Raw genomic sequence first — 100192 nt, forward strand, 5'->3', positions numbered from 1 at the left:
TAACTCGTTGTTTACCAAGGAGTTTTCCGTTTCGACTGCGCCGGAAGTGGGGCGAATTATAGACGTCCAGAATCTGCCGTCAACCCCTGATTTCAGCTTTATTCGGATTTGAGCGTAATACGCGCAAATGCCTTCTTCCCAGCCTGGCAAACGTGGGTCGCGCCCAGCGCGTATATAAAGGTGCGATCGACAACTTCACCATCTATACGCACACCACCGGAACCTAAAAGATCACGTGCCACGGCAGAGTTCTTCACCAGGCCCGCCTTATTAAGGACAGCAGCAATCGGCATATCTTCAGTAGCGATCAATTCGATCTCTGGCAAATCATCCGGCAGCTCGCCGTCTTTCATACGGTTGCCCGCCGCACGGTGAGCATTGGCCGCTGCCTCTTCACCATGGAAACGCGCAACGATCTCTTCGGCCAACTTAATCTTGATGTCACGCGGATTCGCACCCGCCTCGACGTCAGCCCGCAAAGCATCGATCTCTTCCATGGAGCGGAAGCTGAGCAGTTCGAAGTAGCGCCACATCAGCACATCAGGAATAGAGACCAGCTTGCCGTACATGACACCCGGCGCCTCCTGGATACCGACATAGTTGCCCAACGACTTGGACATCTTCTTCACGCCATCCAGCCCTTCGAGCAACGGCATAGTCAGAATGCATTGAGCCTCCTGACCATAACCACGCTGCAGTTCACGCCCCATCAGCAGATTGAACTTCTGATCGGTACCGCCCAGCTCGACGTCCGCGCGCAAAGCGACCGAGTCGTAACCCTGAACCAGCGGATAGAGGAATTCGTGAATGGCGATTGGCTGATTGGTCGTGTAGCGCTTGTCGAAGTCATCGCGCTCGAGCATGCGTGCCACGGTGTATTGCGAAGTCAGACGTATGAAGTCAGCCGGCCCCATCTGATCCATCCAGGTGGAGTTGAACGCCACTTCGGTTTTGGCCGGATCAAGAATCTTGAAGACCTGAGTCTTGTAGGTCTCGGCATTCTCGAGAACCTGTTCACGAGTGAGCGGTGGACGTGTCGCGCTCTTGCCACTCGGATCACCGATCATCCCGGTGAAGTCACCAATAAGGAAGATCACCTGATGGCCCAGATCCTGGAACTGGCGCAGCTTATTAATAAGCACGGTGTGACCCAGGTGCAAATCCGGCGCGGTCGGATCGAAGCCTGCCTTAATACGTAGCGGCTGGCCACGTTTGAGCTTTTCGATCAGCTCGGACTCGACCAACAGTTCTTCTGCACCACGCTTGATCAGCGCTAGCTGCTCTTCAACCGACTTCATAACAGACCTGCAAGACTCGAATTCAAAGGGGACCAACCATACAAGATCGGGCGTCAAATACAAAGTTTTGCCCGGCGCACGGACGCCAATCCACGGACAGAGCGTCCGCAGGCTTGCTTCAGAGATGATTTGGTTATATTTTATACAGTTATTTCGTCTTCATCATGTCATTCATCTTTTCCAATTCATTTTTTCAAAGTCAAAATTACTTATGACCAAAGAATCGTCTAAAGCGCCACCGCTTTACCCGAAGACCCACCTGCTCGCAGCAAGCGGTATCGCCGCCCTTCTGAGCCTGGCGCTTCTGGTATTTCCTTCCAGTGATGTTGAAGCCAAAAAGACGACCCTGAGTCTCGAACTGGAAAGCCCTGTAGAACAACTGACACAAGATCAAGACGCCGCCGACGTCGTCCAAGCCACAAATGAGCCGGCAGCCTCCCCTTTCGCGCAGATCGAAAACAGCGCCGAAAACACTCAGGAAGCCGCCCAGGCCGCCCCCGCGCCAGTCGTCGAAGAAAAGAAGGCGCCAGGCCACAGGGAAGTGATCGTTGCCAAAGGCGACACCCTCTCGACATTGTTTGAGAAAGTCGGCCTTCCGGCCACTTCGGTGCATGAAGTGCTGGCCAGTGACAAGCAGGCCAAGCAGTTCAGCCAGCTCAAACATGGCCAGAAGCTCGAGTTCGAACTCGGCCCGAACGGCCAACTGACCAATTTGCACAGCAAAGTCAGCGACACGGAAAGCATCAGCCTGACCAAGAACGATAAGGGTTATACATTCAACCACATTACCGCCAAGCCCACTGTTCGCACCGCCTACGTACATGGCGTGATCAACAGTTCGCTGTCGCAATCCGCAGCCCGTGCCGGTTTGTCCCATAGCCTGACCATGGATATGGCCAGCGTGTTTGGCTATGACGTCGACTTCGCCCAGGATATTCGCCAAGGTGACGAGTTCGATGTGATCTATGAACAGAAAGTCGTCAACGGTAAAGCCGTCGGTAACGGTCCCATTCTTTCCGCGCGCTTCACCAACCGTGGCAAGACTTACACCGCTGTGCGCTACACCAACAAACAAGGCAACAGCAGCTACTACACGGCTGACGGCAACAGCATGCGCAAGGCGTTCATCCGTACTCCGGTAGACTTCGCCCGCATCAGCTCGAAATTCTCCATGGGCCGCAAGCACCCGATCCTGAACAAGATCCGCGCCCACAAGGGTGTCGATTACGCAGCACCGCGCGGCACACCGATCAAGGCTGCCGGCGACGGCCAGGTATTGTTGGCCGGTCGCCGCGGCGGTTACGGCAATACCGTGATTATCCAGCACGGCAGTACTTACCGTACGCTGTACGGCCACATGCAGGGCTTCGCCAAAGGCATCAAGACTGGCGGCAGCGTCAAGCAAGGTCAGGTGATCGGCTACATCGGCACCACCGGCCTCTCCACCGGCCCGCACCTGCACTACGAGTTCCAGGTCAATGGTGTGCACGTCGACCCGCTGGGTCAGAAGGTAGCGATGGCCGATCCGATCTCCAAAGCTGAACGCTCACGCTTCCTTGCGCAAAGCCAACCGCTGATGGCGCGCATGGACCAAGAGAAAGCCACCCTGTTGGCTTCGAGCAAACGCTAAGCCATGGCGCTCTATATAGGTGTGATGTCCGGGACCAGCCTTGATGGCCTGGACATTGCACTGATCGAGCAAGCCCCGGCGATCAAGCTGATCGCCACGTATTACATCCCCATGCCCGAATCCCTGCGCGCCGAGCTGCTTGGCTTGTGCGCCAGCGGTCCGGACGAGATTGCCCGCTCCGCCATTGCCCAGCAAAACTGGGTGAAACTGGCCTCACAGGGCATTCACACCCTCCTCGACCAACAAAACCTCAAGCCCGGCGACATTCGCGCGATTGGCAGCCACGGCCAGACCATTCGCCACGAACCGGCACGCGGGTTCACAGTGCAGATCGGCAACCCTGCGCTGCTCACCGAGCTGACTGGCATCACCGTGGTCAGCGATTTCCGCAGCCGCGACGTAGCCGCTGGCGGACAAGGCGCCCCATTGGTTCCAGCCTTTCACGAAGCCTTGTTTGAACAGCAGCCCGGTAACCGCGCGGTGCTGAACGTCGGCGGGTTCAGTAACCTCAGCCTGATCGAACCCGGCAAGCCTGTCGCGGGTTTTGACTGCGGTCCGGGGAACGTCCTGCTGGATGCCTGGATTCACCGGCAACGCGGCGACAACTTCGATCGCGATGGCCAATGGGCCGCCAGCGGCAAGGTTGAACCGGCTCTGTTGAATGAGCTGCTCAGTGATCCGTTCTTTGTAACTCAAGGCCCGAAGAGCACTGGCCGCGAAGTGTTCAATCTGCCATGGCTGATGCAGCATCTGTCACAGCTGCCAACCTTCGCAGCCGAAAACGTACAGGCCACACTGCTTGAGTTGACCGCCCTGACCATCGTCGAGTCATTGCAAAGCGCTCAATCGGATACCCAGGAGCTGCTGGTCTGCGGCGGCGGAGCACACAACGCCACGTTGATGAAACGGTTGGCCAGCCTGTTGCCGAACGCGAAAGTCAGCAGCACTGCCGCTTATGGTGTAGACCCGGACTGGGTTGAAGCCATGGCCTTTGCCTGGCTGGCTCATTGCTGCCTGGAAGGTATCGCGACCAACCGCCCAAGCGTCACCGGCGCCCGTGGCCTGCGAATTCTCGGCGCCATCTACCCCGCCTGAACCTTAACTCCAGACAGCAAAACGCCGCAGAGTCCTGAGACCCTGCGGCGCTTGTTGATGCGGTGAGTTGCGATCAGATCGAGAACGAAGAGCCGCAGCCACACGTGGTGGTGGCGTTCGGGTTTTTGATCACGAAACGCGAACCTTCCAGACCTTCCTGGTAATCCACCTCGGCACCTGCCAGGTACTGGAAGCTCATCGGATCGACCACCAGGCTGACGCCTTCGCGCTCGACAATGGTGTCGTCATCGGCCACTTCTTCATCGAAGGTGAAGCCGTACTGAAACCCTGAACAACCGCCGCCCGTAACGAATACGCGCAGCTTCAAGCGATCATTCCCCTCTTCATCGACCAGGCTCTTCACCTTGTGCGCAGCACCGTGGGTGAATTGCAAAGCCGTGGGGGTGAAGGATTCGACGCTCATGCTGACTATCTCCCGGCGTTACGCCGCCATAATGCGTGATGACGCGCATTATCCGCTTCTCCCAGAAAATCGGTCAACTATTGTTACGGTATATCAATCAACCCAATTGTCAGACCAGAATGCAAAAAGGCCCGTTCAACGGGCCTTTTTGCTGCGCGGGATAAAGCCTTACGGCAGCATGCCCGCATGGGAAAGGCCCAGGCGCTCATCCAGACCGAAGAGGATATTCAGGTTCTGCACAGCCTGACCCGACGCGCCTTTGACCAGATTGTCGATGACCGACAACACCACCACCAGATCACCATCCTGCGGACGATGCACGGCGATACGGCAAACGTTGGCACCTCGCACGCTGCGGGTTTCCGGATGGCTGCCGGCTGGCATTACGTCGACGAACGGTTCGTTGGCATAACGCTTTTCGAACAGAGCCTGCAGATCCACCGAGCGGTCCACGACAGTCGCGTAGAGCGTCGAGTGAATGCCGCGAATCATTGGCGTCAGGTGCGGAACGAACGTCAGGCCAACGTCCTTGCCCGCGGCACGACGCAGCCCCTGACGGATTTCCGGTAAGTGACGGTGACCTTTTACGGCGTAGGCCTTCATGCTTTCCGACGTCTCGGAGTACAGCGAACCTACGGAAGCGCCACGACCGGCACCACTGACACCGGATTTGCAGTCCGCAATCAAGCGTGTGGTATCGGCCAGACCGGCTTCGAGCAATGGCAGGAAACCCAATTGCGTCGCGGTCGGGTAGCAACCCGGTACAGCAATCAGGCGTGCCTGCTTGATCTGCTCGCGATTGACTTCCGGCAAGCCGTAGACCGCCTCATCCAGCAGTTCCGGCGCACCGTGCGGCTGGCCGTACCACTTGGCCCATTCATCGGCGTCTTGCAAACGGAAGTCTGCCGACAGGTCGATAACCTTGGTGCCGGCAGCCAGCAATTCACCCGCCAGGGCATGGGCGACACCGTGCGGCGTGGCGAAGAACACTACATCGCAAGCCCCGAGGGTCTTGATGTCCGGAACGCTGAACGCCAGGCCGTCGTAATGGCCTCGCAGGTTCGGGTACATGTCGGCCACGGCCAGGCCGGCCTCGGATCGGGAAGTGATCACCACCACTTCTGCCTGCGGATGCTGTGCCAACAGACGCAGCAGTTCGACACCGGTGTAACCCGTGCCGCCGACGATACCGACCTTGACCATAAACCTACCCTCAACGAACCCACTGGAAAGCCGTCGATAATAGGGGCCGCGCGGCCCTGCGACAACCGTCAAGGTGACGTGCGGGCGCTCTACCCCCTACTATCTTCACTACCGTGAACCTGGGAATAACCAAAAATGCTTTATCTGTGGCTCAAAGCGCTTCACATCATCAGCATGGTCTGCTGGTTTGCCGGCCTGTTTTACCTGCCGCGCCTGTTCGTCTATCACGCGCAAAGCGAAGACACCGTCAGCAAGGAACGCTTCAGCATCATGGAGCGCAAGCTGTACCGGGGTATCATGGGGCCAGCGATGATCGCCACCCTGGTCTTCGGTATCTGGCTGATCAGCCTCAACCCGAGCGCCTATTTCGGCCAGGGCGCGTGGATGCACGCCAAGCTGACCCTGGTGGTGATCCTGATCGGCTACCACCACATGTGCGGCGCACAGGTAAAACGTTTTGCCCGTGGCGAAAACACCCGCAGCCATGTCTTTTATCGCTGGTTCAATGAAGTGCCGGTTCTGATATTGCTGGCTATCGTAATTCTGGTCGTCGTCCGGCCGTTTTAAATCCAACAGGCACACTCACCCGGGGTACTACCAATGTCGCTGCCCGCTCTGCTCGAACAACGCTTGCGACTGCCGGTAGTGGCGGCGCCGATGTTCCTGATCTCCAACCCCGAGCTGGTGCTCGCCTGCTGCCGTAATGGCGTGGTGGGCAGTTTCCCTGCGCTGAATCAGCGTGAAAGCAGCGGTTTCAAGGCCTGGCTGGAAGAAATCGAAGCAGGGTTGGCGACACTGGAAAACCCTGCCCCTTACGCGGTGAACCTGATCGTTCACCACAGCAATCCGCGATTGCAGGCGGACCTGGCGATCTGCATCGAACACAAAGTACCGATCGTGATCACCAGCCTCGGCGCCGTGAAGGAAGTGGTCGATGCCGTGCACAGCTACGGTGGCCTGGTGTTTCACGACGTGACGACCCGTCGCCACGCAGAAAAAGCCGCCGAAGCCGGTGTCGACGGTTTGATTGCCGTTGCCGCGGGGGCCGGTGGTCACGCCGGGACCTGGAGCCCGTTCTCGCTTATCGCCGAGATCCGCCAGTTTTTCGACAAGACCCTGCTGCTGGCTGGCTGCCTGAACCATGGCCACGAGATTCTTGCTGCGCAATTGCTCGGTGCGGATCTGGCCTACTTCGGTACGCGATTTATCGGCACCACCGAAAGTCATGCGCCTGACGCCTACAAGGAGATGCTCCTGACTGCCAGAGCCGCGGACATCGTCCATACTCCAGCGGTGTCTGGGGTTCCGGCAAGCTTCATGCGTCAGAGCCTGGAGGCCGCCGGGTTCGACATGGCGGCGCTGCAAAGCAAGGGCGAGGTGGACTTCGGCTCCAAGCTCAAACCCTTGAACGATGAAGCCAAAGCCTGGAAAACCGTGTGGTCTGCGGGCCAGGGTGTCGGGGAAATCGAGGATCTGCCGAGTGTCGATCAACTGGTCGAACGTCTCGGCACCGAATACCGTAAGGCGCTGGAACTGGCGGCAGCACTGCCCAAGCGCTGGCCGCGCTGACAGGAAAGTTTGGCCTGCCCAACCCGGCCGGCCTTAAACTCCCCCTTGTTACACTTTCCATTACAACTCTCGCGACAAGGATGCCTCGGCCATGAGCGAAAACCGTTTCAAGATCGTCTTCGATGGTGCTTTGCTGCCCGGTGTTGATGCCACCACCGCCAAGCTCAATCTCGCCGAGCTGTTCAAAAGCGACGTCGCAGCTATTGAACGCCTGTTCAGTGGCCGGATGGTTGCGCTCAAACGCGACCTGTCACATGCCGATGCGCAAACTTATCTTCAGGCGCTGACGAAAACCGGCATCGATGCCCGAATCGAAGCCGAACCCTCGATCGAGCTGAACCTGTCCGACGTTCACACCAACCCATCGCCATCGGCAGAGCCTGAGTCCCCCTACGCTCCACCGCGCGCCACCGTCGGCGAAGCGCTGCCGGAGTTCGCCACACTCAAGGCATTCAGTTTCAGTGGCCGCATCGGCCGACTGCGCTTTCTGGCCTGGACAATGGCTCTGACGCTGGTGACGTTGGGCATTGGCTCGGTGTTGGCCATTTTCGGCTTCGGCCTCATCAGCACCAACTCGACTGCCGGCCTGATTGTCGCGGGTCTGCTGGCCGTTATTCTGATCGTGATACTCGCGTTCATCAGCATTCAGTTCAGTGTGCAGCGCCTGCACGATATCGGCTGGTCTGGCTGGCTCTGGCTGTTGAACCTTGTGCCGTTCGTGGGGGGCGCTTTCCCGTTCGTGATAATGATCGTGCCGGGTAACAACACTGCCAATCGATATGGCGCACCGCCGCCGCCCAACAGCAACGCAGTCAGGGTACTGGCTTCATTGTGGCTGGTGTTTATTGCGATCATGTTCGTTGGCGGGCTGACCGGAGGTCTCACGGCAATTCAGGATGAGTATGAAAGCGCCACTGATAGCGCCTATCAAAGTAGCTCTGTGACCACCGATGAAGTCGAAGCTGCGCCCGTCGAAGTCGACTCGGCAGCAGATTCAACCGACGATGCAGCCGAAGCGGCCCAGCCCCCTGTAGACTCTGCAAAAGAATGAACAGCGCTCCCCGCCCGTGACACCTGCGTCGCTGGCGCGGAGCTGTTGCGATGGAGAACTGCATGACCCGTTACGCTCTGATCACTGGCGCTTCCAGCGGCATCGGCCTGGCGATGGCCGAAGCGCTCGCCCGGCGCGGCCGCAGCCTGTTGCTGGTGGCCCGACAGCGTGATCAGCTGGAAAGTATTGCGATTGAACTGACTCAACGTTTCGGCGTGGAAGTGTTGTTTCGTGCCTGTGACCTGGGAGAACCGTTGCGCCTGTCCGGATTTCTGCTGGAGCTGGAGGAAGGTGAGCGGCAAATCGATCTGCTGGTCAACTGCGCCGGCATCGGTACCTGTGGCCCATTCCTGGCCCAGGACTGGATGACCGAGCAGGATCTGATCGAAGTGAACATCCTGGCCCTCACTCGCTTGTGTCATGCCATCGGTAACAGCATGGCCTTGCAGGGTGGCGGGCAGATTCTGAACGTCGCCTCGGTTGCGGCGTTCCATCCCGGCCCCTGGATGAGCACTTATTACGCCAGCAAGGCTTATGTGCTGAATTTTTCCGAAGGCTTGCGCGTCGAACTGAAAAAATGCGCGGTCAAGGTGTCAGTGCTCTGCCCCGGCCCGACCCGCACGGCGTTTTTTCGGACCGCGCAACTGAACACCGACAAGCTGGGCGAGAGCAAACTGCTGATGAGCCCAGAGGAAGTCGCGCTCTATACCGTGCGCGCCCTGGAGAAAAATCGCGCCATTATCATCCCCGGTCGCCTGAATCGCTGGTTCGCCTTCCTGCCACGGCTCGGCTCGCGCTGGCTGACCCGGACAATCGCGGGCATGGTCAATAAGGCGTACTGCCCGCGCTGACCAGCCTTCAAGGTAAAAAACTGGGCTCAGGCAGGGCCCATGCGTACACTCAAGCCAGCCAAACAACGGAGAAAACAGCTGTGGATACTCTGTTCACCAAGATCATCAACCGGGAAATCCCGGCGAAGATCATTTACGAGGACGACCAGGTACTGGCCTTCCACGACATCGCGCCACAGGCCCCAGTGCATTTCCTGGTGGTCCCGAAGAAACCGGTGCGCACCCTTAACGACCTCACCGAGGACGATAAGGCTCTGGCCGGGCATATTCTGTTCACCGCGCAGCGTCTGGCTCTGGAACTGGGCTGTGAAGAAGGTTTCCGGGTGGTCATGAACTGCAATGAATTGGGCGGGCAGACCGTTTATCACATTCATATGCACGTGCTGGGTCAGCGCCAGATGCACTGGCCTCCGGGCTGATTGCAAGCAGTACCGGTTTATGTGGCGAGGGCGCTTGCTCCCTCACCACAGATGACCCAGCGCAAACCCTCCCCGGCCGATTGGGTTAAACTGGCCGCCGAGATTCTTCCCGGAGGTCAGCATGACTACCCAACGTCACTACTCGCCAATTGACCGTCTTCTGCTGCAAGCCGATGCCGCGATGCGTACTTTGCTGCCCTTCAGTGGTCAGCCCTACCGTCCGTCGCCTGCCATCGTGCAGCCGGATGCGCAAATGAGCGACGAGGACACCCGGCACGTCGCCGGTTTGATGCGCATCAACCATACCGGCGAAGTCTGTGCCCAGGCGCTGTATCAAGGTCAAGCCCTGACCGCCAAGTTGCCGCAAGTGCGCGCTGCCATGGAACATGCCGCCGAAGAAGAAATCGATCATCTGGTCTGGTGCGAACAGCGCATCCACCAGTTGGGCAGCCACACCAGCATTCTCAATCCGCTGTTCTACGGAATGTCGTTCGGGATTGGCGCGGTGGCCGGGTTGATCAGCGACAAAGTCAGCCTGGGTTTCGTTGCCGCCACCGAGCATCAGGTTTGCAAACACCTGAACGAACACCTTGAACAACTGCCCGCCGAGGACGAAAAATCCCGGGCGATCCTTGAGCAGATGCGCATTGATGAAGAACATCACGCCGAAAGTGCGCTGGATGCTGGAGGGTTCCGCTTTCCTGCACCGGTGAAGTTCGGGATGAGTCTGCTGGCCAAGGTGATGACCAAGAGTACCTATCGGATCTGATAATTGAGTTGTTTGGTCGGGCCTCTTCGCGGACAACAGCAATAAAAAAGGCGACTACCTTGCGGTAGTCGCCTTTTTTTGTACTCGGAAATCTCAGCTCGGCATGTTGCGCGCGTAGAAGATTTCGAGCATTTCGTGTTTCACACGCTCAGTCACCTGGGCACGCTGCTCAGAAGACAGGTTGCTGGTGGCGTCGCCGAACAGGTAGTTATCCAGTTCGAAGTTCTTCAGCAGCATTTTGGTGTGGAACAAGTTTTCCTGATACACGTTCACGTCGGTCATCTGGTACGCGTCGCGAGTGTCTTCGGAGAGGTAGTTCTGGATCGAATTGATCTCGTGATCGATGAAGTGCTTCTTGCCTTCAACGTCACGGGTGAAGCCGCGCACGCGGTAATCCACAGTCACGATATCCGAATCGAACTGGTGAATCAGAAAGTTGAGCGCCTTGAGCGGTGAAATGACGCCACAGGTCGACACGTCGATGTCCACACGGAACGTCGCGATACCGTCCACCGGATGGATTTCCGGGTAGGTGTGCACCGTGATGTGGCTCTTGTCGAGGTGGGCCAGGATGATTTCGGGCAACGGGCCCGGAGACTCTTCAATCTGACTGTCGGTGGGGGTTACCGGCTCTTCAGAGATCAGAATCGTGACGCTGGCGCCCTGGGGTTCATAGTCCTGACTGGCAATGTTCAGGATATTGGCACCAATGATATCGACAACTTCTGTGAGGATCTGCGTCAGGCGCTTGGCGTTGTACTCTTTATTGATGTACTCGACGTAAGCCTGCTGGTCTTGCGGGGTTTCCGCGTAGCAGATGTCATAGATGTTGAAGCTCAAGGTCTTTGTCAGGTTATTGAACCCGTGGAGCTTGAGTTTGCTTTTCACCGTTAAAAACTCTCTATGTATTGCGGGCTGGCCGCGTGATCAAGCATGCCCGTCAGATGCGAACGACGCACCTGCGTAGGACGGTTAACACCTCTTCGCGATGGCGATTTTGGTTGTCTGTTCAGGCAAGCGACCTGTCGGGTGACCGATCACTGCCCTGAAAAAAGTGGCGCATTATGCAGACGTCAGCTATGGATCACCAGAGTCTGCACCGCTTTTATGATAGTTGAATGTCGATTCAACCGAGCTCGATAATCTCGTAGTCGTGGGTAATCGCCACGCCAGCCGCGCCGAGCATGATCGAGGCCGAGCAGTACTTCTCGGCCGACAGCTCGATGGCGCGCTTGACCTGGGCTTCTTTCAGCCCGCGGCCCTTGACCACGAAGTGCATGTGGATCTTGGTAAACACCTTCGGATCTTCGGTCGCACGCTCGGCTTCGAGGAAGGCTTCGCAGCTTTCGACGGCCTGACGCGACTTCTTGAGGATGCTGACCACATCGAAATTGCTGCAACCGCCAACACCCAGCAGGAGCATTTCCATCGGCCGGACACCCAGGTTACGACCGCCCGCATCGGGCGGACCGTCCATGACCACGACATGACCGCTGCCGGATTCACCGAGGAACATGGCTTCGCCTGCCCATTGGATGCGTGCCTTCATCGCCAAGACTCCACTGTATAAAAAAGGGTCGCCAGCTTAGCACAGGGCCCTTGATTGGCAGCGCTTCGCCTTCCTAGGACATAACCGTATGCGTCGTAGGTAAATTCTCGAATCTTGAAGGAATGTGTCTGTTAAGCTGACGCCAATTCACTGGCGCTTAGCCAGCTTTGTAGCGAACAAAAAACTCAGGCTTCACCAGCCCCCCTACAAAAAACAAACACACCGTGCAGTCTTTTCGGGATACAACCATGGTTGCTATTACCCCCATATCCAAAATCAAGAACCTCGACAAACTGTTAATGCACTGCCAGCGCCGTCGCTATGCCGCCAAGAGCAACATCATTTGTGCCGGCGACCGCTCGGACACGTTGTTCTTCATCATCAAGGGTTCGGTGACCATCCTGATCGAGGATGACGACGGCCGTGAAATGATCATTGCCTACCTCAACTCCGGCGACTTCTTCGGCGAATTGGGTCTGTTTGAGCAAGCCGGGCTGGAACAGGAACGCAGTGCCTGGGTGCGCGCCAAAGTCGAGTGCGAAGTCGCGGAAATCAGCTACGCGAAATTCCGCGAGTTGTCTCAACAGGATCCAGACATTCTTTACGTGCTCAGCGGACAAATCGCACAACGCCTGCGCAATACCACTCGCAAGGTCGGCGACCTGGCGTTCTTCGACGTAACCGGCCGCGTGGCGCGCTGCCTGCTGGAGCTGTGCAAGCAGCCAGACGCCATGACCCACCCGGATGGCATGCAGATCAAGGTGACCCGCCAGGAGATCGGCCGGATTGTCGGTTGTTCCCGTGAGATGGTCGGACGCGTGCTCAAGGATCTGGAAGAACGCAACCTGGTCGACGTCAAAGGCAAGACCATGGTGGTCTTCGGTACGCGCTAGGCTCTGAAAACGGAAGCCTGGAACACTTAAGCCCCGAGCACTTCTGCCAGCATTTGGCGATACAACGCATCGAGCTGTTCCAGTGCATCAGGAGCGGCAAATTTTTCATGCAGGGCAATGTGGCTTTCTGCGCGAACCCGCTGCTCCAGACCGCAGGCTTCGTTGAAACGATTGACCGCCGCGACCATTGACTCTCGCTCGTTATCGATCAGCATCGCCCCGTGCACCAGCCCGACCGGACGCTGACCGCCCTTGCTCTGCCGCCAGCGCTGAGCGGTACCGACCATCTTGCGACCATCGAGGTTGACGTTGAAACGGCCGTCGCAGAACGCGCCCTCAATTTCGCCCAGGGACGACACACCGCCCATCTCGTCAAGCAGCTGGCAAATCGGGTCACAGAGTCGCCGATAGGCGGTTTCGATCCGGTTCTGGTCACCCTCGCTACGCGGTGGCGCGTAGACCAGCGCGATGTTGAGGGTCGATGCCGATTGCGGCACCGGCTCGCCGCCAGTTTCGCGCAGCAGTACCGGCCAACCGGCAGCGGCTGATATCTCACTCGCCGCCTCGAAACCCGGCAAGCGATTCAAGCGGCGCGGCATGACCAATGCCCGATCTGTGGGTTGCCAGAACAGCAAGCCGAACTCCGAATCACCGGCGCACACATGGGCCAATAGGTCCTGTTCGGCGAGCAGGCCGGCTTCGATGGTCAGAGAGGTTGGCTGGGACATGGATGACTCCGTAAGACATGAAGTCTTTGGGGTGCTTGATGACCTCTTCGCGGGCAAACCCGCTCCCACAGGGGATCGGGTTGCCTGCGAAAATGTGTTCAGTCGAGCGTAGAGCCGCTCACTGGAACACCGCGCTCAGGAAAGAACAGGCGCTGCAGTTCAGTACCCGGGCTTTCGGCGCGCATGAACGCTTCGCCGACCAGGAACGCATACACGTCGCTGATTTCCATCAGCTCGACATCGGCGCGGTTAAGAATGCCACTCTCGGTGACCACCAGACGATTGCGCGGAATACGCGGCAACAGGTCGAGGGTGGTTTCCAGGCTGACCTCGAAGGTGTGCAGGTTGCGGTTGTTCACGCCCACCAGCGGCGTGTCGAGGGTTTTCAAGGCCCGCTCCAGCTCGTCGCCATCGTGGACTTCCACCAGCACATCGAGACCGACACTTTTGGCCACGGCCGCCAGCTCGGCCATTTTCACGTCATCCAGTGCGGAGACGATCAACAGCACGCAATCAGCGCCCAGGGCGCGGGACTCGATGATCTGGTACGGATCGATCATGAAGTCTTTACGGATCACCGGCAGTTTGCACGCCGCCCGGGCTTGTTGCAGATACGCATCCGCACCCTGGAAATAATCGATGTCGGTGAGCACCGACAGGCAAGTAGCCCCGCCCTTCTCGTAACTCCTGGCAATGTCCGCAGGCACGAAGTTCTCGCGAATCACACCCTTGCTTGGCGAAGCTTTCTTGATTTCAGCAATCACCGCCGGCTGTTTCTTCTTGGCCTGATCGATCAATGCCTTGGCGAAACCACGGGGTGCATCGGCCGCCTTGGCCAGGTTTTCCAGCTCTGCCAGGCTCACACGAGCGCTACGCTCGGCGACTTCCTGGACTTTGCGGGCCAGAATTTTTTCCAGAACCGTCGGTACACTCATCCCTCATTCTCCACTTTGAATACCGCGGTAAATGCACCCAACTCCTCAAGTTTTTCCCGAGCGAGGCCTGTGTGCAGCGCATCGTGCGCCAGGGCAACGCCTTCTTTCAAACTGCTGGCATGGTCGGCGGCGTACAGCGCGGCGCCGGCATTGAGCACGATCATCTCGGCGGCTTTCTGACCGTTCTCGGTCTTGCGCTTGCCCAAGGCATCGCGAATCAGTTCCAGGGAAGCCGCCGGGCTTTCCACCGACAGACCGTGCAGGCTCTGGCTCTTCATGCCGAGGTCTTCGGGCTCGACCCAATACTCGGTGATCTGGTCATTCTTCAACTCCGCGACAAAGGTCGGTGCCGCCAGGCTGAACTCGTCCAGGCCATCCTTGGAGTGCACCACCAGCACGTGTTTACTGCCCAAGCGCTGCAAGACTTCGGCCAATGGTCGGCACAACGCCTGACTGAATACACCCACCACCTGATGTTTCACGCCGGCCGGATTCGTAAGCGGGCCGAGCATGTTGAACAAGGTGCGCAAGCCCAGCTCGCGGCGCGGGCCGGCGGCGTGCTTCATAGCGCTGTGATGGGTCTGGGCAAACATGAAACCGATACCGACGTTGTCGATGCAGCGTGCAACCTGAACCGGGGTCAGGTTCAGGTAGATACCCGCTGCTTCCAGCAAATCGGCGCTGCCGCTTTTGCCCGACACTGCACGGTTACCGTGCTTGGCCACGGTGCAACCAGCCGCTGCGACCACGAATGAGGAAGCAGTCGAGACGTTGAAGATATTGGCCCCGTCGCCGCCGGTGCCGACCACATCGACCACGCCGTCGAGGGTGTTGAGTTCGACCTTGTCCGCCAACTCGCGCATCGCCGTCACGGCGCCGACGATCTCGTCGATGCTTTCGCTCTTCATGCGCATGGCCATCATGAACGCGCCGATCTGCGCATCCGTGCATTGCCCAGTCATGATTTCGCGCATGACATCACGCATTTCATCGGTACTGAGGTCGAGGTGGCCGACGATACGGCTCAGGGCTGTCTTGATATCCATGGAAAGTCCTTAGCGCGTGCCGCCAGTTTGTTTGAGGAAGTTGGCGAACAGCTCGTGCCCCTGTTCGGTGAGGATAGACTCGGGGTGGAATTGCACACCCTCGATGTTCAGCGTCTTGTGACGCAGGCCCATGATCTCATCCACCGAGCCGTCTTCGAGCTGGGTCCAGGCAGTCAGCTCCAGGCAATCGGGCAGGGTTTCGCGCTTGACGATCAGCGAATGGTAGCGGGTGACCGTCAACGGGCGATTCAGACCTTCGAATACGCCCTTGTCCTCGTGAAATACCGGGCTGGTCTTTCCGTGCATGACCTGACGGGCACGGACCACATCGCCGCCAAACGCCTGGCCGATGGATTGGTGACCCAGGCAAACGCCGAGAATCGGCAGCTTGCCGGCGAAGTATTTGATCGCTTCGATGGAAATACCGGCTTCGGTCGGGGTGCAAGGACCGGGAGACACGACGATGCGCTCAGGCTTGAGGGCTTCGATTTCGGCAATGGTGAGTTCATCGTTGCGCACGACTTTGACCTCGGAGCCTAGCTCGCCGAGGTATTGCACAACGTTGTAAGTAAAAGAGTCGTAGTTATCGATCATCAGCAACATGGCGTTAAGAACCTCTTGAATTCACTGACTTTTAATACGGCCTTCGAATGATTTACCCGCAGTGCGCTGCGCTTTGACGGGTGCTGGAGTGGCGCCAGCAAAGCGGCATTTCGTACAGGTAAAGAAGGCAAAGCGGTACAGGTCCGGCCAGGCCGGCAGAAAAGATTCAGGCGCGCCAACGCCAACGGGCGTGTGCCTTGATGACTTGATCCAGGAGTTTGCTGACGATCAACACGGGAAAGGTCTCATTCATACGTCTGGGCACAGTAACGTAGCTGGGCAGAGCGTGCAATATGGCCGGAGCGACAGCTCGCGAAACAATCGAAGGGTTAGCGACAGATGGCAAAAGGCTGGAAGTTCTTTGGCGGTGTCGAGAGCGGCCGAAGCACAAGATCAAAAGATTAAAAGGGGAATGACAGGCATAAAAAAACGCGGCGCCCTCGCAGGCGCCGCGTTTTCTATGTGGATCAGTTTTCCGGGGTTTGTTCGGCCAGGGCCACGGCGCGGAACATCGCGCGACGCTTGTTCAGGGTCTCTTCCCATTCCAGCGCCGGTACCGAGTCGGCGACGATGCCGCCACCGGCCTGCACATGCAGTTCACCGTTCTTGATCACGGCGGTGCGAATCGCAATCGCGGTGTCCATGTTGCCGTTCCAGGCGAAGTAACCGACTGCGCCGCCGTAGACACCCCGCTTGACCGGCTCCAGTTCGTCGATGATTTCCATCGCGCGAATCTTCGGTGCGCCGGACAAGGTGCCGGCCGGCAGGATCGCCCGTAGTGCGTCCATCGCTGTCAGCCCGGCCTTCAATTGGCCGGTGACGTTGGACACGATGTGCATCACGTTGGAATAACGCTCGATGACCATCTTCTCGGTGAGCTTCACCGAACCGATTTCCGAGACGCGCCCAGTATCGTTGCGGCCCAGATCGATCAGCATCAAGTGCTCGGCGATTTCCTTGTCGTCCGACAGCAGGTCTTTTTCCAGCGCCAGGTCCGCCTCTTCGTTGGCCCCGCGTGGGCGAGTGCCGGCAATCGGGCGCACGGTGATCAGGTTGTCTTCGACCCGCACCAGCACTTCCGGCGAACTGCCGACGACGTGGAAGTCGCCGAAGTTGAAGAAGTACATATACGGCGTCGGGTTGAAGCAACGCAGCGCCCGGTACAGATCGATAGGCGCAGCCTTGAAGTCGATCGACATGCGCTGGGACGGCACGACCTGCATGCAGTCACCGGCCAGGATGTATTCCTTGATGGTGTCGACGGCTTTCTCGTAATCGTCCTGGGTGAAACTCGAACGGAACACCGGATCGGCCGATTGCTGCTTGCTGAAATCCAGGCCACGGCGTGGCGTGATCGGCTGACGGAGTTGTTCCAGCAGCGCTTGCAGGCGCGCCTGACCTTGTTCGAAAGCATCTTCCTGCGACGGATCGGCCAGGACAATCGCGTGCATCTTGCCGGCGAGGTTGTCGAACACCACCACTGCATCGGAGACCATCAGCAGAATGTCCGGCACGCCCAGTGGATCCGGATTCGGGCATTTGCCCAGACGCTTCTCCACATAACGCACACAGTCGTAACCGAAGTAACCCACCAGACCGCCGTTGAAACGCGGCAGACCGGCGATGGTCGGCACGTTATAGCGCGCCTTGAAGGCTTCGACGAAGGCCAGTGGGTCTTCAACGTCGTGGCTTTCGATCTCGACGCCATCGTGGGTCACGCTGACGTGGTGGTCGTGAACCCGCAATACGGTGCGGCACGGCAGGCCGATGATCGAGTAGCGGCCCCACTTCTCGCCGCCCTGCACCGACTCCAGCAGATAGGAGTTCGGCTCGTCGGCCAGTTTCAGGTAGATCGACAGCGGCGTGTCGAAGTCGGCCAGGGTTTCGCAGGCAAGCGGGATGCGGTTGTAGCCGGCAGCGGCCAAACGCAGGAATTCTTCGCGGATCATGGAGTAGCCTCGTGGCTTGAGGGTCTAACGGTCAGGTATGCAAACGCGCCGGATAGCCGGCCAGGAACAAGTCAGGCGCGCCAACGCCAGCGGGCCAGGGCCTTGATGACTTTCATCCAGAGTTTGCGAGTGACCACCACGATGGCGTTTCCAGCAGGGGGTTGAACAGCGTCGGGCAACGTTATCTCAGCGGCCGGATCCAGGCAACCGGGAATTAGTTTGCGCAGATCATCGATCACCAGCGCCGGCGACTCTTCGGCAATCGGCCGGCCATGGTTATAGCCGTAACTGAGCCCCACGCATTTGACCCCCGCCGCTTTCGCCGCCAGCACATCGCTACGCGAGTCGCCGACGAACAATGATTGCGACGCCGGAATGTTGGCCATTTTCATCACAAAAAACAGCGCAGCCGGATCAGGTTTCTGTTGTGGCAGGGTGTCGCCACCGATGATCCATTTGAAGTAACGGCCGATCTTCATCTGATCCAGCAACGGCGCGACGAAGCGCTCCGGCTTGTTGGTGATCAGCGCCATCGCCACGCCCTGCTTGTGCAGCCATTTCAGGGTGTCGCGCACACCGGGATAGACCACGGTCAGCTCATGCCCCTCACCGTAGGCTTCCATGAAAATCTGCAGTGCACCTTCGGCTTCGCCGTCATCGACCGACGAATGATCGATGCCGCCGGCCAGTGCACGGCGCACCAGCACCGGCGCGCCGTTGCCGACCCACTCACGCACCGGTTCGATGCCGACCGGGTCACGCCCGAGTTTGAGCAGCATGTTATCCACAGCCGCTGCGAGGTCAGGGACCGAATCGACCAGCGTGCCATCCAGATCGAACATCACCAGCCGCGGCAGACGCCCCGGGAACAGCTGCTCAAAACCGCTCATGGGCGAGCCAGCGCCAGTTCGGAGCGCATTTTTTCAATCACTTCCTGGTAGTTCGGCGCATTGAAGATCGCCGAGCCGGCCACGAAAGTGTCGGCACCGGCAGCGGCGATTTCGCGAATGTTGTTCACGTTCACCCCGCCGTCGATTTCCAGGCGAATGTCACGCCCGGAAGCATCGATCAGCGCCCGAGCCTCACGCAGCTTGTCGAGGGTGGCTGGAATGAACTTCTGCCCGCCGAAGCCCGGGTTGACGCTCATCAGCAGGATCATGTCGACCTTGTCCATCACGTACTTGAGCACGTCCAGCGGGGTCGCCGGGTTGAACACCAGGCCCGCCTTGCAGCCGCCTTCGCGGATCAGTTGCAGGGAACGGTCGACGTGCAGCGTGGCTTCCGGGTGGAAGGTGATGTAGGTCGCACCGGCTTCGATGAAGTCACCGACGATGCGGTCCACCGGGCTAACCATCAGGTGCGCGTCGATCGGCGCGGTCACGCCGTACTTGCGCAGCGCGGAGCAGACCATCGGGCCGATGGTCAGGTTCGGCACGTAGTGGTTGTCCATGACATCGAAGTGCACGAAGTCGGCGCCGGCGGCCAGGACGTTGTCCACTTCCTCGCCCAGGCGGGCGAAGTCGGCGGAGAGAATCGACGGAGCAATAACGAAGGGCTGCATGACGCACCTTTTCTGAGCAGAATCACGATGGCGCGCATTGTATACCTCATGCTTTGACGCGCGCACCGTGCTGCGATGATTGGGGCAAGTCCTAATAGGCCGCTCGGTAAATCTTCTCGATATCGGTGGCGCTCAACTTGCGCGGATTGTTGCGCATCAGGCGTTCGGTGCCGGCGGCTTCCACGGCCATGGCCGGGATCGCCTCCTCGGGTACCCCGAAACTGCGCAGACCTCGCGGGATCTCCACGGCGGCGCACAGCTCGGTCATCGCCTCCACGGCTTTGTCCGCCGCCTCACTGGCGCTCAGATGAGCGGTCTTCACCCCCATGGCTTCGGCAATATCCTGCATGCGTTCCACACAGGCCATCTTGTTCCAGGTCATGACATACGGCAGCAGCAAGGCATTGCTGACACCATGGGCAATGTTGAAACGCCCACCCAGCGGATACGCCAGCGCATGCACCGCACCGACCCCGGCATTTCCGAACGCCATGCCGGCCATCAGGCTGGCAGTGGCCATGTCTTCGCGGGCTTGCAGGTGGGCGGGATTGGCGTAAGCCTTGGGCAGCGCCTTGGTAATCAGTTTGATCGCGCCAATGGCCAAGGCATCGGTGATGGGCGAGGCGTTGAGCGACAGGTAGGACTCGATGGCGTGCACCAGCGCATCGACGCCACTGGCGGCGGTGACACTGCGCGGGCAGGTCAGGGTCATTTGCGGGCTGACCAGCGCCACGTCCGGCAACAGGTAATCGCTGATGATGCCCATCTTCAGCTGCGCGACCTTGTCGGAGAGGATGGCCACGTTGGTCACTTCCGAACCGGTGCCAGCGGTGGTCGGGATGGCGATCAGCGGCGGGCCTTTGCGCGGCACCTGATCGATGCCGAACAAATCCTCCAGCGCACCGTGATAACCGGCATAGGCGGCAACACTCTTGGCGATATCGATGGCACTGCCGCCGCCGAGGCCGATCAGCCCGTCATGCCCACCCTCACGGTAAACCCGCATGCAATCTTCGACGATGGCGATTTCCGGGTCCGGCAACACCCGGTCGAAAATCTCATAACTGCGCTCGCCCAGCTGCGCCAGCGCCAGCTCCACCGTGCCGGACTTGACCAGCGCGGCATCGGTGACGATCAGCGGGTTGTCGATGTCCAGACGTGTGAGCTCGGCCGCCAGTTGCTCGATGGCACCTGCGCCGGTGATCAGTTTGTGAGCGATTTTGAAAGAGGAAAGACTCATGTGCGCAGCCTCTTATAGATAGGGGAGCTGGGCACAATAGTAGCTGGGGATTGGGGTTTGTCTGCTATTAAGTTGGTGAATGATCGAGGTGCTTCTGTCGATCGTTCCCACGCTCGCGCGGGAACGATCACAGTTGGCGTCAGGCTTGGGCGGTACGCAGTTTTTCGCTGCGCCCACGCAGCCATTCCAGGGTCAGCAACAGGATCACCGAGAATGCGATCAGCAGCGTCGCGGCAGCGGCGATTGTCGGGCTGAGGTTTTCGCGGATGCCGCTGAACATCTGTCGAGGCAAGGTCGCTTGTTCGGGACCGGCGAGGAACAGCGTCACCACCACTTCATCGAACGAGGTAGCGAAGGCAAACAGCGCACCGGAAATCACCCCCGGCGCAATCAACGGCAAGGTCACCCGGCGGAACGTCGTCAGCGGCGAAGCTCCCAGGCTGGCCGCGGCCCGCACCAGGTTCTGGTTGAACCCCTGCAAGGTCGCCGATACCGTGATGATCACGAACGGCACGCCCAGCACGGCGTGCACCACGATCAACGAGGTATAGCTGTTGCCGAACCCCAGTGGCGCGAAGGTCAGGTAACTGGCCACACCAATGATCACCACCGGCACCACCATCGGCGAAATCACCAGCGCCATCACCAGCGCCTTGCCCGGGAAGTCGCCACGGGTCAGGCCGATCGCCGCCAGCGTACCGAAGATCATCGCCAGCACGGTCGCTGCCGGAGCCACGATCATGCTGTTCTTCAACGAACGCATCCATTCCGCCGAGGCAAAGAAGTCCTGATACCAGTGCAGCGAGAAGCCTTGCAGCGGGTAGACCAGAAAACTCCCCGAGTTGAACGACAGCGGAATGATCACCAGCACCGGCAAGATCAGGAACAACAAAATCAAGCCGCAGAGAATCCGCAAGCTGTAGAACCACACCCGTTCGATGGGCGACATATAAGGACTCAGCATTTCACTCTCCCCTTAGCTCAGGCGCAGGCGACTGGCGCCCACCAGCCAGCTGTAAATCAGATAAAGCACCACGGTCGCCAGCAGCAACAGTCCACCGAGCGCGGTCGCCATACCCCAGTTGATGCTGGTGTTGGTGTAGAAGGCGACGAAGTAACTGACCATCTGATCGTTCGGGCTGCCCAGCAACGCCGGGGTGATGTAGTAGCCGATGGCGAGGATGAACACCAACAGGCAACCGGCGCCAACACCGGCATAGGTCTGCGGGAAGTACACCCGCCAGAAACTGGCGAACGGGTGGCAGCCCAGGGAAATCGCCGCACGCATGTAAGTCGGCGAGATACCTTTCATCACGCTGTAGATCGGCAGAATCATGAACGGCAGCAGGATATGCACCATCGAGATGTAGACCCCGGTGCGGTTGAACACCAGCTCCAGCGGCTTATCGATGACGCCCATGGCCATCAGGCCGCTGTTGATCAAGCCGCCCGATTGCAGCAACACGATCCACGCCGCGACCCGCACCAGAATCGAGGTCCAGAACGGCAACAGCACCAGAATCATCAGCAGGTTGCTTTGGCGCGAGGGCAGGTTCGCCAGCAGGTAGGCCAGCGGATAAGCAAGCACCAGGCAGATCATGGTGATGATCAGGCCCATCCAGAACGTACGGGCAAAGATGTCGAGGTAGATCGCCTGATCGGGAGTGGCCCGGGCCAGTTCGCCTAGGTCGTCGATACGGTGATCGACGGCGGCCAGCAGGTAATAAGGCGTCACACCACTGGTGTTGCGGCGCACCACCTGCCAATAGGCAGGATCGCCCCAGCGTTCGTCGAGTCCTTCCAGCGCTTCTTTATAAGAAGCAGGCTCCGTGGCGAACGGCAAGGCGCGCGCGGTTTTGGTCAGCAGGCTGCGGTAGCCGGCCAACTCCATGTTCAAGCGCTTGGACAAATCACCCAAGGTCTGATTCTTGCGGGCTTCGGCGAGGTCTTCACTGGCGGCCTTGTACACAGGCTCTGCCGGCAGGCCTCGGCCATCCCAACTGGCGATGGCTGCCACGGTGCGTGGCATCACGCCGACCACTTCCGGGTTACCGACGCTTTTGTAGAGCAGCGCCACGATCGGCACCAGGAACACCAGCAACAGAAACAGCACCAACGGCGCGATCAAGGCTTGTGCTTTCCAGCGGTTGATTCGCTCGGCGTGCTTTAGCCGCTGCTTCAAGGTGGGGTCGGTGCCCGCGTTCACGGGAACGGCGATAGCCATGGCGTACTCCGGAAATCTTTGATCAATCGATAAGGGGGAGCGAAATTGTGGCGAGGGGGCTTGCCCCCGTTCGGCTGCGAAGCAGCCGTGAAACCATTGCATCCGGTGTACCTGATACATCGCGGTTGCAGGTTTTAGGGCCGCTTCGCGACCCAACGGGGGCAAGCCCCCTCACCACAACGGCTCGCCCTCACAAGAGGGCTAGCCCTCTGGTTACTTCGCTGCCCAGGAATTGAAGCGCTGTTCCAGTTGCTCGCCGTTATCAGCCCAGAAGCTGACGTCGATCTGCACCTGGTTGGCGATGTTTTCCGGGGTGGTCGGCATGTCTTTCAGGACATCCTTGGACAGCAATGGCACTGCCTGGGTGTTGGCCGGGCCGTAGGCGATGTTTTCCGAGTAGGTCTTCTGCTGTTGCGGCTGTACCGAGAAGGCGATGAATTTCTTCGCAGCTTCGGCACGGGTCTTGTCCAGACCTTTTGGAATGGCCCATGCGTCGAAGTCGTAGATGCCGCCGTTCCACACCACTTTCAGGTTGCTTTCTTTTTGTACCGCGGCGATCCGGCCGTTGTAGGCCGAGCTCATGACCACGTCACCGGAGGCGAGGTATTGCGGCGGTTGTGCGCCGGCTTCCCACCACTGGATGCTTGGCTTGAGCTCATCGAGTTTCTTGAACGCGCGGTCCTGGCCATCTTTGCCGGCCAGCACTTTGTAAACGTCTTTCGGCGCAACGCCGTCAGCCATCAGTGCGAATTCCAGGGTGTACTTGGCGCCTTTGCGCAGGCCGCGCTTGCCCGGGAATTTCTTGGTATCCCAGAAATCAGCCCAACTGGTCGGAGCGGTTTTCAGCTTGTCGGCGTTGTAGGCCAGCACGGTCGACCACACGAAGAAGCCCACGCCGCAAGGCTGGATAGCGCCTTTGACGTAGTCTTCAGACTTGCCGAACAGCTTCGGATCAAGCTGCTCGAACATGTCTTCGTCGCAACCACGGGACAGTTCCGGCGATTCAACTTCCACCAGGTCCCAGGACACGCTCTTGGTGTCGACCATGGCTTTGACCTTGGCCATTTCGCCGTTGTATTCGCCAGCGACGATTTTGCCGTGGCCCGCCGCTTCCCATGGTGCGTAGAAGGCTTTGACCTGCGCCGCCTTGTTCGCCCCGCCAAAGGACACCACGGTCAGGTCCGGGCCAGCCGCCATCGCGTGCGCCGCGCCGATCATGCCGACGACCAGTGCGGTGAATTTCAGGGATCTCAACATTTATTGTTCTCTCCACGTGCAGGGTTGGTGTTGGTGAAGCAGGGGGCGATCAATGCGCCTCTAGAAGTGGGTCGAGCGCGCGAACGTGTTCGACCTGCCAGCCAAGCGGTACCACGTCGCCGACAGCCAGCGCAGGATCGAGCTCGGCAATCGGTTGTTTCACGAAAAAGTCGGTCTTGCCGCAGACTTCCAGGCGAACCCGGACGTGGTCGCCCAGATAGATGAATTCCGCCACCCTTCCCGAGAAGCGGTTGACACAGGACTCGCTCGAGCCATTGAGGCTCACGCGCTCCGGACGAATCGACAGTGTGACGGGTTCGCCGGTCTTGCCGACGTTGACCGCCAGTGCTTCAACCTTTTCACCACGACCGAGCTCGACCACGCAGCGATCACCGGTATGGCTGTGCAAGCGGCCGTTGAGGCGGTTGTTCTCGCCGATGAAGTTGGCGACGAAAGTATTTTTCGGCTCTTCGTAGAGCGTGCGCGGTGGCGCGATCTGCTGGATCTCGCCCTGGTGGAACACGGCGACGCGGTCGGACATGGTCAGGGCTTCGCCCTGGTCGTGGGTCACGTAGACCACGGTCACGCCGAGGCGCTGGTGCAGGTGTTTGATTTCCATCTGCATGTGTTCGCGCAGTTGTTTGTCCAGTGCGCCGAGCGGTTCATCCATCAACACCAATTGCGGTTCGAACACCAGGGCGCGAGCCAGGGCCACACGCTGCTGCTGACCGCCGGACAGTTGCGCCGGATATCGCTGGGCGAAAGTATCGAGCTGAACCATGCTCAGCACACGCTTGACCCGGTCACTGACGTCGCTCTTGTTCAAGCCGCGCACGGTCAGCGGGAACGCCAGGTTCTCGGACACGGTCATGTGCGGAAACAACGCGTAGTTCTGGAACACCATGCCGATGTCGCGCTTGTGCGGTGGCACGTTGTTGATGGAACGCCCGGCCAGTTGAATCTCCCCGGCGGTCGGCGTTTCGAAGCCGGCGAGCATCATCAGACTGGTGGTCTTGCCGGAACCGGACGGCCCGAGCAAGGTCAGGAATTCGCCTTTGCGAATTTCCAGGTTGAGGTCTTTGACAATCAGGTTCTCGCCGTCGTAGCTCTTTTGCACTCCACGAAAGCTGACCAGAATATCGCTGGCCCCTGCGCTTGAATCAACCTGGCTCATACCCACACCTTTGTTATTGATGACTGCTGTGGACTAAGCCTAGTGGACGCTGGGAGCCGCGCAAATCGGGGTGCAGGAGAGAATCGCCTCAGCCGGATGGAAGGTTGGGGGTAGGGATTGCCCTACAAGGATGGCGGGGATGGATATGTCGATTATTGATGGCGACGGGCGGTGAGCTGCAAGCCACAGGAACCGGTAAAAGCGGCTTTGCGGGCATGTCGTAATTGGACATGCACGCTCGCACAGGTATTTGCAGTGAATCAGCGGGTCGTGTGGATCACAGGAGTTTGTGTTCCATCGCGTACTTCACCAGTTCAGCCAGGGAGGTGATGTTGAGTTTCTGCATCAGCCGCGCCTTGTGGGTACTAATGGTTTTACTGCTCAAGGCCAATTGCTGGGCGATGTCGTTGACGTTGGCGCCCTGGGCCAGGCGTTCGAATACCGAGAATTCACGCTCCGACAGCAACGAGTGCAACGGCCGCGCATCGGTCAGGCCAACCTCGAAAACCATGCGGTCGGCCAGGTCCGGATCGATGTAGCGCCCGCCCGCCGCGACCTTGCGAATCGCCGTCAGCAACAATGCCGGATCGCTGTCCTTGGTCGCGTAACCCGCAGCGCCGACCTTCAACGCCCGAGCGGCCATCTGCGCTTCGTCGTGCATCGACAGCACCAGAATCGCCGGCGGATTGCTCATGGCGCGAATCCGCGGGATCGCTTCCAGGCCGTTGACCCCAGGCATGGAGATGTCCAGCAACACCACTTCGCAGGGAACATGGCGCAAGGTATCGAGCAACTGCTCGCCATTGCTCGCCTCCCCGACCACCAGCAAGTCCTTGGCCAGGCCGATCAATTGCTTGATGCCTTCGCGAACGATGGTGTGGTCTTCGGCTACCAATACACGGATCACGTTCTTCTCCATTCTTCTTATGTCAGAACCAAGATCTATCGCGGGCTTGCCTGCAAAGGCGCCAGCTCAAACAACACAAAACCATCAGGCTTCATCCAGCGGCACTCGCACCGTCAGGGTCGTGCCCTCCCCCGGCTCACTCTCAAGCGACAATTGCCCGCCCATGATCAACACCCGCTCACGCATGCCGACCACGCCGAAGGATGTCGGCCTGCCAGGCGCGGCGACAAATCCTACGCCATCATCGCTGACGGTCAGACAAAGTTCATCGCCCTCAAGGGCCAGCGTCAGTTCAACAGTATGCGCCTGGGCGTGGCGCATGACATTGGTCAGCGCTTCCTGAAGGATCCGGAACAGCCCGATGGCCTTGGCATCGCTGAGCACCGGCAAGTTATCCGGCACTTGTACCAGACACGGAATATGCGTGCGCGCCTCGAACCGTCGGGCCTGCCACTCGATGGCCGAGGCGATCCCGGCATCGAGAATCGGTGGCCGCAGCGCCGTGGCCACATCACGCACCAGTTGAAACAGCTGCGCGATCAAACGTTTCATGCTGTTCAAGCGCTCGTGCAGGCCAGGGTCGAGCTGCGCATAAGCCAGTTCGCACATGGACGTTTCCAGCTTCAACACAGTCAACATCTGCCCCAGCTCGTCGTGAACCTCCCGGGCAATCCGCGCCTTCTCCTCTTCCCGCACGCTCTCCAGGTGCGCAGACAACTCGCGCAACTGCTCACGGGAGCTGGCCAGCTCCAGCTCGATGCGCTTGCTCTCGGTGATGTCCCAGACGATCCCGTCCCAGACATAGGCGCCGTCTTCCAGTCGGCGGGTAATGGCCTTGATCTCGGCCCAGCGCTGTTCGCCCTGACGGGTCAGAATCCGTCCCTGCCACGACCAGTCGCTATCGGTGTCCAGTGCATGGTCCTGAGTCTGGTGATAACTGGCCTTGTCATCCGGATGCACCAGGCTGCGCAGGCCCTTGTCCCGTTGGGCCAGGGTGGCCGGCGAGTACCCCACCAGGCTCTCGCTGCCTTCACTGATGTAGGCAAAGTCGATCTGCCCGGTCACCGGTGCGCGCTCCAGACGAAAGACCAGTCCGGGGACGTTGGCGGCGATCCCCTGCAGACGCGCTTCGCTTTCCTGCAAGGCGGCCAGGGCGCGACGACGCTCGGTGACATCATTGAGGTAAACCACCAGGTATTCGCCCTCGCGAAAACGCAAGAAGCTCAACGAGACATCCGCCGGCAGAATACTGCCATCGGCCCGCACGCAATTGGTTTCGAAACTTAGCGGCCCTTCCTCACTGGCCCGGGCGCGCTTCCACAGGCTCAGCCAGCGGTCCATGTGCAAACCGGGCTCGAAATCGATCAATGGTCGATCAATGATCCCGCCCGCCGGATAGCCGAGCATGCTTTCGGCGGCGCGGTTGGCGTAGCGCACATGGCTGTCCCAGTTGACCCAAAGGATGCCGACGGTGCTTTGATCGATGGAGAACTGCGTGAGGCGCAAGGCTTCTTCGCTGGCTTCGCGCAGGGCAATGTCTTCGCGCGCCGCCAGCAAACGTTGCTCCAGACTGTGTTGCTGACGACGCTGCCAGTACACAATGACCATGCTGCTCAGCAATAACACCAGCAACAACAGACAGAGGTTTTTCCAGAAAACCGGTGAATCGGACAGCCGCGGGTACTTGGGTTGCAGCCATTGATCGTGCAGTCGCTCGAGGTCTTTGGCCGGAATCGCGCGCAGCGCGTTTTCGACGATGCCGGCCAACTCCGGCCAGTCCCGACGCGTGGCCACTCGCAACAGTTGCGGGAAACCGATGTCGCCCACCACGGCCAGCCCGGCAAACTCAGGCTCGGCTGACAGACGCCCGAATTGCGCTTCATCGACCACCGCGTAACCGGCCTGCTGACTCAACAACAGTTGCAGTGCCTGGCGCTCCAGAGGCACTCCCTGCAGGTTCAAATGCGGATAGGTACTACGCAAGAAGTCGGCGGTGACGCTGGGCATGCGCACGGCGACGCGGGTCTGACTGTCGAGTTTTTCCAGCTCCACCACACCGGTGCTCTTCTGGTCGCTGACCACCAGTTGCGGCACCCGCATGTACGGATCGGAAAATTGCCAGAATCGTAAACCGGCGGGGGTTTGGGTCAGCCCCGGCGCAATATCGATATCGCCTTCGCGCGCGGCGGCTTCCAGTTGCGCAAGATCAGGATAATTACGCCAGCTCAGCTCGACCTTGAGCGACTTGGCCAGCCATTTCATCAACTCGATGTTCACCCCGGACAGGCGCTGCAAGCGGCGATCGTATTGGGCATAGGGCGCTTGCAACACCACCCCGACCCGCAACTCTTCATGCTGCGCCAGCCATTGCTGTTGCGCCGAAGACAATGACACGACATGCGCCGGTGGCGCGGGAGCCGCCCAGCCCATCAAGGGAAACCACAAACAGCCGATAACCCACAGGCAGCGAAAATGCATCATCGAAGTCTCACACACTGACAAATACTGACCAACCCATTAGGCTGCCGGAATAACTTCTGGCCTGGAATATCCGATGCCCCCTGTCTACCGCCTGGCACTGCCAGCATTGTGCCTGTCGCTGATCCTGCCGTGCGCCTTTTCCGTCGAGGCGGCCGACCCGGCACCTGCCACTGCGGAAAAACCCACCGAAGAAAAACCGGTCGAACGCCAGCCACTGCTTGAGCGTAGTCAGGAAGAAGCCACGGCACTTGAGCGACAAATCCCTGCGCAGGAACAGCAACAACTGCAAGCCGGCGCCGACAGCTTTCTCGCCCTGTGGAAACCGGCCAATACCGCCGAGCCCAAAGGCGCGGTGATTATCATCCCGGGTGCCGGTGAAACCGTTGACTGGCCGCAAGCAATCAGCCCATTGCGCCGCCAATTGCCGGACGCCGAGTGGAGCAGCCTGAGTATCACCTTGCCGGATCTGCAAAGCGAAGCCATTGCGCCACGTATCGTCGAAGTGGCACCAGTGCCCAAAGCGCCTGATGCCGGCAACAAAGACTCGACCACCGCGGCGCCCATCGAACAGGCCGCCGGCGGCGAAGCGGAGGTGGCCGACAAGGCTATCGCCGAAACCACCGAAGAACACGCCAAAGCCGACGCCGAGCGAATTTTCGCCCGCATCGACGCGGCCATCGCTTATGCCGAACAGCAAAGTGCGCGCAGGGTCGTCGTGCTGGGGCATGGCACCGGCGCTTACTGGGCCGCGCGCTATCTGAGCGAGAAGCAGCCATCGCAAGTCGAGAAGTTCGTGATGGTCGCCGCCCAGACGCCTGTTACGGCGAAGCCTGAGCTTGCCGAGTTGACGCCGACGATCAAGCTGCCGACTGCCGACATCTTCTATACGGACAAACCACTGGATCGCAATGCGGCACTGGAGCGCTTGCAGGCCAATAAACGTTTGAAGACATCGGCGTTCAGCCAGGTCTCGCTCAAGGCACTGCCGGGCAATGCCAAGGCTGAGCAAGAGCAGTTGGTTCGCCGGGTGCGGGGATGGTTGAATCCGCAGCCTGCGGCGGACTGATGGATCGCGTCGCCCCATTCGCGGGCAAGCCTCGCTCCTACAGATTACGTGTCGCGCCCGGCGATCATAAAACCTGTAGGAGCGAGGCTTGCCCGCGAATGGGGCGACACAACTCTGTCTTGCTAGCGAAAATCCCGCCGCTCACGAATCAACGTGTAGGCGTTGTGCAATTCACGAGTCTTGTCCGTCGCCTCACGAACCTGCAACGCCGTCGCACCGCTGCCGGCAATCTTGTCCGGATGATGGCGACTGAGCAGGCGTCGATAGGCGCGTTTGATCTGTGCCGGCTCGCTGGTCGCCGACACGCCCAATAGCCGCAAGGCGTCCTGATACGTGATCGCGCTGCTGACCAATGGTCGCTTCGGCTCATAGTCGCTCGCCAGTGCCTGCACCTGTTGCGGCGTCCAGCCCAACCATTTGCCCCACTGGGCAATCAGTTCGCGCTCGCTGCTACCGGCGCGGCCATCGGCCCAGACCATCCGCCAACAGGCACGCAACACGCCTTCCGCCGCATGGGGCTGAGCACTCAAGCGTCGCAGATAACCACGCAACCGATCGTGCCCCGACTTGCCGCGGTTGAACGCCGCTATCGCCCGACGTTGCGCCGACTCGGTCATCTCCAGCGCACGCATTTCCTGTCGCGCCTGCTGAATGTGGCCATCCACTACCCGCCCATCACTCTTGGCCAATCGGCCCAGCAACACGAACAGCAGTTCATCGTTGCGCAGCACCGAGCGGCCACCGAATTTTTCCCATAAATGCGCCCAGCTCTGCAGGTGCAAGCGCCGATCCAGCGCCTGTCCCAATAAAGCACCGAGCATGGCCCCCGGAATGCTGGCTATGGCAAAGCCCACTCCGGCTCCAATCAGAGTCCCTGGCCACAACATGTCAGCGTCTCGCTTCTATCAAGGTTTCTACTTCAGCCAGGCGCTCGTGAGTGCCGACGTCCACCCAATGTCCATTCAGGCGCTCGCCCGTCACTTGTCCATCGGCCATGGCTTTGCGCAACAATGGCGCAAGCTTGAAGGCCCCGGCCGCACAACCGTCAAACAGCTGCGGGTGCAGCACAGCGATGCCGCTGTAGGTCAGGGTTGAGGTATCCGGCTGACCGTCCTGCACATGGCCATCGACCAGGGTGAAATCCCCGTTCGGGTGATGCGCCGGGTTGTCCGCCAGGATCAAATGAGCGAGCCCGACGATGGGCTGGTGCAACACGCTGAAGTCGTAGTCGGTCCAGATGTCGCCGTTGACCACCACAAAAGCCTCATCACCCAACAACGGCAACGCGCGGAAAATACCACCACCGGTTTCCAGCGGTTCACCTTCCGGCGAATACTGAATGCTCACGCCATATTTCGAGCCATCACCCAGATAATCTTCGATCTGCTGACCGAGCCAGGCATGGTTGATCACGATCTCGGTAAACCCTGCTGCCGCCAGCGCGCGCAAGTGATACTCGATCAAGGGCGCTCCGCCGGCGCGAACCAGCGGTTTTGGCGTGGTCAGGGTCAGCGGACGCATGCGCTCGCCTTTACCCGCCGCCAGAATCATTGCCTTCATGCCTTCACTCCAGCACGCAGACTGGCCAGCAACACATCCAGCTCAGCCAATTCAGGGCGACGGGCAATGACCGCGTCTATATAAGCAAAGAAGCGCGGCACATCACCGAGATAGCGTGGCTTGCCGTCGCGATGGCAGATGCGGGCGAAGATGCCGATGACTTTCAAGTGACGCTGCACGCCCATCAGGTCGCTGGCGCGCAGAAAGTCTTCAAAGTCCGGCTGCACCGGGATGTCGAGCGCACCGGCTTGCCGCCAGTAATCTTCCAGCCAGCCGCGCACGCGTTCTTCAGGCCAGCTGAGGAAGGCGTCCTTGAACAGGCAGGTCACGTCATAGGTCACCGGCCCGTAGACCGCGTCCTGGAAATCCAGCACGCCGGGATTCGGCTCGCTGATCATCAGGTTGCGCGGCATGTAGTCGCGATGCACCAGGACTTTAGGCTGAGCCAGAGCGCTGTCGATCAGCAGGTCGCTGACCTGCTGCCAGAGCACCTGCTGCGCAGCATCGAACTCGATACCCAGTTCGCGCTTCACGTACCACTCGGGGAACAGTTCGAGCTCGCGACGCAGCAGCGCGACGTCATAACTCGGCAGCGGCGCCACCATCGGCAATTGCTGGAAAGCCAACAACGCTTGCAGGGCATCCTTGAACAAATCGTCGGCATTTTCGCTGTCGATCACGTCCAGATAAGTCTTGTTGCCCAGGTCATTGAGCAAAAGGAAACCGCGCTCCAGGTCCTCGGCATAAATTTTCGGCACGTTTATGCCGGATTTCGCCAGCAGAAAAGCGATATCCACAAAGGGTTTGCAGTTTTCCTGGGGCGGTGGCGCGTCCATCACGACGAAACTTCTGCCTGCGCCTTCCCAGCGGAAATAGCGCCGAAAACTCGCGTCGCTACTGGCCGCGGTCAACGTGGCCGGGGGTACGGTGCCCCAACCTTGTTCTGCAAAGAGGATAGCCAACTGTTCATCGAGCCAAACTTTCAGGTGTTGCAAGCGTACATCTTGGTCAGGCATTGCAAGGGTCTCCGACGGCGCTAGCCGTCAAGCGGGTCATGCTTTATTATCCAGCATCTTTTTCAGACCATCGAGAGGCGTGCGGCCCACACCGCGGGCAGATGGCACGCAGGAAGCCCGGACTAATAAGATGGCATTGAAATCCCCCGCGTTTCGTAAAAAATTTCCGTTGTTGGTTACCGGCAGTCTGCTGGCCCTGCAACCCCTGGCCACGTCGTTCGTGGTCGCCGCGGAACAGTATGACTGCTCAGTCTCTGCTTCGGGTGCCTGGGACTGTGCGCCAAAGGCACCGGCCGCTGCATTGCCGCCGCGCCCCGTGCATGAAGGCAGCGCAGTTTCCGCCACTGGAGAAACCCCGGCAGGCACCGCCTCCAGCGAAGACACCGGCGCCAAGCCTGTGCTGGTTACCGAGTCCAAGGGCCGCGGCCTGAAGTCGCGTAGTGAAGACTACAGCCACCTCGACTGGGTTCCGCGCGAGAAGCTCACCGCAGCGCAATTGGCCGAAACCGGTCCTTACTGCTCTGGTTCCTATATCGAACCGATTCGTCCTGGCATGAATGACAAGACGAATAAAAGTGACGCTCCAACCTTTATCGGCGCCAAGGCCTCCCGCTATAAGCAGGAAGAGCAGGTCGCGACCCTGGCCGGTGACGTGGTCATGCGTCAGGGCAGCATGCAGGTCGAAGCCGACGAAGCGAACCTGTACCAGGCCGAGAGCCGTGGCGAACTGGCCGGCAACGTGCGCATTCGCGACAATGGCGCACTGATCGTGGGCGACCACGCCGACGTGCAGCTCGACACCGGTGAAGCCAAGGTCGACAACGCCGAATACGTGATGCACAAGTCGCGTATCCGCGGTAACGCGCTGTACGCCAAACGTGCCGAGAACGCGATCATCCGTCTCAAGGACGGTACGTACACCACGTGCGAACCGAACAGCAATGCCTGGCAGCTCAAGGGCAACAACATCACCTTGAACCCGGCCACCGGTTTCGGTACCGCGACCAACGTGACGCTGCGGGTCAAGGACATTCCGGTTCTGTACACGCCGTACATCTATTTCCCGATCGACGACCGTCGCCAGTCCGGCTTCCTGCCGCCGACCATCGGCACCGGCAGCGATACCGGCTTCATGCTGGTCACTCCGTACTACTTCAACCTGGCACCGAACTACGATGCCACGTTGTACCCGCGTTACATGGCCAAGCATGGCCTGTTGATGGAAGGCGAATTCCGCTACCTGACCAAGTCCAGCGAAGGCCAGTTCGGCGCCGCGTACCTCAACGACGAAGATACCGATCGCAGCAAGCAGACCGACTACGAAAAAAACCGCTACATGTACAACTGGCAGCACAAGGGTGGCCTCGACTCCCGCGTCTTTACGCAAGTCGACTACACCAAGATCAGCGATCCGTATTACTTCCAGGATCTGCAGACTGACCAGATTGGCGTGAAAAGCGCTGACTACATGAACCAGCAGGGCTCTGTCACCTATCGTGGCGACAGCTACACCGCTCGTTTGAACGCCCAGGCCTATCAGCTGGCGACCGTTTCGAACATCACTCCGTATGACCGTTTGCCGCAGATCACCTTCAATGGTCAGCTGCCATATCATCCGGAAGGTTTGAACTTCGATTACGAGACGGAAATCGTCCGGTTCGACCGCGATTTGAAGAATGGCAACTTCATAAACGAAGATGGCACCGTCGAACCGCGTCTTGATAACAATGTTTCCGGGCTGGCTCGAGCCAATGGCACCCGCCTGAACCTGAAACCAGGTGTCAGTCTGCCAATGAACTGGACTTATGGTTTCTTGAAACCGTCGCTTAAGTACCAGTACACCCAGTACGATCTTGATCTTGATGGCACCGGTAAAAACGACCTCGTGACGAATCGGAACGGCGCATCAGCGCTCGGCGAATCGTTCAGCAGTTCGCAAACCCGTGGTGTCCCGATTGCCAGTATCGACAGCGGCCTGTATTTCGATCGTGACACCCAATGGTTCGGCAAGAATTATCGCCAGACCCTCGAACCGCGCCTGTTCTACCTCTATGTACCTGAGGAAGACCAGAAGGATATTCCGATATTCGACACCAGCGAATACACCTTCAATTACGCGTCGCTATTCCGTGACAACCGCTTCTCCGGCTCCGACCGTGTCGGCGACGAGAACAAACTGTCCCTGGGCGTGACCAGCCGCTGGATCGAAGACAATGGTTTCGAGCGTCAACGTATCAGCGTCGGCCAAGCCATGTACTTCAAGGACCGCGAAGTCCAGTTGCCAGGTATCGACGCAAAAACCCGCGCCGATGCTCAAGCCAATGTTTCACCGTACGCGCTGGAATACGAATACCGCTGGAACCGTGACTGGCGCACCACCGCCGACTACAACTGGGACCCGGACAGCCGCAGCCCTCGCTCGGGCAGCGCGATGTTCCACTACCAGCCAGAAGACAACCCGAACAAGGTCATCAACGCCGGTTATCGCTATCGCAATGACCAGGTCCGTTATGACCAGAACACCGGTAAATGGACGGTGGGCGGCGGTGACTACGGCACCCCGGGCACACCTGGCTACGTGAAGGACTACTACAAGATCAAACAGCACGACTTCTCGGTGATCTGGCCGATCGTGCCGCAGTGGAACGCCATCAGCCGCTGGCAGTATGACTACAACCGCAACCGTACCCTGGAAGCCTTTGGTGGTTTCGAGTACGACAACTGCTGCTGGAAACTACGCCTGATCAACCGTTACTGGGTCAGCTATGACGAGTTAAGTCAGAACGCCCCGGAAAACGAAAAAGGCGACCACGGCGTCTTCCTACAAATTGTTCTGAAGGGACTCGGCGGCCTCACCGGCGCCAAAGTAGAGAGTTTCCTCGACAAAGGCATCCAAGGTTATCGTGAACGTGAAGACCAAGCTTTCTGATTGTCTGCGCCCGCTGATGCTGGGCGCGCTGTTCCTGGGTACCGCGGCCAACGCCGCGGTACAGTCCATCGATAAAGTGGTGGCCATCGTCGACAATGACGTGGTCATGCAGAGCCAACTGGACCGGCGCGTTCACGAAGTTCAGCAAACCATCGCCAAACGCGGTGCTGCCGTACCGCCTACCGGCGTACTGGATCAGCAAGTGCTCGAGCGTCTGATCGTCGAAAACCTGCAATTGCAGATCGGCGAGCGTTCCGGCATCCGCATTACCGATGAAGAGCTGAACCAGGCTGTCGGCACCATTGCCCAGCGCAATAACATGTCGATCGAACAATTCCGCGCCGCTTTAGCTCGCGACGGCCTGTCTTATGACGATGCCCGCGACCAGATCCGCCGCGAAATGATCATCAGCCGCGTGCGTCAGCGCCGTGTGGCGGAGCGCATCCAGGTGTCCGAGCAGGAAGTGAAGAACTTCCTGGCATCCGATCTCGGCAAAATGCAGCTGTCCGAAGAGTTCCGCCTGGCCAACATTCTGATTCCTACGCCGGAAAGCGCCAACTCCGACGCGATTCAGAATGCCGCCAAACAAGCCGACGCGGTTTACCAGCAACTCAAGCAAGGCGCTGACTTCGGTCAGTTGGCAATCGCCAAATCCGCCAGCGAAACCGCACTGGAAGGCGGCGACATGGGCTGGCGTAAAGCCGCTCAACTGCCACCTCCGTTCGATCGCTTGCTCGGCACCATGGCCGTTGGCGACGTGACCCAGCCAATGCGCACCCCGGGCGGCTTCATTATCCTGAAGATCCTCGACAAGCGTGGCGGCGAATCCCAGGTGCGTGACGAGGTACACGTGCGGCACATCCTGGTCAAACCGAGCCCGATCCGCGACGAAGAAAAAACCAAGGCCCTGGCTCAATCGCTCTACAGCCGTATTCAAGCGGGCGAAGACTTTGGCGAACTGGCGAAAAGCTTCTCGGAGGATCCGGGTTCCGCCCTCAACGGTGGCGACCTGAACTGGATCGACCCGAACGCGCTGGTGCCTGAATTCCGCGAAGTGATGGCCAAGACCCCGCAAGGTCAGCTGTCCAAGCCGTTCAAGACCCAATATGGCTGGCACGTACTGGAAGTCCTTGGCCGCCGCGCCACCGACAGCACCGCCCAGGCCCGTGAGCAGCAAGCGATGACCGTACTGCGTAACCGCAAATACGACGAAGAGCTGCAAACCTGGCTGCGTCAGATCCGTGACGAAGCGTACGTAGAAATCAAACTCCCTGGTGCAGACCAGGCAGCGCAGTGAAACCCAAGCGTTTCGCGCTGACCCCCGGCGAACCAGCCGGCATAGGTCCCGACCTGTGCCTGCTGCTCGCCTCGCAAGCCCAGCCACATCCCCTGATTGCCATTACCAGCCGCGACCTGCTCCTTGAGCGGGCCGCGCAGCTGGGCGTGGTTGTCGATCTGCTGCCGGTAGCGCCGGACAGCTGGCCGGATGCTCCTGCTCCCGCCAACAGCCTGTATGTGTGGGATACGCCCCTCAACGCCAAGGTCACCGCCGGGCAACTGGACAAGGCCAATGCGGCTTTCGTTCTGGAAACCCTGACCCGTGCTGGCCAGGGCTGTCTGGATGGGCATTTCGCCGGCATGATCACCGCCCCGGTGCACAAGGGTGTGATCAATGAATCAGGGATCGCCTTTTCCGGGCACACGGAGTTTCTCGCTGACCTGACCCACACCGCGCAAGTGGTGATGATGCTCGCCACCCGCGGCTTGCGTGTAGCGCTGGTCACCACTCACCTGCCCCTTCGCGAAATTGCCGACGCGATTACGCCTGAGCGGCTGGAGCGGGTCACACGGATCCTGCACACCGACCTGAAAGAAAAGTTCGGCATCGCCCAGCCACGCATCCTGGTTTGCGGGCTCAACCCCCACGCCGGTGAAGGCGGTCATCTGGGCCATGAAGAAATCGACATCATCGAACCTACATTAGAGCGCCTGCGCGGCGAGGGCATGGACCTTCGCGGCCCCCTGCCCGCCGACACTCTGTTTACCCCCAAATATCTGGAGCACTGCGACGCGGTGCTGGCGATGTACCACGACCAGGGCTTGCCTGTGCTGAAATACAAAGGCTTCGGCGCGGCAGTCAACGTGACCCTCGGCTTGCCGATCATCCGCACATCGGTCGACCACGGCACCGCCCTGGACCTGGCCGGCAGCGGCAACATCGACACCGGCAGCCTGCAAGTCGCCCTGGAAACCGCCTACCAGATGGCCGAGACCCGTTTATGACCGAGCATTACCAACACCGGGCGCGCAAGCGCTTCGGCCAGAACTTCCTGCACGATGCTGGCGTTATCGACCGTATCCTGCGCTCCATTCACGCCAAACCTGAAGACCGTCTGCTGGAAATCGGTCCGGGCCAGGGTGCATTGACCGCCGGCCTGCTCAACAGCGGCGCTCAACTGGACGTCGTAGAGCTGGACAAGGACCTGATCCCTATCCTCAACCAGCAGTTCGCCGGCAAGAGCAACTTCAACCTGCATCAGGGCGACGCGCTGAAGTTTGACTTCAACAGCCTGAACGCCGCACCAAACAGCCTGCGAGTGGTCGGCAACCTGCCGTATAACATCTCTACGCCGCTGATTTTCCACCTGCTGCACAACGCACACCTGATTCGCGACATGCACTTCATGCTGCAAAAGGAAGTGGTCGAGCGCCTGGCGGCGGGTCCTGGCGGCGGCGATTGGGGTCGGCTGTCGATCATGGTTCAGTACCATTGCCGGGTCGAGCATCTGTTCAACGTCGGCCCGGGTGCGTTCAATCCTCCGCCGAAAGTCGACTCCGCGATCGTGCGCCTGGTGCCCCACGCGGTACTGCCGCACCCGGCCAAGGATCATCGCCTGCTGGAGCGCGTCGTACGTGAAGCTTTCAACCAGCGCCGCAAGACCCTGCGCAACACACTGAAACTATTGCTGAGCAACGCCGAAATCGAAGCCGCCGGCGTCGATGGCAGCTTGCGCCCCGAGCAGCTCGACCTGGCCGCCTTCGTACGCCTGGCCGACAAGCTCAGCGAACAAGTCCTACAAAAGCCTGCCACCGACTGACAGGCGATGAGCGCTATCGGGTAGGACGCCACTCTGGTTTACTACCCGATACTTGGCCTAGACTGAGTTCTATCAGCTACGCCCCGCGTTCCGCTTCGTTTCTAAGGCCTTTTGCATGTCCGATCCTCGTTATCAGGTCGACGTCAGCGTCGTCACCCGCTATCTGGCAGAACAATCGCAACCCGAGCAAAACCGCTTTGCCTTCGCCTACACCATCACCGTGCAAAACAATGGCCTGCTACCCGCCAGACTGCTTTCACGGCATTGGGTCATCACCGACGGTGACGGCCATGTCGAGGAGGTTCGCGGTGCGGGCGTCGTCGGCCAGCAGCCGTTGATCGAGGTTGGCCAGAGCCACACTTACAGCAGCGGCACCGTCATGACCTCCAAGGTCGGCACGATGCAGGGCACCTACCAGATGCTCGCCGAAGACGGTAAGCACTTCGACGCCATCATCGCGCCGTTCCGTCTGGCGGTCCCTGGGGCGTTGCACTGATGGCGACGTATGCCGTCGGTGATGTGCAAGGTTGCCTTGAACCGCTCAAATGCCTGCTCGAGCAAGTGGCCTTCGACCCTGCCCGAGATCGCCTGTGGCTGGTGGGTGATCTCGTCAACCGTGGCCCACAGTCGCTGGAAACCCTGCGCTTCCTCTATGGCATCCGCGAGTCGCTGGTATGCGTACTCGGCAACCATGACCTGCACTTGCTGGCCGTCGGGCAAAACATCGAGCGCCTGAAGAAAGCCGATACCTTGCGTGAGATCCTCGAAGCACCCGATCGCGCGGACCTGCTGGAGTGGGTTCGCCAGCAAAAGCTCATGCACTACGATGAACAACGTGATATCGCCCTGGTCCATGCCGGTATCCCGCCGCAATGGTCGCTGCGCAAAGCCTTGAAGTGCGCCGCCGAAGTCGAAGAAGCCCTGCACGATGACAACCGCTTCGCGCCTTACCTTGACGGCATGTACGGCAACGAGCCGGTGAAATGGAATAGCGATCTCAAAGGCGCCGCCCGCCTGCGAGTCATCACCAACTATTTCACCCGGATGCGTTTTTGCACCAGCGACGGCAAACTCGACCTCAAGGGCAAGGAAGGCATCGACACCGCACCGCCGGGCTATGCGCCGTGGTTCGCGCACAAGGAGCGTAAAACCAAAGGCCTGAAGATCATCTTCGGCCATTGGGCGGCGCTCGAAGGCCAGTGCGACGAACCGGGGCTGTTTGCACTCGATAGCGGTTGCGTCTGGGGTGGCGCCATGACCCTGATGAATGTCGACACCTTTGAGCGCCTGCAATGCAAATGCGACGCCCATGGCCACCTTCGACCGGCAGTCGCCACCTCTATTCCCGAACAAACGTCAGCCAGCGCCCCGCGCTAGACTGCGCTTTCAGCCGAGCCACAGGAGCCCGCCATGAGCGAATTCAAACGTATCCCCCCAGAACAGGCCCAGGCCCTGCGCGAACAAGGCGCGGTGGTGGTCGATGTCCGCGACCCGGCAACATTTGCCGCGCTGCACATCACCGGCTCGAAGCATCTGGATAACCACTCTCTGCATGCTTTCATCCAGGGCGCCGATCTGGATGCGCCGACGGTAGTGGTCTGCTATCACGGAAATTCCAGCCAGGGCGCAGCTGCTTATCTGATCAGCCAGGGCTTTTCCGACGTCTACAGCATGGACGGCGGTTTTGAGCTGTGGCGTACGACCTATCCTTCGGAAACGGCGCAAGGCACTTCCGAATAATTATTTTGTAATGCGCAAGCCCCGGCCCCCGTGGGCTCGCGCGATTACAGACGAACGGTCTGCCACAACTAATTACGTATCTTGCCTTTACCTCCCAAATTCCCAACTATCCTTAAGCGCAGGCCATCCAAAACAGGGGAGAGCCGGTACACCGGCGCACGGGTCATCGGGAGTAGCTTTCGGAGTAGTCAGCTCCGGAAGAGTTCTGGGGGGTAAACAGCAACTGCCTGTTCGGTTGCTGCCAGCATCGACTGAGTGATCCGGCGTCGGCTCCACGTATCGAGCGAGGTGACGTCATGAGTATCTTTAGCCACTTCCAACAACGCTTCGAGTCCACGCGCCAGGAAGAACTCTCGCTGCAAGAGTATCTGGAACTGTGCAAAAAGGACCGCAGCGCCTACGTTTCCGCGGCCGAGCGTCTCTTGCTGGCCATCGGCGAACCGGAACTGCTCGACACCTCAACCAACTCGAGGCTGTCGCGCATATTTTCCAACAAGGTGATCCGCCGCTATCCGGCCTTTGAAGACTTCCACGGGATGGAAGAATGCATCGACCAGATCGTGTCGTATTTCCGCCATGCCGCTCAGGGTCTGGAAGAAAAGAAACAGATCCTCTACCTGCTGGGCCCAGTCGGTGGCGGTAAGTCATCTTTGGCCGAAAAGCTCAAGCAGCTGATCGAGAAAGTGCCCTTTTACGCAATCAAGGGCTCGCCGGTTTTCGAGTCGCCCCTGGGTCTGTTCAACGCCACTGAAGATGGCGCGATCCTCGAGGAAGACTTCGGCATTCCCCGGCGCTACCTCAACACCATCATGTCGCCATGGGCCACCAAGCGCCTGGCCGAATTCGGCGGCGACATCAGCCAGTTCCGCGTGGTGAAACTCTATCCGTCGATCCTCAACCAGATTGCAGTTGCGAAAACCGAGCCGGGCGATGAAAACAACCAGGACATCTCGGCACTGGTGGGCAAGGTCGATATTCGCAAACTGGAAGAGTTCCCGCAGAACGACGCCGATGCCTACAGCTATTCGGGCGCGCTGTGCCGGGCCAACCAGGGCCTGATGGAATTCGTCGAAATGTTCAAGGCACCGATCAAGGTGCTGCACCCATTGCTGACGGCCACTCAGGAAGGCAACTACAACAGCACCGAAGGCTTGGGGGCAATTCCGTTCACCGGGATTCTGCTGGCCCACTCCAACGAATCGGAATGGCACACCTTCCGCAACAACAAGAACAACGAAGCCTTCATCGACCGGATCTATATCGTCAAAGTGCCGTACTGCCTGCGCGTCAGCGACGAGGTGAAGATCTACGACAAGCTGTTGTTCAACAGTTCGCTGGCCAAGGCCCATTGCGCGCCCGACACGCTGAAAATGCTCGCTCAGTTCACCGTGCTCTCGCGCCTTAAAGAGCCGGAAAACTCCAACATCTACTCCAAGATGCGCGTGTATGACGGCGAAAACCTCAAGGACACCGATCCGAAGGCCAAGTCGATCCAGGAATACCGCGATGCAGCAGGTGTCGACGAAGGCATGAACGGTCTGTCGACCCGCTTCGCCTTCAAGATCCTGTCGAAGGTCTTCAACTTCGATCCGCACGAAATCGCCGCCAACCCGGTGCATCTGCTCTACGTGCTGGAACAGCAGATCGAACAGGAACAATTCCAGGCCGAGACACGCGAACGCTATCTGCGCTTCCTGAAAGAGTACCTGGCGCCGCGTTACATCGAGTTCATCGGCAAGGAGATCCAGACTGCCTACCTCGAGTCTTACAGCGAGTACGGCCAGAACATCTTCGATCGCTACGTGCTGTACGCCGACTTCTGGATTCAGGATCAGGAATACCGCGACCCGGAAACCGGCGAGATCCTCAACCGCGTAGCCCTGAACGAGGAACTGGAGAAAATCGAGAAACCGGCCGGCATCAGCAATCCGAAGGATTTCCGCAACGAAATCGTCAACTTCGTACTGCGCGCCCGTGCCAACAACAACGGCAAGAACCCAACCTGGCTCAGCTACGAAAAACTGCGGGTGGTCATCGAGAAGAAAATGTTCTCCAACACCGAGGACCTTCTGCCGGTCATCAGCTTCAACGCCAAGGCCAGCAAAGAGGACCAGCAGAAGCACAACGACTTCGTCACACGGATGGTCGAGCGGGGCTACACCGACAAACAGGTACGACTGCTGTCCGAGTGGTACTTGCGGGTCAGAAAATCACAGTAACCCGCTGCCGGCCAGACCGGTTGTCGTTAGCCAGAGGCCTGTGTACGCTTTTTCTGTTACACAGACCTCTGGGAGGTGTTCGAAAGTCGGTAACGAGGTTCAGGCAGCATCCAGAAGCGCTTGGGGGAGCGTGAACATCCCTCGGCACAGGTCGATGCTGCGTAACCGCTCGCCCCTTTCAGGACAGCTTCTAAGGAGCAGTCATGAGCTATGTGATCGACCGACGTCTCAATGGCAAGAACAAGAGCACGGTAAACCGTCAGCGGTTTCTGCGGCGCTACCGTGATCACATCAAAAAGGCCGTCGAAGAGGCGGTAGGCCGGCGTTCCATTACCGATATGGAACACGGCGAGCAAATCAGCATTCCCGGCCGCGACATCGACGAGCCGGTGCTTCACCATGGCCGGGGCGGCAAGCAGACCATCGTGCACCCGGGCAACAAGGAGTTCACCAGCGGCGAGCACATTGCCCGTCCGCCCGGAGGTGGCGGCGGCAGAGGCCCCGGCAAGGCCGGTAACTCGGGTGAAGGGATGGACGAGTTCGTCTTCCAGATCACCCAGGAAGAATTCCTCGAATTCATGTTCGAGGACCTTGAACTGCCTAACCTGGTCAAACGTCACCTGACCGGCACCGACACCTTCAAGACCGTACGCGCGGGCATCAGCAACGAGGGCAACCCGTCACGGATCAACATCATCCGTACGCTGCGCTCGGCCCATGCCCGGCGAATCGCCCTGTCCGGCAGCAGCCGGGCAAAACTGCGCGAAGTCAAAGAGGAGCTCGCCCGGCTTAGACGGGAGGAGCCGGACAACTTCGGCGACATCCAGGAACTCGAAGCGGAAATCGAGAAACTCAGTGCGCGCATTCACCGAGTGCCATTTCTCGACACCTTTGACCTCAAGTACAACCTGTTGATCAAACAGCCGAACCCGAGCTCCAAAGCAGTGATGTTCTGCCTGATGGACGTGTCCGGCTCCATGACCCAGGCGACCAAAGACATCGCCAAGCGCTTCTTCATCCTGCTGTACCTGTTCCTCAAGCGGAACTACGACAAAATCGACGTCGTGTTCATCCGCCACCACACCAGTGCCCGCGAAGTGGATGAGGAGGAGTTTTTCTACTCCCGGGAAACCGGCGGCACCATCGTCTCCAGCGCCCTTAAACTGATGCAGGAGATCATGGCCGAGCGTTATCCGAGCAATGAGTGGAATATCTATGCCGCCCAGGCGTCCGACGGCGATAACTGGAACGACGACTCGCCGATCTGCCGCGACATTCTGATCAATCAGATCATGCCGTTCGTGCAGTACTACACTTATGTAGAGATTACCCCGCGCGAACACCAGGCCCTGTGGTTCGAGTACGAACGCATCGCCGAAGCCTTCTCTGACACTTTTGCCCAGCAGCAACTGGTCTCGGCCGGGGACATCTATCCGGTCTTCCGTGAACTCTTCCAGCGCAGGTTAGTGACATGACCGCCAAAGAGCAAAAGCGCCAACCCATTTCCACCGGCTCTGAATGGACGTTCGAGCTGATCCAGGCCTACGACCGCGAAATCAGTCGTCTCGCGGCCCGCTATGCGCTCGATACCTACCCCAACCAGATCGAAGTGATCACTGCCGAACAGATGATGGACGCCTACGCCTCAGTGGGCATGCCCCTGGGTTATCACCATTGGTCCTATGGCAAACACTTCCTAAGTACCGAAAAATCCTACAGCCGCGGCCAGATGGGGCTGGCCTACGAGATTGTGATCAACTCGGACCCTTGCATCGCCTATCTGATGGAAGAAAACACCATCTGCATGCAGGCCCTGGTGGTGGCTCACGCCTGCTATGGCCATAACAGCTTCTTCAAGGGTAATTACCTGTTTCGCACCTGGACCGACGCCAGTTCGATCATCGATTACCTGGTGTTCGCCAAGCAGTACATCATGCAGTGCGAAGAACGCCACGGTATCGACGCGGTAGAGGACTTGCTCGATTCCTGCCATGCGCTGATGAATTACGGGGTCGACCGTTACAAACGCCCTTATCCGATTTCCGCCGAAGAAGAACGCCGTCGGCAGAAGGATCGGGAAGAACATCTGCAAAAGCAGATCAACGATTTGTGGCGGACCATTCCAAAAGGCGCGGACAAATTCAGCGACAAGGACAACGCACGCTTCCCCGCCGAGCCTCAGGAAAACATCCTGTATTTCATCGAAAAACACGCCCCGCTGCTGGAGCCATGGCAACGTGAAATCGTGCGGATCGTGCGCAAGATCGCCCAGTATTTTTATCCACAGCGCCAGACACAGGTAATGAACGAAGGCTGGGCCACCTTCTGGCACTACACCTTGATGAACGACTTGTATGACGAAGGCCTGGTCACCGATGGCTTCATGATGGAGTTCCTGACGTCCCATACCAGCGTGGTGTTCCAGCCGGGCTTCGACAGCCCCTACTACAGCGGAATCAACCCCTACACCCTCGGTTTTGCCATGTATCGCGATATCCGGCGGATATGCGAACAGCCTACCGAAGAGGACTACCGCTGGTTCCCGGAAATCGCCGGCACAGACTGGTTGTCCAGCATCAAATTCGCCATGAGCAGCTTCAAGGACGAGAGCTTCATCCTGCAGTACCTGTCACCCAAGGTGATCCGCGACCTGAAGCTGTTCAGCATCCTCGATGACGACCAGAAGGATGATCTGCTGGTTCCGGCGATCCACGACGAAGAGGGCTATCGAACCATCCGCGAAACCCTGGCGGCGCAATACAACCTCGGCAATCGCGAACCCAACATCCAGATCTACAGCATCGACCGGCGCGGGGACCGCTCGCTGACCTTGCGTCACCAGCAGCACGACCGCAAGCCGCTCGGCGATTCCACCGAGGAAGTGCTCAAGCACCTGCACCGGCTCTGGGGCTTCGACATTCACCTGGAAACCCTGCAAGGGGATCAGGTGGTGAAAACCCACCATGTTCCACCCAGAAGCGAACACGGCGAGGGGGACTACGGCCGGTTAGACTTGGCTGTCATTCATCTTTGATCCTGTTTCGGCCTCCGGAAGTTCGACGCAAAGGTTATTCTGTCGGGCTAACGGAGGTTTTTTATGCAGATTTATAAAGTCGGTGGTGCGGTACGCGATCGCCTGCTGGGCAGGCCTGTCACCGATATCGACTGGGTCGTGGTAGGCGCTACCACCGAAGAAATGCTCGCCAAGGGCTTTCGCCCGGTGGGTGCGGATTTTCCAGTGTTTCTTCACCCCAAAAGCGGTGAGGAATACGCCCTCGCCCGCACTGAGCGCAAAAGCGGACGCGGTTACGGCGGCTTCACCTTTCACGCCAGCCCCGAAGTCACGCTCGAAGAAGACCTGATTCGTCGTGACCTGACGATCAACGCCATGGCCGAAGACGATCAGCAGAACCTGACCGACCCCTACCATGGCCAGCGGGATCTCGAGGCTCGCCTGCTTCGTCATGTTTCCCCCGCGTTCGCCGAAGATCCGCTCCGCGTTCTGCGCGTTGCCCGCTTCGCCGCGCGTTATGCAGGGCTGGGTTTCACCGTCGCCCCCGAGACACTGGCGCTGATGCGGCAACTCAGCGAATCGGGTGAACTGGAGGCACTGACCGCGGAACGCAGCTGGAAAGAAATCGCCCGCGCGCTGATGGAAGACCAACCCCAGGTGTTCATCCAGGTGCTGCGCGAGTGCGGTGCGCTCAAAGTGCTGATGCCGGAAGTCGATGCGCTGTTCGGTGTACCGCAACCCGAGGCCCACCACCCGGAAATCGACACAGGCGTGCATACCCTGAGCGTGCTGGAGCAAGCGGCACAGCACAAACAACCGCTGACCGTGCGCTGGGCCTGCCTGCTGCATGACTTGGGCAAAGGACTGACGCCCGAGGAGGAATGGCCTCGCCACATCGCCCACGAGCACAAAGGCCTGAAGCTGATCAAAGCGGTCAACGTGCGCTTCAAGGCACCGAAGGATTGTCAGGAATTGGCACTGCTGGTGGGCGAGTATCACACCCATGGCCATCGGGCTCTGGAGCTGAAACCGTCGACCTTGCTGGAGTTGCTGCAGAGCTTCGACGTCTATCGTCGACCTCAGCGCTTTGAGGAGTTTATTGCGGCGTGCGAGATGGACGCTCGAGGGCGCAAAGGCCTGGAACAGCGAAGTTATCCACAGGCGGATTATTTGCGCGGGGCGGCGACTGCAGCGCGAAGCGTGGCGGTTCAGCCGTTGCTGGAGAAGGGATTCAAGGGGCCGGAATTGGGCGAGGCGATCAAGCGCGAGCGGCTCAAGGCGTTGAAGGCTTACAAAGACGCGGCGTCAGTTTGAAAGCACGGGGCAAGCCCGCTCCCACAGAGTTTTGCATAGAGCCTGTGGGAGCGGGCTTGCCGGCGAAGGCGTCATCCGCCTCACAGCAAATTCGAAGGGGTCAACTGCTGGCCACGCCACTCAAAAGCCACCGGCGCCAACACCTGATCGATCCGCGCCTCGCTCCACAAGGTCGCAAAGCTTTTGCCTACACCCGGATGCACTCTGTCCGGCGCAATCAGCGACAACGGCCACAGCACGAAGGCGTTTTTCAGAATCTCAGCCCGCGGCAAGACCAACCCATCGAAATTGCCCACCAGATCGCCAAACAGCAGCACATCGATATCCAGCGGCAAGCCCTTGCGGTCCGGCGCGTAACGGCCGTTGTCCGCCTCGATGAATTTCAGCCGTCGATCCAGCTCCATCAACGGTAGATCGGTATAGGCCGAGACCACAAAGTTGAAAAACGGCCCGCTCTTGATCCCCACCGGCTGGCTTTCGAACACCGCCGAGCAGCGCATATCCACCAGGAAACCCGCCAGGGCGTCCAGACCAGCCTGCAAATGGGATTCGCGCTCGATGTTGCTACCGAGCCCGAGGTACACCTGAGTCAGCGACATCCGCGCTCGATCTCCACACCAACGCCCTTGGCCGCCGGAACGGCACCTGGCTTGGTCAGCCTGAGGTGCATCCAGGTGATCTTGAATTCACTCATCAGCACTTCCGTCAGACGCTCGGCAAAGGTCTCGACCAGCTGGAACTGCGCCTGCTCGGCAAAAGCCTGGATGCGTGACGAAACGCTCGCGTAGTCAAGCGCCAGGGTCAGGTCATCACCAGCAGCGGCCGGACGATTGTCCCAGGCGAAGCTCAGATCAAGTCGCAGACACTGTCGGATGCCTCGTTCCCAGTCGTAGGCACCAATCACGGTGTCGACTTCCAGGCCCTCGATAAACACTCTGTCCAAGCACTTCTCTCCGCTGCACGACAAGGGCGCAATGCGCCGTTAGAATCAGGGCGTCCTCGCCCGGAATAGTTAGCATGTTTTGGTCACTGGCGATTTTCGCCTACCTGCTCGGCTCTCTGTCCTTCGCCATTTTGCTCAGCCGCCTGACCGGTAACCCCGATCCGCGAATGAGTGGCTCGGGCAATGCCGGTGCCACCAATATGTTTCGTCTGGCCGGCAAAAAACTCGCCATCCTGACCTTGCTCGGCGACCTCTGCAAAGGCCTGCTGCCCGTGCTGGTCGCAGGTGCAATGGGCCTTTCACTGCAGGAACAGGCCTGGATCGGCGTCTTCGCCGTCATCGGTCATCTGTTCCCACTGTACTTCCGTTTTCGCGGCGGCAAAGGTGTCGCCACTGCGGCCGGCATGCTGCTGGGGCTCTATCCACCCGCTGCGCTGCTGGCAGTCTGTGCCTGGCTGTTGACGTTCTACCTGACCCGCACCAGCTCACTCGCCGCACTGATTGCCACACCCCTGACCCTGCCGCTGCTCGCCTGGCAAGAGCCGGCGGCACTGCTGCCCATGAGCGCGCTCACGGGGCTGATCGTCTGGCGTCATCGCGGCAATCTACGCGACCTGTTTGCCGGGCGCGAACGGCATTTTTAAATGCCACACGTGAGCACCGCTCATCACAGCGCCGACAGCTGCTCCATCGGCCAACGCGCCTGCACGCTGATTGCCAGGCTTTCGTGCTGGCCGGCCCGCAAGCGCTGGCAGCCAGCAAACGCAATCATCGCACCGTTGTCGGTGCAGAACTCCGGACGGGCATAAAACACGTCGCCCTTCATGTCGCCGAGCATTTTTTCCAGTGAAGTGCGCAGCGCCTTGTTGGCGCTGACGCCGCCAGCGATCACCAGACGCTTCATGCCGGCCTGTTTCAGGGCACGCTTGCACTTGATGGTCAAAGTCTCTACCACGGCCTGCTGGAACGCCAGCGAGATGTCGCAACGGGCTTGCTCGCCGTCGTCCCCGGCGCTGACGCATTGCTGCCAGGTGTTCAAGGCGAAGGTTTTCAAACCGCTGAAGCTAAACGCCAGGCCCGGACGATCACACATCGGACGCGGAAAGACGAAACGTCCGTCAATGCCTTGCGCCGCCAGACGAGCGATCTCCGGACCACCCGGATAATTGAGGCCCATCATTTTTGCAGTTTTGTCGAACGCTTCGCCGGCGGCATCGTCGAGGGTCTCGCCCAAGAGCGTGTACTGACCGATCCCGTCGACCTGAACCAGCTGCGTATGACCGCCCGAGACCAACAAAGCGACGAACGGGAACTCCGGTGGCTGCGGTTCCAGCATCGGCGCCAGCAAGTGACCTTCCATGTGGTGCACGCCCAGCGCCGGGATACCCCAGGCAAAAGCCAGCGCCTGCGCGCAGGAAGCCCCTACCAGCAGGGCTCCGACCAGGCCGGGGCCGGCGGTATAAGCGATGGCGTCGATCTCGGTCGGCACGCAGTCGGCCTCCGCCAGTACCTGACGGATCAAGGGCAGCATGCGTTTGACGTGATCGCGCGAAGCCAGCTCCGGCACAACGCCGCCATAAGCGCGATGCAGGTCGATCTGACTGAACAGCGCATCGGCCAACAACCCGCGTTCACTGTCGTAAAGTGCGACACCGGTTTCGTCGCAAGAGGTTTCTAATCCCAGTACTAGCATGGGTTTGCGCCTTGTAGAGGCTGAATTCGAAGGCGCGCATAATAGTCGTCGCGTGATGCCCCGACCAGCGGTTTTCGATCAGAGGCTTTGCATTCCGAGCGATGAGGGGTTAACATCCGCAACCCTTAAAAACCGACGTCTTCAAGTGCTCTTTTGCCGCGAGGATGTTGACCCCGGTAATGAATGAAGGTAGCTCTGGATGCCAGCCGTCAAAGTTAAAGAGAACGAACCCTTCGACGTAGCTCTGCGTCGTTTCAAGCGCTCCTGCGAAAAAGCCGGTGTACTGGCTGAAGTTCGTAGCCGCGAATTTTACGAGAAGCCTACTTCTGAGCGTAAGCGCAAAGCAGCAGCCGCTGTTAAGCGTCACGCCAAGAAAGTACAGCGCGAACAGCGCCGCGCCGTTCGTCTGTACTAATACACAGACGATCGTAGCAAGCTTCTGCCAAGCCCGGCCCTCAGCCGGGCTAATGGCATTTGCGGACAACGCTTGATGCTTCACCGTCAAAGCCGCAGACGCGACCGAGACAAACCTGCTTCACAGCGTCAGACCTGGCTCTTTTGCCAGCGGTGCACGTCTTTTCTGACGAGCCTTTCAAGGCTACTGACGAGCACACCCACTGATTCCTCTCACGACGATCAGCCCAAGGCACCTTCTTGCGTGCCCGCTTATTGAGCTATCCGAGGCCATTGATTGGCCGTCGCCGGACTCAGCGAAACACTTTCGAATAGTCGAATGCTGATTGGTACTAACGTCAGTGGATTTTCGGCAGATACACTTCCCGACAGCGATTACGCAGACGACACCGGTCGAGCCGCACACCCTGCGCGCCTCAAACAATGACCTGCGTTCGGCCGCACTTCGTTTCGGGTCCATTTCAGCGCAGATGACGAGAACGCCATGGCCGGGCTAATTCCCCAGAGCTTCATTGACGACCTTCTGAACCGCACCGACATCGTCGATGTGGTCAGCTCGCGCCTGCAAATGAAAAAGGCCGGCAAGAACTACACCGCCTGCTGCCCGTTTCACAAAGAGAAAACCCCCTCCTTCAGCGTCAGCCCCGACAAACAGTTCTATTACTGCTTCGGTTGCGGCGCTGGCGGTAACGCCCTCGGCTTCATCATGGACCACGACAACCTGGACTTCCCCCAGGCAGTCGAAGAACTGGCCAAAGCCGCCGGCATGGAAATCCCCCGCGAAGAAAGCGGCCGACCGCACAAACCGCGACAGCCCACCGATTCGCCTCTGTATCCGCTGCTCACCGCTGCCGCCGATTTTTACCGCCAGGCCCTGAAAAGCCATCCGGCGCGCAAAGCGGCTGTGGATTACTTGAAAGGTCGTGGATTGACCGGCGAAATTGCTCGGGATTTCGGCCTCGGTTTCGCTCCGCCCGGCTGGGACAACCTGTTCAAGCATCTGAGCAGCGACACCCTGCAGCAAAAGGCCATGATCGATGCCGGCCTGCTGGTGGAGAACGCCGAAACCGGCAAGCGCTATGACCGCTTCCGCGATCGCGTGATGTTCCCGATCCGCGACAGTCGCGGGCGCATCATCGCCTTCGGCGGCCGGGTACTGGGCGATGACAAGCCGAAATACCTGAACTCACCGGAAACCCCGGTTTTCCATAAGGGCCAGGAACTCTATGGCCTGTACGAAGCGCGCAAGAACAACCGCAACCTCGACGAAATCATCGTCGTCGAAGGCTACATGGACGTCATCGCCCTCGCCCAGCAAGGCCTGCGCAATGCTGTGGCGACCCTGGGCACCGCCACCAGCGAAGAGCACTTGAAGCGACTGTTTCGCGTCGTGCCCAACGTGTTGTTCTGCTTTGACGGCGACCAGGCCGGCCGCAATGCTGCGTGGCGCGCACTGGAGGCGACGCTGCCGAGCCTGCAGGACGGACGGCGTGCACGCTTTCTATTCCTGCCCGAAGGCGAAGACCCGGACACACTGGTCCGCTCCGAAGGCACTGACGCCTTCCGCGCACGGATCAATCAGCATGCACAGCCATTGGCCGATTATTTTTTCCAACAGCTGACCGAGGAATCGGACCCGCGCTCGCTTGAAGGCAAGGCCCACATGGCCACCCTCGCCGCGCCACTTATCGACAAGGTTCCAGGCGCCAACCTACGCATTCTGATGCGCCAGCGCCTGACCGAAATTACCGGGCTCAGCGGTGAAGCCGTGAGTCAACTGGTGCAAAGCGCACCTCAGGAAGCACCACCGGCGTACGACCCGGGCATTGATTACGACGCCATGCCCGATTACAGCGACTACCATCAGCCGCAGGCGCAAGAGATGTATGTGCCGCAGCAGGAGTGGACGCCGAAAAAGCCCGGTGCAGGCGGCAAGAAATGGGACAAGAAGCCGTGGGACAAGAACGGCAAACGCGGCGGCGATCGCGATCAACCGCGCGCGCCACGGGTACCGGCTGCTGTAGAGCCACCCACCCTGGCCGCCTTGCGCACGTTGCTGCATCACCCGCAACTGGCCGAAAAAGTCGAGGATGCCGGGCACTTTGCGGCCGAAGACCACACTAACACGCAACTGCTGGTCGCCCTGCTCGAAGCCGTACAGAAGAATCCCAAGCTAAACTCATTTCAACTGATTGCGCGTTGGCACGGCACTGAACAGGGCCGACTGCTGAAAGCGCTGGCAGAAAAGGAATGGCTGATTGATGGAGATAACCTTGAACAACAGTTTTTCGACACCATTACTAGCTTGTCAGCCCGCCAACGCGAGCGAAATCTGGAACAACTTCTTCGAAAAGCGCGTCAAAGTGAGTTGAGTACCGAAGAGAAAAATCAACTGCGCGACCTTTTAAGCCGCAATGTTTGCGCATCAAACCCGACCTCAACTGGCGCGTGAGGTCATAGCTCAGGTATAATCCTCGGCTTGTTTTTTGCCCGCCAAGACCTTCAGTGGATAGGGTGTTATGTCCGGAAAAGCGCAACAGCAGTCTCGTATCAAAGAGTTGATCACACTTGGTCGTGAGCAGGGCTACCTGACTTACGCGGAGGTCAACGACCACCTGCCGGAGGATATTTCAGATCCGGAACAGGTGGAAGACATCATCCGCATGATCAATGACATGGGGATCAACGTATTCGAGGTTGCGCCAGATAAGGATTCCCTTATGCTGGCCGACGCCGATACCGACGAAGCCGCGGCCGAAGAGGCAGCAGCAGCGTTGGCAGCGGTCGAGACCGACATTGGTCGCACCACCGACCCAGTGCGCATGTACATGCGTGAAATGGGTACGGTAGAGCTCCTCACACGTGAAGGCGAAATCGAAATCGCCAAGCGTATTGAAGAGGGCATCCGCGAAGTGATGGGCGCAATCGCGCACTTCCCTGGCACGGTTGACCATATTCTCTCCGAGTACACTCGCGTCACCACCGAAGGTGGCCGCCTGTCCGACGTCCTGAGCGGTTATATCGACCCGGACGACGGCATTGCGCCGCCTGCAGCCGAAGTGCCACCGCCTGTCGACCCGAAAGCCGCTCCAGCTGCCGACGACACCGACGACGATGACGCCGAAGCAAGCGATGACGAAGAAGAAGCCGAAAGCGGTCCGGATCCGGTCATCGCCGCACAGCGTTTTGGCGCTGTCGCCGATCAGATGGAAATCACCCGCAAGGCGCTGAAAAAGCACGGTCGCTACAACAAGGCTGCGATTGCCGAGCTGTTGGCCCTGGCTGAGCTGTTCATGCCGATCAAACTGGTGCCGAAGCAATTCGAAGGCCTGGTCGAGCGTGTTCGTAGTGCCCTGGATCGTCTGCGTCAGCAAGAGCGCGCGATCATGCAATTGTGCGTTCGTGATGCCCGCATGCCGCGTGCCGACTTCCTGCGCCAGTTCCCGGGCAATGAAGTCGACGAAAGCTGGAGCGATGCACTGGCCAAAGGCAAAAGCAAATACGCTGAAGCCATTGGTCGCCTGCAACCGGATATCATTCGTTGCCAGCAGAAGCTGACCGCGCTGGAAACCGAAACCGGTTTGACGATTGCCGAGATCAAGGACATCAACCGTCGCATGTCGATCGGTGAGGCCAAGGCCCGCCGCGCGAAGAAAGAGATGGTCGAAGCGAACTTGCGTCTGGTGATCTCCATCGCCAAGAAGTACACCAACCGTGGCCTGCAGTTCCTCGATCTGATCCAGGAAGGCAACATTGGCTTGATGAAAGCGGTAGACAAGTTCGAATACCGCCGTGGCTACAAATTCTCGACTTATGCCACCTGGTGGATCCGTCAGGCGATCACTCGCTCGATCGCCGACCAGGCCCGCACCATCCGTATTCCGGTGCACATGATCGAGACGATCAACAAGCTCAACCGTATTTCCCGGCAGATGTTGCAGGAAATGGGTCGCGAACCGACCCCGGAAGAGCTGGGCGAACGCATGGAAATGCCTGAGGACAAGATCCGCAAGGTATTGAAGATCGCTAAAGAGCCGATCTCCATGGAAACCCCGATCGGTGATGACGAAGACTCCCATCTGGGTGACTTCATCGAAGACTCGACCATGCAGTCGCCAATCGATGTCGCCACCGTTGAGAGCCTTAAAGAAGCGACACGCGAAGTCCTGTCCGGCCTCACTGCCCGTGAAGCCAAGGTTTTGCGCATGCGCTTCGGTATCGACATGAATACCGACCACACCCTCGAGGAGGTTGGTAAGCAGTTCGACGTGACCCGTGAACGGATTCGTCAGATCGAAGCCAAGGCGCTGCGCAAGCTGCGCCACCCGACGAGAAGCGAGCATTTGCGCTCTTTCCTCGACGAGTGATCACAAAACCCCCGGCCCAGGCCGGGGGTTTTGCTTTATGCAGATTAAATTCCCCGCACGTCCCACCCGCCGAATAGCCCGTCTACACTCGAAGCATTCCCCCAAAGCCATAACGAGACCGTTATGCCCAGATGGTCGACCGTGCTTTTTTTGCTGTCGCTGATGACCTGGACCGCAACGGCTGGCGCGCTGACTCTGACCGACGAAGAACGTAGCTGGCTGGCGGCTCACCCGGAATTGCGCCTGGGCGTTGATGCGTCCTGGCCGCCGTTTGAGTTTCGCGACGATCATGGGCGTTATCAGGGCCTGGCAGCAGACTATATCAACGTCATCCGGCAACGGCTGGCCATCAAACTCACGCCCATCGAACCGGTCAGCTGGACTGAAGTGCTGCAGCAGGCCAAACAAGGCAAGCTGGACATCTTGCCGGGCATCATGTCGACCCCAGAACGCCAGACCTATCTGTCGTTTACCCGCCCCTACCTCGATTTTCCGATTGTCATTCTGGCCCACGTCGGAGGCCCCCAACCGCGCAAACTCAAAGACCTGTACGGGCTGAAGATCGCCGTGGTGGAAAACTACGCCCCCCATGAACTGTTGCGCACCCAGCATCCCGACCTGAATCTGGTGGCGATGCCCAATGTCAGCTCGGCATTGCAAGCGCTGGCTACCGACGAAGTGGACGCGGTCGTGGGCGATCTCGCCTCTAGTGTCTGGAGCCTGCGCCAGCTCAAGCTCGAAGGGCTCTACGTCAGCGGTGAGACGCCCTACCGCTATCAATTGGCGATGGCCGTCCCCCCGAACAATAAGCTGCTGGTCAGTATCCTGGACAAAGTCCTGGCAGACATGAGCCCGAGTGAAATCAGCGCCATCCAGGAACATTGGGTCGGTAACGTCCTGGATCATCGGACCTTCTGGTCCGACGTGCTGATTTACGGCCTGCCAGGACTATTGGCACTGATGATCGTGCTGGCAGTGGTGATCCGCATCAATCGCCGACTGAGTTCGGAAATTGCCCGCAGGGTCGACCTGGAACAGGAGCTGCGCAGCAGCGAATACCATTACCGTGGGCTGGTGGAGAGTCTTTCAGCCATCGCCTGGGAAGCGCAGATCAGCGATTACACCTACAGTTACGTGTCGCCCCACGCCCAGGACCTCCTCGGTTATCCCCTGTCCCATTGGCTGATTCCGGGCTTCTGGCGCAACATCATCCACCCCGCGGACCTCACCCGTGCCCAAGCCTTCTGCGACCGTGAAGTGGCGGCCGGGCGCGATCACAGCGTCGATTACCGGGTCATCACCGCTGATGGCCGCTGCCTGTGGGTCCGCGATATCGTCAGCCTGATCGAACACGGCCGTGAACCGGTCCTGCGCGGGCTGATGATCGACATCAGCGAAGCCAAGCGCACCGAAGAGGCGCTGCGCCTGTCGGAACAGAAGTTCGCCTCGGTGTTCCAGCAATGCCCGGATATTCTGGTGATCGCACGGCTTTCCGATGGCTGCCTGCTGGAAGTCAACGAGGCATTCGAGGAACAGATCGGCCTCAAGGCCGAAGACGTCATAGGCCAGACGGCCACCGACCTGAATATCTGGGGCGTTCCTGGCGTGGGACCGGGTTTGCTGCAGCGGTTGCAGGCCGGCAGTATCCGCAACCTGGAGATGCCCTTTCGCCGCAACAATGGCCAGGTGTTCACCGGCTTGATCTCCGCCGAGCCTTTCGACCTCGACACGACCCCGGCCCTGGTGGTGGTCGTGCGAGACATCAGTCAGCTCAAGGAAACCCAGCAACAGCTGCAAACCTCCGAAGAGAAATTCGCCAAGGCCTTCCACGCCTCCCCCGACGGCTTGCTGCTGTCCCGGCAGAGCGATGGCTTGCTGCTGGAGGTCAACGAAGGTTTCAGCCGTATTACCGGTTTCAACAGCGCAATGTCTGTGGATCGATCGGCCCTGGACCTGGGGATCTGGGTCAATCTCAACGAGCGCAAACAGATGCTCGAATTGCTGCACCGGGACGGGTTCGTCCGCGACTTCAGCTGCCACATCCGCCGCAAGGACGGGCAGATCCGGCTCTGCGAGGTTTCAAGCCGACCGTTGCCCATCGGCGATGAAGACTGCATGTTGACCATCGCCCGGGACATCACCGAGCGGCACCTGATGCAGGAGAAACTGCAGCAGGCCGCCACCGTGTTCGAAAGCACCGCCGAGGGTGTCTTGATCACGGATACCCAACAGCACATCAGCGCGGTCAATCGGGCCTTTACCGAAATCACCGGTTACAGCGAGACCGAAGCACTGGGCCACACCCCTCGCCTGCTCGCCTCGGGCCTGCACGACAGCGCCTTCTATGCGGCGATGTGGCATCAACTGACCGCCGAAGGTCATTGGCAGGGCGAGATTTCCAACCGGCGCAAGAATGGTGAGCTCTACCCAAGCTGGCTGACCATCAGCGCCGTGCGCAACCGGGACAAACTCATCACCCACTTTGTCGCGGTATTCGCGGACATTTCCAGCCTCAAGCACGCACAAGCCAAACTCGACTACCAGGCGCACCACGATCCGTTGACCGGCCTGCCAAATCGCACACTGTTCGAAAGCCGCCTGCTGACCGCGCTGAACAACCAGCAGGAAAACGGTGGCCAAGGCGCCGTGCTATTCTTGGACCTGGACCGTTTCAAACACATCAACGACAGCCTCGGCCACCCGGTCGGCGACCTGCTGCTCAAAGGCATCGCCGTGCGCCTCAAGGAGCAGTTGCGCGATATCGATACCGTGGCGCGGCTGGGTGGTGACGAATTCATCATCCTGCTCCCCGGCCTGCAACAGGCCAGCGATGCCGACAACATTGCCACCAAGCTGCTCAATTGCTTCAGCGCCCCTTTCCAGGCCGGCGAGCACGAGTTTTTCATCAGCGCCAGCATCGGCACCAGCCTGTATCCCAAGGACGGCTGCGACGTTGCCACGCTGGTCAAGAACGCCGATGCCGCGATGTATCGCTCCAAGGCCAAGGGCCGTAACCGGGTTGAAAGCTACACCCGCGACCTCACCGCCCAGGCCAGCGAACGCGTGGCACTGGAGCATGAACTGCGACGCGCCATCGAGCGCAATGAGCTGTTTTTGTACTACCAACCCAAAATCAGCCTCAAGGATCATCGGCTGGTCGGTGCCGAAGCGCTGATTCGCTGGCATCACCCGACCTTTGGCGATGTGCCCCCCGAGCACTTCATTCCCCTGGCCGAAGAAAACGGCATGATCCTGCAAATCGGTGATTGGGTATTGGAGACTGCCTGCCAGCAGATGTACGAGTGGAATCAGGTCTATGAGTGCCTCGGCCCACTCTCGGTCAACCTCGCGGGCGCTCAATTACGCCAGCCGAACCTGCTCGGCCGGATCGAGCAATTGCTCAAGGACAACCGCCTCAAACCCGATTTTCTGCAACTGGAAATTACCGAAAACTTCATCATGAGCCAGGCCGAGGAAGCACTAGCGGTCCTGCACCAACTCAAACGCCTGGGCGTGCAACTGGCAATCGACGACTTCGGCACCGGCTATTCGTCCCTGAGCTACCTCAAACGCCTGCCGCTGGACATCCTCAAAATCGACCAATCCTTCGTCCGCGGCTTGCCGGACGACCCGCACGACGCGGCGATTGTCCGCGCAATCATTGCCCTGGGCCGCAGCATGCAATTCACCGTCATCGCCGAAGGCGTCGAAACCCATGCCCAGCAACAATTCCTCACCACCGAAGGCTGCGAACAGATCCAGGGCTACATCGTCAGCCTGCCACTTTCCCCCGACGAATTCGCCGCGACGTTTCTTCGTATAGCCGTTTCAGACTTTTCGGATAGCACAGCCGAGAAACCATCGCTATAATCCGCGGCCTACTGAGGGCCTATAGCTCAGTTGGTTAGAGCAGAGGACTCATAATCCTTTGGTCCACGGTTCAAGTCCGTGTGGGCCCACCAAACAAGAAAGCCGCGCTAATGCGCGGCTTTTGGCTTTCTGAGATTGAGGTTTGATTTTAGGGTTCAGACCAGCCGAGCCACCAAGGCGACGACAGCAAAGGTCACCAGGGCCAGAGCGGCGCCGAGCCCGAACGGCAGTAGTATCGCTCGGGTCGCGGTGGGGGCCGGGCTACGCATGTCTTCAGCCAAGGCGGCCACGTCTCGGTGCAACTGCTCAATGCTGGCTTGAGTCGTGGGGGGTGTGGACATACTGCTTCTTCCTGTGTGGATCACGGGCTCTGCCTAATGCGCTTACCCTAGTTGGATACGGTGAGCTGCTCCGTGGCAAAACTCAAGTGCCGCCGATGATTGGCTGCGCTCTGACGGGCTCGGTATTAGAGCTTGGACCACAGCCCGACAGCGGCGACGAAGGCGGTGACCAGACCGACGCCCACCGCAAACGGATACCAAAAAGCTTCCTGTCTAAGCTTGCTTTCTTCGGCCATAAACTTGCGGGTCTCGGCCATGAATTTCCGGATTTCGACTTGGAGCTTATCGAGTTCCAGATTATCGCGGTCATTCTGTAGCATCAGTCATCCTGTCGGAGCTCGGGTCGCACCATGTGCGCTGCTCCGAGGCGGGTCGTGCGTCATTTTTCCTGTCTGCCGTCTAGGTTATATTTTGCGCAGATGGTGGGTTATCGGATGACGTCCGCTAACGTTGTAGGCAAACTCCGAGAATTGCGTAATGGGCGCATTTGGGCACTTTGCCGCCTTGTTGGGCTTTTCTTCGACGGGATACTCTCCAGACGTCGCTGCCAATGCAGCGATCGGGTGTGGTAACCCGGTGAAACCAGCACAACAGTGCACTCATTACGAATACAGGCAGTTTTTATGCCTGTGATCTTGATATGGCGGCTGTGCGTGGGACGCCCTCGGGCGTGCCGGTTTCCTTGGTTCCCGGTTTACCACCCTGCGTACAGCTGCCACCTTTTCGTGTGGTAACGAAAAGGGCAGCTCCTCGAACCCAGGAGTAGAACCATGACCAAAACAATTCCGCCCGCAGCTTCCGAACTGAAAACCATCGGCCTCACGCCCTTCACCTATTGCTCGGATCAGCCACTGTTCCACGTCAGCGCTGGCGTCCCCATCCTCGACGCATTGACTCAAACCTCCGACCTGCTATCCCTCGCCAAATCATTTGCCGAGGACGCAGCCTACGCAAAAGACACCGACCGCCACGCCTGGGCCGCGCACTATCTGACGGCGATGAGCAAAGCGGTGATTGATGATGTGGTGAAAGTGCTGACACCGCGACCTGCCCGGACGGCGACAGAGTCCGAGGAATAGCACCTGCACATTACTTGAAACACGCCCCGATTTTTCGGGGCTTCCAGATCGTGATCGGGAGTTCGGATGCTTAAGCCCAAACACTTAACGCTGGAATAGCCTGCACTGGCCCCAGCCGCTCAAGCACTTCACCGGTCAACACAACCTCATACGTATCCGCCGGCCTCCCCCACTGCTCCACAATGACCATGCGCTCCACCAAAAGTCCTGCCAATCCAGTAATCGTCTCGGCCAATTCTTCGACGATTTCTTGAGTGCGCAACCACAAGCGATCATTAATTTCTGTCAGCTCAGCAATGATGCGATCAGACGACGCTGGATCCGTATCGGGATAGGCGATGTTTCGAAGCAAGTACCGCAACTCTCTTATTTTTGCGTGATCCTGTTCCGCTCCAAACTCTCCTTTCAGGATGGCTGCCGCTTTCGACTTATCGACGCGTTTCTCGGGCGAATGTTTTGGAGGTAATGTCTGCGCCATGGCGCCGGCGCAGAGGACCATTATGCGGGCTTCCAAATGTTTCTTCATGGCTTCGAGCGACGAAATGGACCGCGTCAAGGTAATGGAGGCCCCGCCATGGTGCGTCAGGCCCATGGTCACTTTCAGGGTCACATCACCCGTTTCAAAACCCAGGGCTCGGGCTACGACGTAATGCCCCATTTCGTGATTGGCAATTTGCAATGCATAGTCGCGCAGAGCCGCAGGCATACCCTTCATTTCATCCCCTCGCTTCGCAGCTCCTGGTTACGCATTCGACTACGAGTGAGAAGTTTGTGTCCATCCAATTAACCCGTTGAGGGCATGGACTGCCTGTAATATGCCTGCCCATTGCTCTGTACCGCTGGAGATACCCCTTTGCCTGACACTCGCCCGCCCGTTCTCGACGAAATCGACCGCCAATTGATCGCCGCCCTGCAGATCAATGCCCGTGAAAGTGTGGCCATGCTCGCCCGGCAGCTGGGCATCGCCCGCACCACCGTCACTTCGCGCCTGGCACGGTTGGAAAAGGCCAAGGTGATCACCGGTTACGGTGTGCGACTGGGTCAGCGTGTGGTAGATGGCGGATTGCAGGCTTACGTCGGGATTACGGTGCAACCGAGGTCTGGCAAGGAAGTGCTGCGACGACTTAGCGCCATGGCTCAGGTGCAGCAGCTGTGTGCGGTGAGTGGCGAGTTTGATTATGTGGCGTGGTTGCGCACCGATTCGCCGGAGCAGCTGGATCAGTTGCTGGATCAGATTGGCAGTGTGGATGGGGTGGAGAAGACGACGACTTCGATCATCCTGAGCAGCAAGATTGATCGGGGGCAGCCGGTTTGAGGCCTTCGGTGTCTGGTCGGGACTCTTCGCGGGCAAGTCGGATCGCTGCACTGCTCACACCTACAATATGTAGTGATACATCGTCATATTGATAAAACAATTAGCAAAACGACGACACATTGCGTCTTATTAACGTGTTCTACGCTCTCTAGAATGGCTGCCATCTTTTCCTATACTCAGACGCGCATCCTGCGTCGGGTCGCCAGCAAGGCCAGCCATGAACAAGAACAATCGCCATCCTGCAGACGGTAAAAAACCAGTCACTATTTTCGGCCCGGATTTTCCTTTCGCCTTCGACGACTGGATCGAGCACCCGGCCGGCCTGGGGAGCATTCCAAAGCACAATCACGGCGCCGAGGTGGCGATTGTCGGGGCTGGCATTGCCGGTCTGGTGGCCGCCTATGAACTGATGAAACTGGGGCTCAAGCCGGTCGTCTACGAAGCCTCGAAAATGGGCGGTCGTCTGCGCTCCCAAGCGTTCAACGGTGCCGAAGGCATCATCGCCGAGCTCGGCGGCATGCGCTTCCCGGTGTCGTCCACTGCGTTTTACCACTACGTCGACAAGCTCGGCCTCGAGACCAAGCCCTTCCCGAACCCGCTGACCCCCGCGTCTGGCAGCACAGTGATCGATCTGGAAGGCAAAACCCATTACGCACAGAAACTGGCGGATCTTCCTGCACTGTTCCAGGAAGTCGCTGACGCCTGGGCCGATGCCCTGGAAGACGGTTCGCGCTTCGGCGAGATCCAGCAGGCGATCCGCGATCGCGACGTGCCACGCCTCAAGGAGTTGTGGAACACCCTCGTGCCGCTGTGGGACGACCGCACGTTCTACGATTTCGTCGCCACCTCCAAAGCCTTCGCCAAGCTATCGTTCCATCACCGCGAAGTGTTCGGCCAGGTCGGTTTCGGCACCGGTGGCTGGGACTCGGACTTCCCCAACTCGATGCTGGAAATCTTCCGCGTGGTGATGACCAACTGCGACGATCACCAGCACCTGGTGGTCGGCGGCGTGGAACAAGTGCCGCAAGGCATCTGGCGCCATGTGCCGGAGCGTTGCGTGCACTGGCCTGAAGGCACCAGCCTCAGCTCGTTGCACAACGGCGCGCCGCGTACCGGCGTGAAGAAAATTGCCCACGCGGCAGGCGGCCGTTTTGCGGTCACCGACAACTGGGGCGACACCCGCGAATACGCAGCGGTGCTGACCACTTGCCAGAGCTGGCTGCTGACCACCCAGATCGAATGCGACGAGAGCCTGTTCTCGCAAAAGATGTGGATGGCCCTGGACCGTACCCGCTACATGCAGTCGTCGAAAACTTTCGTGATGGTCGACCGCCCGTTCTGGAAGGACAAAGACCCGGAAACCGGCCGCGACCTGATGAGCATGACCCTCACTGATCGCCTGACCCGTGGCACGTACTTGTTCGATAACGGCGACGACAAGCCTGGGGTGATTTGCCTGTCGTACTCATGGATGAGCGACGCCCTGAAAATGCTTCCACAGCCAGTGGAAAAGCGCGTGAAGCTGGCGCTGGATGCGTTGAAGAAGATCTACCCGAAAGTCGACATCGCCGCGCGGATCATCGGCGATCCGATCACCGTGTCGTGGGAAGCCGACCCGCATTTCCTCGGGGCTTTCAAAGGCGCCCTGCCCGGTCACTACCGCTACAACCAGCGCATGTACGCGCACTTCATGCAGGACGACATGCCGCCCGAGCAACGCGGGATTTTCATCGCCGGCGATGACGTTTCGTGGACGCCTGCGTGGGTTGAAGGCGCGGTGCAGACCTCGCTCAACGCGGTGTGGGGCATCATGAAACACTTCGGCGGTGAAACTCACGCCGAAAACCCGGGTCCAGGAGATGTGTTCAACGAAATCGGTCCGATCGCCCTGCCCGAGTAAGAGGAATCCGAAATGCGCGTAGCCCTTTACCAATGCCCACCGCGGCCCCTGGATGTCCCAGGCAACCTGCAACGCCTGCATCAACTGGCGCTGGAGGCCAAGGGCGCGGACTTGCTGGTGGTGCCGGAGATGTTCCTGACCGGCTACAACATCGGCATAGACGCCGTCAGCGTGCTGGCGGAGGTGCACAACGGTGAATCGGCGCAGCACATCGCGCGCATCGCCAAGGCAGCCGGGATCGCCATTCTGTATGGCTACCCCGAGCGTACCGAGGACGGGCAGATCTACAACGCCGTGCAGTTGATCGACGCCAATGGCGAGCGGCTGTGCAACTACCGCAAGACTCATCTGTTCGGTGACCTCGATCACTCGATGTTCAGCCCTGGGCCGGATGAGTTTCCGTTGGTTGAACTCAATGGCTGGAAGCTTGGCTTTTTGATCTGCTACGACCTGGAGTTCCCGGAAAACGCCCGGCGTCTGGCGTTAGCCGGTGCCGAGCTGATCCTGGTGCCGACGGCGAACATGATTCCCTACGATTTCATCGCCGACGTCACCGTCCGCGCCCGGGCCTTCGAAAACCAGTGTTATGTGGCTTACGCCAACTACTGTGGGAGCGAGGGCGAGATCCAGTATTGCGGCCAGAGCAGCATCGCCGCGCCGGATGGCAGCCGTATCGCCCAGGCCGGTCTTGATGAAGCACTGATTGTTGGTGAGCTGGATCGCCAGCTGATGATTGATTCCCGCGCTGCCAATCGCTACTTCCTCGATCGCCGTCCCGAGCTTTACGGCGCGCTGAACAAGCGCTGATCCACTTAGGGGGCGTTCTCAATCAGTTTCCCCGGCGCAGTGTGGAAACTCATTGAGAACGCCCCCTAATCCGCTAGCATTAGCGCTTCTCTGTTCTGGAAGTGCTCATGCCTGCGCTGAATCACCCCCACCTTCACACTGAAACCCTGGCCAACGGTCTGCGGGTGACGCTGCGTCATGCTCCCGGTTTGAAGCGCTGCGCCGCGGCGTTGCGGGTCGCCGCCGGCAGTCACGACGTGCCACCGGCCTGGCCGGGGCTGGCGCACTTTCTTGAGCATTTGCTGTTCCTGGGTACGGAGCGCTTTCCTGCAGAGCAAGGGCTGATGGCCTACGTACAAGGTCATGGCGGGCAGGTAAACGCGCGAACCAGCGAACGGACGACGGACTTCTTTTTCGAACTGCCGCCCCAGGCGTTCAGCGCTGGGCTGGAGCGTCTGTCAGACATGCTCGCCCATCCGCGTATGAATCCGGATGATCAGCGGCGCGAACGGGAAGTGCTACACGCTGAATTTGTCGCCTGGTCGCGGGATGCCACAGCCCAACAGCAATTCGCGCTGTTCGATGGGCTCTCGGCGGCTCACCCGTTGCGGGCGTTTCATGCTGGCAACCGTTACAGCCTGCCGATTCCGCAGCCCGAGTTTCAGCAAGCGTTGAAGGACTTTTATCAGCAGTTTTATCAGACCGGGCAGATGACGCTGAGCCTGGCCGGCCCGCAGAGCCTCGAAGCATTGAAAGGGGCGGCGCAGGCGTTTGCCCTTGCCATTCCCGCCGGAGAAAAAGTCCCCCAGGCAAAGCCCAGCCTGTTGATGGATTCATCGGCCAATAGTTATCAACAGGCTGGAGAACGTCGACTGGATCTGCTGTTCACCTTCGAAGGGCTGCCCGACTCATCGCCCGAAGCGCTGGCATTCCTGTGCCATTGGCTGACCGCCGCAAAACCCGGCGGCCTGTTGGCGCAGCTGCGAGACAGCGGGCTGGCAGACAACCTGAAAGCTGCGCCGCTCTACTGCTACGCCGGGCAAGCCTTGCTGCACATCGAATTCACGCAGCCCGCAAACGCCACGCAATCGGGCAGCGTGATCCGCGAACGGCTTCTGGATTGGCTGGGCTTTTTTGCCTCCCGTCAGGATTGGGCCCAATTGCGCGAAGAATACGCAGCCCTGCAGCAGCGCCAACAACAAGTCAGCAGCGCCTTGCAACTGGTCCAACGGGACAGCGAGCAACTTGAACCAGGGTTGTCCGAACAGGGCGTTGTCGCCCTCAAGGCAATCCTGCAACAAATCGGCGCTGTGGATAACTTCACCGGCCAGTGGCAACTGCCGACCCCCAACCCGTTTTTGCGTACCGATACTCCAGCCCCGAATGCCGGCTTGATTCGCGGCCAGACCAGCGCCCACCGTGGCCTGCGGACCTTTGCCCAGGATCGCTCGCGCAGTCGCCGCGAACGTTCGCCGATGCAGTTCAGTCAGGCGTTGCCGGACAACACGGATGAAGGCGCGGTGTATCTGCGCTGGCGCCTGGAGTCCGCGCCTCACAACGGCCTACAGTCGCATCTGGAAAACAACCTGCTGCCGTTGCGCGAAGAGGCACGTCAGGCCGGTGTCGACGTTTCCTTCAGCGCATCGGGCAATGAATGGCTGCTGAAACTGACGGGCCTGCAGGAGCCGATGCCAACAGTCCTCGAACATGTGCTGAAAGCGCTGACAAAACCTGATGCGCGTTTCTCACAGGAAGAACCGACGGCCACCCCATTGATGCCGATTCGACAGCTGCTCAAGGCGTTGCCCGATCTATGCACTGAGCACACCGCAGCCTCGGATGACTTGCAGCAACTCTGGTCGAGTGCGCGCTGGGATGGCCTGGCGACCGGATTGTCGGCCCAGACGCAAGCGGCGATGGGGTTGGCCTTGAGTCGTGTGCAGGGAACGCCAGACCATCAATCGACATCACCTCTATCGATCGGCTCACAGCATCTCTGGAGCGCCGTCGATACCGGCTCCAGCGAACACGCGCTGTTACTCTTTTGTCCGACGGCAACCCATGACATCGCCGACGAAGCTGCCTGGCGCTTGCTCACACACCTGTGCCAGACACCGTTCTATCAACGTTTGCGGGTGGAGCTGCAACTCGGTTACGCGGTGTTCAGCGGCCTGCGCCAGATCAACGGTCAGACCGGGCTGTTGTTCGGCGTGCAATCGCCGAGCGTCGCGCCTCTGGACTTGTTGCAACACATCGAACAATTCCTCGGCGAGCTCGAAAGGATGATCGAAAGCATCGATGAGCTGACCTTCATCGCCCAACGCCAAGCCTTGGCCGATCAATTCGACAGCACCGCCCTGCCCAACACCCAGGCCGCCGAACTGCTCTGGCAAGGCAAACTGGCCGGCCACTCGTCGGATTATCTGGGCCTTCTACCTCAAGCGATTCTGATGATCGACCGCAAAGCCTTGCTGGCCGCGGCACAGCGACTGAATAGGGCCGAAGGTGGCTGGCGCTGTCTGGCCAGCGGACCTTGCCCGACTACGCGCTGGCAAGTGGCAAAATGATCATTACCGGCGCTGCAATTAGCTTTCTCAAAGATTCGCAGCCAATCGTTCTGTAATTTTGAGTAACATAGCCACCTAACTATCTGAACATCTCCGACTGGAGGTGGACTATATGTATAGGCCTCAACTGTCCCATCCACCTGAAGGAGCGCTCCTATGTCCTGGTCCAAACCTGCTTACACCGACCTGCGTATCGGCTTCGAAGTCACCATGTACTTCGCAAGCCGCTAAGCTCTGCCGTTTGGTAGAGAATGCAGTGCTACGCCTCGGCTTGCCGGGGCGTTTTTATTTTCAGTTTTCAATGATGGAGCGGCCATGTTTGTCCAGATTCTAGGTTCCGCCGCCGGCGGCGGTTTCCCCCAGTGGAACTGCAACTGCGCGAACTGCGCAGGTTTTCGCGACGGCAGCCTGCGGGCCGAAGCGCGTACCCAGTCGTCCATCGCGATTTCCGATGATGGCGTGAACTGGGTGCTGTGCAATGCTTCGCCGGACATCCGCGCCCAGCTCCAGAGTTTCGCGCCGATGCAGCCGGGACGCGCGCTGCGTGATACCGGCATCAGCGCAATCATCCTGATGGACAGCCAGATCGACCACACCACCGGCCTGCTCAGCCTGCGCGAAGGTTGCCCGCATCAGGTCTGGTGCACTGACATGGTCCATGAAGACCTGAGTACCGGGTTCCCGTTGTTCACCATGCTGACCCACTGGAACGGCGGGTTGAACTGGAACCGTATCGAACTCGATCAGAGCTTCACCGTCCCGGCCTGCCCGAACCTGCGTTTCACCCCACTGCCCCTGCGTAGCGCCGCCCCACCCTACTCGCCGCACCGCTTCGACCCGCATCCGGGCGACAACATCGGCCTGATCGTCGAAGACCTGAGCACCGGCGGTAAACTGTTCTACGCACCGGGCCTGGGCAAGGTCGATGCTCCACTGCTGAAGATCATGGCCAGCAGCGATTGCCTGTTGGTGGACGGTACGATGTGGGACGACGACGAGATGCAGCGCCGTGGTGTCGGCACGCGCACGGGTCGGGAAATGGGCCACCTGGCGCAGAACGGCCCCGGCGGCATGCTCGAAGTGCTGGAACAACTGCCCAAGCAGCGCAAAGTGCTTATCCACATCAACAACACCAACCCGATTCTCGATGAGGATTCGCCAGAGCGTGCGGAGCTGGCCCGTCGTGAAGTTGAAGTGGCTTATGACGGCATGAGTATTGTGCTGTAGCGGATGGCCTCTTCGCGGGCCAACCACGCTCCCACAAGGATAGCGCTATCTCTGTGGGAGCAGGCTTGCCCGCGAAGGCGTCAGAGCAGACACCAAAGAATCCACCGGTTGTTCCCGGAGAACCGCAATGACTGATACCCCAATGTCCCCCGCCGAATTCGAAGCGGCCCTGCGCGCCAAGGGCGCCTATTACCACATCTATCACCCGTATCACGTGGCGATGTATGAAGGCCGGGCGACGCGCGAGCAGATCCAGGGCTGGGTCGCCAACCGCTTTTACTATCAGGTGAACATCCCGCTCAAGGACGCCGCGATCCTGGCCAACTGCCCGGACCGCGAGATTCGTCGCGAGTGGATTCAGCGCCTGCTGGACCATGACGGCGCCCCCGGTGAAGACGGCGGTATCGAAGCCTGGTTGCGTCTTGGGCAAGCGGTCGGCCTCGACCCGGATCAGTTGCGCTCCCAGGAACTGGTGCTGCCCGGCGTGCGTTTCGCCGTGGATGCCTATGTCAACTTCGCCCGCCGGGCCCGTTGGCAGGAAGCCGCCAGCAGCTCATTGACCGAGTTGTTCGCGCCGCAGATCCACCAATCGCGCCTCGACAGTTGGCCGCAGCATTACCCGTGGATCGACCCGGCCGGTTACGAATATTTCCGTACGCGCCTGGGCCAGGCTCGCCGAGATGTGGAGCACGGTCTGGCAATCACGTTGCAGCACTACACCACGCGGGAAGGCCAGGAGCGCATGCTGGAAATTCTCCAGTTCAAACTGGACATTCTTTGGAGCATGCTCGACGCCATGAGCATGGCCTACGAACTGAACCGCCCGCCGTACCACAGCGTGACCGAACAGCGGGTCTGGCATAAAGGAATCACCTTATGAGTTTTGATCGCAGCAAAACCCCGACCTGGCGTCCCGGCTACCGTTTCCAGTACGAACCGGCGCAAAAAGGCCATGTGTTGCTCTACCCCGAAGGCATGATCAAACTCAACGATAGCGCCGCGCTGATCGGCGGTTTGATCGATGGCCAGCGAGATGTTGCGGCCATCATCGCCGAGCTCGACAAACAGTTCCCCGGCGTGCCCGAGCTCGGTGACGACATCGAGCAATTCATGGAGGTCGCCCGTGCTCAGCACTGGATCGAACTTGCCTGATTCCGTGTCAGGCAAGTTACCGCCCAAGCCCGACATCGGCCTGCCGCTGTGGCTGCTGGCCGAACTGACTTACCGCTGCCCGCTGCAATGCCCGTACTGCTCCAATCCACTGGATTTCGCCGAGCAAGGCCGGGAGTTGACCACCGTGCAGTGGATCAAAGTCTTTCGCGAAGCCCGGGAAATGGGCGCGGCGCAGTTGGGCTTTTCCGGCGGTGAGCCCTTGGTACGCCAGGACCTCGCCGAGTTGATCGCTGAGGCGCGCAAACTGGGGTTCTACACCAACCTGATCACCTCCGGCATCGGCCTCACCGAGCAGAAAATCAGCGACTTCAAAAAGGCCGGCCTGGACCACATCCAGATCAGTTTTCAAGCCAGCGACGAGCAGGTGAACAATCTGCTGGCCGGCTCGAAAAAGGCCTTCGCGCAAAAACTCGAAATGGCCCGTGCGGTGAAAGCACACGGCTATCCGATGGTGCTGAACTTCGTCACCCATCGGCACAACATCGACAAGATCGACCGGATCATCGAGCTGTGCATTGCCCTTGAGGCAGACTTCGTCGAACTCGCGACGTGCCAGTTCTACGGCTGGGCGCAGCTCAATCGGGTCGGCCTGTTGCCGACCAAAGAGCAACTGGTTCGCGCCGAACGCATCACCAACGAATACCGCGCCAAACTGGAAGCCGAAGGGCATCCGTGCAAGCTGATTTTCGTGACGCCGGACTATTACGAAGAACGTCCGAAAGCCTGCATGAACGGCTGGGGCAGTATTTTTCTGACGGTCACACCAGACGGAACCGCCCTGCCCTGTCATGGCGCCCGACAGCTGCCGGTGCAGTTTCCCAACGTGCGCGATCACAGCATGCAGCACATCTGGTACGACTCGTTCGGCTTCAACCGCTTTCGCGGTTACGACTGGATGCCCGAGCCGTGCCGCTCCTGCGACGAGAAAGAAAAGGACTTCGGCGGCTGCCGTTGCCAGGCGTTCATGCTCACGGGTGACGCGAGCAATGCCGACCCGGTGTGCAGCAAGTCGGAACATCACGGCGTGATCCTCAAGGCCCGCGAAGAAGCCGAGCACGCGACCCAGACCATCGAACAACTGGCCTTTCGCAATGAACGAAACTCACGCCTCATCGCCAAAAGCTGAACCCTTGAGCGCCGCCAGGGCCGTCGCGGCCGGCATCGACTTCGCCGAGTTGCAGGTCGGGCCACATGGCCTGTTCTGGAACGAATACCGCCCCGAAGATGCCGCCTGCCGAGTCTGGCAGTGGCGCGACGGTCAGGCCCATTGCCTGACGCCACCCACGTTCAGTGCGCGCAGCCGGGTGTACGAATATGGCGGTGGCGCGTTTTGTCTGACCGATGACGGGCTGGTGTTCGTCAACGAGGCCGATCAGCAGCTGTATCGGCAATCACTGAGCGATGAGACACCTGAGGTGCTGACTTCAAGTGAATGCCGTTACGGCGATCTGCAGTTCGCCAACGGGCAAGTGCTGGCGGTGGAAGAGAACCGCGATCGGCATCGCCTGGTGGCGATCGATCTGGCAGATGGCCGACGCCATCTGCTGGCCGAGGGTGCCGATTTCTACGCGGCACCGACCCTGAGCCCCGATGGCCGGCGACTGGCCTGGATCGAGTGGAATCGCCCGGATCAGCCCTGGACCGCGACTCGCCTGATGGTTGCCGAACGCCAGAGCAATCACACCTTTGCGCAACCGCGTTGCGTGGCCGGTGACGGTCCTCAGGAGTCACTGCAACAACCGAGATTCGATGACAGCGGCCGTCTGTATTGTCTGACCGATCGCGGCGGTTTCTGGCAGCCGTGGGTGGAGTCGGCCGACGATCTGAGCCCACTCCCGAGCGCTGCTGCCGACCATGGACCGGCGCCCTGGCAATTGGGTGGTTGCACCTGGTTACCGTTGAGCGAAGACACTTATCTGGCGAGTTGGACCGAAGAGGGTTTTGGGCGACTGGGGCTTTGTCATGGCGATGGCTCCCGTGAGGATTTCACGGGCGACTACAGCCGCTTCCGCCATCTCGCACAGGATGACCAGTTCATCTACTGCATCGCCGCTTCACCAGTCAGTTCGGCGTCGGTGATTGCCATTGACCGCAAGACCCGGCAGGTGAAGACCCTCGCCGGTGGCGTTGTCCCCCTGCCGGCCGATCAGATCAGCCGCCCGCAAACCCTGCGTTATCCGAGCGGTTCGGGCGAGGCCCACGGGTTCTTCTACCCGGCGATGAACGACGATACGAAACCGCCCTTGGTGGTGTTCATTCACGGCGGACCGACGTCGGCCTGCTACCCGATGTTCGACCCGCGAATCCAGTATTGGGCACAACGGGGCTTCGCCGTGGCCGACCTCAATTACCGGGGTAGCAGTGGTTACGGCCGCGCTTATCGCCAGGCGCTGCATTTGAGCTGGGGCGACGTGGACGTGGAAGATGCCTGCGCAGTAGTCGGCTACCTGGCCGGGCGCGGACTGATCGACGGCGATAAAGCGTTTATCCGTGGTGGCAGCGCCGGCGGGTACACCGCATTGTGCGCATTGGCCTTTCACAAGGTCTTTCGTGCGGGCGCCAGCCTGTATGGCGTCAGCGATCCCGTTGCGCTGGGCCGCGTCACCCACAAGTTCGAAGGCGATTATCTGGACTGGTTGATCGGAGACCCGGTAGAGGACGCTGAACGCTACGCCGCGCGCACGCCGCTGCTGCACGCGAACAACATTAGCGTTCCAATGATCTTCTTTCAGGGTGAACTGGACGCCGTGGTGGTGCCGCAACAGACCCGCGACATGGTCAAGGCATTACAGGACAACGGCATTCTGGTCGAAGCGCATTACTACGCCGACGAGCGCCATGGCTTTCGCAAGGCCGGCAACCAGGCCCATGCGCTGGAACAGGAATGGTTGTTTTATCGGCGGGTGATGGAGTTGGCGGACTGAAGTCTGCACCCAATACAGATATTTGTGGCGCCCCATTCGCGAGCAAGCCCGCTCCCACACTTTGATCTGCGGTGTTCACAAACAAAGTGTTCGCAGAAGGTCCTGTATGGGAGCGGGCTTGATCGCGAAGGCGATCCAACCAGCACCGCGAAGCTCAGCGCTTGGCGATGATATACACCGCATGCACGATCCCCGGAATGTAACCGCACAACGTCAGCAGAATATTCAGCCAGAACGCCCCGCCGAAACCGACTTGCAGAAACACACCCAGTGGCGGCAACAGAATGGCGATGATGATGCGAATAACGTCCATGGGGCAGCTCCTGATTGAAGTTGGCTCGTGCGAGCCACACAACCAGTCGACCTTTGCCGTTCGTCTGGGTTCAGTCACAGATTCCGAACACGCCCTCGCCAAGTACCTCGATCAGAATAAAAAAACGCCCCAACCAAAAAAATCAGGCGTAGGGCGCTGCGTTATACCGCGAGACGGTTCGGAAATTCGTGTAGGGCGGGTCTGATCAGACCGCAATACCTTTTCGACACTGCAGTTGCGCGGTGCATACGCGGGAGAAGGCGCGGGCCAGGCGCAGGAGCATTTCGTCGATATTGGCCTTGCTGACCGTAAGGGCCGGGGTAAAGCGCAGGCAATCGGGTTGCGGGGCATTGAGCAGCAAGCCTTCGTACAACGCAGCCTTGACTACGGCGTCGGCCGAATCGTCGGACAGATCGAGCCCCCAGAGCAGCCCTTGCCCGCGCAATTCGCCGTGACCATAGCGATGGGCCAGACGACTCAGACCTTCGCCCAGATGCTGAGCGGTTTCCCGCATATGATCGAGAAAGCCCTTGTCTTGCACGCTGTCGAGCACGACAAGCCCGGCGGCACTCATCAACGCATTGCCATGATGAGTGCCGCTCATTTCGCCGATTTCGAAACAACAGGCCTTGCCTCGCGCCAACAATGCCGCCAATGGCACGCCACCGCCGAGCCCTTTGCCGAGCACCACGATATCTGCCCGTACGCCGTAGGACTGTTCGGCAAGCAATGTGCCGCAGCGACCGACGCCGGTTTGCACTTCGTCAAATATCAGCAGAATGCCAAGCTCACGACACAAGCGCTCGACGCCCTTGAGGTAGTGCTCGGTAGCGGGAATCACCCCGGCCTCGCTCTGGATCGGTTCGAGCATGATCGCGACCGTCTGGGCATCCACGGCCGCATGCAAGGCGGGCAGGTCATTGAACGGGACATGACTGAAGCCCGGCAACTGTGGATCGAATCGATTGGTCAGATTCGAACTGTCCGACGCAGAAATCGTCCCGAGACTACGGCCATGACAACCTTTGCTGGCCACAATGATCCGCGAAGCGCCGCCACGATGTTGCTGGCCCCATTTGCGCGCCAGTTTGATCGCCGCTTCACAGGCTTCGCTGCCACTGTTGAGCAGGTACGCCTGGTCACTGCCGGTACTGGCGCAGAGCCGGTCGGCGAGGTTGAGCATGCCGCGGTTGTGCAGTCCGAAACCCGGATTGATCAGCGACTGAGCCTGTTCCGAAATCGCTTTGACCAGTGCTGAAGGGCTATGTCCGAGGCTATTGGCGCCGCCACCCTGTGAGAAATCCAGGTAAGCGCGGTCATCGCTGTCCCACAACCAGGAGCCTTGGCCACGCACGAAAATCTGTTTCGGTCGTTCGACACTGGGCATCAGGCACTCGCTGGAAAAGTTGTCGCTTCTGGCCGGCAGGGAAGTGTCCATCGCCAGGTCATCAAGGCTCGGTGGCTTGCGTCGCAGGTTGAACAGATTCATCGGATAAAACCTCGTCCGAGGTTTTTTGCCTTGCCTATGTAAACACCATCGCTGTAAACGGTATTCATCGTGCTTTATGGCCCTGTAAGCCTTGTGAATGCGGTTAGACTAGGCGTAGGCAAGGCACTGAGCCATTTCGATTTCTCAGCATTTTCGATAAGTATTTCTTATGGATTTCAAACAACTGCGTTATTTCGTCGCGGTCTACGAAGAGGGCCACGTCGGTCGGGCCGCCGAGCGGCTGTCTATCTCCCAGCCAGCGTTGTCCCAGCAGATCCGCCAACTCGAACAGAACCTCGATGTGAGCCTGTTCGAACGCAGCAGCAAACGTCTGCTGCCAACCCTGGCGGCCCACACGTTGTACAACCATGCCCTGCCCTTGCTCGATGGCTTGCAACGCGCGCGCGAAGCCTTGGGCAATTTCAAGGGCAAGGCGCTGCGAACCTTGGCCATTGGCGTGCTGCAGACCGTCCACTCCAGCCTGGTGCCGCAAATGCTCGAACGCGTGCGCAAGGCACAGCCGCATCTGGTGGTGCAGATCTATGAACTGACCGGCCTGGAAATCGAGCGGCGACTACTCAATGGTTCGCTGGACATCGGGATCAGTTACCTGCCGCCCCGTCAGCCGGGTTTGCACGGCGTACCGTTGTACGAAGATGAGCTGACCCTTGTCATCCCGGCGGACCATCCGTTGCGCGAATTCAAGAAGGTCTCCATGAGCCAGGCCGCCGAGTTGCCCATGTTGCTGTTGGGTGAAGAGTTTCAGGTGCGGCAGATCTGGCAGGCACAACTGGCCAGTCTTGGGCGCCGGCCGCAGGTGCAGGCCGAGCTGAACAACATGGCGGGGATTCTCGACAGCCTGCCGCACACGCGGCTGGCGACTGTGCTGCCCGGACGCTCGCAAAAGACCCATGGCGACCAAGAGTTGCTGTGGAAACCACTGAGTGAGCCGCGGGTGCCGCTGAAGGTGGGGTTGGTGTGTCGGGATGTGCAGCGGCAACAGGCTTCGCTGGCGTTGTTGCGGACATTGCTGGAAGAGGTGATGGATGAACACTTGCGTAGCCCGACGGCCCTGGATGGGTTGAGCTGAACTTTTTTGCAGGCAAAAGAAAACCCCGCCGAAGCGGGGCTTTGCAGACTGTTTCCCTGACATCCATTTCACTCCGCCGTCCTGGCAGAATCCTACGTGTCCGTGTTGTTGCTTTGCGCTTCCTGCGCGACGTCCATGTGAAGTAGATTAGCTCTGGATCCAATCTGCGCATATGGGAAAACAGCAGCACGTCATGTAAGAGAATGCTTACATGACGTTACAGGGTCAGAATTGTCCTGCGTCCAACAGGAACAGCGACTCACTCCCCGCCTTTACCGACGCGCTCAACGAGTGAATACGCGGCAGCAGACGGGCGAAATAGAACCGCGCCGTACCGAGCTTGCTCGCGTAGAAATCGTCCTGCGCTTCCTTGCCGAAGGCTGCCTTGGCCATCAGTGCCCACATGTAGGCATAGGCTGTGTAACCGAATGCTTGTAGATACTCGACCGAAGCAGCGCCGATTTCGTTCGGGTTGTTTTTAGCCCGGTCCAGCAGCCATGCGGTCAGATCGTCGAGGGTGCCCACTGCATCGTTCAGCGGTTTGGTGAACTCCGCCAAATCAGCACTGGCCGTCGCGGTGAAATGACGAATCTCGTCAGCGAACAGTTTGTAGAACGCCCCGCCGCTGCCGACGATCTTGCGCCCGACAAGGTCCAGCGCCTGAATACCATTGGTGCCTTCGTAGATCTGCGTGATACGCACGTCACGAACCAGTTGCTCCTGGCCCCACTCACGGATGTAGCCGTGGCCGCCAAAAATCTGCTGGCCATGAACTGTGGTTTCCAGCCCCAAATCGGTCAGGAATGCCTTGGCAACAGGCGTCAATAGTGCGACCAGGTCTTCTGCGCGCTTGCGGGTGGTGGCGTCTTCGCTGAACTTGGCGGTGTCCAGTTGCATCGCCACGTAAGTGGAAAATGCACGGCCGCCTTCGTTCGAGGCTTTCATGGTCAGCAGCATGCGACGCACGTCCGGGTGGACGATGATCGGGTCAGCCACTTTGTCCTTGTTCTGCGCGCCGGTCGGCGAACGGCTCTGCAGGCGGTCGCGAGCGTATTCAATAGCGTTCTGGTAGGAACGTTCACCCGAGGCCAGGCCCTGGATGCCGACGCCCAGACGCTCGTAGTTCATCATGGTGAACATCGCCGCCAGGCCTTTGTTCGGCTCGCCGACCAGGTAACCCACGGCTTCGTCGAAGTTCATCACGCAGGTTGCGGACGCCTGGATACCCATCTTGTGTTCGATCGAACCGCAGGTCGCCGGGTTGCGCGCACCGAGGCTGCCGTCGGCATTGACCATGAACTTCGGCACCAGGAACAGCGAAATACCTTTCGGCCCTGCTGGCGCGTCCGGCAGCTTGGCCAGTACCAAGTGGATGATGTTCTCGGTCAGGTCGTGTTCGCCGCCGGTGATGAAGATCTTGGTACCGCTGACCTTGTAGGAACCGTCAGCCTGAGGTTCGGCCTTGGTGCGGATAATCCCCAGGTCAGTACCAGCGTGCGGCTCGGTCAGGCACATCGAACCGGCCCAGACCCCGGCGTACATGTTCGGCAGGTACGCGGCTTTCAGCTCTTCGCTGGCGTGGGCGTTGATCGACAGGCAGGCGCCGGCGGTCAGCATCGGGTACAGACCGAACGACAGGCTGGCGGAGTTGACCATTTCTTCGACCTGCGCCGAAACGGCCTTGGGCATGCCCATGCCGCCGTAGGTCGGATCGCCACCGACACCGACCCAACCGCCTTCAGCGTAGGTCTGATACGCCTGTGGGAAACCGGCAGGGGTGGTGACGGCACCGTCGGCCCAGTGGCAACCTTCTTCGTCAGCCGCACGGCTCAGGGGCGCGATGCTTTTGCTGGTGACCTTGCCGGCTTCTTCCAGAATGGCTTCGACGGTTTCAGCATCGACGGTCTCGGCGAGCGCAGGCAGTTCGGCCCAGAGTTTGGCGACCTCGAAAACTTCATTGAGGACGAAGCGCATATCGCGCAGGGGCGCTTTGTAGTCAGCCATGGCAAACCTCGCAAGATCTAAACAGGTGGTTCGTAGGAATAGTGATTTCGTTGTGTCCGAGTGTACCTCAACAACTTTTACGACACATAGGGTCAGCCCATGACCGATTTGTTATTTTTAGTCACTGAGCTGTTCTTCATAAAGAAGCCCGCAGCAAGGCGGGCTTCTTTATGGCTGATTTGAATGATTAAAGTGCAAACAACTCCGCCGGCAACTTCATCAAACAGTCGCTACCCGCCTCGATGGCCGCCCGATGAGCAGCCGTACGCGGCAGTAAACGCTTGAAGTAAAACTCGTTGGTCGCCAGTTTGCCCTGGCAGTAATCGGCATCCCCAGTGCCTGCATCCAACTGCGCCTGAGCCACCAGCGCCATGCGTAGCCACAGGTAGCCGAGGATGATGTAGCCGCTGTACATCAGGTAATCCACCGAGGCGGCACCCACTTCATCCGGATTTTTCATCGCCGCCATGCCGATCCTGGTGGTCAATTCGCCCCACTGCTGATTCAAATCGTTGAGTTGCGCCACATAGCTGCCGAGTTGCGGATGCTCAGCGTTTGCCGCACAAAACTTATGGACGATTTTGGTGAAACCACGCAGCAGTTTTCCCTGACTGCCAAGGACTTTGCGCCCCAGCAGATCCAGCGCCTGAATGCCGTTGGTGCCTTCGTAGATCGGCGCGATCCGGCAGTCGCGAACCAACTGCTCCATGCCCCACTCACGAATGAAACCGTGGCCGCCAAACACCTGCATGCCAAGGTTGGTCACCTCCAGCCCGGTGTCGGTCATGAAGGCTTTGCAGATTGGTGTGAGGAACGCCAGCAAATCCTCGGCGTCCTGACGCGCCGTTTCATCCGGGCTCATATGCGCAGCGTCCAGCAACTGTGCGGTGAAGTAAGTCAGCGCCCGGTTGCCTTCGTTGAAGGCCTTCATGGTCAACAACATCCTGCGCACATCGGGATGCACGATGATCGGGTCGGCGGGTTTTTCCGGGGCTTTCGGGCCAGTCAGCGAGCGCATTTGCAGACGGTCGCTGGCGTATTTGACCGCGCCCTGGAAGCTCGCCTCCCCCAGACACAAACCTTGCATGCCAGTGCCGAGCCGCGCGTGGTTCATCATGGTGAACATGCAGTTCAGGCCCTTGTTCGGCTCACCGATCAAGAAACCCTTGGCATCGTCGAAATTCAGCACGCAGGTGGCCGAGGCCTTGATGCCCATTTTGTGTTCGATCGAGCCGCAGGAAACGCCGTTGCGCTCGCCCGCCTCGCCCTCGGCATTGGGTAGGAATTTGGGCACTATAAACAGCGAAATACCTTTGGTCCCCGCTGGCGCGTCCGGCAGTTTGGCCAGCACCAGATGAATGATGTTGTCACTCATGTCGTGTTCGCCGGCGGATATGAATATCTTGCTGCCGGAGATCGCGTAACTGCCGTCGGCCTGAGGCACGGCGCGGGTCTTGATGATGCCCAGATCGGTGCCGCAATGAGCTTCGGTCAGGCACATGGTGCCGGTCCATTGGCCTGCGGTGAGTTTGCTCAGGTAGGTCTGTTTCTGTTCTTCAGTGCCATGGGCATGGATGGCCGACATCGCACCGTGGGTCAGGCCGGGGTACATGCCCCAGGACGTGTTACTGGAGCCGACCATTTCGCTGATGACCAGCCCCAAGGAACTTGGCAGGCCCTGGCCACCGTAAGCCGGGTCCGCCGCCAGACCATGCCAGCCGCCTTCCACGTATTGTGCGAATGCTTGCTTGAAACCTGTAGGCGTTGTGACTACACCGTTGTCGAAATGGCAGCCTTCTTCGTCGCCGCTGCGGTTCAGCGGTGCGAGAACGTTCTCACAGAATTTCGCGCCTTCTTCGAGGATCGCATTGACCATGTCCGGGCTGGCATCGGTGGCCCCCAGCGCGGCGTAATTGCGGTGAAAATCGAAGACGTGATCGATCAGAAAGCGCATGTCGCGCAGGGGAGCTTTATACTCGGGCATGGTCATTTCTCCGGCAGCAGATGGCTCAAACCTACTGCCGTGCATCACACCTCACAATCACAGTCCAGACGCTGAATGCGCCATCATCACTCAACCCGCAGCAGCGTCCATGCGCACTGCGCCACGGCGGTTCTGACCGAAGGCCATCACACAGTTTCGCCCCGCGCCCTTGGCGCTGTAGAGCGCCTGGTCGGCGGATTTGAGCACTTCTTCAGGGGTGCGTTGTTCCAGCCGTTCGGCGACGCCGATGCTGACAGTGACCGAAACACTCGAGGCACCCGAACCCGCGCGACGCTGGCGTCCCTGCTGGTCATCCTGGGGACGGCTGTCCTGATTGCGCAGCTGGATATTGTAAGTGGCGATGGATTCGCGGATGACCTCCAGATGCGGCATGCACTCTTCGAGGGTCTTGCCTGCGAACACCAAGGCAAATTCCTCACCGCCGTAGCGATATGCCCTACCACCACCACTGATTTTCGACAGCTTGCTGGCGACCAGACGCAACACTTGGTCGCCGACATCGTGGCCGTGGGTGTCGTTGAATTTCTTGAAGTGGTCGACGTCGCTCATCGCCAGCACGTAATTGCGCCCCAGCCGTTGCATGCGCTCGTTCAGGGCGCGGCGCCCCGGCAGGCCGGTGAGTTCGTCGCGGAAAGCCATCTGATAGGCCTCATGGGCAACCGCGGCGGCAATCATCAACATCACCTGGCTGCACATGATGTTGAGGGTGAAGGGCAGGATGAAGGTTTTCGGCAACATCCAGAACAATCCCAACAGCCCCACCCATTGCGCAGCGTGCAAAGGTCTTGGGTTGCGCCAGTATTGCCAGGCCAATAACAGGAACGAGGCGATGAACACGGGATAAGACAATTGGATCAGGCTCATCCACGCACCATGCAACGCCGGCCAGCGGATCTCCGACAGCCACATCAGCAGCGCCTGTGGGTAACTTTGCTCCAGCCCCAGCGCCACACTGCCGAACGCCAGCAACACAGCGAAACGCGCCACCATGTCCTGGAACAGGTGAGTACGCTCTTGCCAGGCAGCGAACAAGCCAAACAGCAACGGCAACAACAGACAGCACAGATGGAACACCACCGCGGCGTCTTCACGAACCTTGCCGTTGTCGCGGTAATAGTCAGTCTGGGTGTCGAGCAGAAAGTAGGCGATGTACACCGTGACCATCAAAAACAGTTCACGCTGACGTCGATAAACCGCGCAATACGCACCGCCGAGCAACAGCACCAGAGTGGGCAGCACGTTGAACAGCGAAGTGAAGAAGACGTTGAGATCCTTGACGTAGGCAGCCGCAAGCCCCGCGAGCAACAACAGCAGCGATGGCAAAAAATGGCTGAAACGTACAGCGGAAGAACGCGGCAAGGGTAAAGCTCCGACCCGGCAAACAAGATGGCATTGTGCCTGCATTTGGAGCAGCTAAGCACCTGCAATGTGACACGCGTCACATCGCAGCCTCTTTAACGGCAGCAAAGTCGTTCTTCTTAGCGTTTTAGTCAGGAATATTTAAAGACGTGATCGTTTGCGTCAGGCATAAAAAAGCCGCTGCTTCCGAAGAAGCAGCGGCTTTGTGAAGAGACTGCGTAGGGCTTAGTAACCCAGTGCGAAGTCTTCTTCTTTCATGTCCATCAGGTTGTTGGCGCCCGACAGCATGGTTGCAACGTGAGTGCGGGTACGCGGCAGGATGCGCTGGAAGTAGAAGCGCGCAGTCTGCAGCTTGGCGGTGTAGAACGCCTCTTCGGTGGTACCGGCAGCCAGTTTCTCGGCCGCCAGACGCGCCATGTCAGCCCAGAAGTAGGCCAGGCAGGCGTAACCGGAGTACATCAGGTAGTCCACGGATGCTGCGCCGACTTCTTCGCGATCTTTCATGGCCGCCATACCGACCTTCATGGTCAGCTCGCCCCATTCTTTGTTCAGCGCAGCCAATGGCTCGACGAACTCTTTGACCGCGTCATTGCCTTCGTTGCTCTGGCAGAACTTGTGGACGATCTTGGTGAAGCCCTTGAGCGCTTCGCCTTGAGTCATCAGCACTTTACGGCCCAGCAGGTCGAGTGCCTGGATGCCGGTGGTGCCTTCGTACAGCATCGAAATACGGCTGTCGCGAACGTTCTGCTCCATGCCCCACTCGGCGATGAAGCCGTGGCCACCGTAGATCTGCACGCCGTGGTTGGCGGATTCGAAACCGACTTCAGTCATGAAGGCTTTGGCGATCGGCGTCATGAAGGCCAGCAATGCGTCGGCTTTCTTCTTCTCTTCTTCATCGACACCGTATTTGACGATGTCGACTTGCTTGGCGGTGAAGTAAACCATCGCACGGTTGCCTTCGGCGAACGCCTTCATGGTCAACAGCATGCGACGTACATCAGGGTGAACGATGATCGGGTCAGCGGCTTTGTCCGGCGCTTTCGGGCCAGTCAGGGAGCGCATTTGCAGGCGATCGCGAGCGTATTTCAGGCCGCCCTGGAAACCGATCTCGGCGTGTGCCAGACCTTGCAGCGCGGTACCCAGACGTGCGGTGTTCATGAAGGTGAACATGCAGTTCAGGCCTTTGTTCGCCGGGCCGATCAGGTAACCGGTGGCCGCGTCGAAGTTCATCACGCAGGTGGCGTTGCCGTGGATGCCCATCTTGTGTTCCAGGGAACCGCAGCTCACAGCGTTGCGCGCGCCGATCGAGCCATCTGCGTTCGGCAGGAATTTCGGCACGATGAACAGCGAGATGCCTTTGGTGCCGGCAGGTGCGTCCGGCAGACGTGCCAGAACGATGTGGACGATGTTGTCGGCCATATCGTGCTCACCGGCCGAGATGAAGATCTTGGTGCCGGACACTTTGTAGGAGCCGTCGGCCTGAGGTTCGGCCTTGGTGCGCAACATGCCCAGGTCAGTGCCGCAGTGCGGTTCGGTCAGGCACATGGTGCCGGTCCATTCGCCGGAAACCAGTTTGGTCAGGTAAGCCTCTTGCTGCTCAGGCGTGCCATGCTCGGAAATAGTGTTCATCGCGCCATGGGACAGGCCTGGGTACATGCCCCACGACCAGTTGGCCTCGCCAACCATTTCGCTGACAGCCAGGCCCAGAGACTCCGGCAGGCCCTGGCCGCCGTGCTCTACGTCGTGAGCCAGGCTTGGCCAGCCGCCTTCGACGAATTGCTTGTAGGCTTCTTTGAAGCCAGTCGGAGTTTTAACGCCGGACTCGCTCCAGGTGCAGCCTTCGATGTCACCCACACGGTTCAGCGGAGCCAGCACCTGCTCACAAAACTTGGCGCCTTCTTCGAGAATGGCGTCAACCATGTCCGGAGTTGCGTCCTGGCAAGCCGGAAGGCTCTGATAGTGCGCTTCGTAGCCGAGCAGTTCGTCACGAACGAAGCGAATATCACGCAAGGGGGCCTTGTAGTCAGGCATAGCGATAAACCTCTGCTGATGTAACCGGGAATGAACGACCGTGGTGATTTGTTGTAACGGTCAAACAGTTGTTTGAAACATACGTTTACGCCCAAATCTTGTCAAGCGCCGATCTTTTGCCGTTCGTCTTCGATCTATGAAAATCTTGGGCGCGCAGTGGCGCAACGTCGTTGATTGAGCAACACGTCATGTAGGAGAGATTAGTTGAGGGAGAAGGACTTACGCAGAAAAACGCCGCGAACAGGCGCGGCGCTGGGGTAGTGAATTCAATGAGGAATCAGGCGAAGGTATCGATCAACGTACCGAGCATTTCATCGGAGGCCTTGGCGACTTTGACACCAAGTTCCACCTGAAACTTGCCTTGAGACATCTCGACCACATTGCTGGCCAGATCCGATTGCTGGCTGCGGTCTACCGAGCGTAGACGATCGACCTGAACCTCGGAGGACTGACTGGTGACCGAACGCTCGATGGTGTTGTTGGCGATCTGCCCCGAAGCCTGATCGACACGGTTCTGCCCTGTCTGAATAGTGCTCAGACCGGCATAAAAAGCGGTGTTTCCTGAGATTTCCATGGGAGAACTCGTCCTACAAAGGATCAACAGCGGCCATTGAACCAGACACGCCGCTAAAAGGCCCGACAAAAACACTAATGGCACAGTGCCTTATCATAGGTAAAACCCACGCCAGAAACGTCAGTCCAGCAGATCCAGCTGTAGATGTTCGGCCACCGCTTCGGCCGTCACCGACTTGAGTTTCGGCACCCGCCCCAAGCACGGCGCGGGAATGCGCTCGGCCAGCGTCGCCAGGTTCTCTTCAAGACGCGAGGTCTTCGGATCGATGATGTTCGCCACCCACCCCGCCAACTGCAAACCATCGCGAGCAATTGCCTCGGCCGTCAGCAGCGCATGGTTGATGCAGCCCAGGCGCACGCCGACCACCAGGATCACCGGCAGATCCAGCGCCATGGCCAGGTCTGACAGATTGTCTTGATCCGCCAACGGCACTCGCCAGCCGCCAGCGCCTTCGATCAAGGTGAAGTCCGCCTGCAGATCCAGAACCTGCCGCATTGGTGCCAGCAACGATTGCACGGTTAGCGCCACGCCAGCCTCCCGCGCCGCCAGATGCGGTGCGATCGCCGGCTCGAACGCGACCGGATTGACCTGATCGTAGGTCAACGGTATCGAGCATTCGGCCAGCAGTGCCAGCGCATCGGCGTTGCGTAGCCCCTTGGGCGTGAGCTCACACCCGGAGGCTACCGGCTTACCCGCCGCGGTGCTCAACCCCGCCAATCGCGCGGCATGCAGCAAACCTGCGGCGACGGTGGTCTTGCCGACATCGGTGTCAGTACCAGTGATGAAATAGGCTGCGCTCATAAGGGTTTCTCCAGCACGGCGTAAACCACTTGATAAGTCGCCGGCAGTCCCTGTGCCTGACGAAACTGCTCGTAAGCCTCGATCAAGCCGAGGATTCGCGCCCTGCCGGTCAAACCGCCCGGCCGACCGGGGTTCAGGTTATGCGCCCCGAGAGCCTTGAGCTCATGGGTCAGGCTGCGGACATCGGGGTAATGCAACACATGTGGATGTGTTTCAAGGCTGATAACCTTCAAGCCACTGCCCGCGCAAAGCTGCTGGTAAACACCGAACTCGCGGAAGCGGTTTACGTGCACCATGCCATCCACCTGACGCCAGCTGTCGCGCAATTCGTACAGAGTCCCTACACACAGACTAGCAAACGCGAAAATACCGCCCGGTTTCAGCACCCGATTCGCTTCGTTGAGCACCGAGGCGAAATCCGCGCACCATTGCACCGCCAGGCTGGAGAAGACCAGGTCGCAGGTCGAATCCTGCAACGGCAAGCGTTCGGCATCACCGGCGATGAAATGGTTGGCGCCGCCCAAGGGACGGGCGTGATTGAGCATCCCCTCTGCGATATCAAGGGCCAGCCCGTTGCCGGCAGGAAAACGCTCACCGAGCGCACGGCTGAAATACCCGGTGCCACAACCCATGTCCAGCCATCGACCCGGGACAAAATCCTCCGGTAAGCGACGCAACAATTCATTGCCAACGTCGCGCTGCAATTCGGCCACGCTGTCGTAGCTCGCTGCCGCTCGGGAAAAGGACGCCGCTACCTGGCGTTTATCGGGCAAGCCGCCGGGCAGGTTGGGAAGGGACAAATCAGTCATCACCGGACTCATGCAAAAAGGCCTGAATCGCCCCCGCCACACCATGGGGGTCTTCCAGAAGAAACGCGTGGCTGGCCTGTTCAATCAGACCGATTTCGACATCCGGCAGCAGCGTCAGCAAATCCCCCGCCGCTTCGGCCGGGACCAATCCGTCGAGGCCACCGAACAAGTGCAATTGCGGACCACGAAACGCCTGCAACGCTTGCCGGGTATCCAGCTGTGCAAGCAACTCCAGGCCGCTCATCAGCACCGATGGAGACGAAAGCGGTGCGCCAGCGAGCAACAGCCGCGATAGCCCGCGCGGGTCTGCGGCACCTTGGGTGCACAGCAGCGAGAAACGTTTCAACGTTATGCCTGGGTCGACTTTGCAACCGGCCAGAAACGCGTCGAAGGTCTCGCCGGGCATCCCGCTCGACCACTGCTCATGGGCGACAAAAGAAGGATTACTCGCCAGGGTCACCAAACCGCAGCAACGGTCACCACGCTTCGCCGCCAATTCGGACGCCAGCATGCCGCCCAATGACCAGCCACCGAGCCAGGCATCCTGGGGCAGCGTCGAATCCAGTTCATCGAGCCATTCTTCAAGGTCGCTCGATTCCAGTTCCGGCAGTGGTTCGATTTCGACGCGCAGATGCTCATCCAAGCCTTGCAAGGCAGCCGCCAAGGGTTCCAGCGGCGAAATCCCGAGACCCCAGCCCGGCAGCAGAATCAGACGATCACGCATGGCTTGGCTCCGGTCCCAGTTGTTGAAAACAATCGGCCAGTCCATTTAACAATAGCTGCACCTGCGCCTCGCTGTGAGCGGCGGTCAGGGTTACGCGCAAGCGGGCGCTGCCGGCAGGCACGGTCGGTGGACGGATCGCGGTCACCATCAAGCCACGCTCACGCAGCATCTGCGACAGCCGGACCGCGCGCCCGGCATCGCCAATCATGATCGGCTGAATCGGCGTGAAGCTGTCCATCAACTCCAGGCCAATCTGCTCGGCGCCTTGGCGGAACTGGCGAATCAGCGCCTGCAAATGCTCACGTCGCCAGTGTTCGCTGCGCAACAATTCCAGGCTTTTAAGCGTCGCGCAGGCCAGTGCCGGCGGCTGGCTGGTGGTGTAGATGTAGGGGCGAGCGAACTGGATCAGGCTCTCGATCAACTCCTCACTGCCAGCCACAAAAGCACCGGCCGTACCGAACGCCTTGCCGAGGGTGCCAACCAACACCGGCACGTCCTCCTGACTCAGGCCGAAATGCTCGACGACCCCACCGCCATTGGCGCCCAGCGGACCAAAGCCGTGAGCGTCATCGACCATCAACCAGGCGCCTTTGGCCTTGGCTTCCCGCGCCAGCGCCGGCAGATCGGCGATGTCGCCGTCCATGCTGAACACGCCGTCGGTGACCACCAGCGTATTGCCGGTGGCCTTCTCAAGGCGTTTTGCCAGACTGGCCGCGTCGTTATGCAGATAGCGGTTGAAACGCGCACCGGACAGCAAACCGGCATCCAGCAACGACGCGTGATTGAGCCGGTCTTCCAGCACCGTATCGCCCTGCCCGACCAATGCAGTGACCGCACCGAGGTTGGCCATGTAGCCGGTGGTGAACAGCAATGCGCGCGGACGTCCGGTGAATTCGGCAAGGGCTTCTTCCAGCGCGTGATGCGGGCCGCTGTGGCCAATCACCAGATGTGAAGCACCACCGCCCACGCCCCAACAAGACGCGCCGGCACGCCAGGCTTCGATCACTTGCGGATGATTGGCCAGCCCCAGGTAATCGTTGTTACAGAACGCCAGCAATGGTTGACCATCGACCACCACTTCCGGGCCTTGAGGGCTTTCAAGCAGCGGGCGCTGGCGATAAAGGTTTTCGGCACGACGGGCAGCAAGGCGTGCGGCGAGATCGAAAGACATGCAGGCCTCGAAGATCAGAGTGTAGGAGCCTGCTTGCTGGCGATAGCATCACCACGGTCTGTCTGAATGACCGTTGTGATGCTATCGCCAGCAAGCAGGCTCCTACAGGGTTTTGCGTGGGTTAAACAGCAGCGTTATAGAACTGCTCGCTGCTCTTCTGCTCCACCAGTGCCTGTTCGATGGCGGCCTGATGCACTTCGTCGGCGTGCTCCTCGCGAGCTTCCGGCAGGATGCCCAGACGCGAGAACAGTTGCATGTCCTTGTCTGCCTGCGGGTTGGCGGTGGTCAGCAGTTTTTCGCCGTAGAAAATCGAGTTGGCGCCGGCAAAGAACGCCAGGGCCTGCATCTGCTCGTTCATCGCTTCGCGACCGGCGGACAGGCGTACATGGGATTTCGGCATAAGGATGCGTGCAACGGCGAGCATGCGGATGAAGTCGAACGGATCGACGTCGTCGGCATTTTCCAGCGGCGTGCCGGCGACTTTCACCAACATGTTGATCGGCACCGACTCTGGATGCTCTGGCAGGTTGGCCAGCTGGATCAGCAGGTTGGCGCGGTCGTCGAGGGACTCGCCCATGCCGAGAATGCCGCCGGAGCAGATCTTCATCCCCGAATCACGCACGTAGGCCAGGGTTTGCAGGCGCTCGCTGTAAGTGCGGGTGGTGATGATGCTGCCGTAGAACTCCGGCGAGGTGTCGAGGTTGTGGTTGTAGTAGTCCAGGCCGGCTTCGGCCAGGGCGACGGTCTGGTCCTGATCGAGACGACCAAGGGTCATGCAGGTTTCCAGGCCCATGGCTTTCACGCCTTTGACCATCTCCAGCACGTAAGGCATGTCTTTGGCCGACGGGTGTTTCCACGCCGCGCCCATGCAGAAACGGGTCGAACCGATGGCCTTGGCGCGAGCGGCCTCTTCGAGGACCTTCTGCACTTCCATCAGTTTTTCTTTTTCCAGGCCAGTGTTGTAGTGACCCGACTGCGGACAATATTTGCAGTCTTCAGGGCACGCGCCGGTCTTGATCGACAGCAGGGTGGAAACCTGGACGCGATTGGCATCGAAATGCGCGCGGTGCACCGTTTGCGCCTGGAACAACAGGTCATTGAATGGCTGAACGAAGAGTGCTTTGACTTCAGCCAAAGACCAGTCGTGACGCAGGGTGGCAGTGGTGCTGGCGCTCATGGGCGATTCCTTGGTTATGCTTGGCAAGCGACTGGGGAATGGAATACCCACAGACGCGACACGGATGTTCGGCATATTTAAGGAAGACTCATGCACTGTCAACCACGATACGAAGGACCGGTTTACATCTGGTTAAAAAACAAACAATCCTGTTTGCTCTGCTCAGAGGTCGCGGACGACACCATACCGATCTGCATGGCCTGCGAAACCGAGCTGCCCTGGCTGGGCGACCAATGCCATACCTGCGCCCTGCCCTTGCCCGCCACCGGCCTGACGTGCGGCCAATGCCTGAAACAACCGCCAGCCTTCGAGCGAGTCGCCGCGCCCTGGACTTACAGCTTTCCCGTCGACAGTTTGATCACCCGCTTCAAGCACAGCGCAAAATGGCCGTTTGGCCGCCTGCTCGCCGAACTTCTTGCTCAGTTCCTGCAACATCGCTTCGATGAAGATCTGGATCGGCCCGACGCGCTGATACCGGTACCGCTGGCCCCCAAGCGGCTGCGCCAGCGGGGTTTCAACCAGGCGGCGATGCTCGCCCGCTGGCTCAGCGCCGGCCTCGACATTCCTTGCGATGAAACGCTATTGGTGAGGACTCAGGACACCAGCGCGCAACAAGACCTTAATGCCGACGCACGTAAAAAGAACCTGCGCCACGCCTTCGCCCTGGCGCCCGAGGCTTCGGTCAAAGGTCGCCACTTCGCCCTGGTGGACGATGTGCTGACCACCGGCGCCACTGCACAGGCCCTGGCCCGGCTGTTGATGGCGGCGGGGGCGACGCGGGTCGACGTCTACTGCCTGGCCCGTACCCCCAAACCTGGCGATGGGGCCTGACTTGACTCCCGCACGCCAAGTCGCCAACGTCCCATCCATCGCCACAGCCCAAAGCGCCTTGCCATGTCCTTGCCTACGTTGTTGTCCCAGCACATTGTCCGTCGTCCGCAACGCATTGCGTTGCTGCAACACATCGCCGAACAGGGCTCGATCACCCGCGCCGCAAAAAGCGCCGGCCTGAGTTACAAGGCCGCGTGGGACGCCATCGACGAGCTGAACAACCTCGCGCAGAAACCACTGGTGGAGCGCAGCGTTGGTGGCAAGGGCGGCGGTGGCGCCAAATTGTCCAGCGAAGGCGAGCGCGTGTTGCGCCTGTATCAAAAGCTGCAAGCGTTGCAGGCTCAGGTTCTGGAAGCCGCTGAAGAGGCCAGCGACCTGGACTTGCTCGGTCGGCTGATGCTCAGAACCAGCGCGCGCAATCAATTGCACGGCAAGGTCGTGGCGATCGATGCACAGGGGCGCAACGACCGGATCCGCCTTGAACTGGCCGAAGGCTTGCTCATCGACGCGCAGATCACTCACGACAGCACCCTGCGCCTGGAGCTGGAAACGGGTACCGAAGTGGTCGCACTGATCAAGGCCGGTTGGCTGGAACTGCTTGGCATCGATCAAGCTGCAACACATGGCAACAATTGCCTGAAGGGCACGATCGAAGAAATCCTCGACGCCGAAGACAGCCCCAGCGAAGTGCGCATCGGCCTGCCCAATGGCCAGACACTTTGCGCCCTGGCCGAGCCGCTGCACCTGAAAAACCTCGGGCTTGCCGCCGGTAAACCGGTGCAGGTGCAGTTCGCGCCATCGAACATCCTGCTGGGTACACCGCTCTAGCCTGTAGACACTGCAACAAAAGCTTCATCAACCGCCCTTAAGGTGACTGCAAAAACCCGCAGGGAGCCTGATGTGAGCCTATTAGAAGACAACCAACCCACCGACCTCGAAAAAATGGTCGGCCTCAGCCGTCGTGGCTTCATCAGCGCCGGCGCCCTCTGCGGTGCGGCGATGTTCCTCGGTGGCAACCTGCTGAGTCGCAGTGTGCTGGCCGCCAGCGTCAGCGCCGGCTCCAGCAAACTGTTGGGCTTCGACAGCATCGCCGCCGCCACGACCGACACCATCACCCTGCCACCGGGCTACAAATCCTCGGTGCTGATCAGCTGGGGCCAGCCACTGCAAAAGAATGGCCCGGCATTCGACCCGAGCGGCAACGGCACGGCCCAGGCTCAGGAAGTCCAGTTCGGCGACAACAACGACGGCATGAGCCTGTTCGAATTCCCCGGTGACAAAGACCGGGCGCTGATGGCGATCAACAACGAATACACCAATTACCGCTACCTCTACCCCCACGGCGGCATGCCGCAATCGGCGGAAGATGTGCGCAAGGCCCTGGCCTGCGAAGGCGTGTCAGTGATCGAAGTGCAGCGCAAGAACGGCCAGTGGCAATTCGTCCAGGGCTCGCGCTACAACCGGCGCATTCACGGTAATGCGCCCATCAAACTGAGCGGCCCCGCAGCGGGTCACGACCTGCTGAAAACCAGTGCCGACAAACACGGCAAGAAAGTCCTCGGCACCTTCCAGAATTGCGCCAACGGCAAAACGCCGTGGGGCACTTATCTGACCTGCGAAGAGAACTTCACCGACTGCTTCGGCAGCAGCAATGCCGAGCAAAAATTCGACGCCGCGCAGAAACGCTACGGCGCAGTGGCAACCAGCAAAGACATCAACTGGCATCAACACGATCCGCGCTTCGACCTGGCGAAAAATCCCAACGAACTCAACCGCCACGGCTGGGTGGTGGAAATCGACCCGTTCGATCCGCAATCGACGCCGGTCAAACGCACCGCGCTGGGCCGCTTCAAACATGAAAACGCTGCCCTGGCTGAAACCAACGACGGTCGTGCCGTGGTGTACATGGGCGACGACGAACGTGGCGAGTTCATCTATAAATTCGTCAGCCGCGACAAGATCAACCACAAAAACCCCAAGGCCAACCGCGATCTGCTGGACCACGGCACCTTGTACGTGGCGCGTTTCGATGCGGGCGACGGCAACGCCGATCATCCGAAAGGCCAGGGTCAGTGGATCGAACTGACCCACGGCAAGAACGGCATCGACGCCAGCAGCGGCTTTGCCGATCAGGCCGAAGTGCTGATTCATGCACGTCTCGCAGCCAGTGTGGTAACCGCCACGCGCATGGACCGCCCGGAATGGATCGTCGTCAGCCCCAAGGACGGCCAGGTTTATTGCACCCTGACCAACAACGCCAAACGCGGCGAAGAAGGCCAACCGGTGGGCGGCCCGAACCCACGCGAGAAGAACGTCTACGGGCAGATCCTGCGCTGGCGCACCGACCGCGACGATCACGGTTCGAATAGCTTTGCCTGGGACCTGTTTGTGGTCGCCGGCAACCCGGGCGTCCACGCCGGCACGCCGAAGGCCGGCTCGTCAAACATCACCCCGCAGAACATGTTCAACAGCCCGGACGGCCTGGGCTTCGACAAGGCCGGACGCTTGTGGATTCTGACCGACGGCGACACGAGCAACGCGGGCGACTTCGCGGGCATGGGCAATAACCAGATGCTGTGCGCCGACCCGGCAACCGGTGAGATCCGCCGTTTCATGGTCGGGCCAGTGGGCTGTGAGGTGACGGGGATCAGCTTCTCGCCGGATCAGAAGACCTTGTTTGTCGGGATTCAGCATCCGGGGGAAAACGGCGGGTCGACATTCCCTGAACACCTGCCCAATGGCAAGCCGCGGTCTTCGGTGATGGCGATTACCCGCGAGGATGGCGGGATCGTCGGCGCCTGACAGGGCCTCTTCGCGGCAAGTCTCGCGCCTACTGTAGGAGCAAGGCTTGCCCGCGAAAGCGTCAGCCCAAACCACACTTACCTCAAGCCCACCCCCTAAAGAGGCCCCGTCTGCGCTACCATGCTTGGCCGGACGCGGCAGCCTGCCGCGCGCAGGAGTCAGCATGGCCCACCCGTTTGAAACCCTCACCCCAGACCTCGTGCTCGATGCCGTGGAAAGCATCGGCTTTCTCAGCGACGCGCGCATTCTGGCGCTCAACAGCTACGAGAACCGTGTCTATCAGGTCGGCATCGAAGACTCCGAGCCGCTGATCGCCAAGTTTTACCGTCCGCTGCGCTGGACCAACGAAGCGATTCTCGAAGAACACCAATTCACCTTCGAACTCGCCGAGTGCGATATACCGGTGGTCGCGCCGCTGATCCACAACGATGAAAGCCTGCACGAACATGCCGGATTCCGTTTCACCCTGTTCCCGCGCCGGGGTGGTCGCGCACCGGAGCCGGGCAACCTTGATCAGCTGTATCGCCTGGGCCAACTGCTGGGTCGTCTGCATGCGGTCGGCGCTACAAAACCGTTCGAACACCGTGAAGTGCTTGGGGTGAAAAACTTCGGTCACGACTCACTGGCCACCTTGCTCGAAGGTAATTTCGTACCGCGCAGTCTGCTGCCGGCCTACGAGTCCGTCGCCCGCGACTTGCTCAAGCGCGTGGAAGAGGTCTACCAGGCCACGCCACACCAGAACATCCGCATACATGGCGATTGCCACCCCGGCAACATGATGTGCCGCGATGAAATGTTCCACATCGTCGACCTGGACGACTGCCGCATGGGCCCGGCGGTGCAGGATATCTGGATGATGCTGGCGGGTGACCGCCAGGAATGTCTGGGGCAATTGTCGGAACTGATGGACGGCTACAGCGAATTCCACGACTTCGACCCGCGGGAACTGGCACTGATCGAACCGCTGCGCGCCTTGCGGTTGATGCACTACAGCGCCTGGCTCGCCCGTCGCTGGGACGACCCGGCCTTCCCTCGCAGCTTTCCGTGGTTCGGCACCGAACGCTATTGGGGCGATCAAGTGTTGGCGTTGCGTGAGCAATTGGCGGCGCTGAATGAAGAGCCATTGAAACTCTTTTGACGCCGCGCCCCTTGCAGGAATGAGGCTTGCCCGCGAAAAGATCGATGCGGGCTAGCCGGCAAACGGCGTTAAAGTTCTTCGCGAGCAAGCCTCGCGCCTACAAAAGTCATGACACATCTATACAATCCCCTCTTTGTTAGCTGCCTAAGCAAGGATTCTCATGCAAGCCGCCAACCTGCGTCGCGGGTACATCCTGGGCCTGAGTGCCTACATCATCTGGGGACTTTTCCCGCTCTACTTCAAAGCCATCGCCAGCGTGCCCGCCGTGGAGATCATCATCCACCGAGTGCTTTGGTCTGCGTTGTTCGGCGCCTTGCTGCTGCTCGTCTGGAAGCATCCCGGCTGGTGGCGTGAGCTGCGTGAGAATCCACGGCGGCTGGCGATCCTGGCCCTGAGCGGCACGCTGATCGCGGCCAACTGGCTGACTTACGTCTGGTCGGTGAACAACGGACGCATGCTTGAGGCCAGCCTCGGTTACTACATCAACCCGTTGGTAAACGTGCTGCTGGGGATGCTGATCCTCGGCGAACGGCTAAGGCGCATGCAGTGGATTGCGGTGGGGCTGGCGGCGGTCGGTGTCGCGCAGCAAGTGTGGCAAGTCGGCAGTCTGCCGTGGGTGTCGCTGGTGCTGGCATTGACCTTCGGCTTCTACGGCCTGATCCGCAAACAGGCGCCGGTCAAGGCGCTGCCGGGGCTGGTGGTGGAAACCTGGATGCTGGTGCCGATTGCTGTCGCCTGGCTGCTGTTCAATCCGACGGCGACCAGCGCGCAAGCCGCATTCTGGACCAGCTCCGAAGCCTGGTGGCTGGTAGCCGCCGGTCCGGTGACGCTGGTGCCGCTGGTGTGTTTCAACGCCGCCGCACGGCACTTGCCCTACACCACCCTCGGATTTCTCCAGTACCTGGCGCCGACGCTGGTGCTGTTGCAAGCCGTCCTGCTGTTTGGCGAACACTTGTCATCCAGCACGCTGGTGGCGTTTATCTTCATCTGGGCAGGTCTGGCGGTTTACAGCGTCGACGCGTGGATAAGTCTGCGCCGCCGTAGCTGATCAGAAAACGTACAAACCTCTACAGGCCACGTATCCCGTGGCCTGCATCCATCCTTCCCAAGGTTATCCACAGCGTGATCCCCGGCGTTTGTGCGCAAGTCACTGAAACTGCTGGTTTTTTGATCAGATCCTGAAGAGCCCCGGCCGGCATGGGCTGGCGGGGTGTCTCTACAGGTTATCCACAGGCAGGTGCACGTATAACTTGGATAACCTGTTCAAGGTTCGCTGCGCAGCACCAATTCGACCATCAGGTCGTCCGCCAGGGTTTCCAGGCGCGATTGCAGCACCTCCAGCGACAAGGTCAAGGGCACCGCAAGAATTGCTTCGGCATGGAACAACGGCTCGCTGCTCATCGGCGCCGGACGCACTTCGGTCACCAGCCGCTCCAGGCTCACCCCTTGCTCACTCAACAGACGCGTAATGTCCCGCACAATGCCCGGACGATCATTGCCCACCAGTTCCATGGCAATCGGCTTCCAGGTGCAGGATTGTTCGATGCTGCTTTCGGCGATCATCACACGGATGCCCTGGGTCGACAGTCCCTGTAGGGCGTCTACCAGTTCATCGTAGGCTTCGGCCGGTACGCCCACCCGAAGAATCCCGGCGAACTGCCCGGCCATGCGCGACATGCGGCTCTCCAGCCAGTTGCCGCCATGCTCGGCAATGCATTGGGCAATGCGCTCGACCTGCCCGGGCTTGTCCGGGGCGAATACCGTGAGTACGAGATGGTCCATGGCACAGCCCTCTTGTCATGACTTTTGTTATGGAAAGGCAAGTATAGGCAAGGCGCTGGTTGTGGCGAGGGGGCTTGCCCCCGTTGGGTCGCGAAGCGGCCACTTGAGTTTCTCCAGCGTATTCGCATCAGGCGATCTACGACTGCTTCGCAGCCGAACGGGGGCAAGCCCCCTAGCCACAAAAGCCCCATCTCCATAGCAGGGCATCGAATATTATGTGTACAAGTTTTTATATTTAACTGGAACAATCCAATAGTTTTTTGAGAACATCCTGTTCCCCGACATGACTGCAATGCGTCATGGGGTCGCAGAACGACGTAATTAGTCTAATTTTCACAACCGCAATTCATCATGTAGTATGCCGCAGCGCGCACTACATAACGTTGGATCGATGTCTGCCGCAGGCACACTCGCAACCCTGAAAGCCCCGTCAGCAAGGCCGCAATGCCGTTGATCGGAACGAACCCAGCCGCCAGCAATGGCATGTACTGGTAGAAGGGTTTGTGGTTTAAATGGCCAGAGGCTTCATTGTTAAATTGAAGAGCTGAAAAGCGAAATAGCTGAGCAGAGTGAGGCAAGCAATGACTGAACACGTTCAAGTCGGTGGCCTGCAGGTCGCCAAAGTCCTGTTCGACTTCGTGAACAACGAAGCCATTCCCGGTACCGGCCTCACCGCCGACACGTTCTGGGCCGGTGCTGACAAGGTCATCCATGACCTGGCACCGAAGAACAAAGCCCTACTCGCCAAACGCGATGATTTCCAGGCTCGCATTGATGCCTGGCACCAGGCTCGTGCAGGTGTTGCGCACGATGCGGTGGCCTACAAAGCCTTCCTGCAAGACATCGGTTATCTGCTGCCAGAAGCGGCCGATTTCCAGGCAACGACACAAAACGTCGATGACGAAATCGCCCGCATGGCCGGCCCACAGTTGGTGGTGCCGGTAATGAACGCCCGTTTCGCGCTCAACGCCTCGAACGCCCGCTGGGGTTCGCTGTATGACGCGCTCTACGGCACCGACGCCATCAGCGAAACGGATGGCGCGGAAAAGGGCAAAGGCTACAACAAGGTACGTGGCGACAAGGTTATTGCCTTCGCCCGCGCTTTCCTCGACGAAGCCGCGCCATTGGCTGCCGGCTCCCACGTCGACTCCACCGGCTACAAAATCGTAGACGGCAAACTGGTGGTCGCCCTCAAAGGTGGCAGCAACACCGGCCTGCACAACGATGCTCAACTGATCGGGTTCCACGGCGATGCAGCGGCTCCGACCGCGATCCTGCTGAAGAACAACGGCCTGCACTTCGAAATCCAGATCGACGCCAGCACCCCGGTCGGCCAGACCGACGCTGCCGGCGTCAAAGACATCCTGATGGAAGCCGCGCTGACCACCATCATGGACTGCGAAGACTCGGTCGCCGCAGTCGATGCCGATGACAAAGTGGTGATCTATCGCAACTGGCTCGGCCTGATGAAGGGCGACCTGTCGGAAGAAGTCTCCAAGGGCGGTCAGACCTTTACCCGCACCATGAACGCCGACCGCACCTACACCGCTCTTGATGGCAGCGAACTGAGCCTGCACGGTCGCTCGCTGTTGTTTGTGCGCAACGTCGGTCACCTGATGACCATTGACGCGATCCTCGACAAAGACGGCAACGAAGTGCCGGAAGGCATTCTCGACGGTCTGGTGACTTGCCTCGCGGCGATCCACAGCCTCAATGGCAACAGCTCGCGCAAGAACAGCCGTACCGGATCGGTCTACATCGTGAAGCCGAAGATGCACGGCCCGGAAGAAGCCGCGTTCACCAACGAGCTGTTCGGTCGCATCGAAGACGTCCTCGGCCTGCCGCGCAATACGCTGAAAGTCGGGATCATGGACGAGGAGCGCCGTACCACGGTCAACCTCAAGGCCTGCATCAAGGCTGCCAGCGAGCGCGTAGTGTTCATCAACACCGGTTTCCTCGACCGCACGGGCGATGAAATCCACACCTCCATGGAAGCCGGCCCGATGGTGCGCAAGGCCGACATGAAGGCCGAGAAGTGGATCAGTGCCTACGAGAACTGGAACGTCGATATTGGCTTGAGCACCGGCCTGCAAGGTCGTGCCCAAATCGGTAAAGGCATGTGGGCCATGCCGGACCTGATGGCAGCGATGCTGGAACAGAAAATCGCTCACCCATTGGCCGGTGCCAACACCGCCTGGGTTCCATCGCCGACCGCTGCTGCGCTGCACGCGCTGCATTACCACAAGGTCGACGTGTTCGCCCGTCAGGCCGAACTGGCCAAACGTGCGCGTGCTTCGGTGGACGACATCCTGACTATCCCGCTGGCTGTGAATCCGAGCTGGACTGCGGAACAGATCAAGAACGAACTGGACAACAACGCCCAGGGCATTCTCGGTTACGTGGTGCGCTGGATCGACCAGGGCGTAGGTTGCTCGAAAGTGCCGGACATCAACGACGTCGGCCTGATGGAAGACCGTGCGACGCTGCGTATTTCCAGCCAGCACATCGCCAACTGGCTGCGCCACGGCATCGTTACCGAAGCGCAAGTGATGGAAAGCCTCAAGCGCATGGCGCCGGTGGTTGACCGTCAAAACGCCAACGACCCGCTGTACCGCCCGCTGGCACCCAACTTCGACAGCAACATCGCCTTCCAGGCGGCGGTCGAGTTGGTGGTCGAAGGCACTAAACAGCCGAACGGCTACACCGAGCCGGTTCTGCACCGTCGTCGTCGCGAGTTCAAAGCTGCCAATGGCCTTTGAGTAAACGCTGAAGCCGGACGTAAAAAAGCCCTGATCGAGAGATCAGGGCTTTTTCATTTACGCTGTCTAGTCCTGAAATAGGTTCACACCTGTTTCAGGACTAGACATGCAATTCCTGTGGTGAGGGGGCTTGCCCCCGTTGGGTTGCGAAGCAGCCCCATACATTCTTTCGTACACCGCATCGGCAGAATCTACGACTGCTGCGCAGCCGAACGGGGGCAAGCCCCCTCGCCACAAAAGCTGCCAACCTGGAAGTCCGCGCTACAGATCCATCCCCAGCTCATGCTTGACCAATTCAAGCAATTTTTCGCTATCGATGGGCTTGAGCAAAAAGTCCACGACGTGCAAATGCATGGCTTCGATCGCATCCTTCACGTCGGCGTCGCCGGAAACGATGATGATCGGCAATGCCGCACGTGCCGACTCACGCACTTGGCGGATCAGTTCCAGGCCATCGACGTGCCCCATCCGCAGGTCGGTAATCACCAGACCGATCGATGGCTTCTCTTCCAGCATTTTGAGCGCCGTTTCGCCACTGGCCGCCGTCATGCAGTGAATGCCATCGAGCCCCAGAATTTCCGACAGCAATTCGCGGGCATCCTTATCGTCATCGACGATCAGCACCCGCTGCGGCGGCAAGTCTGGTTCCAGCATGACGGCGCTGAGCGCTTCGCGCTCGGCATCACTCAAAATATCGTGGTCGGACATGGCGTTCTCAACGTTTTCAATGCGATCCCTGACACAGGGTGTCAGACATCGCTCAGCAGACTTCAATGTGCACTTCGTCGGAATCTTTTCCAATAGACAATGTAGGAGGTTTTTCCCACCGTTGTGTCAGACATTTCCCATATTCCGGCCGCTGCACTGCCTACCTAGACTTACGTCCAATGGGCACCCTGCCCGCAGGGGTCGACCATGCCTGGAACGATCTGAAACAACGATCCGACACAACAATCAGAAAAAGACTGCGGTAATGGTTATGAGTAAAGCGGACGCCTTCACCCAGGCAGGGAAAACCGCGGTGTTGCAGAACATCCAGGGCACTTTGCAATTCCTGCAGCGCTTCCCCCCCTTCAATCAGATGGAAAACGCTCACCTGGCCTATCTGGTGGAGCAATGCCAGCTGCGTTTTTATGCCCCCGGCGAGAGCATCATCAAACCCGCCGATGGCCCGATCGAGCATTTCTACATCGTCAAACAGGGCCGGGTCGTGGGGGAGCGCCCGCACACGGCCAAGGGCGGCACCGAAACCACTTTCGAAATCACCACCGGCGAGTGCTTTCCCCTTGCCGCGCTGCTGGGCGAACGTGCGACCCGCACCGAACATCTGGCGGCCGAAGATACCTTTTGCCTACAGCTGAATAAGCTCGCGTTCATCAAACTGTTCGCACTGTCCAACCCGTTCCGCGACTTTGCCCTACGTGGTGTCAGCAGCTTGCTGGACCAGGTCAATCAGCAAGTCCAGCAAAAAGCCGTGGAAACCCTCGGCACCCAGTATTCGCTCAATACCCGGCTGGGCGAATTGGCCATGCGTCACCCAGTTACCTGCAGCCCGATCACACCCCTGCGTGAAGCGGTGACGCTGATGCACGATCAGCAAGTCGGCAGCATTGTGGTGGTCGATGAACAAAAGGCGCCGCTGGGCATTTTCACCCTGCGCGACTTGCGGCATGTGGTGGCCAACGGCACCAGTGATTTCAATGAATCCATCGAGCGGCACATGACCCCGGCACCGTTTTACCTGACGCCGGACCACAGTGCCTTCGACGCAGCGATCGCCATGACCGAGCGACACATCGCCCACGTCTGCCTGGTCAAGGACCAGCGCCTGTGCGGCGTAGTTTCGGAGCGCGACCTGTTTTCCCTGCAAAGGGTCGATCTGGTGCACCTGGCGCGGACCATTCGCAGTGCCCAACGGGTAGAGAACCTGGTGGCGATCCGCGGCGAGATTGGCCAATTGGTCGAGCGGGTGCTGGCCCACGGCGCGTCCTCGACGCAGATCACCCATATCATCACCCTGCTCAACGACCATACCGTGTGCCGGGTGATCGAACTGGCCTTGGCGGAGAAAGGTGACCCCGGCGTGCCGTTCAGTTGGCTTTGCTTCGGCAGCGAAGGCCGCCGCGAGCAGACGCTGCACACCGATCAGGACAACGGCATTCTGTTCGAAGCTCGCGATGCGGCCCACGCCGCCGAGATTCGCGGCAAGTTGCTGCCCATCGCCCAGCAGGTCAATCAGAGCCTCGCACTGTGCGGCTTTACCTTGTGCAAAGGCAACATCATGGCCGGCAACCCCGAGCTGTGTTTGTCCCGGATCGAGTGGGCACGACGCTTTGCAGCGTTTATCCGCGAGGCGACACCGGAAAACCTGCTGGGGTCGAGTATCTATTTCGATCTGCGCGTGGTCTGGGGGGATGAGCGAGGCTGTGAGCAACTGCGCCGGGGCATTCTCGATCAGGTCGGCGACAACCGGTTGTTCCAGCGCATGATGGCCGAGAACGCCCTGCGCAACCGTCCGCCCGTAGGGCGTTTCCGAGAATTCGTCCTGGCGCGCAAGAATGGCGAGAAAGCCACCCTCGACCTGAAACTCCAGGGCCTGACTCCATTCGTCGACGGCGCGCGAGTGCTGGCCCTGGCCCACGGCATCGATGCCAACAACACCCTGGAGCGCTTTCGCCAATTGGTGGAAAAAGAGGTCATCGATCAGCTGGACGGCGCGGCCTATGAAGAGGCGTACCACTTCATCCAGCAAACCCGCATGCAGCAACATCAGCTACAGACCCGGGAGAACTTGCCCTACTCCAACCGAGTCGATCCCGACAGCCTCAATCATCTGGACCGACGCATCCTGCGTGAATCCCTGCGCCAGGCCCAGCGCCTGCAAAGCAGCCTGACCCTGCGGTATCAGTTATGAGCCTGTTTTCATGGCTGCGCCCGGCCAGTCCCGTTTTACCCGGCGAACTGCAACACCGTCTGGAGCGCTTGCCGGCCGTGACCCAGCTGAGCGACTGCAGCCTGCGCGAGCAACGCTGGGTGGTGCTCGACCTGGAAACCACTGGACTGAATCTGAACAAGGATCGGCTGCTGTCCATCGGAGCCGTGGTGATCGAGGATGGGGCGATCGACTTCAGCCAGCAGTTCGAGCGCACGCTGCAATGCACCGAACTCAAACTCGGCCCCAGCGTGTTGATTCATGGGCTGGGTCCGAGCGCCATTGCCGCCGGCAGCGACCCCGCGCAGGCCCTGCTCGAATTCATGGAATTTGTCGGCGACAGCCCGGTGTTGGCGTTTCATGCGCCGTTCGATCAGCACATGCTCGGGCGCGCACTGAAAGAACATCTGGGTTACAAGCTGCAGCATCCGTTTCTGGACGTGGCAGACATCGCCCCGCTGCTTTGTCCCCAGGCACACTTTCGCGAGGCCGGGCTGGATGAGTGGATCGACTGGTTCAAGCTGGAGGTCTTCGAACGGCATAACGCCAGTGCCGATGCCTTGGCAACGGCGGAGCTGATGCTGATTTTGTTCAGCCGGGCGCGGCAGCAACAGATTCATAGCCCGTTGAACCTGCAGCAGCGGCTGAGTCAGTGGAAGCGGCGGCGGCAAGCGCCTTCTTTCTGAATCTGCGGTGGCTGTGCTGATGCCTTCGCGGGCAAGCCTCGCTCCTTGTATGTTGGCCGAACACCCGGCGAGAGCAGCTAAGCTCCTCGGTGTTGTCTCAAAGATGTGTTTCTGGGGGAGGCCGACCGCTCCTGAAGGCAGGACTTGCTCCTGACCTTGTCTGTAGAGAGGCTCCCCCGCCTCATTGCCCACCACGAAGAGTATCGAGAAGCCGACAAGTCGGACTTCGCATTACAAGGTTGCAGCGGCATGAAGTTCGAGGTCAGGGGAACCAGGAGCCATCTTCACCCAGTTTCCTTGGAGTG

88 protein-coding genes and 1 tRNA gene are annotated in these 100192 nt (G+C 59.5%); 47 read left to right on the forward strand and 42 right to left on the reverse strand.

What is annotated here, in order from left to right; genetic code table 11:
* Positions 1–98: 98 nt before the first annotated feature.
* Complete coding sequence (gene tyrS, locus AF70_RS27300; RefSeq protein ID WP_019580757.1) at positions 99–1298, reverse strand: tyrosine--tRNA ligase; 1200 nt, start codon at positions 1296–1298, stop codon at positions 99–101.
* Between the two features lie 211 nt (positions 1299–1509).
* Here tyrS and AF70_RS27305 point away from each other — a divergent pair, with 211 nt between their 5' ends.
* Both AF70_RS27305 and AF70_RS27310 read left to right on the forward strand, forming a co-directional pair.
* Complete coding sequence (locus AF70_RS27305) at positions 1510–2928, forward strand: peptidoglycan DD-metalloendopeptidase family protein (RefSeq protein ID WP_028940286.1); 1419 nt, start codon at positions 1510–1512, stop codon at positions 2926–2928.
* Between the two features lie 3 nt (positions 2929–2931).
* The gene (locus tag AF70_RS27310) at positions 2932–4023 is read left to right on the forward strand and encodes an anhydro-N-acetylmuramic acid kinase (RefSeq protein ID WP_028940285.1); all 1092 of its coding nucleotides are present in this window, start codon (positions 2932–2934) and stop codon (positions 4021–4023) included.
* Between the two features lie 73 nt (positions 4024–4096).
* Here the strand turns inward: AF70_RS27310 and erpA are convergent, their stop codons facing one another.
* Positions 4097–4447, reverse strand: coding sequence for an iron-sulfur cluster insertion protein ErpA (gene erpA / locus AF70_RS27315; protein ID WP_007906865.1), 351 nt, complete (start codon positions 4445–4447; stop codon positions 4097–4099).
* A gap of 168 nt (positions 4448–4615) precedes the next feature.
* The gene (gene argC / locus AF70_RS27320) at positions 4616–5650 is read right to left on the reverse strand and encodes an N-acetyl-gamma-glutamyl-phosphate reductase (protein WP_019580754.1); all 1035 of its coding nucleotides are present in this window, start codon (positions 5648–5650) and stop codon (positions 4616–4618) included.
* A 135-nt stretch (positions 5651–5785) separates the two neighbouring features.
* Between argC and hemJ the strand changes: the two genes are divergently transcribed.
* From hemJ to coq7, 6 genes are all read left to right on the forward strand, one after another.
* On the forward strand, positions 5786–6217 hold the full coding sequence (gene hemJ / locus AF70_RS27325; RefSeq protein ID WP_018928879.1) for a protoporphyrinogen oxidase HemJ: 432 nt from the start codon (positions 5786–5788) through the stop codon (positions 6215–6217).
* Between the two features lie 33 nt (positions 6218–6250).
* Complete coding sequence (locus AF70_RS27330) at positions 6251–7219, forward strand: nitronate monooxygenase family protein (RefSeq protein WP_019650353.1); 969 nt, start codon at positions 6251–6253, stop codon at positions 7217–7219.
* A gap of 91 nt (positions 7220–7310) precedes the next feature.
* The gene (locus tag AF70_RS27335; protein ID WP_028940284.1) at positions 7311–8270 is read left to right on the forward strand and encodes a DUF805 domain-containing protein; all 960 of its coding nucleotides are present in this window, start codon (positions 7311–7313) and stop codon (positions 8268–8270) included.
* 62 nt (positions 8271–8332) lie between these two features.
* The gene (locus tag AF70_RS27340; protein WP_018928876.1) at positions 8333–9121 is read left to right on the forward strand and encodes an SDR family oxidoreductase; all 789 of its coding nucleotides are present in this window, start codon (positions 8333–8335) and stop codon (positions 9119–9121) included.
* Between the two features lie 80 nt (positions 9122–9201).
* A complete protein-coding gene (locus AF70_RS27345) occupies positions 9202–9540 on the forward strand; it encodes a histidine triad nucleotide-binding protein (protein ID WP_007906873.1) in 339 nt (112 codons plus the stop codon).
* Positions 9541–9661: 121 nt separating this feature from the next.
* Positions 9662–10309 (forward strand): 2-polyprenyl-3-methyl-6-methoxy-1,4-benzoquinone monooxygenase, encoded by a 648-nt coding sequence (gene coq7 / locus AF70_RS27350; protein ID WP_019580750.1) that lies wholly within the window; start codon positions 9662–9664, stop codon positions 10307–10309.
* 93 nt (positions 10310–10402) lie between these two features.
* Here coq7 and speD read toward each other — a convergent pair whose 3' ends face one another.
* Both speD and AF70_RS27360 read right to left on the reverse strand, forming a co-directional pair.
* A complete protein-coding gene (gene speD, locus AF70_RS27355; RefSeq protein ID WP_018928874.1) occupies positions 10403–11197 on the reverse strand; it encodes an adenosylmethionine decarboxylase in 795 nt (264 codons plus the stop codon).
* Positions 11198–11435: 238 nt separating this feature from the next.
* The gene (locus AF70_RS27360; RefSeq protein ID WP_007941657.1) at positions 11436–11858 is read right to left on the reverse strand and encodes an OsmC family protein; all 423 of its coding nucleotides are present in this window, start codon (positions 11856–11858) and stop codon (positions 11436–11438) included.
* Between the two features lie 248 nt (positions 11859–12106).
* Between AF70_RS27360 and crp the strand changes: the two genes are divergently transcribed.
* Entirely contained in the window at positions 12107–12751 is a 645-nt protein-coding gene (gene crp, locus AF70_RS27365) for a cAMP-activated global transcriptional regulator CRP (protein WP_018928873.1), read from the forward strand.
* Positions 12752–12777: 26 nt separating this feature from the next.
* Here the strand turns inward: crp and AF70_RS27370 are convergent, their stop codons facing one another.
* The 14 genes from AF70_RS27370 to AF70_RS27435 form a co-directional block, all read right to left on the reverse strand.
* On the reverse strand, positions 12778–13479 hold the full coding sequence (locus AF70_RS27370; protein WP_028940283.1) for a lipoate--protein ligase family protein: 702 nt from the start codon (positions 13477–13479) through the stop codon (positions 12778–12780).
* A 98-nt stretch (positions 13480–13577) separates the two neighbouring features.
* Positions 13578–14414 (reverse strand): indole-3-glycerol phosphate synthase TrpC, encoded by an 837-nt coding sequence (trpC, locus tag AF70_RS27375; RefSeq protein ID WP_018928871.1) that lies wholly within the window; start codon positions 14412–14414, stop codon positions 13578–13580.
* A complete protein-coding gene (gene trpD / locus AF70_RS27380) occupies positions 14411–15460 on the reverse strand; it encodes an anthranilate phosphoribosyltransferase (RefSeq protein ID WP_018928870.1) in 1050 nt (349 codons plus the stop codon). Before trpD ends, trpC begins: the two co-directional genes overlap by 4 nt.
* Positions 15461–15469: 9 nt before the next feature.
* Positions 15470–16063: an aminodeoxychorismate/anthranilate synthase component II gene (locus AF70_RS27385; RefSeq protein ID WP_018928869.1), complete on the reverse strand. Its 594-nt coding sequence runs from the start codon at positions 16061–16063 to the stop codon at positions 15470–15472.
* 467 nt (positions 16064–16530) lie between these two features.
* Positions 16531–18012, reverse strand: a complete 1482-nt coding sequence (gene trpE, locus AF70_RS27390) for an anthranilate synthase component I (RefSeq protein WP_018928867.1) — start codon at positions 18010–18012, stop codon at positions 16531–16533.
* Between the two features lie 71 nt (positions 18013–18083).
* Positions 18084–18902: a phosphoglycolate phosphatase gene (locus tag AF70_RS27395; RefSeq protein ID WP_028940282.1), complete on the reverse strand. Its 819-nt coding sequence runs from the start codon at positions 18900–18902 to the stop codon at positions 18084–18086.
* Complete coding sequence (rpe, locus tag AF70_RS27400) at positions 18899–19573, reverse strand: ribulose-phosphate 3-epimerase (protein WP_007941649.1); 675 nt, start codon at positions 19571–19573, stop codon at positions 18899–18901. The genes AF70_RS27395 and rpe overlap by 4 nt, the downstream gene beginning before the upstream one ends.
* Before the next feature lie 91 nt (positions 19574–19664).
* Positions 19665–20813: an iron-containing alcohol dehydrogenase gene (locus tag AF70_RS27405; RefSeq protein WP_019580746.1), complete on the reverse strand. Its 1149-nt coding sequence runs from the start codon at positions 20811–20813 to the stop codon at positions 19665–19667.
* 139 nt (positions 20814–20952) lie between these two features.
* Entirely contained in the window at positions 20953–21777 is an 825-nt protein-coding gene (locus AF70_RS27410) for an ABC transporter permease (RefSeq protein ID WP_018928864.1), read from the reverse strand.
* Positions 21778–21789: 12 nt separating this feature from the next.
* Positions 21790–23037 (reverse strand): ABC transporter permease, encoded by a 1248-nt coding sequence (locus AF70_RS27415; protein ID WP_018928863.1) that lies wholly within the window; start codon positions 23035–23037, stop codon positions 21790–21792.
* 213 nt (positions 23038–23250) lie between these two features.
* Entirely contained in the window at positions 23251–24294 is a 1044-nt protein-coding gene (locus tag AF70_RS27420) for an ABC transporter substrate-binding protein (RefSeq protein ID WP_018928862.1), read from the reverse strand.
* 49 nt (positions 24295–24343) lie between these two features.
* Positions 24344–25468 (reverse strand): ABC transporter ATP-binding protein, encoded by a 1125-nt coding sequence (locus AF70_RS27425; protein ID WP_018928861.1) that lies wholly within the window; start codon positions 25466–25468, stop codon positions 24344–24346.
* 277 nt (positions 25469–25745) lie between these two features.
* Positions 25746–26387: a response regulator transcription factor gene (locus tag AF70_RS27430; protein WP_172901164.1), complete on the reverse strand. Its 642-nt coding sequence runs from the start codon at positions 26385–26387 to the stop codon at positions 25746–25748.
* 72 nt (positions 26388–26459) lie between these two features.
* Positions 26460–28856, reverse strand: coding sequence for a PAS domain S-box protein (locus tag AF70_RS27435; protein WP_028940281.1), 2397 nt, complete (start codon positions 28854–28856; stop codon positions 26460–26462).
* Positions 28857–28929: 73 nt separating this feature from the next.
* On the opposite strand from AF70_RS27435, the gene AF70_RS27440 reads away from it, so the two are divergent.
* Positions 28930–29922 (forward strand): alpha/beta hydrolase family protein, encoded by a 993-nt coding sequence (locus tag AF70_RS27440; RefSeq protein ID WP_028940280.1) that lies wholly within the window; start codon positions 28930–28932, stop codon positions 29920–29922.
* A gap of 122 nt (positions 29923–30044) precedes the next feature.
* Here the strand turns inward: AF70_RS27440 and AF70_RS27445 are convergent, their stop codons facing one another.
* The 3 genes from AF70_RS27445 to AF70_RS27455 are packed head-to-tail and all read right to left on the reverse strand — an operon-like array spanning position 30045 to position 32498.
* On the reverse strand, positions 30045–30809 hold the full coding sequence (locus tag AF70_RS27445; RefSeq protein WP_028940279.1) for a TerB family tellurite resistance protein: 765 nt from the start codon (positions 30807–30809) through the stop codon (positions 30045–30047).
* 1 nt (position 30810) lies between these two features.
* The gene (gene murU, locus AF70_RS27450; RefSeq protein ID WP_019580740.1) at positions 30811–31482 is read right to left on the reverse strand and encodes an N-acetylmuramate alpha-1-phosphate uridylyltransferase MurU; all 672 of its coding nucleotides are present in this window, start codon (positions 31480–31482) and stop codon (positions 30811–30813) included.
* A complete protein-coding gene (locus AF70_RS27455) occupies positions 31479–32498 on the reverse strand; it encodes an aminoglycoside phosphotransferase family protein (RefSeq protein WP_019580739.1) in 1020 nt (339 codons plus the stop codon). Before AF70_RS27455 ends, murU begins: the two co-directional genes overlap by 4 nt.
* Positions 32499–32628: 130 nt before the next feature.
* Between AF70_RS27455 and AF70_RS27460 the strand changes: the two genes are divergently transcribed.
* The 11 genes from AF70_RS27460 to AF70_RS27510 all read left to right on the forward strand — a co-directional run bounded on the left by AF70_RS27460 (position 32629) and on the right by AF70_RS27510 (position 46811).
* Entirely contained in the window at positions 32629–35427 is a 2799-nt protein-coding gene (locus AF70_RS27460) for an LPS-assembly protein LptD (RefSeq protein ID WP_019580738.1), read from the forward strand.
* Positions 35408–36724 (forward strand): peptidylprolyl isomerase SurA, encoded by a 1317-nt coding sequence (gene surA / locus AF70_RS27465; protein WP_019580737.1) that lies wholly within the window; start codon positions 35408–35410, stop codon positions 36722–36724. The genes AF70_RS27460 and surA overlap by 20 nt, the downstream gene beginning before the upstream one ends.
* The gene (gene pdxA / locus AF70_RS27470) at positions 36721–37710 is read left to right on the forward strand and encodes a 4-hydroxythreonine-4-phosphate dehydrogenase PdxA (protein ID WP_028940278.1); all 990 of its coding nucleotides are present in this window, start codon (positions 36721–36723) and stop codon (positions 37708–37710) included. The genes surA and pdxA overlap by 4 nt, the downstream gene beginning before the upstream one ends.
* Entirely contained in the window at positions 37707–38525 is an 819-nt protein-coding gene (rsmA, locus tag AF70_RS27475) for a 16S rRNA (adenine(1518)-N(6)/adenine(1519)-N(6))-dimethyltransferase RsmA (protein WP_019580735.1), read from the forward strand. Before pdxA ends, rsmA begins: the two co-directional genes overlap by 4 nt.
* A 115-nt stretch (positions 38526–38640) precedes the next feature.
* The gene (gene apaG / locus AF70_RS27480) at positions 38641–39021 is read left to right on the forward strand and encodes a Co2+/Mg2+ efflux protein ApaG (RefSeq protein ID WP_019580734.1); all 381 of its coding nucleotides are present in this window, start codon (positions 38641–38643) and stop codon (positions 39019–39021) included.
* Positions 39021–39902 (forward strand): symmetrical bis(5'-nucleosyl)-tetraphosphatase, encoded by an 882-nt coding sequence (locus AF70_RS27485; RefSeq protein ID WP_028940277.1) that lies wholly within the window; start codon positions 39021–39023, stop codon positions 39900–39902. The genes apaG and AF70_RS27485 overlap by 1 nt, the downstream gene beginning before the upstream one ends.
* 33 nt (positions 39903–39935) lie before the next feature.
* The gene (gene glpE, locus AF70_RS27490; RefSeq protein WP_018928848.1) at positions 39936–40265 is read left to right on the forward strand and encodes a thiosulfate sulfurtransferase GlpE; all 330 of its coding nucleotides are present in this window, start codon (positions 39936–39938) and stop codon (positions 40263–40265) included.
* Between the two features lie 296 nt (positions 40266–40561).
* Positions 40562–42484: a PrkA family serine protein kinase gene (locus AF70_RS27495; protein ID WP_007904259.1), complete on the forward strand. Its 1923-nt coding sequence runs from the start codon at positions 40562–40564 to the stop codon at positions 42482–42484.
* 203 nt (positions 42485–42687) lie between these two features.
* Positions 42688–43959, forward strand: a complete 1272-nt coding sequence (locus tag AF70_RS27500; RefSeq protein ID WP_018928847.1) for a YeaH/YhbH family protein — start codon at positions 42688–42690, stop codon at positions 43957–43959.
* Positions 43956–45518, forward strand: coding sequence for a SpoVR family protein (locus AF70_RS27505; RefSeq protein ID WP_018928846.1), 1563 nt, complete (start codon positions 43956–43958; stop codon positions 45516–45518). The genes AF70_RS27500 and AF70_RS27505 overlap by 4 nt, the downstream gene beginning before the upstream one ends.
* A 63-nt stretch (positions 45519–45581) precedes the next feature.
* A complete protein-coding gene (locus AF70_RS27510) occupies positions 45582–46811 on the forward strand; it encodes a multifunctional CCA addition/repair protein (protein ID WP_019580732.1) in 1230 nt (409 codons plus the stop codon).
* 80 nt (positions 46812–46891) lie between these two features.
* On the opposite strand, the gene folK is transcribed toward AF70_RS27510, so the two are convergent.
* Together folK and folB are read right to left on the reverse strand one after the other, a co-directional pair.
* Positions 46892–47410, reverse strand: a complete 519-nt coding sequence (gene folK, locus AF70_RS27515) for a 2-amino-4-hydroxy-6-hydroxymethyldihydropteridine diphosphokinase (RefSeq protein WP_019580731.1) — start codon at positions 47408–47410, stop codon at positions 46892–46894.
* A complete protein-coding gene (gene folB, locus AF70_RS27520; RefSeq protein WP_028940276.1) occupies positions 47401–47754 on the reverse strand; it encodes a dihydroneopterin aldolase in 354 nt (117 codons plus the stop codon). Before folB ends, folK begins: the two co-directional genes overlap by 10 nt.
* A 74-nt stretch (positions 47755–47828) precedes the next feature.
* Here folB and plsY point away from each other — a divergent pair, with 74 nt between their 5' ends.
* A complete protein-coding gene (plsY, locus tag AF70_RS27525; protein ID WP_018928842.1) occupies positions 47829–48398 on the forward strand; it encodes a glycerol-3-phosphate 1-O-acyltransferase PlsY in 570 nt (189 codons plus the stop codon).
* Positions 48399–48421: 23 nt separating this feature from the next.
* Here plsY and tsaD read toward each other — a convergent pair whose 3' ends face one another.
* Positions 48422–49447: a tRNA (adenosine(37)-N6)-threonylcarbamoyltransferase complex transferase subunit TsaD gene (gene tsaD, locus AF70_RS27530; protein WP_028940275.1), complete on the reverse strand. Its 1026-nt coding sequence runs from the start codon at positions 49445–49447 to the stop codon at positions 48422–48424.
* Positions 49448–49646: 199 nt separating this feature from the next.
* Between tsaD and rpsU the strand changes: the two genes are divergently transcribed.
* The 5 genes from rpsU (at position 49647) to AF70_RS27555 (ending at position 58190) form a co-directional block, all read left to right on the forward strand.
* A complete protein-coding gene (gene rpsU, locus AF70_RS27535) occupies positions 49647–49862 on the forward strand; it encodes a 30S ribosomal protein S21 (RefSeq protein ID WP_002551877.1) in 216 nt (71 codons plus the stop codon).
* Positions 49863–50345: 483 nt separating this feature from the next.
* Positions 50346–52313, forward strand: a complete 1968-nt coding sequence (dnaG, locus tag AF70_RS27540; RefSeq protein ID WP_019580728.1) for a DNA primase — start codon at positions 50346–50348, stop codon at positions 52311–52313.
* 67 nt (positions 52314–52380) lie between these two features.
* On the forward strand, positions 52381–54228 hold the full coding sequence (gene rpoD / locus AF70_RS27545) for an RNA polymerase sigma factor RpoD (protein ID WP_019580727.1): 1848 nt from the start codon (positions 52381–52383) through the stop codon (positions 54226–54228).
* 123 nt (positions 54229–54351) lie between these two features.
* Complete coding sequence (locus AF70_RS27550) at positions 54352–58098, forward strand: bifunctional diguanylate cyclase/phosphodiesterase (RefSeq protein WP_028940274.1); 3747 nt, start codon at positions 54352–54354, stop codon at positions 58096–58098.
* A gap of 15 nt (positions 58099–58113) precedes the next feature.
* Positions 58114–58190 (forward strand) — tRNA-Ile (locus AF70_RS27555).
* Positions 58191–58253: 63 nt separating this feature from the next.
* On the opposite strand, the gene AF70_RS27560 is transcribed toward AF70_RS27555, so the two are convergent.
* Together AF70_RS27560 and AF70_RS27565 are read right to left on the reverse strand one after the other, a co-directional pair.
* Entirely contained in the window at positions 58254–58439 is a 186-nt protein-coding gene (locus tag AF70_RS27560) for a hypothetical protein (protein WP_007936539.1), read from the reverse strand.
* Between the two features lie 125 nt (positions 58440–58564).
* Positions 58565–58759: a hypothetical protein gene (locus AF70_RS27565; protein ID WP_019580723.1), complete on the reverse strand. Its 195-nt coding sequence runs from the start codon at positions 58757–58759 to the stop codon at positions 58565–58567.
* 450 nt (positions 58760–59209) lie between these two features.
* Between AF70_RS27565 and AF70_RS27570 the strand changes: the two genes are divergently transcribed.
* Positions 59210–59518 (forward strand): DUF3077 domain-containing protein, encoded by a 309-nt coding sequence (locus tag AF70_RS27570; protein WP_019580722.1) that lies wholly within the window; start codon positions 59210–59212, stop codon positions 59516–59518.
* Between the two features lie 70 nt (positions 59519–59588).
* On the opposite strand, the gene AF70_RS27575 is transcribed toward AF70_RS27570, so the two are convergent.
* Entirely contained in the window at positions 59589–60233 is a 645-nt protein-coding gene (locus AF70_RS27575; RefSeq protein WP_028940273.1) for a peptidase M41, read from the reverse strand.
* A 138-nt stretch (positions 60234–60371) separates the two neighbouring features.
* Here AF70_RS27575 and AF70_RS27580 point away from each other — a divergent pair, with 138 nt between their 5' ends.
* The 10 genes from AF70_RS27580 to AF70_RS27625 all read left to right on the forward strand — a co-directional run bounded on the left by AF70_RS27580 (position 60372) and on the right by AF70_RS27625 (position 71410).
* The gene (locus AF70_RS27580) at positions 60372–60833 is read left to right on the forward strand and encodes an Lrp/AsnC family transcriptional regulator (RefSeq protein WP_007980298.1); all 462 of its coding nucleotides are present in this window, start codon (positions 60372–60374) and stop codon (positions 60831–60833) included.
* A gap of 217 nt (positions 60834–61050) precedes the next feature.
* Positions 61051–62733, forward strand: coding sequence for an NAD(P)/FAD-dependent oxidoreductase (locus AF70_RS27585; RefSeq protein ID WP_028940272.1), 1683 nt, complete (start codon positions 61051–61053; stop codon positions 62731–62733).
* Positions 62734–62745: 12 nt separating this feature from the next.
* On the forward strand, positions 62746–63540 hold the full coding sequence (locus AF70_RS27590) for a carbon-nitrogen hydrolase family protein (protein ID WP_028940271.1): 795 nt from the start codon (positions 62746–62748) through the stop codon (positions 63538–63540).
* Positions 63541–63647: 107 nt separating this feature from the next.
* Positions 63648–66086 (forward strand): pyrroloquinoline quinone biosynthesis protein PqqF, encoded by a 2439-nt coding sequence (gene pqqF / locus AF70_RS27595; protein WP_028940270.1) that lies wholly within the window; start codon positions 63648–63650, stop codon positions 66084–66086.
* 156 nt (positions 66087–66242) lie between these two features.
* Positions 66243–66317, forward strand: a complete 75-nt coding sequence (gene pqqA, locus AF70_RS27600; RefSeq protein WP_009045898.1) for a pyrroloquinoline quinone precursor peptide PqqA — start codon at positions 66243–66245, stop codon at positions 66315–66317.
* Positions 66318–66401: 84 nt separating this feature from the next.
* Positions 66402–67313: a pyrroloquinoline quinone biosynthesis protein PqqB gene (gene pqqB / locus AF70_RS27605; protein ID WP_018928830.1), complete on the forward strand. Its 912-nt coding sequence runs from the start codon at positions 66402–66404 to the stop codon at positions 67311–67313.
* Positions 67314–67440: 127 nt separating this feature from the next.
* On the forward strand, positions 67441–68193 hold the full coding sequence (gene pqqC / locus AF70_RS27610) for a pyrroloquinoline-quinone synthase PqqC (RefSeq protein ID WP_007936521.1): 753 nt from the start codon (positions 67441–67443) through the stop codon (positions 68191–68193).
* Positions 68190–68465 (forward strand): pyrroloquinoline quinone biosynthesis peptide chaperone PqqD, encoded by a 276-nt coding sequence (pqqD, locus tag AF70_RS27615; RefSeq protein WP_019580716.1) that lies wholly within the window; start codon positions 68190–68192, stop codon positions 68463–68465. Before pqqC ends, pqqD begins: the two co-directional genes overlap by 4 nt.
* 4 nt (positions 68466–68469) lie before the next feature.
* Positions 68470–69612, forward strand: coding sequence for a pyrroloquinoline quinone biosynthesis protein PqqE (gene pqqE, locus AF70_RS27620; protein ID WP_169342506.1), 1143 nt, complete (start codon positions 68470–68472; stop codon positions 69610–69612).
* Complete coding sequence (locus AF70_RS27625) at positions 69578–71410, forward strand: S9 family peptidase (RefSeq protein ID WP_028940268.1); 1833 nt, start codon at positions 69578–69580, stop codon at positions 71408–71410. The genes pqqE and AF70_RS27625 overlap by 35 nt, the downstream gene beginning before the upstream one ends.
* Before the next feature lie 154 nt (positions 71411–71564).
* Here AF70_RS27625 and AF70_RS27630 read toward each other — a convergent pair whose 3' ends face one another.
* Together AF70_RS27630 and AF70_RS27635 are read right to left on the reverse strand one after the other, a co-directional pair.
* On the reverse strand, positions 71565–71723 hold the full coding sequence (locus tag AF70_RS27630; RefSeq protein ID WP_032831082.1) for a YqaE/Pmp3 family membrane protein: 159 nt from the start codon (positions 71721–71723) through the stop codon (positions 71565–71567).
* Between the two features lie 205 nt (positions 71724–71928).
* Positions 71929–73212, reverse strand: a complete 1284-nt coding sequence (locus AF70_RS27635; RefSeq protein ID WP_028940267.1) for an aspartate aminotransferase family protein — start codon at positions 73210–73212, stop codon at positions 71929–71931.
* Positions 73213–73381: 169 nt separating this feature from the next.
* Here AF70_RS27635 and AF70_RS27640 point away from each other — a divergent pair, with 169 nt between their 5' ends.
* Positions 73382–74302 carry a LysR family transcriptional regulator gene (locus tag AF70_RS27640; protein WP_028940266.1) on the forward strand — a complete coding sequence of 307 codons (921 nt, stop codon included), beginning with the start codon at positions 73382–73384 and terminating at the stop codon, positions 74300–74302.
* Between the two features lie 225 nt (positions 74303–74527).
* Here the strand turns inward: AF70_RS27640 and AF70_RS27645 are convergent, their stop codons facing one another.
* The 10 genes from AF70_RS27645 to bioB form a co-directional block, all read right to left on the reverse strand.
* Positions 74528–76306, reverse strand: a complete 1779-nt coding sequence (locus AF70_RS27645) for an acyl-CoA dehydrogenase C-terminal domain-containing protein (RefSeq protein ID WP_018928824.1) — start codon at positions 76304–76306, stop codon at positions 74528–74530.
* A gap of 187 nt (positions 76307–76493) precedes the next feature.
* Positions 76494–78290 (reverse strand): acyl-CoA dehydrogenase C-terminal domain-containing protein, encoded by a 1797-nt coding sequence (locus tag AF70_RS27650; RefSeq protein WP_028940265.1) that lies wholly within the window; start codon positions 78288–78290, stop codon positions 76494–76496.
* A gap of 90 nt (positions 78291–78380) precedes the next feature.
* On the reverse strand, positions 78381–79670 hold the full coding sequence (locus AF70_RS27655) for a GGDEF domain-containing protein (protein WP_028940264.1): 1290 nt from the start codon (positions 79668–79670) through the stop codon (positions 78381–78383).
* A 225-nt stretch (positions 79671–79895) separates the two neighbouring features.
* The gene (locus AF70_RS27660; RefSeq protein WP_019580708.1) at positions 79896–81701 is read right to left on the reverse strand and encodes a phenylacyl-CoA dehydrogenase; all 1806 of its coding nucleotides are present in this window, start codon (positions 81699–81701) and stop codon (positions 79896–79898) included.
* 277 nt (positions 81702–81978) lie between these two features.
* Entirely contained in the window at positions 81979–82275 is a 297-nt protein-coding gene (locus tag AF70_RS27665) for a hypothetical protein (protein WP_007936482.1), read from the reverse strand.
* 120 nt (positions 82276–82395) lie between these two features.
* On the reverse strand, positions 82396–83076 hold the full coding sequence (bioD, locus tag AF70_RS27670; protein ID WP_028940263.1) for a dethiobiotin synthase: 681 nt from the start codon (positions 83074–83076) through the stop codon (positions 82396–82398).
* Positions 83073–83885: a malonyl-ACP O-methyltransferase BioC gene (gene bioC / locus AF70_RS27675; protein ID WP_028940262.1), complete on the reverse strand. Its 813-nt coding sequence runs from the start codon at positions 83883–83885 to the stop codon at positions 83073–83075. Before bioC ends, bioD begins: the two co-directional genes overlap by 4 nt.
* A complete protein-coding gene (locus AF70_RS27680; RefSeq protein ID WP_028940261.1) occupies positions 83878–84609 on the reverse strand; it encodes an alpha/beta fold hydrolase in 732 nt (243 codons plus the stop codon). The genes bioC and AF70_RS27680 overlap by 8 nt, the downstream gene beginning before the upstream one ends.
* Positions 84602–85780 carry an 8-amino-7-oxononanoate synthase gene (gene bioF / locus AF70_RS27685; RefSeq protein ID WP_019580704.1) on the reverse strand — a complete coding sequence of 393 codons (1179 nt, stop codon included), beginning with the start codon at positions 85778–85780 and terminating at the stop codon, positions 84602–84604. The genes AF70_RS27680 and bioF overlap by 8 nt, the downstream gene beginning before the upstream one ends.
* A gap of 121 nt (positions 85781–85901) precedes the next feature.
* Positions 85902–86957: a biotin synthase BioB gene (bioB, locus tag AF70_RS27690; protein ID WP_008008198.1), complete on the reverse strand. Its 1056-nt coding sequence runs from the start codon at positions 86955–86957 to the stop codon at positions 85902–85904.
* A 90-nt stretch (positions 86958–87047) separates the two neighbouring features.
* On the opposite strand from bioB, the gene AF70_RS27695 reads away from it, so the two are divergent.
* From AF70_RS27695 to rarD, 5 genes are all read left to right on the forward strand, one after another.
* Complete coding sequence (locus AF70_RS27695; RefSeq protein ID WP_028940260.1) at positions 87048–87788, forward strand: ComF family protein; 741 nt, start codon at positions 87048–87050, stop codon at positions 87786–87788.
* Between the two features lie 63 nt (positions 87789–87851).
* A complete protein-coding gene (locus AF70_RS27700) occupies positions 87852–88616 on the forward strand; it encodes a TOBE domain-containing protein (RefSeq protein WP_018928815.1) in 765 nt (254 codons plus the stop codon).
* Between the two features lie 72 nt (positions 88617–88688).
* On the forward strand, positions 88689–90590 hold the full coding sequence (locus AF70_RS27705; RefSeq protein WP_028940259.1) for a PhoX family phosphatase: 1902 nt from the start codon (positions 88689–88691) through the stop codon (positions 90588–90590).
* Positions 90591–90753: 163 nt separating this feature from the next.
* Entirely contained in the window at positions 90754–91728 is a 975-nt protein-coding gene (locus AF70_RS27710; RefSeq protein ID WP_018928813.1) for a serine/threonine protein kinase, read from the forward strand.
* 160 nt (positions 91729–91888) lie between these two features.
* Positions 91889–92776, forward strand: coding sequence for an EamA family transporter RarD (gene rarD / locus AF70_RS27715; RefSeq protein ID WP_018928812.1), 888 nt, complete (start codon positions 91889–91891; stop codon positions 92774–92776).
* A 215-nt stretch (positions 92777–92991) separates the two neighbouring features.
* On the opposite strand, the gene AF70_RS27720 is transcribed toward rarD, so the two are convergent.
* Positions 92992–93510 carry a glycine cleavage system protein R gene (locus AF70_RS27720; RefSeq protein ID WP_007936467.1) on the reverse strand — a complete coding sequence of 173 codons (519 nt, stop codon included), beginning with the start codon at positions 93508–93510 and terminating at the stop codon, positions 92992–92994.
* A 581-nt stretch (positions 93511–94091) separates the two neighbouring features.
* Here AF70_RS27720 and AF70_RS27725 point away from each other — a divergent pair.
* Positions 94092–96269, forward strand: a complete 2178-nt coding sequence (locus AF70_RS27725) for a malate synthase G (RefSeq protein ID WP_028940258.1) — start codon at positions 94092–94094, stop codon at positions 96267–96269.
* Between the two features lie 261 nt (positions 96270–96530).
* Here AF70_RS27725 and AF70_RS27730 read toward each other — a convergent pair whose 3' ends face one another.
* Positions 96531–96977 (reverse strand): response regulator, encoded by a 447-nt coding sequence (locus AF70_RS27730; RefSeq protein WP_018928810.1) that lies wholly within the window; start codon positions 96975–96977, stop codon positions 96531–96533.
* Positions 96978–97242: 265 nt separating this feature from the next.
* Between AF70_RS27730 and AF70_RS27735 the strand changes: the two genes are divergently transcribed.
* The gene (locus tag AF70_RS27735) at positions 97243–99183 is read left to right on the forward strand and encodes a putative nucleotidyltransferase substrate binding domain-containing protein (RefSeq protein WP_028940257.1); all 1941 of its coding nucleotides are present in this window, start codon (positions 97243–97245) and stop codon (positions 99181–99183) included.
* A complete protein-coding gene (locus tag AF70_RS27740) occupies positions 99180–99887 on the forward strand; it encodes a PolC-type DNA polymerase III (RefSeq protein ID WP_019580698.1) in 708 nt (235 codons plus the stop codon). Before AF70_RS27735 ends, AF70_RS27740 begins: the two co-directional genes overlap by 4 nt.
* The last annotated feature ends 305 nt before the right edge of the window (positions 99888–100192 follow it).

The organism is Pseudomonas sp. KD5 (assembly GCF_012932895.1).
Taxonomy (GTDB): Bacteria; Pseudomonadota; Gammaproteobacteria; order Pseudomonadales; family Pseudomonadaceae; genus Aquipseudomonas.

Bases quoted from the DNA above. Each gene is read 5' to 3' on its own strand.
- tyrS (WP_019580757.1), bottom strand. From the start codon at position 1,298: ATGAAGTCGGTTGAAGAGCAGCTAGCGCTGATCAAGCGTGGTGCAGAA.
- AF70_RS27305 (WP_028940286.1), top strand. From the start codon at position 1,510: ATGACCAAAGAATCGTCTAAAGCGCCACCGCTTTACCCGAAGACCCAC.
- AF70_RS27310 (WP_028940285.1), top strand. From the start codon at position 2,932: ATGGCGCTCTATATAGGTGTGATGTCCGGGACCAGCCTTGATGGCCTG.
- erpA (WP_007906865.1), bottom strand. From the start codon at position 4,447: ATGAGCGTCGAATCCTTCACCCCCACGGCTTTGCAATTCACCCACGGT.
- argC (WP_019580754.1), bottom strand. From the start codon at position 5,650: ATGGTCAAGGTCGGTATCGTCGGCGGCACGGGTTACACCGGTGTCGAA.
- hemJ (WP_018928879.1), top strand. From the start codon at position 5,786: ATGCTTTATCTGTGGCTCAAAGCGCTTCACATCATCAGCATGGTCTGC.
- AF70_RS27330 (WP_019650353.1), top strand. From the start codon at position 6,251: ATGTCGCTGCCCGCTCTGCTCGAACAACGCTTGCGACTGCCGGTAGTG.
- AF70_RS27335 (WP_028940284.1), top strand. From the start codon at position 7,311: ATGAGCGAAAACCGTTTCAAGATCGTCTTCGATGGTGCTTTGCTGCCC.
- AF70_RS27340 (WP_018928876.1), top strand. From the start codon at position 8,333: ATGACCCGTTACGCTCTGATCACTGGCGCTTCCAGCGGCATCGGCCTG.
- coq7 (WP_019580750.1), top strand. From the start codon at position 9,662: ATGACTACCCAACGTCACTACTCGCCAATTGACCGTCTTCTGCTGCAA.
- AF70_RS27360 (WP_007941657.1), bottom strand. From the start codon at position 11,858: ATGAAGGCACGCATCCAATGGGCAGGCGAAGCCATGTTCCTCGGTGAA.
- crp (WP_018928873.1), top strand. From the start codon at position 12,107: ATGGTTGCTATTACCCCCATATCCAAAATCAAGAACCTCGACAAACTG.
- AF70_RS27370 (WP_028940283.1), bottom strand. From the start codon at position 13,479: ATGTCCCAGCCAACCTCTCTGACCATCGAAGCCGGCCTGCTCGCCGAA.
- trpC (WP_018928871.1), bottom strand. From the start codon at position 14,414: ATGAGTGTACCGACGGTTCTGGAAAAAATTCTGGCCCGCAAAGTCCAG.
- trpD (WP_018928870.1), bottom strand. From the start codon at position 15,460: ATGGATATCAAGACAGCCCTGAGCCGTATCGTCGGCCACCTCGACCTC.
- AF70_RS27385 (WP_018928869.1), bottom strand. From the start codon at position 16,063: ATGTTGCTGATGATCGATAACTACGACTCTTTTACTTACAACGTTGTG.
- trpE (WP_018928867.1), bottom strand. From the start codon at position 18,012: ATGATCCGCGAAGAATTCCTGCGTTTGGCCGCTGCCGGCTACAACCGC.
- AF70_RS27395 (WP_028940282.1), bottom strand. From the start codon at position 18,902: ATGAGCGGTTTTGAGCAGCTGTTCCCGGGGCGTCTGCCGCGGCTGGTG.
- rpe (WP_007941649.1), bottom strand. From the start codon at position 19,573: ATGCAGCCCTTCGTTATTGCTCCGTCGATTCTCTCCGCCGACTTCGCC.
- AF70_RS27405 (WP_019580746.1), bottom strand. From the start codon at position 20,813: ATGAGTCTTTCCTCTTTCAAAATCGCTCACAAACTGATCACCGGCGCA.
- AF70_RS27410 (WP_018928864.1), bottom strand. From the start codon at position 21,777: ATGCTGAGTCCTTATATGTCGCCCATCGAACGGGTGTGGTTCTACAGC.
- AF70_RS27415 (WP_018928863.1), bottom strand. From the start codon at position 23,037: ATGGCTATCGCCGTTCCCGTGAACGCGGGCACCGACCCCACCTTGAAG.
- AF70_RS27420 (WP_018928862.1), bottom strand. From the start codon at position 24,294: ATGTTGAGATCCCTGAAATTCACCGCACTGGTCGTCGGCATGATCGGC.
- AF70_RS27425 (WP_018928861.1), bottom strand. From the start codon at position 25,468: ATGAGCCAGGTTGATTCAAGCGCAGGGGCCAGCGATATTCTGGTCAGC.
- AF70_RS27430 (WP_172901164.1), bottom strand. From the start codon at position 26,387: ATGGAGAAGAACGTGATCCGTGTATTGGTAGCCGAAGACCACACCATC.
- AF70_RS27435 (WP_028940281.1), bottom strand. From the start codon at position 28,856: ATGATGCATTTTCGCTGCCTGTGGGTTATCGGCTGTTTGTGGTTTCCC.
- AF70_RS27440 (WP_028940280.1), top strand. From the start codon at position 28,930: ATGCCCCCTGTCTACCGCCTGGCACTGCCAGCATTGTGCCTGTCGCTG.
- AF70_RS27445 (WP_028940279.1), bottom strand. From the start codon at position 30,809: ATGTTGTGGCCAGGGACTCTGATTGGAGCCGGAGTGGGCTTTGCCATA.
- murU (WP_019580740.1), bottom strand. From the start codon at position 31,482: ATGAAGGCAATGATTCTGGCGGCGGGTAAAGGCGAGCGCATGCGTCCG.
- AF70_RS27455 (WP_019580739.1), bottom strand. From the start codon at position 32,498: ATGCCTGACCAAGATGTACGCTTGCAACACCTGAAAGTTTGGCTCGAT.
- AF70_RS27460 (WP_019580738.1), top strand. From the start codon at position 32,629: ATGGCATTGAAATCCCCCGCGTTTCGTAAAAAATTTCCGTTGTTGGTT.
- rsmA (WP_019580735.1), top strand. From the start codon at position 37,707: ATGACCGAGCATTACCAACACCGGGCGCGCAAGCGCTTCGGCCAGAAC.
- apaG (WP_019580734.1), top strand. From the start codon at position 38,641: ATGTCCGATCCTCGTTATCAGGTCGACGTCAGCGTCGTCACCCGCTAT.
- AF70_RS27485 (WP_028940277.1), top strand. From the start codon at position 39,021: ATGGCGACGTATGCCGTCGGTGATGTGCAAGGTTGCCTTGAACCGCTC.
- glpE (WP_018928848.1), top strand. From the start codon at position 39,936: ATGAGCGAATTCAAACGTATCCCCCCAGAACAGGCCCAGGCCCTGCGC.
- AF70_RS27495 (WP_007904259.1), top strand. From the start codon at position 40,562: ATGAGTATCTTTAGCCACTTCCAACAACGCTTCGAGTCCACGCGCCAG.
- AF70_RS27500 (WP_018928847.1), top strand. From the start codon at position 42,688: ATGAGCTATGTGATCGACCGACGTCTCAATGGCAAGAACAAGAGCACG.
- AF70_RS27505 (WP_018928846.1), top strand. From the start codon at position 43,956: ATGACCGCCAAAGAGCAAAAGCGCCAACCCATTTCCACCGGCTCTGAA.
- AF70_RS27510 (WP_019580732.1), top strand. From the start codon at position 45,582: ATGCAGATTTATAAAGTCGGTGGTGCGGTACGCGATCGCCTGCTGGGC.
- folK (WP_019580731.1), bottom strand. From the start codon at position 47,410: ATGTCGCTGACTCAGGTGTACCTCGGGCTCGGTAGCAACATCGAGCGC.
- plsY (WP_018928842.1), top strand. From the start codon at position 47,829: ATGTTTTGGTCACTGGCGATTTTCGCCTACCTGCTCGGCTCTCTGTCC.
- tsaD (WP_028940275.1), bottom strand. From the start codon at position 49,447: ATGCTAGTACTGGGATTAGAAACCTCTTGCGACGAAACCGGTGTCGCA.
- rpsU (WP_002551877.1), top strand. From the start codon at position 49,647: ATGCCAGCCGTCAAAGTTAAAGAGAACGAACCCTTCGACGTAGCTCTG.
- dnaG (WP_019580728.1), top strand. From the start codon at position 50,346: ATGGCCGGGCTAATTCCCCAGAGCTTCATTGACGACCTTCTGAACCGC.
- rpoD (WP_019580727.1), top strand. From the start codon at position 52,381: ATGTCCGGAAAAGCGCAACAGCAGTCTCGTATCAAAGAGTTGATCACA.
- AF70_RS27550 (WP_028940274.1), top strand. From the start codon at position 54,352: ATGCCCAGATGGTCGACCGTGCTTTTTTTGCTGTCGCTGATGACCTGG.
- AF70_RS27560 (WP_007936539.1), bottom strand. From the start codon at position 58,439: ATGTCCACACCCCCCACGACTCAAGCCAGCATTGAGCAGTTGCACCGA.
- AF70_RS27565 (WP_019580723.1), bottom strand. From the start codon at position 58,759: ATGCTACAGAATGACCGCGATAATCTGGAACTCGATAAGCTCCAAGTC.
- AF70_RS27570 (WP_019580722.1), top strand. From the start codon at position 59,210: ATGACCAAAACAATTCCGCCCGCAGCTTCCGAACTGAAAACCATCGGC.
- AF70_RS27575 (WP_028940273.1), bottom strand. From the start codon at position 60,233: ATGAAGGGTATGCCTGCGGCTCTGCGCGACTATGCATTGCAAATTGCC.
- AF70_RS27585 (WP_028940272.1), top strand. From the start codon at position 61,051: ATGAACAAGAACAATCGCCATCCTGCAGACGGTAAAAAACCAGTCACT.
- AF70_RS27590 (WP_028940271.1), top strand. From the start codon at position 62,746: ATGCGCGTAGCCCTTTACCAATGCCCACCGCGGCCCCTGGATGTCCCA.
- pqqF (WP_028940270.1), top strand. From the start codon at position 63,648: ATGCCTGCGCTGAATCACCCCCACCTTCACACTGAAACCCTGGCCAAC.
- pqqB (WP_018928830.1), top strand. From the start codon at position 66,402: ATGTTTGTCCAGATTCTAGGTTCCGCCGCCGGCGGCGGTTTCCCCCAG.
- pqqC (WP_007936521.1), top strand. From the start codon at position 67,441: ATGACTGATACCCCAATGTCCCCCGCCGAATTCGAAGCGGCCCTGCGC.
- pqqD (WP_019580716.1), top strand. From the start codon at position 68,190: ATGAGTTTTGATCGCAGCAAAACCCCGACCTGGCGTCCCGGCTACCGT.
- AF70_RS27625 (WP_028940268.1), top strand. From the start codon at position 69,578: ATGAACGAAACTCACGCCTCATCGCCAAAAGCTGAACCCTTGAGCGCC.
- AF70_RS27630 (WP_032831082.1), bottom strand. From the start codon at position 71,723: ATGGACGTTATTCGCATCATCATCGCCATTCTGTTGCCGCCACTGGGT.
- AF70_RS27635 (WP_028940267.1), bottom strand. From the start codon at position 73,212: ATGAATCTGTTCAACCTGCGACGCAAGCCACCGAGCCTTGATGACCTG.
- AF70_RS27640 (WP_028940266.1), top strand. From the start codon at position 73,382: ATGGATTTCAAACAACTGCGTTATTTCGTCGCGGTCTACGAAGAGGGC.
- AF70_RS27645 (WP_018928824.1), bottom strand. From the start codon at position 76,306: ATGGCTGACTACAAAGCGCCCCTGCGCGATATGCGCTTCGTCCTCAAT.
- AF70_RS27650 (WP_028940265.1), bottom strand. From the start codon at position 78,290: ATGCCCGAGTATAAAGCTCCCCTGCGCGACATGCGCTTTCTGATCGAT.
- AF70_RS27660 (WP_019580708.1), bottom strand. From the start codon at position 81,701: ATGCCTGACTACAAGGCCCCCTTGCGTGATATTCGCTTCGTTCGTGAC.
- AF70_RS27665 (WP_007936482.1), bottom strand. From the start codon at position 82,275: ATGGAAATCTCAGGAAACACCGCTTTTTATGCCGGTCTGAGCACTATT.
- bioD (WP_028940263.1), bottom strand. From the start codon at position 83,076: ATGAGCGCAGCCTATTTCATCACTGGTACTGACACCGATGTCGGCAAG.
- bioC (WP_028940262.1), bottom strand. From the start codon at position 83,885: ATGACTGATTTGTCCCTTCCCAACCTGCCCGGCGGCTTGCCCGATAAA.
- AF70_RS27680 (WP_028940261.1), bottom strand. From the start codon at position 84,609: ATGCGTGATCGTCTGATTCTGCTGCCGGGCTGGGGTCTCGGGATTTCG.
- bioF (WP_019580704.1), bottom strand. From the start codon at position 85,780: ATGTCTTTCGATCTCGCCGCACGCCTTGCTGCCCGTCGTGCCGAAAAC.
- bioB (WP_008008198.1), bottom strand. From the start codon at position 86,957: ATGAGCGCCAGCACCACTGCCACCCTGCGTCACGACTGGTCTTTGGCT.
- AF70_RS27695 (WP_028940260.1), top strand. From the start codon at position 87,048: ATGCACTGTCAACCACGATACGAAGGACCGGTTTACATCTGGTTAAAA.
- AF70_RS27700 (WP_018928815.1), top strand. From the start codon at position 87,852: ATGTCCTTGCCTACGTTGTTGTCCCAGCACATTGTCCGTCGTCCGCAA.
- AF70_RS27710 (WP_018928813.1), top strand. From the start codon at position 90,754: ATGGCCCACCCGTTTGAAACCCTCACCCCAGACCTCGTGCTCGATGCC.
- rarD (WP_018928812.1), top strand. From the start codon at position 91,889: ATGCAAGCCGCCAACCTGCGTCGCGGGTACATCCTGGGCCTGAGTGCC.
- AF70_RS27720 (WP_007936467.1), bottom strand. From the start codon at position 93,510: ATGGACCATCTCGTACTCACGGTATTCGCCCCGGACAAGCCCGGGCAG.
- AF70_RS27725 (WP_028940258.1), top strand. From the start codon at position 94,092: ATGACTGAACACGTTCAAGTCGGTGGCCTGCAGGTCGCCAAAGTCCTG.
- AF70_RS27730 (WP_018928810.1), bottom strand. From the start codon at position 96,977: ATGTCCGACCACGATATTTTGAGTGATGCCGAGCGCGAAGCGCTCAGC.
- AF70_RS27735 (WP_028940257.1), top strand. From the start codon at position 97,243: ATGGTTATGAGTAAAGCGGACGCCTTCACCCAGGCAGGGAAAACCGCG.
- AF70_RS27740 (WP_019580698.1), top strand. From the start codon at position 99,180: ATGAGCCTGTTTTCATGGCTGCGCCCGGCCAGTCCCGTTTTACCCGGC.